Here is a 115,343-nt window from a genome sequence, read left to right on the forward strand (position 1 = left end):
GGTAGCGCCCTTCTGCACCGCCTTCATTAGTGATGTTGGCGGCTAACGCAGCACTGTTGGCGTAGGGGGTTTTGCTCTCAAAGCCCATTAACGACCAGGTGCCGGAGGAGAGATACGCCGCATCTTTGTCTTTAAGTGGCGCACCAATCACCGCGCTGGCGGTGTCGTGCGTGGCAACGGAAACCACCGGAATTTTGTTGCCTTCGCGGCAAACCCACTGGCCAATAACGTTGCCCGGATGCGTCGGTGCGCCGAACCATTTATGCGGCACGCCCGCCCAGTCGAGCAGCGTTTCATCCCAGTTGTCGCTGTTGATATTCACCAGTTGTGTGGTGGTGGCGTTGGTGTATTCCCAGTTCAGCGCGCCGGTCAGGCGGAAGCAAAAATAGTCCGGGATCAGCAACGCGTGTTCAACGTTATCGAGCAGTTCTGGCTGCTGTTCCACCAGCGCACGGAGTTGATAAAGCGTGTTGAACGGCATGAACTGGATGCCCGTACGACGGTAAATCTCGTCACGGCCAAGTTGATTGAACGCGGTATCCATCACGCCATCGGTGCGGCTGTCGCGGTAAGAAACTGGCTGCCCAACGCGATTACCGTCGCGGTCAATCAGCACGTAATCCACGCCCCAGGTGTCGATGCCAATGCTGTCGATGGCGATGCCTTCGTCGCAGGCTTTTTGCAGGCCGGTACGGATTTCACCTTCAAGCGCATCGACGTCCCAGACGGTAGAACCATCGATCTGTTTTAAGCAGTTGGTAAAACGATGAATTTCACGCAGACAGATGCTGCGGGTTTCACGTTCAAAGCGTGCCAGCATGACACGGCCGCTTGATGCGCCCAGGTCTACCGCAACACTATGGCGTAGAGTCATTTTGGGGGTCCTTGCTAAATGAATTGCCCCCACTCTAAAAAGTTACGCTGTCGTGCACCTTCTCGACACTGACAGCGCCAATCAGCCGTTGGCAAAAAGGCAAAGGTGAACGTGAGTGATGTCACATATTCGTGTTTATCACCCCTAAAACCGCCCTGTGACGCCCTCCGCATTTCCTGATAATTCCCGGCATTTCTTAAAAAACGAACAGTTTTTAGCTAGTTTCGTGTCGAAACTTTAAGGTGCTGATGAGAAGCGTTATCTACTATCGAGCTACTTTAAATGAGCCTGGGGGTAATGATGACGATATTGCATGGTTTTGATTTTTTCCCATCTGGACATTCATCCGTGGCGATTGAGCCGCGTTTACCCCAGCCCGCATTCCCGGAACACCATCATGATTTTTATGAGATTGTTATCGTAGAACACGGTACTGGAACGCATGTTTTTAATGGTCAACCGTATACGTTGAGCGGGGGCTCCGTCTGTTTTGTGCGTGACCACGACCGCCATTTGTACGAACAGACCGAAAACCTCTGCCTGACCAATATTCTGTATCGTGCACCCGATGCGTTTTGCTTTTTGTCCGGACTCGATAAGCTGCTGCCACAGGAGCAGGACGGCAATTATCCATCCCACTGGCGCGTGAACCAGGCGGTGTTGCAACAGGTTCGCGGTTTGATTGAAAAGTTTGAACAGATTGGTGAAGCAGCGGATACCCACGCCGTCGCTAACCGTGAAATTCTGTTTATGCAACTGCTGGTGTTGCTACGCAGAGGCAGCATGATGGAAGGTGCTACCAACTCGGAAGGCCGCTTAAACCAACTAATGGCGTGGCTTGAAGACCATTTCGCCGAGGATGTTTGTTGGGAGCAACTGGCCTCGCAATTCACCCTTTCCCTGCGCACGCTGCATCGCCAGTTAAAACAGCAAACCGGCATGACACCGCAGCGTTATCTCAACCGTTTACGCCTGATGAAAGCCCGGCACCTGCTGCGCCACGGCGAGGAGAGCGTAACGGATATCGCCTTCCAGTGCGGGTTTGGCGACAGTAACCATTTTTCGACGCTTTTTAAGCGCGAGTTTTCCTGGTCCCCGCGTGAGATTCGCCAGGGGCGCGACAGACAACTTCAGTAATCGCGAAGGCAGTCACCGTTTTTTTAGCCAAAAAAGCCAATACTTTCTGATTGTTCTGGTTTTGAGGTATTGCTGTGGCGGGTCATTTAGTTCTCAAAAAAGCAGATTTTTTCGCCTCCACCGCACAACCCGTAGCGGTGGCCGACCGCTATCCGCAAAACGTCTTTGCCGAACATACCCATGATTTCTGCGAACTGGTGCTGGTGTGGCGCGGCAACGGCCTGCACGTTCTCAACGACCGCCCATATCGCATCACCTGCGGCGACCTGTTTTATATTCGCGCCGAAGATCGCCATAGCTACGAATCCGTCAACGGGCTGGTGTTGCATAACATTATCTATTGCCCGGAACGGTTAAAACTCAACGTTGACTGGAGCGAACTGCTGGATAACACGGCAGCTTCTGGAAAAGACCCGCGCTGGCGTTTGAGCAGCCATGGCATGGCGCAGGCACGCCAGTTAATTGGCCAACTGGAACACGAAAGCGTGAAGCCCGATGCGCTGTCGTTGTGTTTGACGGAAAGCCTGTTTCTGCAACTGTGTATTCTACTGCGTCGCCACCGTTACAAATCTCAGGATGCCGCTGGGCCAGACAGCAACGAAACCCTCGATTTATTGATGGCTGCGCTTGGGAAAAGCCTCAACACGCCTTTTGAACTATCGCAATTTTGCCAGCAGCATCAGCTGGCAGAGCGCTATTTGCGACAGTTTTTCCGCCAACAAACCGGCATGTCCATCAGTCAGTATTTACGCCAGCTAAAGATTTGCCAGGCGCAGGATTTATTGCGCCATAGCGAGCTGTTGATTGGGGATATCGCCACACGGTGCGGCTTTGAGGATAGTAACTACTTTTCAGTGGTGTTTACGAAAGAGACGGGGATGACGCCACGAATGTGGCGTCAACGGTACACGCTTCAATTGGATACCCTAAATAATTCAAGTTGCAGGTAGGCGGCAAAGGAACTTATCCCCAGGAGCTTACTAAAGTAAGTGACTGGGGTAAGTGAGTGCAGCCAACAACCCTGCGACTTGAAGTATGACGGGTATTACGCCGCCATACCTAATCCCACGATATTCGCGGCAATAATAATCACCACACAACCGATGCTCAGTACACCAACAGGCTTTCTGCCTGCTGACTTCCACTCTTTCATGATCAAGCCGACCAAACCGCCGCACAGCACATAGAAACTCATATGCAACATCCAGCTCATGTAGTCGTATTGCGCAGGAATTTTGGCGTGGCCCCAGGCGTAGAAGAAGAATTGCAGATACCACATCAAACCGGCAAGGGCTGCGAAAAGCACGTTGCTGATGATCAGCGGTTTTGCCAGTGAGAAGTCGGCTTTTATCGACAAGCTCTGCATTTTTGCCAGACGAATGAAGCAGTAGCCGAGGTTAATCACCGCGCCGCCACCCATAATGATGACGTAACTAGGCAGCGCGACATACAGTGGGTCAACGCCCAATGCTGCTGCGGCCTCATGCATCGGTTTTGCGGCGTCCATCGCAAAAGACATACCCGCCGAGAAGATGCCGCACATTACCGCCAGTATCAGACCTTTTTTCAGGTTGAATTCTTCGGCTTTAATGCCCATTTTGCGTTCTTTAAGTTGCCCTGCGCGGGTGACAATCGCCACGCCCACCAGTGCCACCAGAACGCCCAGCAGTGTCATGCGCCCGCCAGGTGTGCCGATTAAAACATCAAATTTTCCGGCAATAATTGGCGTCATTAACGTACCGACAATCAGCGTGATACCAATTGCGATGCCGATGCCCATCGACATGCCGAGATAGCGCATCGTCAGGCCGTAGTTAATGTTACCAATGCCCCACATCGCACCGAACAGGAAGACTGGCAGCAGGGTTGAAGCGTTAAACGAACCGTAGTAAGCCCAAAAATCAGGAAGCAAAATGTAGCTGACCAGCCATGGCAGGATTATCCACGAGACGAAACCGCCAACGGCCCACATGGTTTCCCATGACCAATGCTGTACTTTCTTAAAAGGGGCGTAAAAGCAGGCGGCGCTTGCAGCACCCACCAGATGCCAGATTATCCCCATTGTTATTGCGTTACTCATTTTCTATCCCTCTGTTTTAGCCAAAAACGCAGGGGTGACAACTGGCAACCCCAATGCCATTGAGTCTAAAGAGTGAACAATGGGCGAACCTTCCATGTACTGCCGCCGCAGGGGTAAAGCTGGCAAAATTCAGGGGGTAGGATTGATGGGAGTCACAGTTCTTTATATCCCTTCAACCTGTTTTTGTAGGGTGGATAAGCGGTACGCGTCATCCACCATTTCTCGGATTAGCAGATTTTCACGCTTTGCACACCAAGCAACCAGGCGAGTTTTTCCAGAACCTCACCCTGATGCCCAAGACCAATTGCACAATGATGAGCTGGCCCGCCGAGGCACCATTGGGTGGTGAAATCACGAGCATTTAACGGGAAACGGTAGCGGCTGTTGGTGTTGCCGATATCCAGCACTTCGCCCGGCACGGCTTCACCTTCGGCGTACTGCAAACGCACACCGTTTTGTGCATCCTCAACAATAGAAAGGAAAGTTACCGGGCCGGGTTTCACCGTCATCTGAATCGACACGCCTTTCCCCGGCTTGCCATGGTAAACCGGCAGAGGAACAAGGCGCACATCTCCTTCGGCCATTAGCGGATGCGCCGGGCCATCATGTCCCCAGAGCACTACATCATCTTTAAACTCAATGCCATAAGGTTCCGAAAACGAGCCACCCGCCCCCAGAAGTTGCTGGATTTTCATCGCCAGCACGTTTTTGATTTCATACTCCCCGGCGACCGGAACGCCGCGCTGAGTCAGCAGCGTGTTGCCGAGAATAATTGAAGTAATTATGTTCTCGTAAGCGTTGCCGTTGCGTCCTTCGTAGTAATAGGCCAGCGCGCCGAGGCGGTTGTTTTCGATGAGTTTGTCCATCGCACAGGCGGTTTGCACCGCGCGTTCCAGTTCGACCTTTTCACAAGACGGATCGATTTGCAGCGAGGATTCAACTTCCTGCCATTTTTGTGCGCAGGTCTCAGGCGTGACTTGCTCGCGATATTCCGCCAGTTCGCACATTTCCAGCGGCTTGAAACGCACGCCGAGCTTTGCGCTCAGGTTGGTCATGTTGCTGTAAACATCTACCATGCCATCGTAATAGTGACCCAGAACGCCCACCTGGCAAGCAGACAACCCTTTTTGTACTTCCAGCGCCTGTAGCCATTGCGAGGTTTGCTCCCAGACATAGTCATCACCTTGTAATGCACCAACGATAAGTTGATAACGAATACCTGCGCGATTAAATACGTTCGCCAACTCTGGTGCGCTGCACGCCTGGCAATGAGCAAGCCACTCACCGGTACGTTGACCGCGATCGGTCATGTCATGGATTTTTGCGTAGGGCAAACCTGGCTCCGGTTGCAGCGCCAGGATAATCACTGGCTTATTTATTTTTTGCACCAGCGGCAGGACGGTAGAACTCAGGGCGTAGGTACTGATATACAGCACGATGGCATCGACCGGCTGGCTTTGGAGTTGCGTAGCAAACGTATCTGCATTGGCGACGCTATCAATCAGCCCACCGTTAATGACAGTGGCGTTAAGCGTTGTGAGGCGTTGGTCAATGTGCTGCAAATAGTATGTCAGGCGTTGTTCGAGGCCCGAAAACTGTGGCCAGTAAGTATCAAGGCCAATACCGAAAAGGGCGATATTAAGCGACATAAGGATGCTCCTGCGTATGAAGAAACGCTGACTATCACCCTAATTTTTCCGTACCGCCTTTGCCGCAATGCCAGTTTCTGAACAGCGTGGCAAAAAACGATTTATCCACCTGACAACGCTCACATTTTCGCCATCATGCCAAAAGGTTATAACCTTATAAAAACTACGGCATTGATAATCATTTTCAATATCATTTAATTAACTATAATGAACCAACTGATTACGCGGCGTTAACAGGTTATTCGCCGCTCAACTGCATACCCTAAACATTTCGAGTCGCAGGAAGGCGGCAAGTGAATGAGTCCTGATGAGCTTAGTGAACTAAGTGATTCAGGTGAGTGAACGCAGCCAACGCATCTGCGGCTTGAAAGGTGACGGGTATAAATGGAGATGAGAATATGAGCTACACCCTGCCATCCCTGCCTTACGCATACGACGCCCTGGAACCACATTTCGACAAACAAACGATGGAAATCCATCACAGCAAACACCACCAGGCGTACGTAAACAACGCGAATGCAGCGCTGGAGTCTCTGCCAGAGTTCGCAAGCCTGCCTGTTGAAGAGCTGATCGCTAAACTGGATCAACTGCCAGCTGACAAGAAAACCGTTCTGCGTAACAACGCTGGCGGCCACGCTAACCACAGCTTCTTCTGGAAAGGCCTGAAAACTGGCACCACTCTGCAAGGTGACCTGAAGGCAGCCATCGAGCGTGATTTCGGTAGCGTTGATAACTTCAAAGCAGAATTTGAGAAAGCAGCAGCAACACGTTTCGGCTCCGGCTGGGCGTGGCTGGTTCTGAAAGGTGACAAACTGGCGGTAGTTTCTACTGCAAACCAGGACAGCCCTCTGATGGGCGAAGCTGTTTCTGGCGTTTCTGGCTTCCCAATCGTGGGCCTGGACGTGTGGGAACACGCTTACTACCTGAAATTCCAAAACCGTCGCCCTGACTACATTAAAGCATTCTGGGATGTGGTGAACTGGGACGAAGCAGCAGCACGTTTTGCCGCTAAAAAATAAGTTGCATTGCAGCTGACGAGAGGCGAGCCTGATGGCTCGCTTTTTTTATGTCTGTTGCAGGGAGGTTCAGATGCACTATGCGCTAAACGTTTATATCGGCAAGATTCGTGAATATCAGGGCAGTAGGCCGAGTGCTATCGCCAAATATCAGGTCGATGGTGAACTTAAACTCACCGAACTGGGCCTTGAAGGCGATCAGCAGGCTGAAAAAGTTATTCATGGCAGGCCGGATCGCGCGTTATGCCACTACCCACGTGAACATTATCTTCACTGGGCGCGTGAATTCCCCGAACAAGCTGAGCTTTTCACCGCTCCTGCCTACGGTGAAAACTTATCGACCGAAGGCCTGACAGAAAAAGATGTCTATATCGGCGATATTTTCCGTTGGGGAGAAGCACTGATTCAGGTCACGCAACCGCGCTCACCCTGCTTCAAGCTGAATTACCATTTTGGCATTAACGATATGTCTTCTTTGATGCAGGAAACAGGTTATTGCGGCTGGCTTTATCGGGTCGTAATGGCGGGAAATGTATCGACGGAATCACCGCTTGAGCTGGTTTCTCGCGTTAGTGATGTGACGGTCGCAGAAGCGATTGCGACAGCATGGCATATGCCATTTGATGATGAGCAGTATCACCGGTTACTTTCGGCTGCGGGGCTATCCGTGAGCTGGACACGAACCATGCAGAAACGGCGACTGCTGGGGAAGATCGAAGATAATTCCCGAAGACTTTTTGGGAAATAAACCCCAGATACGAAAAAACCCGCCGAGGCGGGTTTTTAAATTCTTAGCTTTGCTAACGTTAACCTTACAGGTTAGTTACGTTACCAGCAGCTGGGCCTTTAGCACCACTTTCGATGGTGAAAGACACTTTCTGGCCTTCGTCCAGAGACTTGTAGCCATCAATCTGGATAGCAGAGAAGTGTACGAACACGTCTTTTGAGCCATCGTCAGGAGTGATGAAGCCGAAGCCTTTGTCAGAGTTGAACCATTTTACGAGACCAGTCATTTTGTTAGACATAGATATTACCTTTTAAATTAAATTTGCCTTCCGGCGCAATTGGAATGTTTTACAGATTTTTAAAGCGATAAAGGAAGGTAGATCACGTCGAAGGGTATCTATGATAACTCTTTGAGGACTGCGCTACTAAACTGCTTAAGGGTCTGTGCTTCAAACCGATGAATGCATTAACTCATATAACAGCAGTGAATAACAAGGTTTATTTTAGCCGTCCGAAGGGCTGGAGCTCAGGCCATCTGCGGTCTGGACGCTCAGAGTAGGGGTAAACTCAGTAAATAACATTGTGGCGATAGAGCGCCGATTCGAAATCTTCCTTCATGCTTGCATAGAGTAAAATGCCGATTTCAGAATGGTTGCTGTCATCATAAAAACAACGATATTCATTTTCCACATCCAGCCACTCACGAATCCTGACACCTTTGTCCGCGAGAGTACCGTTTATACGATATCGGCTTAGGTCCTCTGAAATAGCCGCAACCGAACGTAACAACAGCAATTCAATAAACGTTCCCGCAGCTTCCACACCGATAAATTGTGACTTAAAGAATTCAATATCCTGGAGGCTTTTCACCGCAGTTTCGGTAAGTACAATGTTGTGTTCCTTCACTTTATACTCTCTGTTTATTTCCTTGCGGAACGGAGTCGTTGGAGGGCCGCTTCAGGCGAAACCGTTTTCCCTTCTGTCACCTCGAGCTTAGCCTTCATCACCAGTTTTAATAGCGCGTTGCTCTGGCGCTCACGTAGGCGTTCAGCCTCTTCCAACTGGCGCTCTGCTGCTGTCTGAACAAAGAGTTCCGCGACACCGTTTTTCGTGACGTAAACGCCGCCTTCAAAAAGCTCAGGGTTGCTTAACCCTTCTCGGGCAGTCTTTTGGGACATTGTATTTGGCATGAGAACTCCTCATAACGAACAGTTAATGACGAGTTTATGAACAGCATCAGGTGGTGTCAAATTTATGACAAATTTGTACCCTGGGTAGGAATTAAGCGCGGATGTGGAATGCTAAAGCGGGAGAATATTCCCCGTCTTTCGACGGGGAAAACAGCAATTACTGCATTGAAGTTTGAGCGGCTGAATAAGCCTGCATAAACGCCTGATGCTGTGAAGTCAGCGGAGCAATCAGCGAGTTGTACTGGCTTGCCTGCTGTGAGGTTGGGAACTGAATGCCACCTGCAGTAAAGCCAACTTGAGTGCCCTGCTGCTGGATGAAGTTACCCACTTGCACCAGTTGTGCTGTGAAAGTTTGTGCCGCAGGGATCAGTGGAGCCATAGCGTCTGCCGGAGCAGTAACCACTTTCTGATAAACCTTGTCGTAAACAACTTTCAAATCGTCAGGCTGCTTTAAGGTGGAACGAGCGCTGTCTGCCTGCATTTTGGCATTTTGCACTTGTTGGCCTAACACGTTCAGTGAACCGTTAGCCTGGCTCAGAGGTTCGCGCTGAGTCATATAATCTTGTGGTACACGAATGCTGTTTACGCTGTCAGCGACTGGCTTCATGCCGTCATCCATTGCCTGGTTTACCTGTTGGGCAAAGCCATACAAAATCGCGTAATCAGAAACCAGTGGACCAAATTGCTTTTTCTGATCGGTTGTCAGCGTTGGCAGGCGTTCACCGCTGCGCATCGCTGTGTTTTGTAAGAAATCGATAAACGCTTTACGTTGATCGCCTTCTTTATCAAAACAGCCACTCAGACTCACCACCATTAAAATTGCCGCAAGCGGCGCAAACCAGCGTGACCAGGAATTACCTGTCGCCATCTTTTCTACTCCTTCACCATTCAATGCAAATACGCAAATGCGCACCCAATAATGCTGCTAAGGATAGTCCAACCTGACTTTGCAAGATACCCTTTCACAACAATCTCTTTCAGGCAGATTTGCGCTGAAATGGTGCATTTTCATACGCTAATCTGCACCTTATTGGCACATTTCCCTTCAATTGTGCACACCTCTAAATGTAGGTTAATCCTCTGTAATAAATAGATAAATTATCTATTTTTCACACCTGGCATTCATCTTGCTGATATCTGGATGCAGGGGTGATACGGGCAACCGATGTCGCTATACAATTTGGTAATGGATCACTAGGGTTCCGGTCGAAAGATGCTGGTCCGAGAGTGATCGACCGCCCTCTGGCGGTTACACGGCGGGACAAAAGCCCGGGAGGATAAGCGACCATTGCGCGCCGCCCTCCTGCACCTTTTTCCGCAACCGTCAGAGGAACCACCATGCTTAAAGCTTGCCACCGTGGAATCTTGTTTGCCGCACTCGCGCTGTTTAGTGTCAGCAGCTTTGCCGCAAAACCCTCATTTAAACTCTGCTGGTCTATCTACGCAGGCTGGATGCCGTGGGATTACGCCCAGCAAAGCGGCATCGTCAAAAAATGGGCCGATAAATACGGCATTGATATTAAGTTCGTGCAGGTTAACGACTATATCGAATCGGTGAACCAATACACCGCCGGTGGATTTGACGGCTGCACCATGACCAACATGGACGCGCTGACCATTCCCGCAGCCGGCGGCGTCGACAGCACCGCGCTGATTATTGGCGACTACTCCAACGGCAACGACGGCATTCTTTCCAAATCCGCCAAATCTATCGCTGAGCTAAAAGGCCAGCCGATTAACCTCGTCGAGCTTTCGGTTTCCCACTATTTACTCGCTCGTGCGCTGGAAAAATCGGGCCTCAGCGAGCGTGATGTGAAAGTCGTAAACACCGCCGATGCGGATTTGGTCGCGGCATTTACCACGCCGGACGTGAAATCCATCGTCACCTGGAACCCGCTGTTAGCCGAAGCGCAGAAACAGCCCAACGCCAAACTCTTGTTCTCTTCTGCCCAAATCCCCGGCGAAATTCTCGACCTGTTAGTGGTGAACACCGAAACCCTGAAAGCCCACCCGGAACTTGGCAAAGCCTTGACCGGCGCGTGGTTTGAAACGCTGAAAGTGATGCAGGGGGAATCGGAAACCGCCAAAACCGCTCGCACGCAAATGGGCCAGGCCGCAGGCACCGATTTAGCCGGGTTCGACGCCCAGCTCGCCGCCACGCATTTATTCAGCGATCCGAAACTGGCGCTCGATTTCACCGACAGCCCGCAACTGAAAGCCACCATGCAGATGGTCGCAGAATTCTCCTTTAAACACGGTTTATTGGGCGAGGCCGCGCCGTCAGCCGATGTGGTCGGCGTAGCGACACCAGCCGGAAACTGGGGCGATACCAACAACACCAAACTGCGCTTCACCGACGAGTTTCTTCGCCTCGTCGTCAGCAACGCGCTGTAAACCGGAGGTGCCCGATGCGCAAAATCATTAACTACCACCCTCAGCCAATGACCCGTGTGCTGATGGGCGCCTTGCCATTAGTCGCGGTGATTTTCTTTTACCTGGTGTCTTCTGATGCCCGCCTTGCGGCGAACAGCTACGACAAACTGCTGCCGGGATTTGATGCGATGTGGGCGGCTATTGACCGCATGGCGTTCACGCCAAGCCCGCGTACGGGCGAGTATCTGTTCTGGACAGACAGCGCCGCAAGTCTGCTGCGTTTGCTGACAGGCGTTGGGCTGAGTGCCTTTCTGGCGCTGGTTTTCGGCCTGTTTTGCGGCGCACTCCCGGTGGTTCGCTCGGTGCTTTCCCCGCTGATCACCTTGATTGCGCTAATCCCGCCGCTGGCGATTTTACCGATTTTATTCATCACCTTTGGGTTAGGTGAAGTCTCGAAAGTGGTGCTGATTGTCATCGGTATTACGCCGTTTATCGTGCGCGATTTGCAGCTTCAGGTGCAGGCGATTCCCCACGAGCAAATGGTAAAAGCCCAGACGCTGGGCGGCCACAGCGCGCAAATTCTCTGGCGCGTGGTGCTGCCGCAACTGTTGCCGCGCCTGATTGATGCGGTGCGTCTGTCGCTGTGTTCCGCCTGGCTGTTCCTGATTGCCGCCGAAGCCATCGCCGCCACCGAAGGGTTGGGTTATCGCATCTTCCTGATGCGCCGCTACATGGCGATGGACGTGATTCTGCCTTACGTGGCGTGGATTACGCTGCTCGCTTTCACCCTCGACCTGCTGCTGCGCGTGGTTAATCGCCGCTGCTTCCCGTGGTACTACGCAAAATAAGGAGGCGCTATGGCGTTGCTCGAACTGAAAAATATCGAAAAGCACTACGGCGACCAGGTAGTGCTGGAACGGCTGAATGTCAGCGTTGAAGAAGGGGAATTTGTCTCGATTGTTGGCGCGTCAGGCTGCGGGAAAACCACCTTTCTGAAGATGCTGCTCGGGACGGAATCCGCCACCAAAGGCCAATTTTTACTTGATGGCAAACCTATCTCGCAAGAACCGGATGCCCAGCGTGGCGTGGTTTTCCAGCGCTACTCGGTGTTTCCGCACCTCACGGTAATTGGCAATGTGATGCTGGCCGAGGAGTTCAGCACCGCCCGCTGGCTGGGGCGCGTGTGGGGCAAGAAGCGCCAGGAAATTCGTGAACGCGCCCGCGCTATGCTCGACCAGGTTGGCCTGTTGCCCGCACAAAACAAATACCCGCACCAGCTTTCCGGCGGCATGCAGCAACGCCTGGCGCTGGCTCAGGCACTGATGAAACAACCACGCATTCTGCTGCTTGATGAACCTTTTGGCGCACTCGACCCCGGCATTCGCAACGAAATGCATTTGCTGATCAGCGATTTGTGGGAGCGCCACCGCCTGACCATTTTCATGATTACGCATGACCTGAAAGAAGGGTTTTCGCTCGGTTCACGTCTGTGGGTGTTCGACAAAGTGCGCCACGACCCGCAAGCACCGGACCGCTGGGGTGCGAGCATTACCTACGATATCCCACTTGATAAGAAACCCGCCAGCGCGGTGGATGCCGAACCCGAACGTAAAGTCGCCTGAACTAAGGAGCCAAACATGACCTACCAAACCGAACTCCCCGCGGGCAGCCACTGGTCGCTGATCATGCGCCGTGGCACCGCGCTCACGCTCACCGACATCAGCGGTGGTGTGAACGCTGCCGCCCTGTTTTACAACCCGGAAAACCTGCTGGAGCGCTATAACGCGCCGGACACCCTGAAATGCCAGCACACCTTCCGCCTCACCACCGGGCACTGCCTGTATTCCGATATGGGGCGCATTTTCTGCGGCATCGAACAAGACAGTTTCGGCTGGCATGAGACCGTCTGCGGCAGCAGCAACGCAACGCAAATCGCACAGCAATTCGGCGCACTGGATTACCAACAGGCCCACAACGAACGCCACCAAAACGGCTACGACAGCTTCCTGATTGAATTGGCGAAATATGGTCTCGGCAAACGCGACATGGCGGCCAATATCAACTTTTTCGCCAGAGTCACCGCCAGCGACGATGGCGATTTAAAACTGGAACAGCAGGGCCTTGCGGGCGCATCCGTCACGCTGCGTTTTGCGATGGACACCTTAGTGATTCTGCATACCTGCCCGCATCCGCTGAACGAGGCAATGACTTACCCGCGCCAGGCGCTCGGCATTCAACTGGATTCCACCCGCCAACCGCTGCCAGAAATTTGCCTGCAACGTGAAGAAAACTGCCGTGGCCTGCATAACAACGAACTTTATATCCTGACTGAAGGAGCCTGCGGATGCTGACTGAAAGCCCACGCCATACAGAAACCGCAAACCTGCGCACCACGGTACACGCCGGAGATTACTGGGTTTATCGCCTGCAAGAAGGCCAGACACTGCGCATTACCGATCTGGAAGGCAACCAGGCGGCGGATACGCTGTTTTATAACGCCGACGACACCGCCGAACGCTATAGCGTAACCGACACACTGCGCGGCCAGCGCAACGTTTTCCTCACCAGTGGCAGCGTTTTACGCTCGAACGAAGACCGCCCTATGCTGGACATTGTGGCCGATACCTGTGGCCGCCACGACACCCTCGGCGGGGCCTGCGCCACCGAAAGCAACACCGTGCGTTACTCATTAGAAAAACGCTATATGCACGCCTGCCGCGACAGCTGGCTGCTCGCCGTGGCGCAGCACCCGGAATATGGCCTGACGCGCCGCGATATCACCCACAATATCAATTTCTTTATGAACGTTCCGGTCACTAAAGAAGGCGGGTTGCAGTTTGCCGATGGCATTTCAGCACCGGGAAAATACGTCGAACTGGTGGCGAAAATGAACGTTCTGGTGCTGATCTCCAACTGCCCGCAGCTCAACAACCCTTGCAACGGTTACAACCCAACGCCGATTGAAGTCGCCGTCTGGTAATCATTTAGCGCTGCGGGACGGCCCGCACTCCAGCGCCCGAATTGACAGCAGGACGACCTGCGAGCCTGAGAAACCGGTTATGTTTAAACGAGTCTTGATTGCCAACCGTGGCGCGATTGCGGTGCGTATCATCCGCACTTTGCAGCAAATGGGCATCACCGCGATTGCGGTTTATGCCGAAGCCGACAAACACTCCCAACACGTGCGCCAGGCCGATCTCGCCTTCTCATTAGGCGACGGCAACGTGCGCGAAACGTACCTCAACCAGGACAAACTGTTTGCGATCCTCAAGGAAAGCGGCGCGGAAGCGGTGCATCCGGGTTACGGTTTTCTGAGTGAAAATGCCAGTTTTGTCGAGCGCTGCGACAGTGGAAACATCGTGTTCCTTGGCCCGAGCGTTGAACAAATGGCGGCTTTCGGCCTTAAACATCGCGCCCGTGAACTGGCAGAGTTGAACCATGTTCCGCTGCTTTCTGGCAGTGGCCTGCTGACTTCGCTGGATGTCGCGCTGGAAGAAGCAAACCGCATTGGCTATCCGGTGATGCTGAAAAGCACTGCGGGCGGCGGCGGAATTGGCATGCAGTGTTGCGATAACGCATTGGCATTGAACGAAGCGTTTACCCGTGTAAAACGCCTCGCAGGCAACAACTTCTCCGACGATGGCGTCTTTTTAGAGAAATTTATCGCTCACGCTCGCCACATCGAAGTGCAAGTTTTTGGCGACGGGGCGGGCAACGTTATCGCACTGGGCGAACGTGATTGCTCGGCACAGCGCCGCAACCAAAAAGTGATTGAAGAAACTCCCGCGCCGCGATTATCTGACGCGACCCGCAGCGCCCTGCACCGCACGGCGGTCGAGCTTTGCAGCGCGGTAAATTATCGCAGCGCCGGAACGGTGGAATACGTTTACGACGACATCAGCGAGCAATTCTGGTTCCTTGAAGTGAACACGCGTTTGCAGGTAGAACATGGCGTGACCGAGATGGTTTACGGCGTGGATATTGTGAGCTGGATGGTGGCGCTGGGTGCAAATCAGCTGCCCACATTAGAATCTTTGCGCACCTCGCCGCAAGGCCATGCGATTCAGGTGCGCGTGTATGCCGAAGATCCGGCGAAGAACTTCCAGCCGGTGGCTGGGCTGTTAAGCGAAGTGATATTCCCGCAAGCGGTCGACGGCGCAAGGCTTCGCGTCGATCACTGGCTGGCGACGGGCTGTGAAGTCTCGCCGTTTTATGACCCGATGCTGGCAAAAGTGATCGTTCATGCCGATTCGCGTGAGCAGGCGCTAAGCTCACTTTCAAACGCTTTGCAGCAAACATCGCTGTATGGCATTGAAACCAACCTCAACTGGCTGCGATATTTACTGACTTTGCCAGAAGTGCAGCAAGGGCGAGTGATTACCGCCACGCTCGGAAAAGTGAACTGGCAACCTGCGACGCTGGATGTATTAACCGGCGGCACCATGACCACGATACAAGACGCGCCAGGGCGCAGCGGTTACTGGCATGTCGGCGTGCCTCCTTCCGGCCCGTTCGACAACCGTGCCTTTAACGTCGGCAATAAATTGTTGGGCAACGACGCACAAGCCGCTGGCCTGGAAATCACCTTACGCGGCCCGACGCTGCGCTTTAATCAACCGTGTGCATTCGTACTAACCGGTGCTGAAATTGCCGCAAAGCTGGATGATAAAACGGTTTCAACGGGTGTGGTCGTCAATGCCAACGCGGGGCAAGTTTTAACGCTCGGCGATATTATCGGCGCGGGTTGCCGCAGCTATTTGCTGCTGGCGGGTGGGCTGAATTGCCCGCAATATCTCGGCAGCCGCAGCACCTTTACGCTGGGTAAATTTGGCGGCCATGCCGGGCGCGCTTTACGTGCCGGAGATGTGCTGCATCTTGCCGCCGCCGAGCACCGCACCGCCGCGTCGCTTGCCGCAGAAGAGTACCCAGTGCTCAGCAATAACTGGCAACTGCGCGTGGTTTACGGCCCGCACGGCGCACCGGAGTTTTTCACCGCGCAAGATATTGAGGAGTTCTTTGCCGCCCGCTGGCAGGTACATTACAACTCAAGCCGCACCGGTATTCGCCTGATTGGCCCAAAACCGACCTGGGCACGCAGCGATGGCGGTGAAGCAGGAATGCACCCATCGAATATTCATGACAATGCATATGCTTTTGGCACCGTGGATTTCACCGGCGACATGCCGGTGATCCTTGGCCCGGACGGCCCATCGCTCGGCGGCTTTGTTTGCCCGGCAACAGTAATTAGCGATGATTTGTGGAAGCTCGGGCAGCTTAAAGCCGGGGACACAATTGAGTTTGTGGCAGTGAGTCTGGATGACCGCCCAGCTCAATCGCCAATCCTCTATCACGATCCCGCCAACAACGGCATGCCGTCCGTCACCATCCGCGCGGCGGGGGATCGCTTTTTACTGGTGGAATACGGCGAACAAGTGCTGGATATCGCGCTGCGTTTTCGCGTCCACGCGCTGATGCAGCGGCTGGAAACACATCCGCAGGAAGGCCGTCTGGAACTGACGCCGGGCATCCGTTCGCTACAAATTCATTTCGACAATCACCTTTGCCCGCGCCAGCAATTACTGGAAACGATTATCACCGCCGATCACGCGCTGGCCGATTTGCAGAACGCCAAAGTGCCATCGCGTACCGTCTGGCTGCCGCTAAGCTGGGACGATGCCGCCTGCCGCGAAGCCATCACCCGCTACACTCAGTCGGTTCGCCCCGGAGCGCCGTGGTGCCCGAGCAACATCGAATTTATTCGCCGTATTAATGGGTTGGACTCCATTGAAGAGGTGAAAAAAATCGTCTTTGACGCCAGCTATTTAGTGATGGGTTTGGGGGATGTTTACCTGGGCGCACCCGTCGCCACGCCGCTTGATCCGCGCCACCGCCTGGTCACCACCAAATACAACCCGGCGCGCACCTGGACTGCGGAAAACTCAGTCGGCATTGGCGGCGCATATATGTGCGTTTACGGCATGGAAGGGCCAGGCGGATATCAGTTTATCGGGCGAACCCTGCAAATGTGGAACCGCGACCGCCATACCGAAGTGTTCACCAAACCGTGGCTGCTGCGCTTCTTTGACCAGATTCGCTTTTACGAAGTCAGTGCCGAAGAGTTGCTGGAAATCCGCGAGCGTTTCCCGTGGGGCGACTATCCGCTGCGCATTGAGGACGGGGAATTTAGCCTCGATGCGTATCAGCAAATGCTTGAGCAAGAAGCCGAAACTATCGACACCTTCCAGCAGCAACGCCAACACGCGTTTGATGGGGAACTGGCGCGCTGGCGGGCGGAGGGGCAATTCACATTTGACAGCGCACTTGATGAAACTCCGACCAACGACGAGTTCATTCCCGACTCCTGTTGCGGAGTGGAAAGCCAGGTCGCCGGAAGCGTGTGGCAATGGCTGGTTGAGCCAGGCGAGCAGGTGAAAGCCGGGCAAACCATTGGCATTCTGGAGTCGATGAAAATGGAAATCCCGATTACCTCGCCGGTTGATGGCGTTATTCGCACCTTCCAGCGCCAGCAGGGCCACCAGGTTCATGCCGGGCAATTGTTAATGGTGATTGAAACCGCAGCATAAAAGTAAATGTTGCTTGATTGTTAAGCCCCTCACAAATCCGGTGACATCCTGTCGCCGGAAAGCCAATCTCAACCTATTAATATTTAACGGTTAAATTCATTGTCGCTACTGATACCCGCTTAATCAGTACGATAATCGCACACAAACACCTGACGATTGATTGCCCAAACGCTTGCTGAGTGGTTTGATTTAACGAACGATTAACGAATCATTGTTCGATAATCGAACACCTCAGCATCCTTCAGGACGTGCCTTATGACAAAGACAACAACGACAGATATTCAGGCATTTATTAACAATAATAAGTTTTCCAGATATCAGTGGATGATCCTTATCCTCTGTTTCATTACGGTGGCGTTGGACGGCTTCGATACCGCGATTATTGGTTTTATCGCCTCTGATCTGGTGCAGGAATGGGGCGTGCAGAAATCTGACCTTGGCCCGGTGATGAGTGCGGCATTGGTCGGATTGGCGGTGGGTGCGTTAACCGCCGGGCCAATGGCTGACCGCATCGGGCGAAAAAAAGTGTTGGTGTTGTCGATTCTGGTATTCGGTGGTTTTAGCCTGCTGACAGCATTTGCTACCAGTCTGACATCACTCGCTCTCCTGCGTTTCCTCACCGGGCTTGGTCTGGGTGCGGCAATGCCAAACGCAGCAACGCTGATGTCAGAATATGCACCGGAACGTAAACGCGCACTGCTGGTGAACCTGATGTTTGTCGGCTTCCCGATTGGTTCTTCAATGGGTGGCTTTGTCTCCGCATGGATGATCCCGCATTACGGCTGGCAGAGCGTACTGGTGCTGGGCGGCGTGATGCCACTCATTCTTTCAGTGGTGCTGATGATTTGGCTACCTGAATCCGCACGTTATCTGGTGGTAAAAAACAAGCAGCAGAAAGATATCGCCACGATTTTAAAACGCATTGCCCCGCTGCCATCAGGCGAAAACCTGCGCTTCGTGCTTAACGAAGTCGGCGGTCATATCAAAGATAAAACCGCGCTGGGCGTGATTTTCTCGCCACGATATCTGGTGGGAACCTTAATGCTGTGCCTGACCTATTTTATGGGCCTGCTGATTTTCTATCTCCTGACCAGCTGGCTGCCGCTGCTGATTCGTGAAACCGGCGCAACGCTCAGTCAGGCGTCGATTATCACCGCGCTGTTCCCGCTCGGCGGCGGCATTGGCGTGCTGATTATTGGTGCGCTGATGGACAAGCTGAACCCAAATAAAGTCGTCGCGGTGGGATATTTGCTGACTGGGCTGTTCGTCTGCCTGGTCGGTTTCTCCACCTCTAGCCTGGTGCTGATGGGCGTGATGGTGTTTATCGCAGGCACTATTATGAATGGCGCACAATCGTCGATGCCTGCGCTAGCGGCAGGTTTTTACCCCACGCAAGGGCGTGCGACTGGCGTGGCGTGGATGTTAGGGCTGGGACGTTTCGGCGGAATTCTTGGGGCGTTTAGTGGCGCATTCCTGATGCAAGCTGAACTGTCGTTCAAAACTATTTTCATGCTACTGGCAATTCCGGCACTACTTTCCGCCACCGCGTTGATGGTGAAATCCTGGGCGGGCCAGCGCACATTGGCAGAGAACCGCGCCAATAACCACGAGCTGGATAAAGTTACGCAAAAAGCATGATGGAAAAATCTATAAGCACGGCGGGCCAGTCCCGCCGTTTTGCGTAAAATGCATAACCATTTACAAATTTATACTCAAGCCCGCTCATCACAGGCTTTTCAATTCGTTATGCCGCTTAGTTTTTTTGCTGAAACGCATAAGCCTGACGCAGCAAGAAAATAGTTAGCCTGAAAACCATCGGCACGCTTTTTTTCCAACTACTCTTAATAGGCTTCTTACCGTTCACGAGGTCGATGTGTGATTTATGAGGAGTTCTCGATGGAATATAAAGATCCAATGTTTGAGCTGCTAAGTAACCTTGAGCAGATTGTTTTTAAAGATAAGCATCAAACGATGGCACTTAATGATAAGCCCAATGCATTTTCTGAATTTGAACAACTTAGAAAAAGTACCGGGCTTAAGATTGATGATTTCGCCCGCGCAATGGGTGTGAGTGTTTCAATGGTACAGGAGTGGGAATCAAAACGACTCAGACCCTCCAATACCGAGCTGAAGTTGATGCGCTTAATGCAAGCGAATCCAACGATCAGTAAGCAGTTGATGGAATGATTTTGTACTTTGTACCCTGATTGCCTTGTCCCAAAATTGTTAACCAAAACCCCGCCTGAGCGGGGTTTGTCGTTTCTGAAGGCTACGTAAATAGTATGAAACGAAACGGCAATGCTCGAAAATCTGACCTGTGTCACTCCCGTAATCACAAATCTAATCCATAACTTAAAGAGGGTTATTAACACGTAAAGCAAAAGGAGGTTGTATGTCTAAGAAAATCCTGGTTCCCATCGATATTTCCGAAACTGAGCTGACACAGCAGGTTATCCCTCATGTAGAAGGGTATGCAAAGCAGGACGATGCCACGATCCACTTCCTGGCCGTCATCCCTGACTATACCTATTTTGCCGCTTACGGCCTGGGCTATACCTCGATTGCACCCGATGCCAGGGAAAGGGAAGCTGCCGCCATGGAATCGCTGAGCGAAATAGTGGCTAAATTTAACCTGCCTGAAGATCGGATTGAAAAGCATGTTCTGAGCGGTTCGCCGAAAGATCATATTCTCCAACTGGCCGATGACATTGACGCCGATGTGATTATTCTGGCCTCCCACCGCCCAAGCATGTCTACCTATCTTCTTGGCTCAAACGCCGCCGCCGTAGTTCGCCATGCAAAATGCTCAGTACTCGTGGTTCGCTGAATCATAAAAAAACCCGTATAGGGCTAGCACCATTAGTTTAAGAGCAAGATATCCGGGGCGACCACCGGGTTTGGCATCCCTTCGGGAACCAACTCCCGGTGTTTCCCCTAATTCATTGGCCTGGGTTTGTCGTTTATAGTGCGACTCAGAACGTTTCCCAATTTGCATCAGAGCTTGCAGGTTGCTGCTTCAACGATGTTGGTTTTATACGTGGTGCTCGGGCTGGAGGTATAATTTCTTGCCTGGAATTTTGCTCTATTCGGAACACGGCAACAGCCTGACGCAACTGGCTGGCCTGGTCTTCCAGTGCAGACGCGGCGGCAGCCGATTCCTCCACCAGCGAGGCGTTTTGCTGAGTCACACTATCCATTTCTGAAACCGCCTGCGCCACCTGTTCGATACCCTTGCTCTGCTCATCAGATGCCGATGAAATCTCGCTCATAATGTCAGTAACACGGGTCACAGCCGAGACAATTTCCTTCATCGTATCGCCAGCCTCACGAACCTGATTTGAACCTGTATCAATTCGGGAAACCGAGTTCTCAATCAGCACCTTAATCTCTTTTGCGGCCTGGGCACTACGGCTGGCAAGCGTTCGGACTTCCCCTGCCACCACGGCAAAACCACGTCCCTGCTCACCCGCACGAGCCGCTTCTACTGCCGCATTTAGCGCCAGAATATTGGTCTGGAACGCAATACCATCGATAACGCTGGTGATATCAACAATCTTCTCAGAGCTTTCAGCAATTTCGTTCATGGTGTTAACCACGCTGTCCACCACTCGACCACCTTTTAACGCAGTATCCGAGGCGTTCTTCGCAAGATGTGTCGCCTGGCGTGCGTTGTCGGTGTTCTGTTTCACCGTAGCGGTAAGCTGTTCCATACTGGCGGCAGTCTCTTCCAAAGAGGCTGCTTGCTGTTCAGTTCGGGATGACAGATCGCTGCTGCCAGCCGAGATTTCACTCGCCCCAGTGTAGATAGAATCAGCGTTGTCACGCACTGTGCTTACGGTACGAACCAGAGATTGCTGCATAGCATTCAGACCAGCCGCAAGTTTGCTCATCTCACTACGCCCTTCGGCATCAATGCGACGAGTCAGATCGCCTTCCGAAATGGCGCTAATATGCTCCATCACGCCTTGTAATGGGCGCAGCAGTACACGTTGTAAACCCAACCAAATCAATACGATTACCGCAATCACAATCAGCAGAATCGTCCCAAGCGTCCACTGCATATTGGTGAAGCTGCTCTGGTTTTCTTCACTCGCCGCCTGTAGCAGCGCAGTGTTCTGTGTCAGCCATTGGTCATAAACCGCTTTCATGTCGTCCTGCGCCTGCTGTGCTTCGAGGTTTCCGTAGGCTTCGTAGTTATCCGCACGCAAGAACTCGATAGATTGTTTCAGCACCTCGTACATTTTCTGGTAACGCACCTCGGCCTGGTTGTCGATGGACTCATCCTGGCCATCAACATGCGGTGATTCTTTATAATTTCTAAAGTATTTCTCTGCGTCACTAAGTGAGAGCGTCGCACCTGCCAGTAGCTTATTCATTGCTTCCAGTGCCGCAGGATCACGCTGATTTTTCAGCATCCGAATGGCAACCCGGTTGATGGTGACACGCGTTTGCACCAGCGTCTGGAAACTGCCGCCTAATTGCTGTTGTTGATAGTTTAGAAGCCCGGTGTTCTGGAAGTTCTGCCGGTCGTTACTAACAGAGGAGTAATACAGCGAGCCGGTGACCAGCAATAACACGCTGAAAATGCTCAGCGTGATGATGATCCCCGTGATGACTTTGATATTTTTCATTATGTGTAGCGCGCCTGTAGGAATGAATGTTCTTTTATTCATTATCGGTTTTGCTAATTTTTACTTTAGACACCCAGACGTGGGTCGGCTGCTAGTGCATTGATAAGAAAGAGTAAATAGTTGGCGAAAAAAAACCCGCCGGAGCGGGTTCGTTAAAACAGCAGAGAACTTATTGCAGCAGAGAAATATCCGCAACCTGCAAGAACAGCTCACGCAGTTTGGAAAGCAGCGTCAGGCGGTTAATACGCAGCTCTTTGTCTTCTGCGTTAACCATCACTTTGTCGAAGAATTTATCGACCGGTTCACGCAGCGCAGCCAGTTCTACTAACGCTTCCTGGTAGCGGCCTTCAGCGAAGAATGGCTCCAGTTTATCGCGCAGGATAACCAACTGACGGGCGAGATCCATTTCTTCCGCTTCTTTCAGAACCGAAGCACGCACGTGGTCTTGCAGCGTTTCGTCTGACTTCGCCAGAATGTTGGAAACACGCTTGTTCGCAGCGGCCAAAGCTGACGCCGCTTCCAGGGTACGGAAGTGCGAAACGGCTTTCATGCGCGCATCGAAATCTGCTGGTTTGGTTGGACGGCGAGCCAACACGGCCTGGATGGTATCCACGCTGTGGCCCTCTTCCTGATACCAGGCGCGGAAACGGCCCAGCATAAAGTCGATGACTTCGTCGACAACCTTCTGGTTGGTCAGCTTATCACCGTAAAGACGCACGGCCTCTTCGGTCAGAGTTTGCAGATCAAGCGGCAGGTTTTTCTCAACGATGATACGCAGAACACCAAGGGCTGCACGACGCAGAGCAAACGGGTCTTTGTCGCCTTTCGGATGCTGGCCAATGCCGAAGATGCCCGCGAGGGTATCCATTTTATCGGCGATTGCCACAGCACAGGCCACCAGGTTAGACGGCAGTGCATCACCCGCAAAGCGCGGCTGATACTGCTCGTTGAGCGCAACCGCGACGTCTTCGGCTTCGCCGTCGTGACGCGCATAGTGCATGCCCATCACGCCCTGGGTGTCGGTAAACTCGAACACCATGTTGGTCATCAGGTCGCATTTAGACAGTAAACCGGCGCGCGTTGCGTGGTTCACGTCTGCGCCAATCTGGCCAGCAATCCAGCCTGAAAGGGCTTCGATGCGGTTGGTTTTGTCGCGCAGCGTACCGAGCTGTTGCTGGAACAGAACGGTTTCCAGACGCGGCAAGTTGTCTTCGAGACGCTTTTTACGGTCGCTGTTGAAGAAGAACTCGGCATCGGCCAGACGTGGACGCACAACTTTCTCGTTACCAGAGATAATCTGAATCGGGTCTTTCGACTCGATGTTGGCAACAAAGATAAAGTTCGGCAGCAATTTGCCGTCGTTGTCGTAAACCGGGAAGTACTTCTGGTCACCTTTCATGGTGTGAACCAGCGCTTCCGCAGGAACGGCGAGGAATTTCTCTTCGAATTTCGCGGTCAGAACCACCGGCCATTCAACCAGAGAAGTCACTTCTTCAAGCAGGCTTTCGCTCAGGTCAGCGTTGCCGCCAATTTTGCGAGCCGCTTCTTCAGCGCCTTCTTTGATAACCGCTTTACGCTGCTCGTAGTCGGCAATGACTTTGCCGCGGGTGAACAGAATTTCAGGGTATTGATCGGCATTGTCGATGGTGAATTCTGGCTCGCCCATAAAGCGGTGGCCACGAATCACACGGTCAGATGCGATACCCAGAATGTTCGCTGGAATCACTTCGTCACCCAACAGCAGGGTCACAGTGTGAACCGGACGCACGAATTGTGTGTTGTTATCGCCCCAACGCATCAGTTTTGGAATCGGCAATTTGGTCAGCGCGGTGGCAATCATCGCAGGCAGAAGGGCTTGCGCGCTTTCACCTTTAACGTGCGCACGGTACAGCAGCCATTCGCCTTTGTCGGTCGCCAGACGTTCAGCCTGATCAACCGTGATGCCACAACCACGAGCCCAGCCTTCAGCGGCTTTGCTTGGTTTGCCTTCTGCGTCAAATGCCGCAGAGATAGCCGGGCCACGTTTTTCAACTTCACGGTCAGGCTGAGACTCCGCCAGATTAGAAATTTTCAGGGCCAGACGGCGTGGGGCTGCAAACCATTTTACTTCGCCGTGAGCGAGGTTAGCCGCATCCAGTTCCGCAGTAACGTTTGCAGCAAAGGATTCAGCCAGGCTGCGCAGGGCTTTTGGTGGCAGCTCTTCAGTGCCAATCTCCACCAGGAAAGTTTTTTCAGACATGGCAGCCTCTTATTTGTTCTTATTGCACATCGGGAAGCCAAGCGCTTCACGAGAAGCGTAATAGGCTTCGGCCACGGCTTTAGTCAGAGTACGAATACGCAGAATGTAGCGCTGGCGCTCGGTAACCGAGATGGCCTTACGGGCATCAAGCAGGTTAAAGCTGTGCGCAGCTTTCAGAATGCGTTCGTAAGCAGGCAGTGGCAGTGGACTTTCCAGCGCCAGCAGGTTCTGCGCTTCTTTCTCATACTGCTCGAAGCAGGAGAACAGGAAGTCCACATCGGCGTGTTCGAAGTTGTAAGTTGATTGCTCAACTTCGTTCTGGTGGAACACGTCGCCATAAGTGGTTTTACCCAGCGGGCCGTCGCTCCAGACCAGATCGTAAACGCTGTCTACGCCCTGGATGTACATAGCCAGACGCTCTAAACCGTAGGTGATTTCACCGGTAACCGGTTTGCATTCAAGGCCGCCAACTTGCTGGAAGTAGGTGAACTGAGTCACTTCCATGCCGTTGAGCCACACTTCCCAGCCCAGACCCCAGGCACCCAGCGTTGGGTTTTCCCAGTTGTCTTCTACGAAGCGAATGTCATGAATAGTTGGGTCCATACCCAGCTCTTTAAGCGACCCAAGGTACAGCTCCTGAATGTTGTCAGGAGAAGGCTTGATCACCACCTGGAACTGATAGTAGTGCTGTAAGCGGTTCGGGTTTTCACCGTAACGTCCATCGGTAGGACGGCGAGATGGCTGCACATATGCAGTCGCCATCGGCTCTGGCCCTAAAGCCCGTAGGCAGGTCATTGGGTGAGAGGTGCCGGCGCCGACTTCCATGTCCAAAGGTTGAACAATGGTGCAGCCCTGGCGCGCCCAGTAGTCCTGTAAAGTCAGGATCAGGCCTTGAAAGGTCTTGGTATCAAACTTTTGCATGTTGATTTCGCACGCGTTCGAGAGGGTTAAAAAGGGAAGCGGCCAGTATACCTGTTGAGTGCAAGATATACAGCCTGAATACACGCGTAATATCCGGCTGTTTGCCTTGTGTTGCGGCTTTATGTCGTCGAAAGGTGTAAGAATTGACCACTTTCGTCGAATGAGCAGGTAAACCCTTCTCGGCGAACAGTGCTGCCTTGAATCTCATAACTACCCTGATACTGCTTAAAATCGACAACGCTAATCTGTTGCTCGCGGGTGTTATAACGATATGCAGCTTCCTGCCGACAGGTTTCAATCATCGCATCACCTTCAACAATAGGGTGTTGTGCGACTTGCGCGTATTGCGGTTGTTGCTCTGGTGTACTGCAAGCGCTCAATAACAGAACGCAAAAAACGAGAGCCCAGCGGCTATTTTTTATTTTTGGCATCATCATTAGTTATCTGTAAGTTAAAATCTTTTCTGTTATTCAATAATTAACAGGTATTGAGCATTCTGCAAACCCGCATGACACCTTACAAGGGTGTTTACGCAAACTCAGATTAATACCCGCTTAAAACACCAGAGGAACGAATGCAGCAGAAAATTAACTGGATTGATAATTTACGCGGGATTGCGTGCCTTATGGTGGTCATGATCCACACCACAACCTGGTACATCACTAACGCAAATATTGTCACGCCATTTAGTTGGGATTTGTCGAACGTACTCAATTCGGCTTCTCGCGTCAGCGTTCCACTGTTCTTCATGATTTCAGGTTATCTGTTTTTTGGTGAGCGCAGCGCACAACAACGCCACTTTTTGCGCATCGTCACATGCTTACTGTTTTACAGCGTGATTGCGCTTATCTACATCAAACTCTTCACGCCAATTAACGCCGGGCTTTCCCTGCGCTACATCCTGCAAAAACCGGTGTTTTATCACTTATGGTTTTTCTTTGCGATCATGGTGATTTACCTGCTTTCGCCGTTGATTCAAGTGAAGAAAGTCAACGCGACGGTGATCCTCGGGCTGATGGTTTTGCTGGGCGTAATCGCCAACCCGAATACCGTGCCGCAGACGCTGGGCGGGGTGAAATGGCTGCCGATTAATTTATATATTCGCGGCGACACGTTTTATTACGTGCTGTATGGCTTACTGGGCCGAGCAATTGGCATGCTGGAAACGGATAAGCGCTGGATTAGCGGGCTGGCAGCAGGCTTGTTTGCGCTGTGTATCTTTTCAATTTCTACCGGTACCCGCCACCAGTTAGAAGTGAACGGTAATTTTGCCGATACTTTCTATGTTTATTGCGGGCCTCTGGTGTTTATCGCGGCGATTAGTTTATTGGTCGTGGTAAAAAACTGCCTTAATAACAGTCCATTGCCGGGTTTGGCTTTAATTTCTCAGCATTCGCTAGGGATTTACGGCTTCCATGCGTTAATTATTCACTTCTTGCGCACTCACGGTTACCAGCTAACCAGCTCGCCGGTCCTCGATATTTTGTGGATTTTCGGCGCAACACTCGCTGGAAGTTTGCTGCTGTCCATGGGATTACAGCGGCTGGATACGCGAAAATGGGTGAGCTAAGCATTCCTGGCACGGGCACGGTGCAACTGGCGGGGCGAAGAAAAACCAGCAGCTATGGCCGCCTGCTCCATGCGTTGCCCTTGCAATAAGCGCTGTTCGGCGACTGCCAGGCGCAACTGCTCGAGATAATCCCGCACTGAAATCCCCAAATGCTGTTGAAAAAGCCGTGATAAATGGCGTGAGCTAACGTGAACTTTGTCGGCAATTTCCTGCACATCCCACGCCGATTCCGGTGCGGCTGACAACAAATCCTGCGCTCGATGCACGGCCGGGTGGATATGGTTGCGATAACGCAGCCAGGGCGATAATTGCGGGTCATCACCCGAACGGCGAAACCACACCACCATTTCACGCGCCACGTCGAGTGCGGCTTTCGGGCCGCAATAGCGGTTAATCAGATGCAGCGAGAGATCAATCCCGGAGGTAATTCCGGCGCTGGTCCAGATGCCCCGGTCTTCGACAAAAATGCGGTTTTCTTTTACCTGCGCGGTGGGCGCTGCTGCGCGCAATCTTGCCAGCACATCGTGGTGGGTGGTGCATTGCACGCCATTTATCAGCCCCGCTTTCGCAGCCAGCAGCGAGCCGGAACAGACGCACATTAAATTGAGTTGCTGGCTATGAATTTGCGGTTGTAGGCGCGTCAGCCAACGGCGCACCGCTTCAGCCTGTGGCGTATCAAAATAGCGATTTGAATCGCAAACGCCCGGCAACACTAGCAAACTGCCTGCCGGGAAACTTTCCGGCAGCGGTTCGATACCCGAAAAATTGAGTCCAATGGAGGTAGAAACTTGTGGGTCCGGGCCGATGAAATGCAGATGAAACGCGTCGCCTGCCAACACCAGCGTTTCCGCAGGGCCGGTTAAGTCGAGTGACAAAACACCAGGCAATACAACGAACCAGACCCCAATACTCACGATAAAGACTCCAGGCACTCGGCAACGGTTTGAATTTGCGCAAAACGCCCTGCCAGCACGGTTTCCGTGCGATGGCGCAGAGTTTGCGTATCCAGCGTAATCCCTTTCCAGCTCATCGGGAAGGTGAGCATCGCTTCGCTAACAAATGAAACGCGATAACCCAAATCAGACGCCACCCGCGTGGTGGTTTCGCAACATTGTTCGGTACGAATACCGCAGATAATCAGGTGGTTAATGTCACGTTGGCGCAGCCAAAGATCGAGGCCAGTATCGGTAAATGCGTTGTGCACGTGTTTCTGGAACGCCACATCGGCATGATGTTGCAAGAAAGGCATCGCTTTTACATAGCCGGAAGCCAGTGAGAACGGGCCTTCGTCGTCAACATGGAAGATATCCACCACCGGTATTTTCAAATCCTGACAGCCTGAAATTAACTGTGAAATGGCTTGCTGGAATGCCGGAAAGTCATCTTCTTGCCAGTAGTCACGATGGAAAAATGATTGCTGCGTGTCGATATTAATCAGAGCGGAACGGGACATTTTCGGACTCCTTATCACTGGGTGTGAACCCATTGTGACAAGGGTTAGCGTAGTTGCTAATACCAAAAACGGACAGTATGAGGGTGATACAGGACAATCTTTTGCTTACCGTGCACACAGCCAGATTCAGCTGCAAAATGTGTTACTCTCCAGCCTGAAACCTTTCGGAGAAAACCATGATCAGCAAGGCAGCGCGCCCAACGATAAGCGACGTCGCAAGAGCGGCAAAGACCGGTAAAACCAGTGTTTCCCGCTATCTTAACGGCGAGCAAAATGTCCTGTCTGACGACTTACGTTTGCGTATCGAAACCGCCATTGCTGAACTCGATTACCGTCCAAGCCAGATGGCTCGCGGCCTGAAACGTGGGCGCACACGCTTAATTGGCCTGATCATCGCCGATATCACCAACCCCTACTCTGTCGATGTTCTAAGCGGCATAGAAGCGGCCTGCCGTGAAAAAGGCTTTACGCCGCTGGTCTGTAACACCAATAACGAAGTGGATCAGGAGCTACATTACCTGGATTTGCTGCATAGCTATCAGGTGGAAGGCATCGTAGTGAACGCCGTGGGTATGCGCGAAGAAGGGTTAAATCGCCTGCAACAATCCGCGCTACCGATGGTGCTGATTGACCGCAAAATCCCTGATTTTGCCTGCGATGTGGTCGGGCTGGATAACACGCAAGCCGCCACCACCGCCACGGAACACCTTGTGGAACAAGGCTTTGAAGCGATTATGTTTCTCAGCGAACCGCTCGGCACCGTCAACACTCGCCGCGAGCGCCTGAACGCTTTCCACGCCACGCTGAAACGCTATCCTGGGATTGTCGCCGAAAACGCCGAAGTGCCGCTGCACGAAGCGGATTTGATGGATAACACGCTGCGCCAGTTCCATTCCACCCATCGAGGTATGCGCAAAGCGGTGATTTCCGCAAACGGCGCGCTGACGCTTCAAGTCGCCCGTTCTCTGCGCCGCATCGGCCTGCACTGGGGCTCCGATATTGGCCTACTGGGGTTTGATGAACTCGAATGGGCAGAGCTTGCAGGCGTTGGTATCACCACGCTTAAACAGCCAACCTGGCAGATTGGTTACGCTGCTCTCGAGCAAGTCGTAAAGCGTATCGAAGGCGGTAATGACACCGTTTATGAGCAGGTCTTTTCTGGCGAATTAATCGTTCGCGGCTCCACCACCCGTTAATCAATGTTCGTGATAGCGATCATAAATTAGACACTGCTGGCTTTTCTTTGGAACCGGTTCCATCTAGCGTAATAGTTATATTAGTTAGATGAGCCAGACCAGAGAATTTTATGCCGAGAAAAATTATTGTCGTCACTGCCGCTTACGGGCATGACCGCATCGCAGCACTAGGCGGGCAACACGCCCTGCTGCCAATTATCGCCAATGCCGGAGCTGACGGCGTGGAAATCCGTCGCGAATTGTTCAATCACGCGCAACTGGATGTCCTGCCAGAGCTGGCGCAGCAAATTGCCGAACATCAACTAGAAGCCTGTTATTCCGCGCCGGAACCGCTGTTTGTGGAAGACGGCAAACTCAATCCGCTGATCCCTTCTTTGCTACTTGAAGCCCACCAACTCAACGCAAGCTGGCTGAAACTTTCACTCGGCCATTTTCGCGGCAGCCAGCAGTTTTCTGTTTTGCAGCAGTGGCTGGCACAAAGCGACGTGGCTTTGGTGGTGGAAAATGACCAAACCAGCAGCGGCAAACTTGCTCCAATGCAACGCTTCCAGGCCGCCTGCAATGTGCTAAACCTTCCTGTGACGCTCACTTTTGATATGGCCAATTGGCTATGGGTTGAAGAATCGCCAGAAGCTGCGGCACGCGTACTTGCACCGTCGGTCAGTTATATCCACGTGAAAGCCGCCATTGCGCACCATTATCACTACCGGGCGATTGCGCTCGATGATGCCGAACCTCGCTGGCTGGAACTGCTTAATAGTCTGCCAGCAGATGCACCACGTGGGATTGAGTTCCCGCTTGAAGGCCGTGATTTGACGGCTGTAACCCGTCATTACGTCAATTTATTACGCGAGGAGTAAGCGATGTCGACCCAACTGGATGTGATCACCATTGGTGAAGCAATGGCGATGTTTGTCGCAAAGGAAACCGGCGATTTAGCCGCCGCAGAGTCTTTTGTTAAACGGGTCGCGGGCGCAGAACTGAACGTCGCCACCGGGCTTGCGCGCCTTGGGCTGAACGTGGGCTGGGTCAGCCGTGTGGGCAATGACTCTTTTGGCCGCTACGTACTACAACAACTGGCAAAAGAGCGGATCAATAGCCACGGCGTGACTACCGATGAGCGCTACGCAACAGGCTTCCAGCTTAAATCTAAAGCAGAAAATGGAACCGATCCCATTGTGGAATACTTCCGTAAGGGGTCCGCCGCCAGCCATCTTTCTGTTGCTAATTTCAACGAAGAGTACTTTTGTTCGGCACGCCATCTGCATTTGAGCGGCGTGGCGGCAGCGCTTTCTGCCAGCTCATTAGAACTGCTCAATCACGCAGCGAAAGTGATGAAAGAAAAAGGCAAAACGATTTCGTTCGACCCGAATCTGCGTCCGGTATTGTGGAAAAGCGAAGCGGAAATGGTGAAGCAGTTGAATAAACTCGCTTTCCAGGCCGACTGGGTTCTGCCGGGCCTGAGCGAAGGCGCAATCCTGACAGGCCACAAAACCCCGGAAGCGATTGCCGATTTCTATCTCGACCACGGCGTGAAAACCGTGGTGCTGAAAACCGGTGCTGACGGAGCGTGGTTTAAAACTGCCACTGGCGAGAAAGGCGCAGTAAATGCGGTGAAGGTCGAGAATGTTGTCGACACCGTTGGTGCTGGCGACGGCTTTGCCGTAGGGGTGATAAGCGCCCTGCTCGAAGGAAAATCCTTACCACAAGCAGTTAGCCGCGGTAATAAAATCGGCTCACTGGCGATACAAGTCATCGGCGATAGCGAAGGGTTACCCACCCGAGCAGCGCTTGGCGAATAAACTAAGATTGCGTCAGCTGTGCCCTACACTCGGCATGATGCGTCTCTCCTCAACATAGAGGCTTGCCTATGAAAACCCAGTCCCTTTCATCAAAGATAATCGCGCCAAAACGTTGGTGGTACATCATGCCAATCGTGTTTATCACCTACAGCCTGGCGTACCTTGATCGTGCCAACTTTAGTTTCGCTTCCGCCGCAGGCATTAACGAAGACCTCGGTATCACTAAAGGTATTTCGTCGCTGCTGGGAGCACTATTCTTCCTCGGTTATTTCTTCTTCCAGATCCCAGGGGCGATGTACGCCGAGCGCCGCAGCGTACGCAAACTGATCTTTGTCTGCCTGATTTTATGGGGCGCCTGTGCCTCATTAACCGGGATGGTCAGCAACATTCCAGCGCTGGCGGCGATTCGTTTTATCCTCGGCGTAGTTGAAGCCGCCGTGATGCCAGCAATGCTGATTTACATCAGCAACTGGTTTACTAAATCTGAACGTTCGCGGGCTAACACCTTCTTAATTCTTGGTAATCCGGTGACGGTGCTGTGGATGTCTGTCGTTTCTGGCTACCTGATTCAGGCATTCGGCTGGCGCGAAATGTTTATCTTTGAAGGTATTCCGGCGGTCATCTGGGCATTCGCCTGGTGGGTGTTGGTAAAAGATAAACCGACCCAGGTTGGCTGGTTATCTGATGCTGAAAAAGCGGCGTTGCAGGCGCAACTTGAGAAAGAACAAGAAGGGATTAAAGCGGTACGTAATTACAGCGAAGCCTTCCGCTCGCGTAATGTTGTGCTGCTTTGCATGCAGTATTTCTGCTGGAGCATTGGCGTATATGGCTTCGTGCTGTGGCTGCCGTCAATTATTCGTGGCGCAGGCACCGCGGGTATGGGAATGGTGGAAGTCGGCTGGCTGTCATCGGTTCCTTATCTGGCGGCGACAATTGCCATGATTGTTGTCTCCTGGGCCTCTGACAAAATGCAAAACCGTAAGCTTTTTGTCTGGCCATTACTGCTTATTGGCGCGTTTGCATTCCTCGGCTCCTGGTTGGTAGGTGCCGATCACTTCTGGGTTTCCTACACTCTGCTGGTGATTGCTGGTGCTGCAATGTATGCACCTTATGGCCCATTCTTCGCGATTATTCCGGAAATGCTGCCGCGCAACGTTGCCGGTGGCGCGATGGCATTAATTAATAGCATGGGCGCTCTCGGTTCGTTTGTTGGCTCCTGGTTTGTTGGTTACCTTAATGGCGCAACCGGCAGCCCGGCCGCCTCCTATGTATTTATGGGGGTAGCATTGCTTGCCTCGGTATGGCTAACTCTGATAGTGAAACCGGCGATAAACCAACAAGTTCCGGTGAGAGCACACCACGCCTAATTTCAAGTCGGGCGGTCGTTATACCGCCCGGCGATTTTTAAACTGTTCAACGGAGAACGCCATGAAGCCGTCCGTCATCCTCTACAAAAAGTTACCTGACGACCTGCTTGCCCGTCTTGAAAGTCACTTTACCGTCACTCAAGTCAGTTCACTGAGTGCTGAAAATCTCCAAAAAAACGCGGATGTTTTCGCTAATGCGGAAGGGATTTTGGGTTCCAGTGAAACGGTCGGAAAAGAGTTTCTGTCCCACACTCCTAAGCTGCGTGCGGCTTCAACGGTGTCCGTGGGCTATGACAATTTTGATGTCGATGCCCTGAATGCGCGTGGAATTGTACTGATGCACACGCCAACGGTGCTCACCGAAACCGTTGCGGACACCATGATGACGCTGGTGCTAGCGACGGCTCGCCGCGCGGTGGAAGTGGCTGAACGCGTGAAAGCCGGTGAGTGGAAAGGCGGTATTGGCGCGGATTGGTTTGGCATCGACGTGCACCATAAAACGCTGGGGATTCTCGGCATGGGCCGCATTGGCCTGGCGCTGGCACAACGGGCGCATTTCGGCTTCAACATGCCGATTTTGTATAACGCACGTCGCCATCATCAGGAAGCGGAAGAGCGCTTTAACGCCCGTTATTGCGACCTCGACACCCTGCTGGCCGAATCCGATTTCGTCTGTATTTCCCTGCCGCTGACCGATGAAACGTATCATCTGATTGGTGCGGAACAGCTGGCGAAAATGAAATCTTCAGCGATTTTGATTAACGCCGGACGCGGGCCAGTGGTCGATGAAAAAGCATTAATTCAGGCACTGAAAGACGGCAAAATTCACGCCGCCGGTCTGGATGTGTTCGAGCAAGAACCGCTGCCAGTGGACTCGCCACTTCTCAGCCTGCCGAACGTTGTGGCGCTACCGCATATCGGTTCCGCAACGCATGAAACTCGATACAACATGGCGGCTTGCGCGGTGGATAATTTAATTGCGGCGTTGAGTGGCAATGTGAAAGAGAACTGCGTGAACCCGCAGGTATTGAAGTAGAAACTAAAAAGCCAGTAGGCAACTGCTGGCTTATCGCCTTTTTAACAGCAACCCCGGCATTCGACTCTGATGAATGATACCGATAACGATAATCCCTGCTTCGGCTTTTTGGTAATAGAGCATATGGCTCATATAGGGAAAGCTCCATACACCAGGAAATAAATCGTCAGATTCATCCATTCCCATCCCCGGCATTTTTGCCAAATGCTGTAGCGTAACGCGCATACCAACCAGATATTCACGAGTCATAAGATTACCAAATTGCTTCAGTGAAAATCCCTTTAGCCCGCGCAAATCCTCTCGTGCCTCTTCCGTCAGCTTATATCCAGCCATTAAAGATCCTTCAGTAACTCATCAAACGCATCGTCACCGTCACAGACATTGCCTGTTTCAATCTGAGCAACGGAACGTGCAAGCTTATCGCGCAGATTCTGCAACTTGAGTTCTTCGATAGCGTTGTAATCGGCAATAGACATCACGACAACAGAAGGTTTGCCATTTTTGGTGATGCTCACTGGTTCACGCTGCGCTTTAGCAATCATTTCCCCAAACTGAGTTTTTGCCTGGTTGGCAGTAAAACTGATCATGCCTCATCCTCATTTCGATTGAATAGGTATAAATCGTTCGATTTGTATCTATTTTAAACTACGTAGAGAACAGGAGCGAGTCTTTGTCGCCTGGTATCGGCTAGTTCATACACAAGTGTCAGAGAATAGATGCTGTGAGAATTTAATCCAATGGGGAGGGAATAAGTTATGAATAAGCTTCGCAAAACAGGAATTTTAAGCAAAATAAAAGGGATGAACCTTAAAGGATCATCCCTTTTTAAAATCGAGTGTTAACTTAGAAATCGGTATTAGAAAAACCGGTCATTTCTTCGAGGCCCATCTCACGGCCTAACGCCGTCATTGGATGCACGATAACCAGGCCGCGTACCGCTTTTTTCAGAGCGCCCATGTTGGCTTGTTCTTTCTTAGTGATGGGACGCTTGTACGGCAACGCCATCAGTTTTTGTGCTTCTTTGCTCAGCTTCTGGTTACGCACCGCTTGCAGGCGAACGATCTCAATTTCCAGTTTCGCTTTCTCTTTTTCCATCTCAGCGTACTTTTCAGCATCGTTGATCAGATGCAGTTCTGGCATCTCGTGACGGATAAGATCGAGGCGATCGCTCAGGCGTTTGATTTCTGCTTTTTCGATTTCTTTCATTTTTGATTAACCGTGAATAAAGTTCATTGTTGGCAAGGATACACCATTCGGCGTGAGAGGGACTTACTTCTGGAAGGCTTTTTTTAAGCTGATCCGGGAGATCAGCTCGGTCAAAGAGAGCACCATCGTCGATCGAACAATTTGTTGATAGCGCTGTTTTTGCATGGCAAACAGCTCAGGGTCGCTGCCATCAACAAACTTTGGCGTCGGCGGTAGAGCAGAAACACAATGCAGTTCACCGAATGGGCCGAGCATTTCATCGTCGGTAAAATTATATTCGCTACCGTCGTGATTCAACTCTTCGCGCAGCGCCATAAGCAGCTCGCAATCTTCGTACTCTGGGCGATTAAGCACGCCGAGGCCGTAGATAAGTTTGAGACGCACGGAAAGATCCCCTAACGGGCCATCGCCATCCAATAACGGTTCAACCGCGTATTTCACCGCATAATCGTCTTTACGGAAGACCTGCAACACCAGGATATTCACCGCTTCGGTAAGAAGCTCAACCGCGGTGATCAGCAGGCTGCGTACGGTTTTACCGGCATTAAGACGCTCAAGCACACGGTTTTCAAAGGCCTGGGTTTCTTCCATCTTTGCCTACATCACTAAAAGTATTATTGGGTGCAGCCACTTCTTGCCGCACCCGCTTTCCATCACTATTTGCCGTTGTATGCGCTCACCGCTTCTGCCACAACATCGCTATTGGCATCGAGGCCAGAGATTTCAGCAAGCGTCGCCTGCGGGCCTTTTTCTGCCAGCAATTTCTCAAGCTCTTGCGCTTGCGGGTCTTCCGCACTGCGGTAATGCATCGCCGCAGCAATACCTTTGATCAGGTATTGGCGTGGCAAGCCGTATTCGATGGTGCCAAGCAATGGCTTAATCAGACGGTCGCCCGCACTCAATTTACGCAGCGGCTGGCGGCCAACGCGCTCCACATCATCTTTCAGATAAGGGTTCTCGAAACGACCAAGGATTTTCTGGATGTAGGCTGCGTGCTTGTCTGCATCAAAACCGTAGCGCTTGATCAGCACCGCACCACTTTCGTCCATTGCACCTTTCACGACGCTACGGACTTTTTCATCCAGAATCGCATCGCGAATGGTCTGATGACCGGCCAGTTGGCCAAGGTATGCGGTTATAGCATGCCCGGTATTCAGCGTGAAGAGTTTGCGCTCAACAAACGCCATCAGATTATCAGTAAGTTCCATGCCAGGAATGTTCGGGAGATCACCTTTGAACTGGGTTTTATCAACAATCCATTCGCTGAATGTTTCAACCGTGACTTCAAGCGGGTCATTAGTGGCAGATTCTGACGGTGGAACAATACGGTCAACGGCGGAATCAACAAAGCCAACGTGCTGCTCAACCCACGCTTGATCATCTTCTGAAAGCGCCTTCATGACATGAGCTTTAAGCTGGCTGGTGCCGCGCACCATATTCTCGCAAGCGATGATGTTCAGCGGTTTCTCATTACCGTTGGTACGACGCAGAACCAGACCTTTCGCCACGGCTGGTGCAATGCGTTCAAGCACGACCGGGCCGACTGCCGTGGTCACCAGGTCCACATCGGCAATCAGGGTAATAACTTCATCGCCAATGCTGCTAACAGCATTAACATTGGAAACGGTATCGATTTGCTTTTGCTCGCCAACAACGTGAACCTGGTAGCTATGGCGCGCATTCAGCGCGTCCAGCACAGTCTGGTTCACATCGGCAAAGGTCAGTTGAATACCAGCGTCTGCCAGCAGTTTTCCGATAAAGCCACGTCCGATATTACCTGCACCAAAATGTAATGCTTTCATGTCGTTCACCTTCTTAAATTTGAATTACCCGAGAGGGTTCGGGTGAGGAGGTTTGTGGTATTGACCAACCTCACCGGAACCCTCTCCCATTCGGGAGAGGGAAGTGGAGACTTACTTCTTACCTGCCAGCAGGTCGAGAACCTCCTGAACACTGGTGGTATTCGCCAGGCGATCAATCACTGAATCATCATCCAGCGCGTTGGTCAGGCTGGTGATAACCTGGATGTGTTCGTTATTGCGAGCGGCAATACCGATAACCAGGCGGGCAATATCATCAGTTTCTTCACCGAAGTGAACACCGTGTGGATACTGGCAGAACACAACGCCGGTTTTCAGTACGCGGTCTTTCGCTTCAACTGTACCGTGCGGAACTGCGATACCTTCGCCCAGATAAGTTGGGGTCAGTTTTTCACGTTCAAACATCGCATCAACATATTCAGGCTGGACGTAACCACCGTTCACCAGTTGCTCACCTGCAAAGCGAATGGCTTCTTCTTTGTTGGTAGCAGTCAGGCCGAGGAACACGTTGCCAGCACCCAGGCGGAACAGCCCTTCTTCGCTTGGTACGAAGCTGTCTTCCAGGCTGCTCATTACCTTCACTTCTTTCTCGCTCAGGTTATGAGAGGCCACCAGACGCTCGGTCAGGTTGGAGTACAAGCTGCTGTCGAGGAAGTTGGTCAGGGAAATATGCTGTGCCTGTGGAACCTGGCGCATAGCGCGTTCGGTCAGGTCACGGTGGGTAATCACCAGGTCAACGTCGTCCGGCAAGCTGTTGATTGCACAGTTAGTCACGGAGATATTTTTCAGGCCTGCATCGCTGACTTTCTTACGCAGCACGCCAGCACCCATAGCACTTGAACCCATGCCTGCATCACACGCTACGATGATTTTACGTACGTGGCTCAGGTCGTTAGACAGACCAGCACCTACCGCCAATGGCGCAGTTGCACCTTTGGATTCAGCTTTCATTTCTGCCATGCGGCGAGCGGCTGCTTCGATATCGTCTTCTTCTTTAACTTTGCTGGTTTTCAGCAAGATTGCTGATACCACGAAGGAGACTGCAGTTGCTGCAACGATTGCTGCGATGTTCGCGAAGTACGCACCTTTTGGAGTCATCGCCAGAACCGCCAGGATAGAACCCGGAGATGCCGGTGAAACAAGGCCGCCGTTCAGGATAGTCAGAGTGAACACGCCAGTCATACCGCCGAGGATAACGGCCAGAATCAGACGTGGGTTCATCAGCACATACGGGAAGTAAATTTCGTGGATACCGCCCAGGAAGTGGATGATTGCCGCGCCGCCCGCAGACTGCTTAGCATTACCACGACCGAAGAACATGTACGCCAGCAATACGCCCATACCCGGACCTGGGTTTGCTTCAATCAGGAAGAAGATTGATTTGCCCAGTTCGTGGGACTGCTGAATACCCAACGGCGAGAAGATACCGTGGTTGATTGCGTTGTTCAGGAACAGGATTTTCGCTGGTTCTACGAAGATAGAAGCCAGTGGCAGCATGTCATGAACAACCATGAAGTTAACGCCCGCTGCCAGTACTTTGGACAGGACTTCAACCGCAGGGCCAATACCCATGAACGCCAGAATCGCCAGAATCATACCGATGATGCCAGCGGAGAAGTTGTTTACCAGCATTTCAAAGCCGGATTTGATTTTGCCGTCTACCCATGCGTCGAAATGTTTAATCGCCCAGCCACCCAGAGGGCCTGCAATCATCGCGCCGAGGAACATCGGCATATCCGCACCGACGATAACACCCATGGTGGTGATTGCACCCACCACACCACCACGGTCACCACCAATCAAACGACCACCGGTATAACCGATGAGCAATGGCAGCAGGTAGGTAATCATTGGGCCTACCAGTTTCGCCAGTGTTTCACTTGGCAACCAACCGGTCGGGATAAATAAGGCGGTGATAATACCCCAGGCGATAAACGCGCCGATATTTGGCATTACCATGTTACTCAGGAAACGACCAAAGCTTTGCACTCTGATCTTGATATCGGATGACATACGCACACCCCTTATTGTGTTTACGCGCTGAAAAGCAGCCCGAGGTTTATTGTTAATGTGGTGGCAAGCAACGCTGCCAGATGCTCTAAGTGACGCAAATCTGGCACTGAATCGTTAAGGTGTCCAGTGAGCGGAAGTTTATGTGATAAAGATCACCAATTTATGGGTGTGACCAGCTACGATCGGGAGATCTGTGTCACATAATCAGTGTGTAAAAAAAACACAAAAGCTATTTTTTGCGCATAGTTGACACCTAAGCGTGATGAAAATCACATTTCATGACCGTGCCTTTGTTATTTATATGTGATTAGCATCACAAGAAATTTTAAGTGATTTTTATGGAGTGTGATCCGAGGCAACCCGGCGGTGCCGGTTGATTTGATTTTGTCAGAAAATTACAGCGCAGCGGCAAAGCACAAAACCATCAGAGTCATCCGATCAAAAACAAAATAATAACTATGGTTGACTATCATCAACACTACACATCATTGTGGTTTATCTTTTAATCAAAACACGTAAAAACAGTGCTCATATTTCCCCACTGCTTCAAAAGGTCACTAGCATGGATTTATTTATCCGCTTCCCCTGGATTGCGTTTGTAGTGATGTTTTTATTCTTTGTATTGTGGCGCACTAAACCACTGCGCTCATCGTTGGTTGCAGCGCTGGCATGGCTCAGCTATGGCATCTACGAGTTTTCTATTTTCTTTCGTCTGACCTGTAGCACAAACTGCATTCGCGTTGATTTGTTAGTCATCTATCCATTACTGCTGCTTATCTCGCTGTGGGCGTTCATTTCAGCGCTTCTCCGGTTAAAGTCCCGACATACTTAAAGCGCACTACCTTTTAGTTCATCCTGATCCATACTTAACTTTTGTCGATTAAAATGGACGATGTAATGAAACTTATCGGTAATTACACCAGCCCGTATGTGCGCAAAATTTCAGTTATCCTGCTGGAAAAGGGCATCACGTTTGAGTTTGTAAACGACAACCCGTGGATATCAGAAAGCACCACATCACAATACAACCCGCTCGGCAAAGTCCCGGCGCTGGTCACCGGCGATGGGCAATACTGGTTCGATTCACCGGTAATTGCCGAATATCTTGAGCTGTTGGATATTGCCCCAGCACTAATCCCACGCGATCCATTAGCTGCACTGCAGATGCGCCAGATAGAAGCGCTGGCCGATGGCATTATGGACGCGGCTCTGGTTTCAGTACGCGAACGCCAGCGCCCGCCGGAGCAGCAATCTGAAACGGAACTGCTACGCCAACGTGAAAAAATAAGCCGTAGCCTGACTCTGCTCGAACAGTACGTCGCAGATAAAAAACTGGATGCGGAAAGCCTAAGCGTCGCGACCATTGCGGTGGCATGCGCTGTGGGCTACCTCAATTTCCGTCGCGTTTCGCCAGGCTGGTGTGTCGACCGCCCACATTTAGTCAAACTGGTGGAGAAACTTTTCGAACGGGAAAGTTTTGCACGTACTGAACCGCCAACAGCATGATCTCCCGCCATGACAGGGGGGCAACTCCCCCTGTAAACTATCGCAATATTTCACCATTCTGCGGCTTGCTATGACTACCCATCGCACCTTGTACAGCCAACTTCCAGCAATCGATAAACTGTTACGTGACGCCTCATTCAGCACTTTGCTGCACCATTTCGGCCACACTCAGGTGGTGAACACCTTACGAGAGATGCTTGAGGTGGCACGGGAACACATTCGTACTCAGGAGATCCTGCCGCCCTGGAACAGCGATTGGGCAGCTCATGCGCAGCTTCAGCTTGAGTCAGGCCAGCGCAGCGCCCTATTACCAGTATTTAACCTGACCGGCACGGTATTGCATACCAACCTGGGTCGCGCATTGCAGGCAGAAGCCGCAATTGAGGCTGTGACTCAGGCAATGCGCTACCCCGTAACACTGGAATATGATTTACATGGTGCAGAGCGCGGACACCGTGACAGAGCATTGGCAGGCCTGCTTTGCGAACTGACCGGTGCGGAAGACGCCTGTATCGTTAATAACAACGCGGCAGCCGTATTGCTGATGCTGGCGGCATGTGCCAGCGGCGAAGAGGTTGTAGTTTCACGTGGCGAGCTGGTGGAAATCGGCGGTGCATTCCGTATTCCCGATGTGATGCGCCAGGCGGGCTGCCAACTTGTGGAAGTTGGTACGACAAACCGCACGCATTTGAAAGATTACCGCCAGGCGGCGAATGAAAATACGGCGCTATTGATGAAAGTCCACACCAGCAATTACCAGGTTGCGGGCTTTACTAAAGCGGTCGATGAAGCAGAACTGGTAGCACTCGGTAATGAGCTAAATATCCCTGTTGTTACTGATTTAGGTAGCGGTTCGCTGGTCGACTTAACTCAGTGGGGATTGCCAGAAGAGCCTATGCCGCAACAGTTGATCGCCGCAGGCGTAAGCCTTGTGAGTTTCTCTGGTGATAAACTGCTCGGCGGCCCGCAAGCGGGCATTATCGTCGGCAAAAAAGATCTTATCGCCCGCATTCAAAGCCACCCGCTTAAACGCGCATTACGCGCCGATAAAATGACGCTGGCTGCACTCGAAGCGACGCTGCGCCTTTATCAACACCCGGAAACATTGGTCGAACGATTGCCGACGCTGCGTTTGCTAACCCGTAACGCCAGTGAAATCACACAGCTTGCACAACGCCTGTTGCCATCCCTTGAAGCCAAATATGGCAAGCAATTTACCGTTTGCGTAGAACCATGTTTATCGCAAATTGGCAGCGGCTCACTACCGGTGGATCGTTTGCCAAGTGCCGCGCTAACGTTCACACCAAAAGATGGGCGTGGCGCAACACTTGCCGCGCTCACACAAGCCCTGCGGGAACGACCAAAACCGATTATTGGCCGCATCAGCGATGGGCGCTTATGGCTGGATTTACGTGGCCTTGAAGATGAAGCTGGTTTCATGGAGAACCTGAACCCATGATTATTGCTACCGCCGGGCATGTTGACCACGGCAAAACCACCCTGCTGCAAGCCTTAACTGGCGTGAATGCTGACCGTCTGCCCGAAGAGAAAAAGCGCGGCATGACTATCGACCTGGGCTATGCATACTGGCCACAACCCGATGGCCGCATTCCCGGTTTTATTGATGTGCCAGGCCATGAAAAATTCCTCGCCAATATGCTGGCAGGCGTGGGGGGTATCGACCACGCGCTGTTAGTTGTCGCCTGCGATGATGGCGTGATGGCGCAAACTCGCGAACATCTCGCAATCTTGCAATTAACCGGCAAACCGTCACTAACCGTGGCCTTGACCAAAGCCGATCGGGTGAGTGATGCGCGAATCGATGAAGTACGCGAAGCGGTGCTGGAAACACTCAGTGAATTTGGCTGGCAAGAGGCTGCTTTGTTTGTCACAGCAGCCACCAGCGGCACAGGAATTGATGAGCTACGCACACATCTACTCGCTCTGCCGGAACGTGCACACCCTCGCCAGCATCGTTTCCGTCTCGCTATTGATCGTGCTTTTACCGTCAAAGGTGCCGGTCTGGTCGTGACCGGAACCGCATTAAGTGGCGAAGTAAAAATTGGTGACACACTATGGTTAACCGGTGCTGATAAACCGATGCGTGTCCGCGGTTTGCATGCCCAAAATAGTAAAACCGACACCGCTTTTGCCGGGCAACGCATAGCTGTCAACATTAGCGGCGATGCGGAAAAACTGGATATCAAACGTGGTGACTGGCTGCTGGCGGAACATCCCCTTCAGCCAGTTGAGCGCGTGATCGTTCAACTGCAAAGCCATGCACAGTTGCAACAATGGCAGCCGCTGCATATCCACCATGCAGCAAGTCATGTCACCGGGCGCATTTCTCTGCTAGAAGATGATCTCGCCGAACTGGTTCTGGATACGCCGTTATGGCTTGCAGACAATGACCGCCTGGTTCTGCGTGATATATCCGCTCGCGTCACACTTGCAGGAGCGCGCGCCATTCTTCTGCATGCCCCACGCCGCGGTAAACGCCAGCCTGCATTCCTCGCGTGGTTACAACAGCTTAAACAGGCAGAAAATGACCAGCAGGCGCTCGATATCCATCTACAGCGAAGCGCCGTTACGCTGACTGATTTCGCCTGGGCGCGGCAACTGACCTCTCAGGGCTTGCAAGATTTGCTAAACAGAACCGATTTTCTGCGCGCGGGCAATAGCCTGCTTAGCGAGGAAATGGCCGCACGCTGGAAGCAAAAACTACTCGATACCCTGGAGCGCTATCACCAACAGCATGACGACCAACCCGGTCCTGGCCGCGAGCGTCTGCGTCGCATGGCTTTACCAAGTGAAGATGAGCCACTGGTTTTGGCATTGATTGAAAAAATGCGCCAGGAAGGATTACTCGCAAGCCGACAAGGCTGGCTGCATCTGCCCCATCACAAACCGGGCTTTTCCGCAGAGCAGTTGGCAGTCTGGGAGAAAATTGATGCACTATTTGGTGATGACCCTTGGTGGGTACGCGATCTGGCTCGGGAAACACAACAAGATGAACAAGTAGTACGTCAGCTACTGCGTTTTGCCGCGCAACTTGGGCTGGTGACTGCGATCTTAAAAGATCGTTATTACCGTAACGATCGGATTCAAACCTTTGCTAATTTGATCCGTGAGCTGGATCAAACGCAAGGAGCCACCAGCGCTGCGGATTTCCGAGATAGTCTCGGCGTGGGTCGCAAACTGGCGGTGCAAATTCTCGAATACTTTGACCGAATTGGTTTTACCCGCCGCCGAGGGAATGATCATTTACTGCGTGATAAGGCGTTGTTTATGGTTGAGAAGTAATTATCTCCTATAAAACCTCTCATTACACACTGAGAGGTTTTTTTTCGCACCGCGGAAAAGGTAAGTATGAAACAAATACAATTAAAAATTACCTAAACACCTAATCACATTGAACTTTCTGACGCACTTCAAGTTTTTTTTCCTCAATATAAAGGAGTATCGATCTATTCCCCCCTATGAGGTTTACGCCATGGATTTTATGGAAAAGTTAAATACGCTTTCGGCAAAAATTAAGCAGCAGGCCGCTGCAATCCAAACAGAAGAAGCAACAAAAACCGCGTTTGTGATGCCATTTATCCATAACGTTTTAGGATACGATGTCTTTGATCCAACTGAGGTTGTTCCAGAGTTCATCTGCGATGTAGGGACGAAAAAGGGTGAGAAAATAGATTATGCGATTTGCAAAAATGGCGAAGTACAAATCCTGATTGAATGTAAAAAAATTGGTGATGCTCTTAATCTAAATCACGCTTCACAGTTATTCAGATATTTTCACGTTACGAATGCTCGTATATCGATACTAACAAATGGTCAGGTTTATAAGTTCTTCACCGATCTTGACTCACCCAATAAGATGGATGAAAAACCTTTCCTTGAGTTTGATTTATTAGATATTGATGAATATGTATTACCGGAGTTACGCAAGCTAACAAAATCCGCATTTGATGTTGAATCCATTATCAATGCCGCAGGCGAACTGAAATATGTCAGCCAAATTAAGAAATTAATTAGTGCGCAATTCACAGCCCCAGATGAGGATTTCGTAAAATTCTTCGCATCACGAGTCTATGACGGAATTATTACGCAAAAAGTTCGGGATTCGTTTACTGAGTTAACCCGAAAAGCAGCGAGTCAGTTCCTTAATGATCAAATTAATGAAAGATTGAAATCGGCAATGAGCGGTGTACAAGTTCCAGCTATCAACTCAGAAGCCTCAACAGAACCTGATTCAGATACCCATGAATCGACTGAAGAAAGTGAAATCCAGACCACCATTGATGAACTTGAGGGCTATCACATCGTGAAAGCGATTGTGCGGACGGTGGTCGATGCAGGCCGAGTGAGTCAACGAGATACGAAAAGCTACTTTGGTATTCTGCTCGATGATAATAATCGCAAACCTATATGCCGTTTACATTTTAATCGTGCGCAAAAATATATTGGCATATTTGATGAGGACAAAACTGAAACAAGACATCCCATTTCCTCGCTGGATGAAATCTACAATCATGCCGAAATATTGAAATCCACGGCATGCTTGTACGACTAGGTTTGTCTGTAATACGGAATTTTTAAAACGAACCATATGAGCTAGCTGGAACGCTCCATAAGTCGGATAAGCGAAGCGTCATCCGACAGTTTCCGCAAAAATGGTGGATGACGCTAGCGCTTATCCACCCTACAAAAACAAAGGCTTATGAAACCGAGTAGGCCGGATAAGCGAAGCGTCATCCGGCAAAACCCGATTACTGAGCCACTCAGAACAACCCTAACGGCTTATCCGAGTAACTCACCAGCAGGCACTTGGTCTGCTGATAATGGTCCAGCATCATTTTATGGGTTTCCCGCCCGATACCGGATTGTTTGTAGCCCCCAAATGCCGCATGCGCTGGATAAGCGTGATAACAGTTAGTCCACACGCGCCCCGCCTGAATGCCACGGCCCATTTTGTACGCCAGATTACCGTTACGACTCCAGACACCAGCCCCGAGGCCATATTCAGTATCGTTCGCCAGCTCCAGTGCTTCTTCTACAGTTTTGAAGGTTGTCACGGCGAGCACCGGCCCGAAGATCTCTTCCTGGAAAACGCGCATATTATTTTTGCCGAACAGAATGGTTGGCTCGAGGTAATAACCCGCTTTCAGGTCACCCTCCAATGCTTTGCGGCGCCCACCAGTCAGGACATCAGCCCCTTCTTTTTTGCCGATATCGATGTAGTTCAGAATGGTTTCCATCTGCCCTTGTGACACCTGCGCCCCCATTTGGGTACGTGAGTCCAGAGGGTTACCACTGCGGATAGATTCCACACGGCGAATCGCACGCTCCATAAAGCGTTCATAGATGGATTCCTGCACCAACGCGCGGCTCGGGCAGGTACACACTTCGCCCTGGTTGAAGGCGAACAGCGCAAAACCTTCCAGTGCCTTGTCGAAAAATGCGTCCTCTTCGTCCATCACATCAGCAAAGAAAATATTTGGGGATTTACCACCCAACTCCAGCGTGACCGGGATAATGTTTTGAGTCGCATACTGCATTATCTGCTGGCCCACTTCAGTCGAGCCGGTAAAAGCAACTTTGGCGATACGTTTGGAGGTTGCCAGATATTCACCGATTTCACCGCCAGCACCGTTCACTACGTTGATGACACCCGGCGGTAGCAAATCTCCCACCAACTCCATCAACAGCAGAACCGACAGCGGCGTTAAACGCGCAGGTTTGAGCACGATGCAGTTGCCCGCCGCCAGCGCCGGAGCCATTTTCCAGCTCGCCATCAGCAGCGGGAAGTTCCACGGAATAATTTGTGCTACGACACCCAGCGGTTCATGGAAGTGATACGCCACAGTATCGCCATCAACTTCGCTGATCCCGCCTTCCTGAGCGCGAATACAGGACGCAAAATAGCGGAAATGGTCGATAGCCAAAGGCACGTCGGCACCGCTGGTTTCACGGATTGGTTTGCCATTATCCCAGGTCTCAGCCGCCGCCAGCAGCTCAATATTCTGCTCCATGCGATCGGCTATTTTTAGCAGAATATTGGCACGTTCCTGAACTGACATACCGCCCCAGCCTGCTTTTGCCTCATGCGCTGCATCTAACGCTAAATCAATATCGCCTTTGCTGGAGCTGGCTATCTCGCATAGAGGTTGCCCAGTAACTGGGGTAAGGTTTTCGTAGTATTTTCCCTCGACAGGAGCGACCCACTGGCCGCCAATGAAATTGTCGTAACGAGGTTTAAGCTTGAGCGGGAAACCATACTCGCCCGGGATAATTCGGGTATCGGGAGGATTATTTGTCATGTGAATCTCCTTGTCGTTTGCACTCTCAAGCGTAGTCGCCAGCGGTGAATTCTTCGCCAATGTTTGAGCGCTTTACGACACAGGTCACGGATTGGTTTTTCGCTGATTAAGAGTAATCAGCCTGCAGGTTATTGGTTTTGATACATACTTAAAGTTTACCTTTTCCCGTTTCGCTACAAGGATCGCTCATGCGCCTGTTTATTAGTTTCGATGTGGGCGGCACCCACGTTAAGCATGGTTTGTTCACTGAAGAGGGGGAGGTGCTGATCGCTGAAGAGTATGACACTCACTATGACCGCCAGCAGTTTCTGGATGCCTGGCAAAGTGTGGTGGCGGGCTATCGGCAGCATAATGAAATTGCCGGGATTGCCATCAGTTTTCCCGGTTATATCAACCCTCATACCGGCAATGTCCCCAAAGCGGGGGCACTTGAGTTTCTTGACGGCTGCAATTTGCTGGAGATTTTTGGCGAACTGACAGACCTGCCCATTACAGTTGAAAATGATGCTAACTGTGCAGCCCTCGGTGAGATGTGGTTGGGTGCGGGCAATGAATATGATTCGCTGGTCTGCGTGACGATTGGTACCGGCATTGGCGGTGGCATTATCGTAAACCGAGAACTTATGCGCGGTTCGCACTTCCGGGCCGGTGAATTTGGCGTATTGCCGGTAGGAAAATATGGCGAGGATATGCATCAGTTGGCGTCAGCCAAAGGGTTGATGGATGCATGCCGTCGCGAGATGAATATCCCGGCAGATGAGAAAATTCGCGGTCAGGATATTTTTGCCCGAGCTGAAACAGATCTGCATATTCAGGGTGTTATCGACAACTGGGTGAAATACCTGGCGCGTGGGATTTATAGCGTTGTGTCACTATTTGATCCTCAAGCGATTTTGCTGGGCGGCGGCGTCAGTACTCAGCCTATGCTCTACCCGATGCTGGAACGTCACCTGGAAGGGTTTAAGTTCTGGGATGTGCTACAAGTGCCGATTCGCCCCTGCAAGCTGGGGAATAAGGCGGGTATGCTTGGCGCGGTTTGGCTGGCAAAACAGAAATAAAAAAAGCCCGACGAATTTGTCGGGCAACGGACGATTAATGAAATATTTCTTATATACCTCTCATACTTCGTGCCACACAGGAAAAATGCGCTTACATGCTTCCAGGGAGTGGCACGAAATAATTAAGGTAACTTCTTTCTGCACTTTCGGGATGAATTCACGTTCTCAGGGGTGAATACTTACTGTTCACCTGCAATCTCAACCACAACACGGCGGTCTGGAGCCAGGCAATCAATCAGTTGTGACTTAGGCATACCGTCTGCACAGGTGTTGCCGGTCACGGAATCACTTTCACCACGGCCTTCGGCTCGCACATTTTGAGCAGGCAAACCTTGCGCTATTAGTGCATCAACAACCGCTTGTGCACGCTGAGCAGAAAGCTGCTGATTGTATTGCTCTGAACCCAGACGATCGCTGTAGCCAACAACTGTTGTTGAGCTGTTTTTCGCAGCTTGCATATCCGGGCTGTTATACAGCTGCTGGATTGCCGCATGGCCTTCTGAAGTCAGTTCTGCGGAGTTAAAGCCGAACAGCACGTCAGATTTCAGATTGAATTTTTTCACCTCAGGAGCCGCTGGCGCAGGTTCCACAACCGGTGCGATCACTGCGTCATCATGCTGGCCGAAGCGATAAACAACACCGGCTGATACAGAGCTTACATCGCTGCTGAGACCAATCTGGTTGGAGTTTCCGACGTTGCTCACCCATTGGTATTCCAGACGGCCCGCCCAGTTTTTGGTGAAGGCATATTCGGTACCGATTGCAGCCAACGGGCGCACGCCAGTTTCAAAATTGCTATGACCTGCGTTGTTAACTTCTGCGCGGTAACCCATCGCACCAGCACGGCCATAAATATCCCAGTTATCAGTCAAGCCGTAGCTCGCTTTCAGAGAAAGTTGCAGGCCCTGGCTTTCCATTTTTCCGCCAGCAACACCGTTATTACCGTTGATACCCATGTTGCCCAGGTAGTCGTATCCACCTTCAACCGCTAACCATGGAAGAACCTGATAACCTGCAAATACGCCGCCGCTAACGTTGTCTTTGTCGAAATCGAAGTCAGTTGCGTTGCTCACGTTATCGTTGAAATCTTTGTTGCCGCTGGCATCAAAATAATGCGACCAGCCCATTTTAGCGCCGCCGTACCAGGTATTCGCGTCTGCCGCAGCAAATACGTTAGAAACTGCGCAAGCGTTCAGCACGATTAAAGCTACAAGAGTCTTTTTCATATATTCCCTAACATATCCCATTTCTGAGCAAACGACCCAGAATTAAAAAGCCATAAGTTTGTCGACACGGATAATAGAGGGAGAGTTCACAGATTTGAAATTATAATAAGTTTATTTTTAAATTTTTTCTTATCAAGAAGAACAATTACCAGGCACCATCACATAATGGCTTCTGGTAATTGACATAAAATGCTAAAATCACATTTTAAGTATTCTTGCTTGCGTCAAATTTTATCTGGCAATTCATTCATCTGTAATAAATAACCGCCTCTTTTGAGCTCGAGATGATTCGTTGCCTTTAAAGCAAACAGGACATTAAGAACACTGCTGCGTGATAAATGTGTTCTTTCTTGTATATATTCAAGAACTGAAACACGCATTCTCGTCTCCAATGGCAACTGAATAATTTCCTGAAGATGGTTGCAAATAACTGAATAGGTACGCTGCTGAACCACCAAATCATCTCGATAAAAGAGATAACTATTAAAGTAAGCTAATGTAATAGATACGTCACGCCACAGATTTTGTTGGTCGAATATTTCCATGGCTTTTTTAGCACTGACGCGCAATATCGTTGAATCAGTATCGACGCGCAGAATATGGCAGCGCAGGGTTTGCAGTGATTCAGCCAGACCAAACAAATGCGGATCGTATGCACCGGCGATCACCAGCCCATCGGTAGCGCGCAACACCGACAACTCACCTTGGATAAACAGATAGAGCTGCGCTTCGCCTTTATATTCCCAATGCAATCTTTTACGAGGCACGACTTTCATTTCTGTGCTGAAAGGCTTCAATGCTTCAAGCAAACGCCCAATGGATTCATCCGGTCTGACGGGTGCAGATAACGGCATAATTTTTCCTCGGTGAATGAGTTCTTTATGATTATAGGCATCATGCCAGAAGTTTAAAATTAAATAAAAGCCGTATTGAGCAAGATACTTTACCAGGGCATCATCGCAAATGTAACAATTGAATATCCAGAAACAATTTATACTTAGTTGAAATAATAACATACGTCATTTAAATTTAAATTTAATTAAATATCCACTCGCAAAATTAACATCTCCCCTCTACCTTTTCCGGTTCCCATCTCACCGGAAATTACTCTTATGTTCTTAGATTATTTCGCACTGGGCTTATTATGCTTTGCCGCTCTAGTCGTGTTTTACGGAATAATTGTCATTCACGATATTCCCTACGAAATCGCCGTTGAGCGCAACCATCCTCATCAAGACGCTATTCACGCTGCCGGATGGGTCAGCCTGTTAACGCTGCATGTGTTATGGCCTTTTATCTGGATTTGGGCAATGTTGTACCGTGAAGACCGTGGTTGGGGATTTCGCGCCAAAGAAAATGACAACATGGTACAACTGCAAACCCGCCTCGCTTTGCTTGAAAAAAAACTCGCCGCTCATAGTGCCAATAGCCCGAAAGGCTTGCCCCATTCAGACTAATTAAATGACCAGGAAATATCGTGGAATTATTACTGATCCTTATTTACGCTGCCATTTGTATTTGTATATTCAAACTATTCAAAATACCCCTGAATAAATGGTCAGTACCAACCGCAATATTAGGTGGGGTTATTCTGCTGAGTGGTTTAGTCCTGACGATGAATTACAACCATCCGTACACTGAACGCGCGCAGATGCTGACCGTGACGGTGCCGATTATTCCTGAAGTCCAGGGTACGGTCATTGCAGTCACCCCTAACACCAATAAGATGCTGAAAAAAGGTGATTTTCTTTTCAGTATCGACCCCACGCCTTACCAGTCAAAAGTCGATGTGATTAAAGGCGAAATTGAAACCGCACAGCAAAATGTTGAAGTGCTCAAGGCCCGACTTGCCGCGCAAAACGCCGATATCGAACAGTACAAAGCTAATCGTGACCTGGCGTTAAAAGACGCCAACCGCTACCGCGAAGGCAGCCGCGACCGCATGAAAAGCCCGTTTACCGATCAGGAAGTGGTGACGGCGCAAGAAAACTATCTTGCGACTCAGGCACAATGGCGTTCAGCACAATCGAAACGCGACCAAACCAAAGCACAGTTGGCCGCTCTGGTCGGGGGCGAAAACGCTACGGTATATAAGCTCAAATCCGGCCTGAAAGAGGCGCAATATAACCTCGACAGAACCACCGTTCGCGCTCCAGACGCGGGTTACGTCACGCAGGTTTTACTCAAACCGGGCATGTTCTTGCGCCCGCTGCCGCTGCGCCCGGCAATGGTATTTGTACCACAGCAAAAAACCGATATTTATGCGGCATTCCGCCAAAATTCAGCACTGCGTTTACACGCAGGCGACAAAGCCGAAGTGGTGTTTAACGGAATTCCTGGCAAAGTTTTTCCAGGCACGGTGAAGCAGATTTTGCCGGTGGTTGCCAACAGTAGCTTCCAGGCACAGGGATTCTTGCAGGGATTGAGTCAAAATCCGGGGCTGGATGGTATTTATGCTGACATTTCCTTAGACCCTAACCCTGAGATTAAAGCGCTACCGAAAGGCACAACCGCCCAGGTGGCGGTGTACACCGACCACGTTGAGCACTTGTCGATTCTGCGCAAAATCCTGCTGCGCATGACGAGCTGGACGCATTATCTCTATCTTGATCACTAACCGATCAATGGGATCTCTGATTGCAGAGATCCCAACGATCCTGCTTTACTCGCCGTTCACCCAAATGCGCATTTCCCCTTCCCCACGGTTCGCCCAACTAAACCACGGAATAAAGGTCAGCTTTTTGGCCTCGGCTTTTACTGGCGATTTATCATAGTGATACAACGCCTGTTGATCGGCTTGCTCGCAAGATTTACGCTCGCCATCCGCCTGAATCAGCACTTTGTGGGCGAAAATCCCTTTGCCTTCAATCAGGCTGAACGTGCTCTCTTTCGGCAAATAAAGGTTATGCAATTCCGCGCCGTTATCCGCTTCTTCAAGGCAATAAACCAGCGGCCCGCGTTGTACTGCCACTTTCCCGGCCACGTGGCGCAGCAGCGGGTTGCCGTAAACACGGCGCACCGGCATCGGTAACGTCAGACTGATGCGGTCGCCCTCCTGCCATTCACGGTTAAGATGCAGATAACCTTTGCGAATGTCCCCTTCACAGCTTTCGCCATTCAGCAAAACCTGCGGGTTTTCGCACCAGTCCGGTAAACGCAATGCAATCGTATGTTGCAGCGCGTGCGGCGAGGTCACGGTGATCTCGACTTGTTCGTCCCACGGGTAATTGCCACTGACTTTCAGGCGCAGTTCTTTATCGCCCACCGGTACCGCCATTTCGTTGCCGACATACAGATGCACATACAAAGCGCCTGGCTGCGGCGTGTAAATGTAATGGCCTAGCGAAGTCAGCACACGCGCGATATTTGGCGGGCAACAGGCGCAGCCAAACCAGCGCTGGCGAACCGGTTTGACGTGGTCGTAAATATGGTTAAACGCCAGGGTTTTCGGGTGAACTTCCAACGGATTGACATAGAAGAAATGCTTGCCGTCCAGCGCCATTCCGCCGAGCACCGTGTTGTAGAGCGCGCGTTCCATCACGTCAGCAAAACGGCTGTCGGCTTCCATTTGCAACATGCGACGGGCGTACATCATCAGGCCAATTGAGGCGCAGCTTTCGGCGTACACCGTGTCATTCGGCAGATCGTAATCAGAGCTAAACGCTTCGCCGCTGCTTTGCGAGCCAATGCCGCCGGTGATGTACATCTGGCGCTGCACCATGTTGTCCCACAGACGCAGGCAGGTCTGGCGTTTCTCTTCATCTTTATGCAGCCGCGCCAGGTGCGCCACGCCGGCCATCAGGTAAACAAAACGCACAGCGTGACCGATGGCTGTTTGCTGCAACGCCAGCGGCTCGTGCGCCTGACTGTAGGCTTTGTCTTTCACCATCCACGCCGTGCCGTGAATATTCCAGTGCGAGGTACGCCCACGTTTTTCATATTCGATATCGTAGAAATGCGGCTGTGCTCCACGTTCTTCAACAAAGTAATTCACCAGATTCAGATAACACGGGTTGTCGGTGACTTCATATAAACGCATCAGCGCCAGTTCGATTTCCGGGTGGCCTGGATAACCGTGAAGCTGGTTCTCGCCGGGGCCAAACACGCCATCGATATGGTCAGCAATACGGCAAACCACATCTAACAGGCGGCGCTTTCCGGTGGCCTGGAAGAACGCCACGCCCGCTTCAATCATGTGCCCGGCGCAGTAAAGTTCGTGGCATTCCGCGAGGTTCGTCCAGCGCAGTTCTGGCGCTTTAACGGTGAAATAAGTATTCAGATAACCGTCTGCACACTGCGCCGCTTCCACCAGTTCGATGACTTCATCGGCGGTTTTTTCCAGTTCCGCATCTGGCTTCTGGCACAGCGACCACGCCACCGCTTCCAGCCATTTCGCCACGTCGCTGTCCTGGAAAACCATGCCGTAAAACTCGCCGTCTTTGCGCCCCGCCGCGATTTCAAAGTTTTCGATGGCGTGGCTTGGATCAGCCTCGGTAATGCGGTCGTTCAGCGCATCCCACTGAAAGAAGGAGATAAGTGCCGAACGCCCAGAGGATTTTCATATTGGCACTGAGATCCGGTACCGTGAACGTCAGCACGCCGATTACGCCGATAGGCACTGCGACCCACAATTGCCATGGGCGAAAACGCCCAAAGCGGCTCTGGGTTCGGTCAGCAAGAATCCCCATTAACGGATCGGAAATAGCGTCAAAGACACGTAAAGCGATAAATAGCGTCCCGACAATAGCTGGAGTTAAACCGAATACATCGGTATAGAAAAAGGTCAGGAAGTTCATGATAAGACAGGTTATTACCGTCCCGCCTGCGTCACCTAATCCGTAGCCTATTTTCTCGCGAACAGATAACCTGTCATTTAAATCGGAGATAACAATATCAGTCTTATTTATAGGGGTAGAGGTCATGATTTACGCCTCGCATTATCGGGTTAAATACCTGGATTTGTTATTTTTGTATTTGCAAAGTACCCGAGTAATTTTGCACTCAATCTTAATACCAACAAGGCGATGGAAAAGTATAAAAAGGTGATAATTCCGACCTATCAATAAAACTGTGAAGGAGATCGCCAAATACTGTCAGTAATTCCACCACTGGGTTTATTTTATCTACACCACATCAGGAACATGAACCAGGTGACTTTATAATTGATTGATTTAAAAATATCTTTACCCATATCAGTGCAAAACGGCGGTCTATTCATTTCACGTGGTGTAGGGAGCCACCCACAACGAGAACTGGACTCATGGGAGATGATTTTTGTTGAAAAAGGGACACTTACGATCCTAGAGAATGATACGCTATTTAGCGTTAAGGCAGGAGAAAGCTTATTACTTTGCCCACACCGAAAACATGTCGGGGTAGGTATTTTTCCGGCTGATTTGAAATTCTACTGGCTACACTTTGAACTCAATTCACAATGCAGCACAAAATCAGACTTTCCAGAATCGTTAATATCGTTGCCACAACATGGGAAAGTCCATAATCCACAATATGTTATTTCTTTATTTCGCCAGTTTTTAAGCGAGCAAGAAGCCATTAACCGCAGCGGTGCTCTGGAATTAATTTTATTGCTGATCATGCAACAACTATCCGTAGCCGCGAATGATAACCCTCAGCCAGATAATAGCGGAGTTGCATTAGCGTACAAAGCACAGCAGCTCATTCGTACGCAGTTTCATCTGCCGATTTCCACCTCCACACTCGCCGACAAGTTACATTGCAATGCAGACTATCTCGGCCGTGTTTATCGCCAGACGTTCCAGTTAACCATTACCGAAGCCATTCACCGCCAGCGTGTACTAAGTGCAGAGAAAATGCTGATTACTGACTCCTGCTCTCTCAGTGAGGTCGCCGAACGTTGCGGATTCCATGATGCGGGGTATTTCAGGAAAGTGTTTCGTAAAGCGATGGGATTGACACCAGCAGCATGGAAGCGACGTTACTGTAAGGTGCATATTAATTCGGATTGAGCGTAAATGCTGATAAAGACCGCTCCCTGGTCTAAAAGAACAAAACCCAGAATGACTGGGCTTTGTTCCTGGACTCAATGGGGATTATCAGTTAGCTGTTGGTACATCGGCACTAGCAGCGGCGTTATACTGCCGGCCAATTTTTGCTCTCAAATCTGGATTACGTTTTTGGAGCTTATTATTTACCACCAAATAACCGGTAAATAAGCCGAGGAACACAACCAGAGAGAACCACTCCGCAACACCAATTTTGGAAAGCACAATCCCGAAACCAGCAAATATTGCCGTGAGTAGAGTCATGACTAGCACAGTCTGGCGAGCCGTTAAGCCACTACGCATTAAAATATGATGTAAATGATCGCGGTCAGGATGGAAAGGGCTATGTCCACGGCGAATGCGACGTACCATGATAGTCACCATATCCATCAGTGGCAGAGCTATTACCCACAGAGCCGTAACGGGAGCCATCACAGCTTCGCCACCCTGGCTTCCTAGTATCACCAGCCAGAGCATCGTAAAACCAATCACCATACTTCCAGCATCACCCATAAATACTTTGAAGCGTTTATTCCCGATTAACCCCATGTTGAGCATTAAATAAGGGATTAAGGCAACAATCATCAAGAAACACCACATGGCGCGCAAATGAGCACCCGCCAGCAGGAAGACCACCATCAAAGCTGCAAAGGTTGCACTCGCAACGGAGCCGAGTAGACCATCTACGCCATCAACCATATTAAAAGCATTGATTGCAGCCCAGGTTGCAAAAAGCGTCACCAGATAACCGACTGGGCCGAGTACGAGTTCGTACCCACCCAACACATGGCCAAGTGTCTGAAGGTATAGACCATCAACCATAATCACAACTGCGGACAATGCCTGGATAAACACGCGTGGTATCACAGGCAAGTCAAAACGATCATCGGCAATACCGACAAGCAGCAGTAGCGAGATGCTCACTAAGTAGGGAATAAAATGTGTTTCTGTGTGTGGTAGAACTTCAGGCCAAAAGAGGAAAAAAATCACTATGGCACAGTAGAAAGATATCCCACCGACTAATGGAATTTCTCCTTTGTGTTGCTTACGCCCACCGGGCTTGTCAACCAGACCACACTTCAAGGCGAGCTTACGAGCGATAAGGAGGGCGGTCATCGCTGTTAAGAACATAATGATAACTTCGATACTCATGGCAAGACCTTATTTCTTTTTAGCAAAATTGCCCCTATGGAGAATGTAGTAATTTCCACAAAGTATTAGAGAAATTCATTAGATGTGTAGGACTGGTACGATAGCCACACATTTTATTAACATAGGATAAATACGAAAGTAGCGCCATTATATTACGTCTAAATTTTCAGGTCAAAATCATAATTCCTGAAAGGCATTAGCCTGAAATATGTTTAGCTACGTTACTATTTTTCTTGTTATTTTATATTTTTCAAATAAAACAACACGTTAAAAGCAACCTCTTTATTGCTCATTGTTTTCCCAAATTACCCATATATTAATTTTTTAAAACCATCAAATAATTAACGCAGCTTTTTCTTGTGTTTTTTTCTTCATGCTCGTCAATATATCTTAATTATAATGGAAAACTTTAAATCTCTAGCCGTGACCTGGAGTTCCGGGACAAAAAAATGAAGATTCGTACTCGCCCCTCTTCTCGCTTGCTCATCATCAACAATAGCGGCGCGGTGCTGTTATTTCGCTTTTCTCATCGTGATGATGCACTGGAAGGAAAGGTTTATTGGGCAACGCCCGGAGGCGGCCTTGAACCCGGTGAATCATTTGAACAAGCAGCCATTCGCGAGCTACACGAAGAAACTGGACTCGTAAGGCTTGAGTGCGGGCCATCTGTCGCACAACGCACATTCATGATGCAACTACCGAGTGGTGAAACCGTACAGGCTGATGAGCGCTTTTATGTCATCAATGCTTCTGAAAGTGAGCTTTCGCAGGCGGGTTGGAGTGAAAACGAAAAACGGGTGATAAGTCAGCAGAAATGGTGGACGCAATCAGAGTTGCTAGAGACTGGCGAGGTGATATTCCCTGAGGGACTGAATACGATTTTGGCAGAAATAGTAGATGATGAAGAATCAGAGAGTTAAAAATATAAAAGGTGGGCCACAGTAAAGTTTGCCCACCTGATAACTACTTCTTCTTATTGAGCATCGACTTTAAATCTGCAAACGGATTGTAGGTCGCTTCACCCACGTCTTTCTGTGCATCTTCGCCCGCGACTACGGTTGTGCCGTATTGGTCAGCTTCGGTGTACTTTGAATGCTCATGATCGTGGCAATACAGACACAGAAGTTCCCAGTTACTGCCATCTTCCGGGTTATTGGTGTGATCATGATCGATATGGTGAACCGTCAGCTCGCGCAAGTTTGAATACACAAACTCACGCGAACAACGCCCGCATACCCACGGATAAATTTTTAACGCTTTCTCACGATAGCCGCTTTCCAGCCGCGTATAGTTTTTTGGGATCAGTGCCATGGACGTTAATTACCTGCTTAAAAGTGTAGGGCTATAGAAAGAGTTTAAACCCCCTCTTTATCAATCCCCAAACGTTTCATACGTGAAAGCAACGTCGTGCGTTTTAATCCCAATCGCTGTGCCGCACCACGTGGGCCTGCTACTACACCGTTGGTTTCTTTCAACACACGCAAAATTCGCTGCGCTTCATCTTCACCTTCACGAAACTCTTCACTTGCCACCATCTGCGTCGGTTTTTCTTCAGGTTGACGATATTCCATCTCAGGCAAAGAAAGATGCAGCACATTGCCACGAGTTAATAGCACCGCACGTTCAATCACATTTTCCAGTTCACGCACATTCCCCGGCCAGTCCATACGGCTGAGCGCGCGCAAGGTTTCGGCCGGAATACTGTCAATATTACGGTTCATGCGATGGGCGATTTTGAAGGTGAAAGATTTCACCAACAGCGGAATATCTTCCGGGCGCTCACGTAGTGGTGGCAACATAATCGGGAACACATTCAGGCGATAATAGAGATCGCTTCGGAATTCACGCTCACTCACCATCTCTTTCAGATTGCGATTGGTGGCGGCAATCAGGCGTACATCGACCTGCTGAACTTTGTTGCTGCCGAGGCGTTCAAATTCCTGCTCCTGTAGCACGCGCAGAAGCTTAGGCTGTAACTCCAGCGGCATATCGCCAACTTCATCAAGGAACAGCGAGCTTTTATCTGCCAGTTCAAAACGCCCGATACGCTGAGTGTTTGCACCGGTAAATGCGCCGCGCTCATGACCAAACAAATCGCTTTCCAGTAAACCAGCTGGCATCGCCGCACAGTTAATTTTCACCATACGACGGCTGTTGCGTTCGCTTAGATTGTGAATTGCTCGAGCAATCAGCTCTTTACCCGTACCTGTTTCTCCTAGAATCAACACGGTACTGTCGCTTTTCGCTACCATCTCGACTTGTTTAAGCACATTCGACATCACGTCGCTGCGGCCAATAATCTCACCAAAATCACTGGCGACATTATTGATTTGCTCGGTGAGATAGAGGTTCTCGTCGACCAGGTTTTCTTTCAGACGATTGATTTCCTGATATGCCAGCGCGTTATCTACTGCAATAGCAATACGTTCGGCAATCTGGCGCATCAGCTTGAGGTTTTGCGGAGTAAAGATGCCCGCTTCACATTGCGCCAGCTTCAGCACACCCACAATGTTATTGCCAAAGGTGAGAGGCAGCAGGCAAAGCGTCTGAATTTGATTGCCCCACATTTCAAACAACATGCGCTCATATGGCGCGAGCTGGTCACCGTGATGCAGATTCAATAGCAGCATTTCACCGCTTTTGAATACCCGTTCAGAAAGTGTCCCCCCTAAAGCGACATCACTCTGATCGTGGATCGGCGACTGCTCTTTCACGAAATGGGTGGAATAGACAGTAAGCCGATCTTTGCGGTTTCCGCGCAGCACAATACTTATCGAGTCTATCGAGAAATAGTGGTGAATCTCGTTGGCGATCTCGCTTATCAGTTCATCAAGATCGAGCTTAGAAAGTACCGCGTTTGTCACTGCCACCAGGATACGGAAATCGTCACGTTCGCGGCACAGTTGTTGGTAACCAAGGTTTGAGTCGATACGGTTTTGGATTTGTTCCACAGCCAGAGCCACAACATGGGCCAGGGTATGCATGCGGTTGAGTTCTTTATCTGTCCAGGCAATGTCGTTGTCGCGAATAAATTCGCAGCCGCCAAAGATTTTCCCTTCTGCGGCCAGCGGCAACAGACAGTAACGACCAAAGGGGGCGTACAGTTCAAGGTTCATCACCTGTGGCCAAGTGTCATTGAACTCTTCCTGAGTACAAATCAACGCCTCCGGGCGCGAAAGCACACGCCGCACCGGCCCATTGGCCAGCACCATTTCATCTTCGTAATGCAGTTCTTTGCCGTGTTTGTCCATGCCATAGAAGGCCACACGCTGATGTAGCGGATGATAAAGCAGAATATTCACTCTGTTCGCCAGCGCACCTTGCTTTGCCAGTTGGGTCAGGCAATTGGCAAGTGCCGGGAGATCAGGTTGCTGCAACAGGGTACGCGTAATATCAAATAGGCCCTGCTGCCCGAGATCGCTCATCGGTGTGTATGGCATTTTGCTTATCCAAAAAAGAGACCCGGTGAGTTACCGGGTAGGGAATATATTGATCATACAAATAGCGCTCGACGCTTTAGTGTAGCCAGGGCGGCACACAGCGCACTTGGCTTAGGTCAACAAATGCGTGGCAGCGGCTCTGAATGCGGCAAGTCTAATGTCCGTTTTACACCATATAGCCCGGCAACACGTACACCTTTACGTTCAACAACATCACCAATAATTGCCGCATCCTGACCTAAAGGATGAGCACGCAGTGCCGTAAGTACCGCGTCAGCAGCTTCACGCTCTACTGCGATAACCAGTTTACCTTCGTTGGCAAAATTAAGCGCATCGAGGCCAAGCAACTCACAAACACCACGCACCGCCGGGTTCAATGGCAGCTGACTTTCAGCCACTTCCATTCCACAACCACACGACGCTGCAAACTCATGCAATACAGCATTCACGCCGCCGCGCGTCGCGTCACGCAACGCTTTAACGCCGGGAATATTCAACAGTGGCGCGATTAGAGGTGCCAGCACCGCACAGTCACTGATCAGCGCACCTTCCAGACCCAGCGATTCTCGCAGATTTAGGATAGTCGCTCCGTGGTCACCCAGAGTTCCACTGACGATCAGCACATCACCCACGCCGATCTGTTGCGTGCCCCAGTTCAAACCTACGGGAATTGCGCCAATCCCAGCCGTATTGATAAACAGCTTATCTGCCGCTCCACGCTGTACAACTTTGGTATCACCAGTAACCACCGCGATACCGGCCGCTTTTGCGGTTGCAGCCATGCTGGTGACCACACTTTCGAGCGTTTCAAGCGGCAAGCCTTCTTCAAGGATAAACCCGCAGGATAACCAGCGTGGGGTTGCACCGCTGACAGCAACATCGTTCGCCGTCCCACAAATGGCTAACTTGCCGATATCACCACCGGGGAAAAACAGCGGATCGATAACATAGCTGTCGGTTGAAAATGCCAGGCGATCTCCACTCGCAGTGAGTTCAGCCAGCGGTAAACGCGCCTGATCCTCTTGCTCTGCAAGCCAGGGATTATCAAACGCCTGCATAAACAAGTCAGCTACCAATTTTTGCATTGCCTGGCCGCCGCTGCCGTGGGCCAATTCAATAGTTTTCATGCTTCACTCTCCTGGCTGCGATATTGATACCAGGCAGCACATGCCCCTTCAGATGACACCATCAGCGCGCCAAAGGCATTTTGTGGATTACAGGTTTTACCAAACATCGGACATTGATGCGGTTTACAGCGCCCGGTGAGCACATCGCCACAACGGGCAAGCGGGTCGTCGTAAACCTGCTGCGGAGCGGGTTTGAAATGATCTTCCGCATCAAACTGACGATACTCGTCAGTCAGTTGAACGCCGGAATCACTAATCGTGCCAAGCCCACGCCATTCGGCATCACCACGTACGGTAAAGACGTCTGCAATAGCTTCCTGCGCAAGGCTATTACCGGCATCCGGCACCACACGTTTGTATTGGTTTTCCACTTTGCTGTTTTGATGGATTTTTTGCTCAACCAACATCACCACACCTTGCAGCAAATCCAATGGTTCAAAACCAGCAACCACTAGCGGGCGCTGATGCTCGGTGGCAATAAAGTCATAGGCTTCGGTGCCAATCACCATGCTGACATGGCCGGGAGCCAGGAAAGCATCAATGCCGTTATCGGGCTGCTCCAACAAACTACGCAGCGTGGGAATAAGCGTAATGTGCTGGCAGAAAAAGTAGAAATTATTGATGCCCTGCGCTTTCGCTTGTTTGAGCGTAATCGCGGTGGTCGGCATCGTGGTTTCAAAACCAAGGCCGAAAAATACCACTTTGCGGTCCGGGTTCTGGCTCGCAATCGCGAGGGCGTCCATTGGCGAGTAAACCACGCGCACATCTGCGCCACGTGCTTTCGCCTGCATCAGCGAACCGTTTTTACCCGGCACACGCATGGCGTCGCCAAAGGTACAAAAAATCACTTTCGGATGGCTGGCGATTTCAATACACGCATCAATGCGCCCCATCGGTAACACACACACCGGGCAACCCGGTCCGTGGATAAACTCAATATTTTCTGGCAGCAGTTGGTCGAGGCCAAACTTAAAGATAGCGTGAGTATGGCCGCCACAGACTTCCATAATGCGTAGAGGACGCTCGGCGGTGTAAGTCAGTTTTGGGGCGCGTTCACGCAGCACATCAATAAGCTGCATGACTTTTTCCGGCGCACGGTATTCGTCAACGAAGTGCATCATCCGCGTTCTTCCCCAAACAGCAGACCACCAACATCGGGTTCCACTTCAAACATGTTTTGCAGGGCATCTAAGGTGTCGCGAGCTTCTGCTTCATCAATAATCGCCATTGCAAAACCAACATGAACCAGCACCCACTGGCCGATTTGCGCATCGCCCACCAGCATCAGGTTTACATCGCGTTTGATACCACACACATCTACCTTGGCGCTGCCGTCTGGTAGTTTTTCAACAATCTGGCCCGGAATGCCTATGCACATCGTTGCGTCTCCAGCCAATTGAGCCACTCATCCATACCTTCGCCGCTGGTCGCAGAAACCAACAAGATTTCAATATTCGGATTCACCTGGCGAGCGTAGTCGAGACACTTCTCAACATCGAACTGCAAATACGGCAGCAGGTCGATTTTATTGAGCAGCATTAAGGAAGAAGCGGCAAACATATGCGGATACTTAAGCGGTTTGTCTTCGCCTTCGGTCACTGAAAGCACCGCTACTTTGTGGCGTTCGCCAAGATCAAAACTCGCCGGGCACACCAGGTTGCCAACGTTTTCGATAAACAGAATCCCGTTACGCTCAAGCGGCAACCGCTGCATGGCATCACGAATCATCTGCGCGTCGAGATGGCAGCCTTTACCGGTATTCACCTGAATGGCTGGCGTACCAGTAGCACGAATGCGTTCGGCATCGTTCACGGTTTGCTGATCGCCTTCAATCACGGCACAAGGCACATTCCCGTGCAGGCGCTTCAGGCTTTCCGTCAGCAAAGTGGTTTTGCCAGAGCCAGGGCTTGAAACCAGGTTCAGTACCAGCTGTTGCTGTTTAGCAAACTGCTCACGGTTATAAACAGCGAGCTGGTTGTTTTTATCCAGCACGTTAAGTTCGATTTCCAGCATACGGCGCTGGGTCATGCCCGGCGCATGGGTGCCTGCGGCACCGTGGCCATAATGCAGGTCGCCTTGTTCGTCTGCCGTTGGGGCAAATTTAACGCCGGTGATTTGCATTGTTGCTCGCGCAGCTGGCGCGAAAGGTGCACTACGGAAACCAGAGTGCGGATTGCGCTCGTCGCCTTCTATATACAAGTTGCCTTCAGCGCAACCACAAGTACTACACATGATTCGTCTCCTCCACTTCCAGACGCTTAATCTGCACGCCATCGTCTGCCACTACGCGTAAATTGCTGCCTTCGCACAACGGGCAGCGCCGTACCAGTTGGGTTAACAAGGTGATGTGTTGCTGACAGTCGTAGCACCAGCATTCCGCTTCTTGTTGATGAATATGAAGCTGGCAGCCTTCAGCTAATGTGTCGCGGCACACTAATTCGAAACAGAACTCCAGCGCGCTTTGCTCAACGCATGAGAAAGCGCCTACTTCAAGCCAAACACCAGTGACGCGGGTGGCGCCGTGTTGGCGGGCTTGAGCTTCGATGAGTTCCAGTGCGCGTTGGCAGAGGGTGATTTCGTGCATATTGCCTCCGGGGATGTCTGCTGGAGGTAATGCAAGGATGATGCCAGGAATTATACGCTTGCCGTTGAGGTGGGTTAATTAGGTATGGTTGTGTTCCGTTCACCCGGACGTTATTCGATCCCTGGTATATCTGCGAACGGTGAACGTCCCAGGAGGATTACGACATCCCCCTGGGGACCCCGTCGCCCGGTTTCAAATTGCCGCTGCGCGGTAAACCCCAGCTTATCCCCAACGTTCAGGGTCGTTCGCGACTCGCTCCCGGCGATCGCTCTCTTTCGCTGCTCCCGGCAGCTCAACCCTGACTTATGGGGAACACTGGGGCAATTTATACCGGGAACAAGGTCAAAACCGGCTCGGTGTCGTCTTTAGGTTTTGACCTTGACCTTGGGTTCCGGCTTCAATCGCCTCCGTTTTGACTCCAGGTGGCCGGGTCCAGCCGTCGGGAACGGCTGGAGGGCGCGATCGCCGGGAGCGAATCGCAACCGACCCGGACACGGAGGCAAAATGGAGGTTTACCGCTTGCGGCGATTGACTTGCCGGACGCCTGGATTATCAAGGGGTTGACGTTAACCCCTTGATACGTTCACCGTTCACTAATCTATGTGGGAGCGGATAACTTTCGGGTGAACGGAAAACAACGAGGCTGGCATATCCCATGGCGACATTCCCCCGTCAAACATGACGAAATGACATGTCATCCCTGTGCCTATTTGTATCCTATTAATACAAAACCCAATAATTTCAGCAAAATACAACATTGGCACGAAACGTGCTCTGTAGACGCAACAGCAAAAACAGAGTGATTTAATAATGAACATTTGGGAACTGAGCGAAAAAGCCGAATACATTGCCGACAAGCACCAGCGCTTGCTCACGCAATGGCAACATTACTGCAATAGCTTGATTCAGGGCATCACCCTTTCTAAAGCGAAACTACATCACGCCGTAGGGTGCAATCCTGATGATTCCCTGCGCTTCTTCTTATTTGACCATTTCGTCATTCACGTGCGCCTCGCCGAAGGCTTCAACAGCCACACCATCGAGTACTACGTTGAGAAGCGTAACGGTGAAGATAGAGTGTTGATTGCTAAAGCAATCCTTGATGACGAAGGCCGCGTAGACAACAGCATCAGTAACCGTAACCGTGAAAGTGTTCTCGAGCATTACCTCGAAAAAATTCATCCGGTATACGAAAGCCTGTACAGCGCCGTTCACACCGATACTCCGGTATCGATGGGGCAGCTACAACAAAACGCTCAGGCCTGATAGCCATGTTGGGTGTCGAAAACTGTCGAAACGACAGCCGTCGGCACAGTTTCGTCAAAAATGATGATGTGCTCTAAGGAAGACCTGGTGAATCGCTTTATTATCGCCGACTCCAAACTTTGCATGGGTTGCCATACCTGTGAGGCGGCTTGTTCAGAAACGCACCGCCTGCATGGGTTGCAATCCATGCCACGCCTGAAAGTGATGCGCGACGCGAATGATTCCGCGCCGCAAATGTGCCATCAATGCGAAGATGCGCCTTGCGCGGGCGTCTGCCCGGCTAACGCCATTACCCGTGTCGATGGGGCTGTTCATCTGAATGAAAGCCTGTGCGTCAGTTGCAAACTGTGCGCCATCGCCTGCCCATTCGGTTCGATTGAATTCTCCGGCAGCCGTCCGATTCATATCCCGGCAAATGCCAACAGCCCGAAAGCACCTCCTGCGCCACCCGCTCCTGCTCGCGTCAGCTCGCTAATCGACTGGGTGCCTGGCGTTCGTGCCATTGCAGTGAAATGCGACCTGTGCAGCTTCGATGCTGATGGCCCGGCATGTGTTCGCACCTGCCCGACCAAAGCGTTGCGCGTGGTTGATAACAACGATATTGCCAAATCAAGCAAACGTAAACGTGAACTGACTCTGGGCGCGACGCTTGGCGATCTCACCCTGTTTACCCAGCCTGAGGTGAAAAAATGAGTGCTTTTATCCTGATTCATTGGGCGCTGATGGGATTTGTGCTGAGTGCAGTTCTGGCTGGTATCACGGCATTTAATAAAACCCTGAGCGGCGTGATTGCTGGCCTGGGTGGCGCGATAAGTTCGGTTCTGGTGCTGATTGCCGGGTTCGATGCGTTAACCGGCTTTACCGGAATGGCGCAAGTCTGGCAGCTGCATTTACAGCTCAACGCTTTTAATGGCGTGTGGCTGGTGACGCTGGCTCTGCCAGGCCTGTTTATCTCTCTGTTTAATATCGACTGGCATCGTCATCACGCCGTAAAAGCCAATGGCTTGCTGGTGAACCTGGTGATGGCCGCAGCGGTGGCAGCGGTGGTGGCCGATAATATCGGCATGTTAGTTGTGCTGGCAGAAATCGTCGCATTGAGCGGCTACTTCCTGACTGGCTGCCAGAAATCCGGGCAGCTTTGGTTTGCATTGGGCCGCCTCGGCACCGTGCTGCTGGCGGTTGCGTGCTGGTTACTGTGGAAACAGTACGGCACGCTGAGTTATGCCGAATTGCACCTGATGACCAACGGCGCGCCGATTAGCTCTGTTGTCTGGCTGCTGGGTCTGGTTGGTTTTGGTTTGATGGCGGGGATTATTCCGCTGCACGGTTGGGTACCTCAGGCACATGCCAACGCTTCTGCTCCGGCAGCAGCGCTGTTCTCAGCTGTCGTATTGAAAATTGGCCTGTACGGCATCATGAGCTTCTCACTGATCAGCAATGTTATGCCGCTGTGGTGGGGCATTCTGGTGGTCATTCTGGGGATGATTACTGCGTTTATTGGCGGTCTGTATGCGCTGATGGAACACAATATCAACCGCCTGCTCGCTTACCACTCTCTTGAGAATATCGGCATTATTCTGCTCGGTCTGGGCTGCGGCATGATGGGCCTTGCGCTGAATGAATCCACGCTGGTTGCACTCGGTATGATTGGTGGCCTGTATCACCTGTTCAACCATAGCGTATTCAAAACTACGTTGTTCCTTGGCGCAGGTGCGGTTTGGTTCCGTACTGGTCATCGCGACATCGAAAAACTCGGTGGTATTGGCAAGCGTATGCCGCTGATTTCCATTGCTATGCTGGTGGGTTTAATGGCAATGGCAGCACTGCCTCCGCTCAACGGTTTTGCTGGCGAATGGGTCATTTACCAGTCCTTCTTCCACCTTGGCACTTTGCCGCTGTTTATCGCTCGCTTCTTAGGCCCATTGTTGGCTGTAGGTCTGGCGATTACTGGCGCACTGGCTGTGATGTGTATGGCGAAGGTTTATGGCGTCACCTTCCTGGGTGCACCGCGCACACCAGAAGCTGAAAATGCTACCTCTGCGCCGTTCCTGATGAACCTGAGTGTGGCGGCCCTTGCCGCATGTTGTGTGATTGCTGGTGTTGCTGCTCCTTGGCTGATTCCTCTGTTGCAGAACGCGATTCCATTGCCGCTGCAAACGGCTAACACCACCGTTTCACAACCGATGATCACCCTGCTGCTGATTGCCAGCCCACTGCTGCCATTCATTCTGATGGTGATTTTCCGTGGCGACCGTCTGCCAAACCGCTCTCGCGGCACGGCCTGGGTCTGTGGCTACGACCACGAACAAGCGATGGTGATTACTGCGGGTGGTTTTGCTCAACCAGTCAAAGCGGCGTTCGCGCCACTGTTGAAACTGCGCAAAACCCTGAACCCGGTGAAATGGGTGCCTGGCTGGCAGTGTGATTGCCTTGCCGGTACGTTCCGTCGCCTGGCGATGATCGAACTGGCCGTGTTGCTGGTTGCGGTTTGCGCTTAAGGAGCCTGAGATGAATACCATTTTCTTTTCGTTGATTCAGGCGCTGGTTCTGTTTGCCGTCGCGCCACTGCTGTCCGGTATTACCCGTGTCACTCGCGCCCGCATGCACAACCGCCGTGGGCCTGGCGTGATGCAGGAATATCGTGACCTGTTCAAATTGTTCAGCCGCCAGAGCGTGGCACCAGCCGCCTCCGGCTGGGTGTTCCGTCTGATGCCGTTTGTGATGGTTGGTGTGATGCTGACCATTGCTACTGCGCTGCCAGTCGTCACGCTCTGGTCACCACTGCCTTCACTGGGTGATTTGATTACCCTTATCTACCTGTTCGCCATCGCGCGTTTCTTCTTTGCCATTGCAGGCCTGGATACCGGTAGCCCGTTTACCGGCATCGGTGCCAGCCGTGAAGCGATGCTTGGCGTGTTGGTTGAGCCCATCCTGATTCTGGGGCTGTGGGTTGCGGCACAAGTTGCTGGCAGCACACATATCAGCAATATCGCCTCCACTATCTATCACTGGCCAGCCGCGCAAAGCTTAACGCTGATTCTGGCGCTCGCCGCCTGTGCCTTCGCCACGTTTATCGAAATGGGCAAACTGCCATTTGACCTCGCAGAAGCCGAGCAAGAATTGCAGGAAGGCCCATTGACCGAGTACAGCGGAGCGGGTTTTGCAGTGCTGAAATGGGGTATTTCCCTCAAGCAATTGGTCGTGCTGCAAATGTTCGTCGGCGTGTTCCTGCCGTGGGGCCAGATGAGCGAATTTAGCTGGGGCGGCCTCGTCATTGCACTGGTTCTGGCGGCAGTAAAACTGGTGCTTGGCGTGCTGATTATCGCGCTGTTTGAAAACAGCATGGCGCGTTTGCGCATGCTGGAAGCCTCAACAGTTACCTGGGCCGGTTTTGGCTTTGCCTTTTTAGCCTTCGTCTCCTTGCTGGCGGCGTGATTTAAGAGAATTTATCTATGTCTGAAGAAAAGATTGGTCAACATTATCTCGCCGCACTGCATAAGCAGTTTCCTCATGCGGTGATCGACGAAGCGTGGCAAACCAAAGACCAAATCACTGTCACCGTAAAGCTCAACATGCTGCCAGAAGTGGTGGAGTGGCTTTACTACCAACAAGGCGGCTGGCTGTCCGTACTGTTCGGTAACGACGAGCGCCAACTGTGCGGCAACTATGCGGTCTATTACGTGCTTTCGATGGAAAGCGGCGTGAAATGCTGGATTACCGTGCGCGTAGAAGTTGACGCTGACAAACCAGAGTTCCCGTCCGTGACGCCACGCGTGCCTGCCGCGGTTTGGGGCGAGCGTGAAGTGCGTGATATGTACGGCCTGCAACCTGTTGGCCTGCCGGATGAACGCCGTTTAGTGCTGCCAGATGATTGGCCAGATGACCTGTATCCTCTGCGTAAAGACAGCATGGATTACCGTCAGCGCCCTGCCCCAACCAGCGATCAGGAAACGTATCAGTTCATCAATGAGCTGGGCAGCAAGAAAAACAACGTGGTGCCGATTGGCCCACTGCACGTAACCAGCGATGAGCCAGGCCACTTCCGCCTGTTCGTTGATGGCGAAAACATCATTGATGCCGATTACCGCCTGTTCTACGTCCACCGTGGCATGGAAAAACTGGCTGAAACCCGCATGGGTTATAACGAAGTCACCTTCTTGTCTGACCGCGTATGTGGCATCTGTGGTTTCGCCCACAGCACCGCGTACACCACGTCAGTTGAGAATGCGATGGGCATCGTGGTGCCAGAGCGCGCCCAGATGATCCGCGCGATTTTGCTGGAAGTTGAACGCCTGCACAGCCACCTGCTGAACCTCGGCCTGGCTTGCCACTTTGTCGGCTTCGACTCAGGCTTTATGCAATTCTTCCGCGTACGTGAGATGTCCATGAAAATGGCGGAAATCCTCACCGGCGCACGTAAGACTTACGGCCTGAACCTGATCGGCGGGATTCGTCGCGATCTGCTCAAAGACGACATGATCCAGACTCGCCAGCTCGCACAGCAGATGCGCCGCGAAGTGAAAGACCTGGTCGATATTCTGATGAGCACGCCAAACATCGAACAGCGTACCGTCGGCATTGGCCGCCTGGACCCACAAATAGCCCGCGATTTCAGTAACGTCGGCCCAATGGTTCGCGCCAGCGGTCACGCCCGTGACACCCGTGCCGATCACCCGTTCGTTGGTTACGGTTTGCTGCCAATGGAAGTTCACAGCGAAACAGGCTGCGATGTGCTGTCCCGTTTGAAAGTGCGTATCAATGAAGTTTATACCGCGCTGAACATGATTGATTTTGGCCTTGATAACCTGCCTGGCGGCCCGCTGGCTGTAGACGGTTTCACCTACATTCCAAACCGTTTCGCACTTGGCTTCTCTGAAGCACCACGCGGCGATGACATTCACTGGTCGATGACCGGCGACAACCAGAAGCTGTACCGCTGGCGTTGCCGTGCGGCAACGTATGCCAACTGGCCGACTCTGCGTTACATGTTGCGTGGCAACACCGTTTCTGATGCGCCACTGATCATCGGTAGCCTGGATCCTTGCTACTCATGTACTGACCGCATGACGATTGTCGATGTGCGTAAGCGCAAGACCAAAGTGGTGCCGTACAAAGAGCTTGAGCGCTACAGCATTGAGCGCACTAATTCGCCGCTGAAATAAACGGAGTCACAATGTTTAACTTCATCAAAAAAGCCATTAAAGGCGGCGTGGCCACTGAGTCGTATCCGCTACAACCGATAGCCGTGGACCCAAACTTCCGTGGCAAACCGGAACATAATCCGCAGCAATGCATTGGTTGTGCGGCCTGCGTTAACGCATGCCCATCCAACGCATTAACGGTGGAGACCGATCTGGTTGCAGGGCAACTGGCATGGACCTTCAATCTGGGGCGCTGCATTTTCTGTGCTCGCTGCGAAGAAGTCTGCCCAACGGCTGCTATCAAGCTTTCTCAGGAGTACGAACTGGCCGTCTGGAACAAAGCCGACTTCCTGCAACAGGCGCGTTTTGACCTGTGCAACTGCCGCCAGTGCAGCAAGCCTTTCGCAGTGCAAAAAGAGATTGATTACGCGATTGCTTTGCTTGAGCACAATGGCGACAAGCTTGCCGAAGCGCATCGTGTCTCGTTTGAAACTTGCCCGGAATGCAAACGCCAGCAAAGCCTGGTATCTTCCGACCAAATTGACCTTAGCCGCCAAATTAGAGAGGCCAGCTAATGAGTATGTTACTCGGCCCGCGCGACGACAACGGCATGCCAGTGCCAATGACGGTGGATGAATCCATCGCCGCGATGAAAACGTCGTTGCTCAAAAAGATTAAACGTTCCGCGTATGTATACCGCGTTGACTGCGGTGGTTGTAACGGCTGCGAAATTGAAATTTTCGCTACCCTTTCGCCACTTTTCGATGCAGAACGCTTCGGGATTAAAGTTGTTCCATCTCCGCGCCATGCAGATATTTTACTGTTTACCGGTGCTGTGACTCGCGCCATGCGTTCCCCCGCGCTTCGTGCCTGGGAATCAGCGCCGGACCCTAAAATTTGCATCTCTTACGGCGCGTGTGGTAACAGCGGCGGTATCTTCCATGACCTGTATTGCGTCTGGGGCGGCACCGACAAAATCGTTCCGGTAGATGTCTATATTCCTGGTTGCCCGCCAACGCCTGCGGCAACGTTGTACGGTTTTGCCATGGCGCTGGGCCTGCTGGAGCAAAAAATTCACGCGCGCGAAGCCAGCGAAATGGACGCGCAACCGGCGCAAATTCTGCACCCGGATATGGTTCAGCCATTGCGTGTGCGTATCGACCGTGAAGCACGCCGCCTGGCGGGTTATCGCTATGGCCGCCAGATTGCTGACAGCTACATGGAAAACCTCACCGCCGGAAACGGCAGTGTTAAGCAATGGCTGGCGCACGAGAACGATCCACGCCTGACGGAAATCGTCGGTAATCTCGAAGCACTGGTGAAGCAGGAGCGCGTGTAATGAGCGAGTCGGTGGTGTTTTGCCAGCTTAGCCGTAAGTTTGTCGATGAAAACGACAACACACCGAGTGATGCGCAACAGGTGGTTTATTACAGCCTGGCAATTGGCCACCATCTCGGCGTTATCGACTGCCTGAAAGAAAATTTAGTGTGTTCGTTTGAGCCTTACAAAGCGTGGATTGCCACGCTTGAAGAGGGCAGTGAGGCGCGGCGTAAAATGGAAGGTGTGCCGCGTTACGGCGAAATCGTTATCGACCAAAGCCATGTCGTTTTACTGGCGAAAGCGTTCGATGCCGCAAAACCAACTCAAACTGAACAGCAGCAAGAGTGGAGCCAGGAATTGCTCGATATGCTGCAAGCTATTCAACAAGAACCCGCCATCTATTTGATGGTACGGAGACGCTATGACTAACGTTTTACTTTGTGTCGGCAACAGCATGATGGGTGACGATGGCGCAGGCCCATTACTTGCCGAGAAATGCCAGGCCGCCCCACAAGGCGACTGGATTGTTATCGACGGCGGCACCGCTCCTGAAAATGATGTGGTGGCGATTCGCGAATTACGCCCGGACAGATTGCTGTTGGTAGATGCGACGGATATGGGCCTGAACCCAGGCGAAATCCGTATCATCGACCCGGACGACATCGCTGAAATGTTTATGATGACCACCCACAACATGCCGCTTAACTATTTAATCGATCAGATTAAAGAAGATGTTGGTGAGGTAATTTTCCTTGGCATTCAGCCTGATATCGTCGGCTTTTACTACCCAATGACTGACGCAATAAAAGCAGCGGTTGAGACGGTGTATCAAAGCCTGGCAGGTTGGGAAGGAAAAGGCGGTTTCGCGGATTTGGAAGCACCTGAGTTCGAGTAAATTCTGGAGGATGTCGCGGCGCTAAATCCCCTACGGGTCTTGTAGGTCGGATTCGCGCTGTGGCATCCGACCATTCGATATCACACGTATCGGATATTGAGTGAGATCCTTGCACCACAGGCTGTGGCATAACGCTCAAGCATCTTCATACTGGCGCTAAGTGGGTTCTTCTCAAGACGGCTAATACCTGATGAATTTGTCCCTAGCTTGTTAGCCAACTCTGTTTTCGAAAGCCCTGCTCTTTCACGCATTTCATAAAGTGCCTGAATCAGCATCAGCTCCTGATCGGCTTCGTTATATGCCTGAACGGACTCAGCATCAGAAAGCATTTTTGTTTTCAATTCATCAAGAGAGAGTGGTTTCACTTCATAAACTCCTTCAGCCTTAAACGGGCAATGTCGATTGCGTTAGCCGGCGTTTTAGCTGTCTTTTTCGTAAAGGCATGCAAAATATAAATGGTTTGCCCATAACTAAAAGCATAGACCGCTCGAGCAATATCTTTGTCACCGACTCGTAGTTCGAAAAGCCCATTTCCCAGGACTCGGCTATGAGGCATTTTTAGCTGATTACCTTCAGATGCCAGGCGTTCAATTAAACGAAACATTCGGCCTCGCAGTTGTGCAGGCAAAGCAACCAATTCTTCAGCCGCAGCTCCATGCGTCAATATTGTATACATTCTAACCCCTCCGTTCCCTGAAACATATCAAGAGGGGAAGCTTTCCCTAATCAATTTCTCTACTCACTGGCACGAACTGCGAGCAGCTTTCCAGAACTCTCTGTCATTTGCCCAAATGACATCGTCAAATGTGTCGATGTCACTGTCATCCCTCCCACGATCAATGCGCAAACCCTTGAATCACGCTACTTTCAAAGTTGGCACACTTTATGTATGCCTAGAGCAGTCTTATAAAAAAACACTCTATCCAGGAGTCTATGATGAACCGTTTCATCATTGCTGATTCAAGCAAATGTATTGGCTGTCGCACTTGCGAAGTGGCCTGTGTCGTAGCACATCAGGAAACACAAGATTGCGCAGTATTAACACCGCAAACCTTCCTTCCACGTATTCATGTGATTAAAGGCGTGAATGTTTCCACCGCGACGATGTGCCGCCAGTGCGAAGACGCACCGTGTGCCAACGTCTGCCCTAATGGCGCAATCAGCCGTGAGCATGGTTTTGTGAATGTGATGCAAGAACGTTGCATCGGCTGCAAAACCTGTGTGGTTGCCTGCCCGTATGGCGCGATGGAAGTGGTTGTTCGCCCTGTTGTACGTAATAGCGGTGCAGGTCTTAACGTGATGGCAGAAAAAGCCGAAGCTAATAAATGCGACCTTTGCCACACCCGTTCAGAAGGCCCGGCCTGTATGGAAGCCTGCCCAACCAACGCAATTATCTGTGTTGATCGCAATAAACTTGAACAAATGAGTGCCGAAAAACGCCGTCGTGCTGCGTTCGATGCGACTTCATCCCTGATTTTCTAAATCCATTTACTTCTACGTTAACAGGTCTGTTACTGATGAAAAAAATTACCAGCGTCTGCCCTTATTGTGGCGCAGGCTGCAAACTCAAACTGGTTGTTGAGAAGAACAAAATTATCCGTGCCGAAGCGGCTGATGGCGTGACTAACCAAAATGAACTCTGCCTGAAAGGCTATTACGGCTGGGATTTTCTCAACGATACCAAGCTGCTCACTCCGCGTCTGACGCAGCCGATGATCCGCTACGAAAAAGGCGGCAAGCTTCAGCCGGTGAGCTGGGAAGAAGCGATTAGCTATACCGCAAAACGCCTGAAAGCTATCAAAGAGCAGCATGGCCCACGCTCAATTATGACGACCGGCTCGTCACGTGGGACAGGTAACGAAACCAACTATGTGATGCAGAAGTTTGCACGCGGTGTCTTGCATACCAACAATGTTGACTGCTGTGCGCGTGTTTGCCACGGGCCGTCGGTCGCAGGTTTGCAGGTGACGCTGGGCAATGGCGCGATGAGTAACTCCATCGGCGATATCGAAAACTCAAAATGCCTGTTGGTGTTCGGCTATAACTGCGCCGATTCGCACCCTATCGTGGCGCGTCGTGTGATTAAAGCGAAAGAAAATGGCGCGAAAATCATTGTTTGCGATCCGCGCCGGATCGAAACCGCCCGTATTGCCGATCAACATTTGCAGCTGAAAAACGGCTGCAATATGGCGCTGGTGAATGCGTTTGGCTACGTGCTGCTCGAAGAGAATCTCTACGATAAAGAGTATGTTGCGAAATTCGCCGAAGGTCTGGACGCTTATCGCGAAGTCGTAAAAGGCTACGCGCCAGAAGACGTTGAGCACCTGACCGGCGTGCCTGCGCATCAAGTGCGCCAGGCGATGCGCACATTTGCCGCAGCCCCTTCCGCCACCATTATGTGGGGCATGGGCGTGACTCAGTTCGGCCAGGCGGTGGACGTCGTTAAAGGGCTTTCAAGCCTTGCGCTGCTGACCGGAAACCTCGGGCGTGAAAACGTCGGCGTTGGCCCGGTTCGTGGCCAGAACAACGTGCAGGGCGCATGTGACATGGGCGTGCTGCCAAACCAGTTCCCGGGTTACCAGGATGTAATTGATCCAAAAGTGCGTGCCAAATTCGCCAAAGCCTGGGGCATCAACGTTGAAGATATGGACGACCAGGTTGGCGTGCGTATCACAGAAGTACCGCATATGGCTATCCATGGCGAGATGAAAGCCTACTACATCATGGGCGAAGACCCGTTGCAGACCGAAGCCGACCTTGGCCTGGTACGCAAAGGTTTTGAAGCGCTCGATTTTGTGGTGGTGCAGGACATCTTTATGACCAAAACCGCTGAAGTGGCGGATGTGATTTTGCCAGCCACCTCATGGGGCGAGCACGGCGGCGTGTTTACCTGCGCCGACCGTGGCTTCCAACGTTTTGAAAAAGCCATTGATGCCAAATACAACGTCAAACGTGACTGGGAAATTATCAGCCTGCTCGCAACCGAGATGGGCTACCCAATGCATTACGACAACAACCAGCAAATCTGGGACGAACTGCGTGAACTCTGCCCGCTGTTCTACGGCGTAACCTGGGAAAAAATGGGCGATATGGGCCATGTGCAGTGGCCGTGTCCGACACTGGATCACCCGGGTACGCCGTATCTCTATAAAGACAGCAAGTTCGACACCCCAACCGGCAAAGGCCAGCTGTTTGCGGCGCAGTGGCGTGCGCCAGCCGAAGTGCCGGATGCCGAATATCCACTGGTGCTGTGCACTGTGCGCGAAGTCGGCCACTACTCCTGCCGTTCAATGACCGGGAACTGTGCTGCATTGCAAACACTCGCCGATGAACCTGGTTTTGTGCAGATGAACCCGACAGATGCCAACCTGCTCGGCATTAAAGACAAACAGCTGGTGTGGGTCAGTTCACGTCGCGGCAAAGTTATCAGCCGTGCTGAGGTTAATGAGCGCATTAACGTGGGCTCGGTGTACATGACTTACCAGTGGTGGATTGGGGCTTGTAATGAGCTGACTCAGGACAACCTTGACCCGATTTCCAAAACACCGGAAACCAAGTATTGCGCGGTCAACGTCAGCCAGATTGCTGACCAGCAATGGGCAGAAAACTACGCTCAGACGACATATAGCGATATGAAAGCGCGTTTGCGCCAGGCAGTAGAAGCTTAAAAACGGTGGATGACGCTTACGCAGCGTCATCCGACAAAATACCCAAACATTGGTACCAATAGTGAATTTTCACGGCGTGATGTTACGCATTCGCGGCAAAGTACAGGGCGTTGGTTTCAGACCATTCGTCTGGCAACTTGCACAACTTCTCAAACTCACGGGCGATGTCTGCAATGACGGTGCCGGTGTGTTGGTGCGCCTGTCCTCCAATGCCGATGCGTTTATCACCGAGCTTCACGCCAAATGTCCACCACTTGCTCGTATCGATAGTGTTGAACAATCGACAATGCAGTGGGAAACAATCCCTCAGGATTTCACCATTCGCCACAGTGCCAGCAGTTCGATGGACACGCAAATCGTCCCGGATGCCGCAACCTGCCCGAACTGCCGGCGTGAGCTAAATGACCCGAACGATCGTCGTTATCGTTATCCGTTTATCAACTGCACCCACTGTGGCCCGCGCTTCACCATCATTAATGCTATGCCGTATGACCGGCCCAAAACGGTGATGGCTGCGTTCCCGTTATGCCCGGCGTGCGAAAAAGAGTACCGCGATCCAATGGATCGCCGCTTCCATGCCCAACCTGTCGCCTGTCCGGAGTGTGGACCGCAGATTAGCTGGCAATGTGGTGAGCAAAACCTTGAGCGTGAAGACGCATTACAAGCAGCCGTTGCAGCGTTAAAAGACGGAAGAGTCGTGGCAATAAAAGGGTTGGGCGGTTTCCATCTGGCCGTTGATGCCCGCAATGATGAAGCCGTTGCTCGCTTACGTGAACGCAAACATCGTCCGTCCAAACCGCTGGCGGTGATGCTTTCTGACTCGCAAGGTTTACCCGCCGAAGTAGTCGCGCAGCTCAACACGCCAGCATCACCCATTGTGTTAATGGCGAAGTCCGCATTAAGCGGGCTAAGCGAATTTATCGCCCCGCATTTGAGCGAAGTCGGCGTGATGCTACCCGCCAACCCGCTACAACACCTTTTGATGCAGGATTTTGGCGGCCCACTGGTGATGACCTCCGGCAATTTAAACGGTAAACCACCCGCCATCACCAATCAGCAAGCGCTTGAAGAATTAGCCGATATCGCAGACGGCTGGTTGTTGCATAACCGCGATATCGTCCAGCGCATGGATGATTCCGTGGTGCGCGCAAGCGGTGAGATGCTGCGCCGTGCCAGAGGGTTTGTGCCAGATGCTCTCCCATTGCCCCCGGGTTTTGAGGTGCTACCGCCGATTCTGGCGTTAGGTTCTGACTTGAAAAACACCTTCTGCCTGCTGCGCGGCAACCAGGCGGTGCTCAGCCAGCATCTGGGCGATCTGGCTGAAGATGGCGTTGAACAGCAGTGGCAAAAAGCTCGTGCACTTATGTGTGAGGCTTATGATTTTAAAGCGCAATACGTCGCGATAGACGCACACCCCGGCTACCACAGCTCCCGTCTCGGGAAAGAGATGGGGCTGCCAGTGAGCACTGTTTTACATCATCACGCTCACGCGGTGGCGTGTATGGCTGAACACCGCTGGCCGCTGGATGGGGGTGATGTGATTGCCATAACCCTTGATGGCATCGGTTATGGCGAGAATGACCAACTGTGGGGCGGCGAGTGCCTGCGGGTTAACTATCGCGAATGCGAACATCTTGGTGGCTTGCCTGCGGTGGCGCTGCCGGGTGGTGACCTTGCGGCGCGCCAGCCGTGGCGCAACCTGTTTGCTCATTGCCAGACATTTGTTCCTGACTGGCAACACCATCCTGAAACGGCAGTAGTGCGTACGCAAAACTGGCCATTGCTGGCCACAGCCATAGAACGTGGCATTAACGCGCCATTCGCCTCCTCCGCAGGGCGTTTATTTGATGCCGCCGCGGCGGCACTAAATTGCGCACCGCTACAGCAAAGCTATGAGGGTGAAGCCGCCTGTTGCTTTGAAGCACTGGCAACGCAAAGTGGCGAGTGCCGCCACCCCATCACACTGCCGGTCACCAATGGAAAACTGGATTTAACGACCTTCTGGCAGCAGTGGCTCAGCTGGCACGACGGTGCACCCGCACGCGCCTGGGCATTTCATGATGCGCTGGCAAAAGGTTTTGCTGATTTAGCCCGTAGCCATGCGCACAAGCTTTCGATTAATACCCTCGTATTCAGCGGTGGGGTGCTGCATAACCAGCTGATGCGCGAAAGATTTTCGTATTACCTCGCAGATTTCAACCTGCTCTTCCCGACACAGTTGCCTGCTGGTGACGGTGCCCTTTCATTGGGCCAGGCCCTTGTTGCTGCCGCCCGTATCACCATTCCCTCACAAGGATAAAATGATGTTATTGCGTATTCTTCGTGACAACCCACGCGCTGCTGTATTGCTCGTGGCTTTAGTTGCAGCCAATCTAGCCGCCTGGGCCTGGGCTTTGGTTTCATTCCATCACAGCACCGCGCTGATGGCCGCAAGCCTGCTTGCCTGGTGCTACGGTTTGCGCCATGCGGTTGATGCCGACCACATTGCAGCGATTGATAACGTGACGCGCAAAATGATGCAGCAGGGGAAACGCCCGTTTGGTATCGGCGCATGGTTCTCACTGGGGCACTCGAGCATTGTCGTGCTGGCATCTGTTGCGATTGCCGCAACCGCGGCGGCATTTCAGAGCGATATGGATTGGTTTCATGATGTTGGCGGTGTGATTGGCACTGCCGTATCGGCGTGTTTCTTGCTGGCAATGGCGCTGGTCAACCTGGTGATTTTACGTGGCGTATGGCGTAATTTCCGCCAGCTTAAACGCGGTGAATCATTGTCTGCAGAGGCGACCGATTTTAACGGCGGCGGCATGATGAGCTGGCTGTTCCGCTCCACTTTCAAGCTTATCAACAAGAGCTGGCATATGTATCTGGTCGGCTTTTTGTTCGGTTTAGGTTTTGATACTGCAACAGAGATTGGCGTATTAGGTATTTCTGCTGCCAGCGCTTCAAGCGGTATGTCGATGTGGTCGATTCTGGTGTTCCCGGCGCTGTTTGCCAGCGGTATGGCGCTGATTGATACGCTCGACAATATGATTATGGTTGGCGCTTATGGCTGGGCGTTTAACAAACCGCAACGCAAGCTCTATTACAACATGACCATCACCGGCACATCCGTTGTCGTGGCGCTGTTTATTGGCGGCATGGAAGCGTTAGGCTTGCTGGCGGATAAATTCAACCTGCACACAGGCCTGTGGAAATGGGTTGATGCGCTGAATGAAAATCTCGGCAATGCGGGCTTTATCGTGGTTGGGCTGTTTATTGGCTGCTGGATTGTCTCGATGCTGAATTACCGCTGGAAGGGGTACGACTCTTTGGTAGTTCGCTAATCAGACAAACCTTCTCCCTTTCCAGGGAGAAGGTTTTTAAAATTTACTTCGCTTCAGCCCACGCCCGCTCAATCTCTTCAGCAAGAATCTTCACACCCGCTTCGATTTTCTCAGGCTCCGGCACGTAGTTCATACGCATACACTGATGCGTATGCGGCCACGGTTTATCAAGGCCTGGGAAGAAGTAATCCCCTGGCACCATCAAAACGCCGCGCTTTTTCAGGCGCTGATAAAGCAGTTCGGTGGAAATCGGCAAATCTTTAAACCACAACCACAGGAAAATCGCCCCTTCCGGTTTATGGATTAAGCAGCGATCTGGCGACAAATAGCGGCGAATCGTCGCGATTGTGTCCTGAACACGCTGGTAGTAGAACGGCTTAATCACCGTTTCAGACAAGCGCAGCAAATCGTTACGCTTAATCATTTCAGTGGCCATTGCCGGGCCAACCCCGCCAGGAGCCAGGCTGATAATGCCGTTCATGTTGGTGATAGCGGAGATGATTTTTTCATTGGCGATGATGATGCCACAACGACTTCCCGGCAAGCCGAGCTTCGAGAGGCTCATACAAAGGATAATGTTCGGATTCCACAGCGGGCGTGCTTCGGTGAAAATAATGCCCGGGAACGGTACGCCATACGCGTTATCAATCACCAACGGAATGCCGTGCTGGTGCGCCAACGCGTCGAGTTTAATCAGCTCTTCATCGGTAATGACGTTGCCCGTCGGGTTGGTCGGGCGCGACACACAAATCATCCCGGTATCCGGACCGATTTGCAGGTGTTCAAAATCGACGTGATATTTAAACTGGCCTTCCGGCAGCAGTTCGATATTCGGGCGCGTGGAGACAAACAGGTCTTCTTCAAGCCCCGAATCCGCATAACCGATATATTCAGGTGCCAGCGGGAACAACACTTTTTTAGTGCTGCCATCCGCATAACGACCCGCGAACAGATTAAACAAGTAGAAAAATGCGCTCTGACTGCCATTAGTCAGTGCAATGTTCTGAGGATTAATATCCCAACCTAATTCTGTGCGCAGCATATCTGCAAGTGCGTCCAGTAACTCACTTTTCCCCTGCGGACCGTCGTAATTGCATAGCGCATCAGCCATTTTCCCGTTTGCCAGCATGTCTGCCAACAGATCCTGGAAGTAGTCATTCATAGCAGGAATTTGCGCAGGATTACCGCCACCGAGCATGATCGCTCCTGGTGTGCGTAGACCATCGTTGAGATCCTCCATCAGGCGCGTAATGCCTGCATGGCGGGTAAATTTGTCGCCGAAAAGTGAAAACGTCATAGCATAGATCTGTCTTTGACTATCAAAAAGAGGCTAACCATAGCGCCGGAGAAGACATGGTGCAAACGCATTAAGGATAGTCGCAGTCATGGAATATGCTGCTTTAGCTAAGATAAAAAGCATTAAGTACTGCGCTTCGCTTTAAGGCCTACAAGTGCATTTGTAGATCGGGTAAGCGAAGCGCCATTCGTTATTGATTCCCCGCCCAGACCACCATCACTTTGTCATCTGCGGATTCACGGCTAAAGCCGTATCCTTGTTTCATGCTCAGTGTGTTCTGCTTGCCTGCACCAATTGCCGGGTGACGAGCTCGGAACTGGCTGATTTTCTGCCAGTGCGAAAGCGTGGCAACATTTTGCCCCCAGTTCATATCAGAACGAGTTCCCTGAAGCGGGTCAGAACCTGTCGGGCCAAATGGCCGCTCAGTCTCATCACCATAGAAAATCTGCACCGCACCAGGTGCCAGCAACAGCAATTCGGCCGCACGCTGGCCACCTTCGCGGAACAGGCGGGTATCATGAGAGGAAAGGTAACTAAGCACATTGAAATCCTGCAACTTAGTCGCCATCTGCTGCCAGGTGAGATCGATATTTGCCAGGCAATCCACCGCTTTTGCTGCTTGTTCCTGATAATCAAAATTGATCATCGCGTCAAAGCCGCTGTTGTAGTAATCGCTCTTCATCACGCCGTGGCCCCAGGATTCTCCGGTCATCCAGAACGGCGCATCATCCAGCTTTTTATCTGGATTAGCTTTTTTCCATTCGACCAGTGCAGCAACAGATTGCTCTTTAAGCTGCTGCCAGCCCGCTTTTTCGACATGCTTTGCCGTATCCACCCGGAAACCGTCAATACCGTAATCGCGCACCCATTGGCTTAACCAATGGGTCAGGTAATCTCGCACGGTGTAATTGGCAATTTCTTTCGCGTGGGTGTCGGGTTTGTGGCGATAAAAGATCGGCAAGCCCGCTGGTTGTGTGGATTCCGTTTTTAAATCTGGCAGGAACGCCAACGACATGGTGAGGTCGTCAAATCCAGGGGAGTCGTAATTGCCAATATCGGTGCGAATCCAGTTTTTCCCCCACCAGTTTTGCCACGCAGTTTTATCACCAAAGTTGATGTAGTCATTAAAAGAGTGCCAGCTCTGGCCAGGGCCTGGTTTCCAGTCGGTCCAGTGCTTGCCGAGAGTTTTAGTCAGCTCGTCACCTTTAAGATACAGCGCGCCAAAATCGTACTCCTGCATATCGGCAAGCGTTGCATAGCCTGTATGGTTCATCACGATGTCGAACAAAATTCGAATGCCGCGTTTATGGGCTTCGTCCACGAGTGTGCGTAGTTCGTCCTCAGTCCCCATATTGGCATCGAGTTTGGTCCAGTCCATGGTGTAGTAACCGTGGTAGGCATAGTGTGGGAAGTCCCCTTTTGTGCCACCACCAACCCAACCGTGAATTTGCTCGAGAGGCGAGCTTATCCACAACGCGTTCACACCCAGCTGCTGTAGATAATCGAGTTTTTGGGTTAGTCCAGCCAGGTCACCGCCGTGGAACGTGCCGATCTCTTGCATTCCATCTTTATGGCGGCCATAGCTGTTATCGTTTTTCGGGTTGCCATTCTCAAAGCGGTCAGTCAGCACAAAATAGACCGTGGCGTTGTGCCAGCTAAACGGAGCGGTCTGTTTGGTGGCGGCTGATTCCAGAAGCAGCAAGCCGTTGCTATTCGCCGCAGGCATAAGGGTAATCTTGCCTTGTGTGACCGTTGTTGTGGCACCGCTGTAGAAATCACGGACCTCGCTACCTTCAGCAAAGGTTTTGCTGACATCCACTGTGAGCGGTTTACCATCCCATTTCGGGCACTGACGGGTGACATCAACAGGAGCGGCTTGTGCCTCGCTATTGACGCTCAGGATGAGCGTAGGAGTGCCGCTGCGCGTATCAATTTGAACCCGATACTCTCCTTCGCGAAATAAACGCCAGGCGGGAGCTTCCCCTTCACAGGGTTTAAGTGACAGCGCCTGGTTAAGTTTGATTGATTCCGCGGGTTGCCAGCATGACTGATCTGATTTAAGACTGAGCGGTAATATGCCTTTCGCAAGCTTACCTTCGCTCACAAATAGCCCTGGATTTTGCTCTTTAAACGCAGGTAAACCGGGAGCTGTCCAGGCGGCTTGTACCAATCCAGGGAACAGGAGAAATAGCAGAGGTAATTTTTTCATAGGGTTAAGCCCGTGTTTATCTTTTATTCAGTTTGGCACTATTTTAATTAACTGAATTCATCCTCAAAATGGATAGTTGGGGATGAGATAATAGGGTGAGTGACGGGGTTATCAGTTTGCTCAAATATGGGATAACCATCGCATATTACGATACTTTTTACCGTCATAAGAAGATCGTACGTGACAACAATTCGGAATCGGATTATTTATTTTGGTGCTCAGAAGGTCTAATTTTGTTAGTATCCGCGTTTACTTTATTCGAAACCTTTAATAAATAAGGCACTGGAAACGTAACGATCCGACCAGGAGATCTAATGATATCAACCCATTTCCGACGATTTGGGGCTGCGATACTTATGTTACTCACCTTCAGTTTTTCAACTGGGGTATTAGCAAGTAAACATGAGCCAAAATCGCATAAAGCCCACATAGTTAAGACCAAAAGCACGACGACACACAGTAAGAAATTGGTAAGTAGTAAAAAAGAGTATTCTCGCAATAGTGAAATTGCATCGCTCCCTGACTTGCGAAAATACCCTTCCGGAACACCTAGAAAAAAAGCGTTTCTCCGGACGGTCATGCCATATATTACTAGTCAAAATGCAGCGATTACTGCGGACCGTAACTGGTTGGTTTCTAAGCAGTATGAAAAACGCTGGTCACCATCAGAGCGTACACGCCTGAAAGGCATTACCCAGCGCTACAAAATTGCGTGGAACGGTAATACTAAGCGTGTGCCGTGGAATACGCTGATGGAAAAAGTCGACATCATTCCTACCAACATGGTGGCAACGATGGCTGCAGCTGAAAGCGGCTGGGGAACGTCTAAACTTGCCCGTAGCAATAACAACTTGTTTGGTATGAAGTGCAGCAAGCGCCATTGCAACAGCGAACCAGGAAAAGTTAAAGGCTATTTGCATTACGATTCAGTTAAAGAAGGCGTTAACGCTTACGTAACAAATCTGAATACGCATCCGGCCTATAATTCCTTCCGTAAATCACGTGCGCAATTGCGTAAAGCGGATCAGGAAGTGACTGCCAGCAATATGATTCATAAGCTGAAAGGGTATTCTACAAAAGGTAGTAGCTATAACAATTACCTATTTGCGATGTATCAAACCAATCAGCGCTTTATGGCACCGAACTAATTAAAAAATAGAATGTTAAAAATAAGTAATAATTCACGCCTTCAATTCGAAGGCGTTTTTTTTGTTTAATTCATTCACTAAACCAATATTTCACTATGCCTTTCACGATGATCTTTCGGCGTTGAGTCATACTCTTTTTTAAATACCGAATAGAAATATTGCAGTGATGGGTAACCGCACATTTGCGATATTTCATTGATAGACAAAGACGTAGACACCAGCAAACTGCGCGCTTTTTCTAACTTTTCGGTGTGAATTATTGTATGAATCGTCTCACCGACCTCTTCTTTAAACCGCTTCTCGAGATTCGAACGCGAGATCCCTACCGCGTCCAAAACTTGCTCAACTTTGATACCTTTACAAGCATGGTTTCGGATGTAATGCATTGCCTGAATCACTGCGGGATCATGCAAAGAACGGTAATCCGTTGAACGGCGTTCAACTACACGCATCGGCGGCACCAGAATGCGTTGTAAAGCAAGCGGCTCATTGTCCATTAAACGATGTAACAACTTTGCGGCCTGATAGCCCATCTGCCTTGTCCCCTGAGCCACCGACGAGAGCGCCACGCGCGATAGGTAACGCGTGAGTTCTTCGTTATCTATCCCAATAACACAGAGCTTCTCCGGCACAGGAATATGCAGATGTTCGCAAACTTGCAGCAGGTGGCGTGCACGTGCATCCGTCACGGCAATAATCCCGGTTTGCGGAGGAAGTGTTTGCACCCAATCCGCCAGGCGGTTTTGCGCATGCTGCCAATTCTCAGGGGCCGTTTCTATACCCTGATAAACCACACCCCGGTATTTTTCTTTTGCCACAAGCTGGTTAAACGCGTATTCACGCTCCATCGCCCAACGCTTGCCGCTGGAGTTAGGCAAACCATAGAAGGCGAAACGTTGAACGCCCTTCTCTTTTAGATGCAAAAATGCACTTTCCACAAGGGCATGGTTGTCGGTAGCAATGTAATGTACGGGTGGATAGTGTTCTGGCAAATGGTAGGACCCTCCTACACCAACAATCGGAACATCCGCCCCATCTAATAAACGCTGGATTTCAGTATCATCAAAATCGGCAATCACACCGTCGCCTAGCCACTCTTTGATATTGTCGATGCGGGCACGGAAATCTTCTTCAATAAAAATGTCCCACTCAGATTGAGACGCCTGCAAGTATTCACCAACTCCCTCCACTACCTGGCGGTCGTAGGCTTTGTTGGCATTGAATAACAACGTAATGCGATGACGTTTCTCAAACATGCCTTTTCCCTGATAAAAAAACTGTATGTGAAAATAACAATACCCAAGCTACTTCAAGATGCAGTTAGGCGGCAATCGAGACAACCCCGAGAAGCTTACTCAAGTAAGTGACTCGGGTGAATGAGAGCAGCCAACAACCCTGCAGTTTGAAGGGCGATGGGCATTTTGCACACTTACGCTTTACGCTTGGTCGCCGAATCCATCCACACAGCCAGCAATAAAATGGCGCCTTTTACGATGTACTGCCAGAACGTGGGGACATCCATCATACTCATTCCGTTATCCAGCGAAGCCATGATAAATGCTCCCATCACGGCTCCGGCAACGCTCCCCACACCGCCAGCAAGACTGGTACCGCCAATGACACATGCGGCAATGGCATCCAATTCAGCAATGTTCCCGGCAGACGGAGAGCCAGCCCCCAGCCGCGAGCTGAGAATTAACCCGGCAATCGCCACCATCAAGCCGTTTATGGCAAACACCGCAAGCTTGGTGCGCTCCACATTAATACCCGATAGCCGCGCCGCCTCAATATTGCCGCCAATCGCGTAAATACGTCTGCCAAACGCTGTGCGAGTCGCCATAAACATTCCCGCTAGCAGTAATAATGTGAGGATAAGCACCGGTGTAGGTACACCACGGTAATCATTGAGTAACCAGATAGCCCCCAACACGATAACGGCTGTGATGGCTTGTCGCCCTACGACACCTGTAGAGGCTGGTGTTTCCAGCCCCAGAGCCTGGCGTCGAGTGCGCATCCGCCATTGCCATGCAACAAAAATCACCAGCCCTAAAGTGCCAATACCAAAGCCAATACCTTCTGGCAGGTAACTTTGCCCGATTTGCGACATCGCCGCACTGGTTGGCGACACGGTTGTGCCATTAGTAATGCCAATCAGCACACCACGAAACGCCAGCATCCCGGCAAGCGTCACGATAAATGACGGCACTTTGCGATACGCCACCCACCAACCGTTCCACGCACCTAAAACGAGGCCAAGAACCAGCGTTACGGCAATCGTAAGCGGTAAAGGCCAGCCCAGCCAGACATCAAAAATGGCGGCCACTCCGCCCAGCAGACCCATCATCGAGCCAACAGACAGATCGATTTCTGCCGAAATGATGACGAACACCATGCCTACTGCCAGAATCCCGGTGATCGCGGTTTGGCGTAACAAATTGGAGATATTTCTGGCACTGAGATAAGCGCCTTCGGTGGTCCAGGTAAAGAACAGCATAATCACCACAATCGCCGCGATCATGACAAAAACCTGGAGATTAAGTGCCCGCAGCCCGGTAAAAGGTGATGCCACAGGTGCCGTGAGTTTCATTTCAGACGGATTACTTTTCGACATGCTTTTCGCTCCTCAGTGCAGCTTCCATAACCTGCTCCTGGGTCAGGTTGTTATTAATCAGATTGGCTTTGATTCGCCCCTCATGCATCACCAACACTCTGTCACTAAGACCGAGCACTTCCGGCAATTCCGATGAGATAACAATGACCGCAATACCTTGCTGAACCAGCTGATTAATAAGTTTGTAGATTTCGTATTTCGCGCCGATATCAATGCCACGCGTGGGTTCGTCGAGAATCAAAATGCGTGGATTGAGAAGCAGGCAACGCGCAAGAATGGCTTTTTGCTGGTTGCCACCGCTCAGGCGACCGATTGCCAAATCTGGTGATGATGTTTTAACTTTCAGTCGCCCAATCGATTGCAGAATGCAGTTTTGTTCGGCAGCGTCATCCAGGTGAGTTAACGCGCCAGAAAACTGGCTTAATGCGGCAAGTGTGATGTTTTGCCCAACAGCCATGACCGGCACGATTCCATCTCTTTTGCGGTCTTCTGGCACCATCGCAATGCCGTGAGCTATCGCCTGCTGGCAATGGCCGATAGTGACCGGTTGATTATCAATGAAAATACGGCCTTCAGACTTGCCCGGCCAGACGCCAAACAAACACTGCACCGCTTCGGTACGCCCCGCGCCAACCAATCCTGCTATCCCAAGAATTTCACCTTTATGCAGTGAAAACGAAATGTCATTGACTCGCTTGATATGCCGATTGACCGGGTGCCAGGCAGTGAGATGCTCAACGCGCAGCACTTCTTCTCCAGTCTGATGCGGTTCATTAGGATAAAGCGCGGTAAGCTCGCGCCCCACCATCATGGTGATGATGTCTTCTTCACGCATCAATGCCGCATCCCGTGTACCAATTGGCTGCCCATCGCGGATAACGCAAATGGTGTCGGAAATAGATTTCACTTCATTGAGTTTGTGGGAGATGTAAATACAGGCAATACCATGAGCCTGCAGATCACGAATAATTGCTAGTAGCACCCCAGTTTCTTGCTCAGTTAGTGAAGCCGTAGGCTCATCCAGAATGAGTAAGCGCACTTGTTTATTAAGCGCTTTGGCAATTTCGACCAACTGCTGCTGCCCAAGCCCCAGCGAACCGACGCGCGTATCCGGGGAAATATTCAGGCTCACTTGCGCCAGCAATTTCTGGCAGCGCAGCGTCATGCTGTCGTAATCCAGCACGCCATATTGTGAAAGCTCAGCACCGAGGAAAATATTCTCAAGCACGGTCAGATGCTTCACCAACGCTAACTCCTGGTGAATAATCGCAATGCCTTTACGTTCGGTATCACGGATATGGCTCGCCTGAAGTTTTTCACCGGCGAACCATATGTCACCTTCGTAACTGCCGTAGGGGTAGATACCGCACAGCACTTTCATCAGCGTCGATTTACCAGAGCCGTTTTCGCCACAAAGGGACATCACTTCACCAGCATCAACTGACAGACTGACGTTATCCACGGCCTTCACAACACCAAAAGCTTTGGTGATATTTTTCATTTCCAGTAAACAAGGCATAGCCCCTCCTTTACCTGTTTTCAGGATGTCGCCCGTGGCACAGCACGGGCGAAGTGGGTTATAGCTCGTTCTTCTTGTGGAAACCGTCTGCCACAACGGTGCTGTCGATATTGGTTTTATCGACTTCGACAGGTGTCAGTAGACGCGAGGGAACATCTTTAATGCCATTGTTCAATACAGCGTCAGAAGCGGGTTGCTTGCCTTCACCTAATTCCACAGCAATTTCAGCTGCCGTATTCGCAAGCTTGGTGATTGGCTTATAAACCGTCATGGTTTGTGTACCGGCAATAATGCGTTTCACCCCAGCCAAATCCGCATCCTGCCCGGAAATGGCGACTTTCCCAGCTAACCCTTGCGCACTTAATGCCTGAATTGCGCCGCCTGCAGTCGCATCGTTTGACGCCACCACCGCATCGATTTTATTGTTATTAGCCGTCAGAGCATTCTCCATAATTTTCAATGCGTTTTCAGGCAGCCAACCATCAGCCCATTGATCGCCGACAACTTTTATTTTCCCACTCTCAATATAAGGATTTAATACTTTCATCTGCCCGGCACGGAACATTTTGGCATTATTATCAACAGGTGAGCCACCCATTAAGAAATAATTGCCAGAAGGCACTTTATTAACAAGACTTTGCGCCTGTAACTCACCTACCTTTTCATTATCAAATGAGATGTAATAATCAATGTCGGCATTATTAATCATGCGATCATAAGCTAATACTTTTATTCCTTCTCTTTTCGCTTCAGCAATCACATTACTTAACACTTGGCCGTTGTAAGGAATAATGACCAGTACATCAACGCCACGGTTAATCATGTTTTCTATTTGCGACATTTGCGTTTCTTCGTTGCCATTCGCGGATTGTACAAAAACTTTCGCGCCCAACGATTCGGCTTTTTTAACAAAAATATCGCGGTCTTTCTGCCAGCGCTCAAGACGTAAATCGTCTATTGCCATGCCAATTTTCACTTCTTTCGCAATCCCGCTGATACTGGTCAGAACGAGTGAGGCACACAGCGTTAGTAAGAGGTTCTTAATCTTCATATTGTTATACCTTTGTAGGGATGAATAACTCGGATTAAAATTATTATCTGTCAACCGGAGAGGATTGTTGTCTGTGAATGCAAATCCAGCAATTACAGATTTTTATCTTCCCATTACGTTTTTTGGTTTAATTTCTAATTTATGATGGCGATCTTCTTTTAATTTAAAAAATTCATTCATTGCTTTATTTACTGGAATAACCATCGAGATATTTCACTCATTATTTTCAGTATTTTTGCGAAGCAGCGCACATTTGAGCATTCTCTTAAACGCAGTGTGAAATAACGTAATTGAGCAACGCCCGAGGAAAATACAGGATGGTGACAGAATCGCTTACTTGCCGCCCCCCTTGATTACGGAGTCACTTATGCAAGCCTATTTCGACCAACTTGAACGCGTACGTTTTGAAGGTACCAAATCCACTAATCCTCTGGCATTCCGCCACTACAATCCGGACGAAATCGTTCTGGGTAAACGCATGGAAGAACACCTGCGCTTTGCTGCCTGTTACTGGCATAACTTCTGCTGGAATGGCACGGATATGTTTGGTTCCGGTTCCTTTGAGCGTCCCTGGCTGCAAGCAGGCGATGCATTAGGTCTGGCAAAACAGAAAGCTGACGTGGCGTTTGAATTCTTCCACAAGTTGAATGTGCCGTATTACTGCTTCCACGATGTAGACGTTTCACCAGAAGGTGCGTCTCTGAAAGAGTATCTGAACAACTTCGCGCAAATGACCGAAGTGCTGGCGCAAAAGCAGCAAGAAAGTGGTGTGAAATTGCTGTGGGGTACTGCCAACTGCTTTACCAACCCACGTTTTGGTGCCGGTGCGGCAACCAACCCGGATCCAGAAGTATTTTCCTGGGCTGCCACACAAGTAGTAACGGCAATGAATGCCACTCACAAACTGGGCGGTGAAAACTATGTACTTTGGGGTGGCCGTGAAGGTTACGAATCCCTGCTCAATACCGATTTGCGTCAAGAGCGCGAGCAAATTGGCCGCTTCTTGCAAATGGTTGTTGAGCACAAACACAAAATTGGTTTCCGTGGCACGTTGCTTATCGAACCAAAACCACAAGAACCAACGAAGCATCAGTACGATTACGATGTCGCCACGGTTTATGGTTTCCTGAAACAATTTGGTCTGGAAAAAGAGATCAAAGTAAATATTGAAGCAAACCACGCAACACTTGCGGGTCACTCATTCCATCACGAAATCGCCAGTGCTATTGCCCTGGGCATCTTTGGTTCGGTTGATGCCAACCGTGGCGACCCGCAACTGGGCTGGGATACCGACCAGTTCCCAAATAGCGTGGAAGAAAATTCATTAGTGATGTACGAAATCCTTAAAGCAGGTGGTTTCACCACGGGCGGCCTGAACTTTGATGCCAAAGTGCGTCGTCAAAGCACCGATAAGTACGACCTGTTCTATGGTCATATTGGTGCGATGGACGTAATGGCGCTGTCGCTGAAAATTGCTGCGCGCATGATTGAAGATGGTGAACTGGATAAGCGTGTTGCGAAGCGTTATGCCGGTTGGAATGGTGAACTGGGCCAGCAAATTCTGAAAGGACAAATGTCTCTTGCGCAGATTGCACAGTACGCTGAGCAGCATAACCTGGCGCCGCAGCACCAGAGTGGTCATCAGGAACTGCTGGAAAACCTGGTGAATCATTATCTGTTTGATAAATAAATATAAGTCGTAGTCATGAAGTGCAACCTGTAGCGAATGCTCTAAATAACTCGAGTTGCAGATAGACGGCAAAGGCTCGAATCCCCAGGAGCTTACATAAGTAAGTGGCTGGGGGTGAGATCCTGCCGCCAACTCCCCTGCAACTTGAAGTATGACGGGCGTATAAGTAGGAGTCGGTATGTATATCGGAATCGATCTCGGAACATCGGGTGTTAAAGCCATTTTGCTCAATGAGCAAGGTGACGTACTGGCATCACAGACCGAAACGCTGAAAGTGTCACGCCCACATCCATTGTGGTCGGAACAAGATCCAGAGCACTGGTGGCAAGCCACAGACCGCGCAATGAAAGCACTTGGCGTGCAGCATTCTCTACAGGGCGTGAAAGCACTGGGGATTGCCGGGCAAATGCATGGGGCCACCCTGCTTGATAAGCAGCAGAAGGTGCTGCGCCCCGCAATTTTATGGAATGACGGCCGCTGTAGTGAAGAATGTGCGCTGCTGGAAGCTGCCGTACCTGAATCACGTGAGATTACCGGCAACCTGATGATGCCGGGTTTTACTGCACCAAAGCTGTTGTGGGTTCAGCGCCATGAGCCTGAGGTTTTCGCGCAAATCGATAAGGTCCTGTTACCGAAAGATTATCTGCGTTTGCGTATGACCGGCGTATTTGCCAGTGACATGTCAGATGCCGCAGGCACCATGTGGTTGGATGTCGCAAAGAGAGACTGGAGCGACAAAATGCTCGACGCCTGCCAACTCAATCGCCAGCAAATGCCTGGCCTTTATGAAGGCAGTGAAATAACCGGTACGTTGAAAGAAGACGTGGCTAAGGCTTGGAATATGTCCGCTGTGCCAGTTGTTGCAGGCGGTGGAGATAACGCAGCAGGAGCCGTTGGCGTGGGCATGATGGATGTCGGCCAGGCAATGTTGTCGCTAGGCACATCAGGCGTTTACTTCGCCGTTAGCGATGGTTTCCGCAGTCAGCCTGAAAGTGCCGTTCACAGCTTCTGCCATGCATTACCCAATCGCTGGCATTTAATGTCTGTGATGTTAAGCGCCGCATCGTGTCTCGATTGGGCAGCAAAACTGACTGGCCTGGGCACCGTTCCGGCATTACTGGCAGCCGCTGAAAAAGCCGATGAAGAAGCGGGAGATATTTGGTTCCTGCCATATCTTTCAGGTGAGCGCACACCACACAACAATCCGCGGGCAAAAGGGGTTTTCTTTGGCCTGACGCATCAGCATGGTCCGGCAGAACTTGCCCGCGCCGTGCTTGAAGGCGTGGGTTATGCGCTGGCAGATGGTATGGACGTCGTTCATTCCTGTGGAGTGACACCACAAAGCGTGACGCTAATCGGAGGCGGTGCGCGTAGCCCTTACTGGCGGCAAATACTGGCGGATATCAGCGGGCAAACGCTGGATTACCGTACGGGGGGGGATGTTGGCCCAGCGCTGGGTGCGGCGCGTCTGGCACAAATCGCGGTATCACCGGAGAAACCTTTGCAGTCACTGCTTCCGCAGTTAGCGCTTGAGCAACAGCACAAGCCGGATATGGCTCGCCATGAGTATTACAAAGCGCGGCGTAAAGTCTTTAACCAGATTTATCAGCAGTTATTGCCGTTGATGTCGTGAAGGTGTTTTGAAAAGCATGACGCTCTGGGTTTGCCAGAGCGTCAAATTTATGTCGGGTGACGCTACGCTTTTCCGACCTACGAGAGCAGCGTAAAAGCAATCATCCCAACAACCGCACCCGTGGTGCCGAGGATGGTTTCCATCATGGTCCAGGTCTTCAGGGTTTGCCCTTCGGTTGCACCAGTGAACTTACCAAACAACCAGAAACCAGCGTCGTTAACGTGGCTCACAACAATAGAACCACCCGCGATACAAATCGACAAAGCAGCCATTTGCGCGCCGTTATAGTTCAGTTGTTCAATAACCGGCATCACAAGACCAACGGCGGTCAGGCAAGCAACGGTTGCGGAGCCCTGAATAATGCGAACCGCAGCAGCCAGCACAAAGCAGGTTAAAGCAATGGGCAAACCTAAACCCGTCAGTGCTTCACCCAGTGCAGGGCCTACGCCTGAGTCCACAAGTACTTGTTTAAATACCCCGCCCGCACCGATAACCAGCAAGATAATGCCAGCCGGTTGCAGCGCGTGGCCGCAGATTTCCATGACCTTTTCTTTCGCCATTCCCTGACGATATGCCAGGCCATAAATAGCAACCAGACACGCCACCAGAATCGCGGTGAACGGATGGCCAATAAACTCAAGCCATTCGTACAGCGTGGAACCCTGTTCGACGAAACGTGCAGCGATGGTTTTCATCCCAACCAACACCAGCGGCAGCAGGATCAGCGACAGGCTGAAGCCGAACGATGGCAGTTTGCCTTCGCCCAGATGCGGTTCGGTGATGTCGTCAGGAATATGCAGCTCGACGTATTTACTGATGAAGTTACCAAACAACGGCCCGGCAATAATCATACTCGGAATGGCGGCGCACAGGCCCAGCAGAATCATCCAGCCAAAATCGGCATGCATTTGGGAAGCCAGTAGCATTGGCGCTGGCCCTGGCAGCAGAAACGCGGCGGCTGCGGCGACGCCAGCGAACAGAGGAATAACCAATTTAACCAGGTTTGTTCCGGTGTGGCGGGCCATAGAAAACGCCACGCTAATCAGCAGAACAATGGCAACTTCGAAGAACAGCGGTAGTGCGCAAATCAAGCCTGCCAGGCCAATTGCGTAATGTGCGCGACTCTTGCCAAAAGCCTTGAGCATTTTGACGGCTATCTGGTCTACGGCACCTGTTTCATGAAGAATCTTGCCAAACATCGCACCGAGTGCGACGACGATGGCCAGAAATCCAAGTGTGCCGCCCATGCCCTTTTCCATGGTTGCCGCGATTTTATCGAGCGGCATCCCGGAAAATATCCCTGCACCAATTGAAACCACCATCAAAGCGACGAAGGCATGCATACGCGCCTTCATCACTAAAAACAACAGCAGTAAAACCGAACCTACCGCTGTTAAAACAAGTGTTAATGTACTCACTGCGCACTGCCTTTATTAATCACATCAATAGTGCTGGCCACCACGCCTTCCAGCGTTTGGTCAATATCCACCACCAGAACATCAGGTTCATCAGACTTTGGTTCTTCCAGCGTTTCAAACTGAGTGACCAACATTTGAGTTTTGAAGAAGTGACCTTTACGTGCTTTCAGACGGTTTTCAATCACTTCAAAATCCCCTTTCATGTAGATGAAAGAGAGATTTGGGTTACCGTCGCGCAATTGGTCGCGATAAACCTTTTTCAGTGCGGAGCAAACAATCAGGGAGACTTTATTGGTGCGTTGCATGGCGAAAGCCGCGTCGTTTAACGCTTGCAGCCATGGTTTGCGGTCTTCGTCGTTGAGCGGCTCGCCTGATGCCATTTTCATAATATTGCAGCGCGGGTGAAGGAAATCGCCATCGAGGAACGCGGCTTTGAGTTGATGTGCAACTTCGCTTGCAACAGCAGATTTACCGCTGCCAGAGACGCCCATCAGGACGTAGATGTGGTTTTCGTGGTTGGTAGTGCTCATAGCGTAGCTCCGACGGACGAGGTGCTGTTACGGGTAACTGTTATCGGTAACATTGTCCAGAGAGCTTCAGCAATTAGCAATAACCATTAGCTTGCAAAGTGTATAAGTGTGAACTAAATCAAAAAAACAGTGCGTAAATATTCCGAGTTGCAGCCAACTCGCCGCAACCTGAAACATTTTGTTAAATCGAGCCGCCCGGTGAAAGGGTAAAACCTAAATCGAGCATCTGCGGTGTGACCGTTTCGCCACGTATCCGCGCCAGCAAACGCTCCGCACCAATACGCCCCATACGTTCACGCGGCGTTAATACGCTGGCAAGACGCGGTTCCATCACCTGGCCGATGTCGTGACCGTGGAAACCGGCAATCGCCATATCCTTCGGAATGCTTAAACCCTGGCGCTGGCATTCAAACGCCGCCCCAATGGCTAAGTCATCGTTGGTACAAAAGATGCTGTCGAGCTGCGGGTATTCGCGGCGCGCCTGGCGGAACAGTTCGATACCAGTGGAGTAAGAAGAGGATTGTTCAACCATCACGCTGTAAGGCACCAGGCCCGCATCCAGCATCGCTTGCTCGTAGCCTTTTCTCTTGATCACTGTACGTTCATCCAGGCGAGCGCCGAGGTATGCAACGTGGCGGTGGCCGCGAGCGATAATCGCCGCCGTCATCTGGCGAGCCGCTTCAAAGTTATCGAAGCCGACCGCGATGTCGAGGCACGGGGAAATGCTGTCCATCAGTTCCACAACCGGAATGCCCGCCACTTCAATCATCTTTAACGTGCGTGGGGTATGGGTGCGTTCGGTGAGGATCAGTCCGTCGATATTCCAGGAAAGCATCGATTCCAGGCGCTCTTCTTCCAGCTCCGGTTTATAGCCGTAGTGGGCAAGCATGGTCTGGTAGCCGTAGGCATCAATCACGTTTTCAATGCCGCGTAATACTTCGGCGAAAACCTGGTTGGTCAGCGAGGGCAATAACACGCCGATGGCGCGGCTGGTCGAGTTGGAAAGGATGTCTGGTGCGCGGTTAGGAATGTAGCCAAGTTCATCAAGGGCTGCGGCAATTTTTACCTGTAACGCAGCAGAAACCTGGTCAGGGTTACGCAAAAAGCGGCTGACGGTCATTTTTGTTATGCCAACGCGATCTGCAACGTCCTGTAATACCGGTCTTTTCTTTTTCATTATCTTGCTGTGCGGGTTATCAATCGACAGCGAAGTTTAGCACGGACGCAGCACAACCTTCCCCAGTTTCGAGGAAGGTTGTGACCGGTAACTAATGGTAATTCTTATACTGGCGGAAGATCGAACAGCAGAATTTCACTCGCTTCGTTGGCATGAATCGAAATCGCTTGCTCATCCCACACGGCGATGGCGTCGCTGGTTTTGGCCTGCGTACCATTAATAGAGACATCACCTTTCACTACCTGCACCCAAATGCGGCGATCTGCCGGGATCTGGTAGACAGATTGTTCGTCTTTCGCCAAAGCCCAACGCGAGAGTTCCATATCCTGGTTCACTTTCAGAGAACCGTCACGCGCATCCGGCGACAGTACCAGTTGGCGGCCCTGCGGTGCATCAAAACGACGCTGGTCGTAACGCGGCGTGATGCCTGTTTTTTCTGGAATGATCCAGATTTGATACAGACGCAGGCGCTCGGTTTTGCTTGGGTTGTACTCGGAGTGAGTAATACCGGTACCGGCGCTCATAATCTGGAATTCACCCGCTGGAACCTTTTCTTCGTTACCCATGCTGTCGCGGTGCGCTACGGCCCCTTCAAGCACGTAAGTCAGGATTTCCATGTCTTTGTGCGGATGGGTACCGAACCCTTCACCGGCTTCCACCACATCCTCGTTAATCACACGTAATGCTGAGAAACCCATGAAATTGGCATCGTAATAGTTAGCGAATGAGAAGGTGTGCCAGCTATCCAACCAACCATGATTCGCATGACCACGTTCTTCAGCTTTTCTTAAAAAGATCATCTTCATTTCTCCGCAATTCGTTTGATGGACTAAGTGTGGACTCGAATCGGAAATGATCATAGAGGGTGAAAATTGACGCCTCTGTTCAAAAAATGTGAACGAGTCAGAGACGCCAGATTTCAGGTTAGGCGAGAGTCACTGTAGAGGGGGAAGCTTGCTCGAAACCGCGTTCGAGGATCTCAAGGTTGGTCAATGCTTCAATTTCTCTGACGTAATTTGGTTTGCCATTAAGAATGGTTTCGTACAGCGCGTCGTATACGCGCCCATAGTCACCCGTTTCCGGCTTCAGCTCTTCGCGCACAGTTTCACCCGCGTCGTTCACATACTCAAGCACGCCGACGCTGCTGTCTGCGGCAAAGCCCGGTTCGCCCGGCATGATGTACGCCTTCAAACTCGTTTCTTGCTGGTCGATGCCGTATTTAACGAACGAGCCTTTGGTGCCGTGGACCTGGAATTTCGGATAGTCAATTTTCACCAGGTGGCTGGTTTTGACGATGGCTTTCAGATCGCCATAGAACAGCTGCGCTTCAAAGGTATCGTCCGGGTTGGCTTTATTACGCACGCTACGAATATCGTAGGCGACGTGGTCCGGGCGGCCAAACAGCGAGATGATTTGGTCCATGGTATGCACGCCGAGGCCATAGAACGCACCATCTGCCGGCAGCCCTGGTTTAGTTTCCGCAACCGGGCGATACATATCAAAGTGACTTTCAATTTCAACGATATCGCCCAGTTTTCCGCTTTCGATAGCTTTTTTCATGGTCAGGAAACAGGAGTCAAAACGGCGATTCTGGTAAGGCGTGACGGTCAGCCCTTTGGCTTTCGCCAGTTCGAACAACTCTTTGGCTTCAGCAAGTGTCGGGGTAAACGGTTTTTCCACCAGCACATTTTTGCCTGCTTCCAGCGCGCGTTTCGCGTAATCAAAGTGGCTATCCGCGTGGGTGCAAACCACCACCAGCTTGACCTGCGGGTCGTTCAGCACTTCGTCCAGATCGCTGGTGAAATGAATGTGGCTGTATTCCGGCTGCTGCTCGATGTCCGGCTTTTCATGGCGGCGGAAGATATGGGCAACGTGGAATTTATCTTTGCGGACCAGAATGTAAGGGAGGTGGTAACGCGTGGTACTTTTGCCAAAACCTATAAAAGCGCAGTGTAGGGTCATTGCTTCGTCCTTTTTGACTTTGAATTGCAATTACCATACTTGAGACGGAGGCGGATGTCGCGGCGCTAAGCCGTCCTACGAAAACAATGTTTTTATAATAAAGATCGAGGGTTTTGCCCAAATTAGTTGGAGTTGTAGCAAGGCGGCAAGGGAACGAATCCCGATGAGCTTACTTATGTAAGTGATTCGGGTGAGTGAGTGCAGCCAACACAGCTACAGCTTCAAATAAGCAGGGCAAAAAAAAAGCCAGCAGAGCTGGCTAAAGTAATACTGGAAGCAATGTGAGCAATGTCGTGCTTTCAGGATGTCTCCGTAGGGGTCTCCCCTGAACGCATGGCAATAATAATCATTATCATTCGCACTTGTCTACTTTTTTTTAGAAATAATTGGCAGTTGACGAAAATTAAAAAGTCAATAATGTTGAAGGGGTTACCTAACCAATTGAGGAGAAAAGGAATGAGCGAAATAGTGATACGCCACGCTGAATTAAGAGATCTTGATGCTTTACGTCAGATTAACGCCCAGCCAGAGGTTTATCACAACACGCTACAAATTCCTCATCCTTCGCTAGAAATGTGGGAAGAACGAATGAAGCATCCACATTCAGGACGCAAAAGCCTGGTGGCTTGCATAGACGATGTGGTTATGGGCCATTTAGTTTTGTCTGTTGAACCCAACCCGCGCCGCAGCCACGTTGCGACTTTCGGGATGAGTGTTTGTATGAAACATCGCAATCGTGGTGTCGCCAGCGCACTTATGTCAGCGATGACCGACCTGTGTGATAACTGGCTGCGCATCGATCGTATTGAGCTGACGGTGTTTGTTGATAACGCACCTGCATTGGCGGTTTACCGTAAATTTGGCTTTGAAATTGAAGGCACAGGGAAGAACTACGCACTGCGTGACGGGCAGTATGTGGATGCGTATTTTATGGCGCGATGTAAGCAAAATTGAAACGCCCTCGCCCTTTCCGTTTCTGGAAAGGGCGAGAACGGATTAATAACCCGCAGTTAAATCATCAACCGAACGCGGGTCAGAAGCGCCATATAGCGAGCCATCTGGCCCAACCATAATGCTTTGCGTGCTTCCCATCGCCTCTTTCACCTGAACATTCTGCCCTTTCTCTTTCAACAGTTTGATCGTATCCGGGCTAAAGCCTTTTTCGACTCTTAACTCATCGGGCAGCCATTGGTGATGGAAACGAGGTGCATTAGTTGCTTCGGCGACATTCATCCCATAATCGATGGTATTCATCACCATCTGCAGCACTGTCGTGATGATTCGGCTACCGCCAGGGCTGCCGGTCACCAGCCAGGTTTTGCCATCTTTCACCACAATAGTTGGCGACATTGAAGACAAAGGGCGTTTATGCGGGCCTACGGCGTTGGCATCACCACCGACCAGCCCATAAACGTTTGGCACGCCGGGTTTAGCTGAGAAATCATCCATTTGGTTATTCATCAGGATGCCGGTATTACCCGCCACAATGCCGGTACCAAATACAGTATTGAGCGTATAGGTCACTGCCACAGCGTTGCCATCTTTATCCACCACGGAGAAATGGGTGGTCTGGTTACTTTCATACGGTGCGAGTTTGCCGGGTTTGATTTCGCTCGACGGGCGCGCTTTGTTGATGTCTATCTGCTCCGCCAGTGATTTGGCGTAGGTTTTGTTAGTCAGCGCTTGCCACGGCACTTTCACAAAATCCGGATCACCGAGGTATTCCGAGCGATCCGCATAAGCATATTTTTCAGCTTCTGCGGTAAGTTGCATCGCATCGGCGCTGCCAAAACCGTATTTAGAGAGGTCGAAGTTTTCCAGAATATTGAGGATTTCAACGATGTGAATGCCACCAGACGATGGTGGAGGCATAGAGAAAATCTCGTATCCGCGATAGGTACCGCTTATCGGCGCACGTTCAACAGCTTTGTAATTCGCAAGATCAGCCTTGCTAATTAACCCACCATTTTTTGCCATTTCGTCAGCAATCTGGTCGGCAATAACGCCTTTATAGAATGCGTCCGGCCCATTCTCAGCAATCATCTCAAGGCTTTTAGCGAGATTGGTCTGTACCAGTTTGTCGTCCTTTTGCAGCGGTTCGCCATCAGCTTTCCAGAAAATAGCCTTGCTGTTTGGGTGATTCGGGAGCACTTCCGCGCCATAGACTTTCAGGTCTTCCGCCAGCGCATCATTCACTGTGAAACCGTCTTGCGCCAGTTTGATAGCGGGCTGGATAACTTTGTTTAGCGGCAAAGTACCGTACTTTTCCAGGGCCATGGAGAAGCCTGCCACAGTGCCTGGCGTGCCTGAAGCAAGATGAGAAGTAAGGGATTTTTTGCTGTCAGCATTGCCCTGCGCATCGAGGAACATATCGCGCGTGGCTTTTTCCGGAGCCATTTCACGGAAATCAATGGCGGTGGTTCTACCGTCTTTGGTGCGCAGCATCATAAAGCCACCGCCACCAATATTACCCGCCTGCGGGTGTGTTACCGCCAGCGCAAAGCCCACGGCAACGGCGGCATCAATCGCGTTCCCACCTTGTTTAAGAATATCGACGCCCACTTGTGTAGCGAGGGAATCTTGCGAGGCAACCATGCCATTTTCAGCACGCACAGCATGATGCACATCGGCTTCAACCCCATAGGATACCGGAGGCGGCGCGGCGCTGGCAGTCAGGCAGAGTCCAATCATTAGCGCGGGAATGGTTACCCAGCGCAGCATTTCCGAACGAAAAGTTTCCCACTGCTTCATCGTTATTTTCTCCATGCTTATCAGGGGCAATCCCCCGTTAAGCCTGGTCTAAAAATCCTAAATAACCATCGGGTTGGTGGAAAACGATTAAACTTAGTAGATCCCCCAAATGGAGGAAGTGACGATGAAAAAAATACTCATACTGGCGGCTTTGCTGCCATTGACCTGTTTGGCACAGCCAATTAATACCCTGAATAATCCAAACCAACCGGATTACCAGATCCCAAGTCAGCAACGGATGCAGCAACAGATGCAAACGCAGCAGATACAGCAAAAAGGGATGTTGAATCAGCAGTTACAAACGCAGACACGCATCCAGCAACAGCATCTGGAAGGGCAGATAAACAATAATTCGCAGCAGGACGTCTTTAAGGTGAAAAAAACGCTGCCCAATGAAATGGAAGTCGGAACGCAGCAGGTACTGCCAAATACCAATGGCGGGATGCTAAGTGGCAGCGGAAGTAGCAGCCAGGATCATATGCTGCAACCAAAAACCAATGGCAGCATGCTCAATCAAAACAGCAACTCGACTTCACTACAGCCGAATATCCCGCTGAAAACAATTGGGCCGTAAAGGAGATAGTGGGTGACGCTCGCGCTACCCACCTTACAATGCCGAAACTACAGGTCGGATAAGCTTGCGTCATCCGACATTGGTCAGCCATTTAGTCTGTAAAGTCCGCACCAATCTGGTCGATACGGTCAGTACAAATGGTATCGACTCCCCAGCGCAGCAGCGTTGCTGCGCGCTCGGGAACATTCACGGTATAAACCAGAATATGTAATCCAGCCGCTTTCAGTTGCTGTACGCGAGATTCAGAAAGCAGTTTATGGTTCAGGTGAATGGAAACGCAGCCAAGCCTGGTGGTCAGCTCCCGCCAGTCATCACGCCACTCATCAAGTAACAACCCGCGTGGAAGCTCAGGCACGGCATTTTGTGCCGCCTCCAGCGCTTCGATAGAAAACGAAGAGAGCAATGGATCGGTTTGCCCAAACCATAACTCCCGTGCCGCCAGTGCGATGACTTTCCCGGTTTCTCTATCGGTACCCGTGGTCGGTTTAATTTCGATATTTGCCATCATGCCGTGTTGTTTACAACGCGCAGCAACCTGCGAAAGAAGGGGTATTGGCTCACCTTTAAATTCGCCACTAAACCAACTTCCCACATCAACATTCAGCAGCTTATCCCACGGCAAATCGCCCGCTACTCCCCAACCATTGCTGGTGCGCTCAAGCGTGTCGTCATGTAGCAAGAAGATTTGCCCGTCTTTTGATAGTTTGGCGTCAAACTCAATCATGGTGTGGCCGTAGCGCGCACCGATATCAATAGCCGCCAGCGTATTTTCCGGTGCCAATTTTCCGCCACCACGATGGGCCGCGACTTTTGGGTATGGCCAGTTACTCATAAACGTTGTCCATTTTCTTTATCAAAGAAATGTAGATGATTTTCAGGCAGATACAGCCATAGAGTACTGCCGGGTTGCGGGCGTTCCTGATGCGACAGGCGCACCACCATTTTTTGCTCGCCCCAACGCCCGTGCACTAAATTATCTGCTCCCAGCATCTCCAGCGTGTCCACCACAAATGGCACGCCGCCTGCAGTTTGTGAGCTTAGCGCAATATGTTCCGGGCGGATACCCAGGGTAACAGCGCGGCCTCGTTGCAGATTTGCCGCGTTTCCCAGTGGCAACGCCATGCCACCAGCGAGTTGAAAACGCGTGCCGTCGGTGCTGATATTTCCTTCCAGCAAGTTCATGGCAGGCGAACCAATAAAGCTCGCCACAAAGCGGCTTGCCGGGCGCTCGTAGACTTCGACTGGCGTGCCGATTTGCTCTGCAACACCTTTGTTCATCACCATCACGCGCTGCGCAAGGGTCATCGCTTCAACCTGGTCGTGCGTGACGTACAAACTGGTGGTCTGCAGGCGGCGATGTAACTGTTGTAATTCCAGGCGCATCTGCACACGCAGCTTGGCATCAAGGTTTGAGAGCGGTTCATCAAACAGAAAAACCGCCGGGTCACGCACGATTGCACGGCCCATCGCCACGCGCTGACGCTGCCCACCAGAAAGCTCACGCGGGCGGCGTTTGAGCAAACCATCGAGTTCGAGAATTCGGGCCGCTTCCACCACTTTTTGCTGAATATGCGCTTTACCCATACCGCGAATTTTCAGGCCCCAGGCCATGTTTTCTTCCACACTCATATGTGGATAAAGCGCGTAGTTCTGGAACACCATCGCGATGCCGCGTTCTTTCGGCTCCATTTCGGTGACGCGCTGGCGATCAATCCAGATATCACCACTGGTGACGCGCTCAAGCCCGGCAACCATACGTAACAACGTCGATTTTCCGCAGCCCGACGGCCCCACCATCACGATAAATTCACCGTCTGCGACATCCAGCGTCAGTGGCTGAATCACCTGGGTTTTGTTGTCCCAACTTTTGGATACTGCCTGTAATTTCAGTCCTGCCATGGGTTATTTCTCACTATCCACTAAGCCACGCACAAACGCGCGTTGCATTACTAAAACGATGATTACCGGGGGAATAAGGGTCAGCAGCATGGCCGCCATTACCTGGTTCCACTGCGTAGAGCCTTCACCAGACGACATCATCCCTTTGATACCCGCGACAGCCGTACCGAGGTTAACGTCGCTGATAATCAGCAACGGCCACAGATACTGATTCCAGCCGTAGATAAAGGTGATGACGAACAGCGCCGCCAGATTGGTTTTTGAGAGCGGCAAGACTATGTCGCGGAAGAAACGCATCGGCGTTGCACCATCGATGCGTGCCGCTTCCATTAACTCGTCGGGCAGCGTCATAAAGAACTGGCGGAACAGGAAGGTCGCGGTCGCTGAAGCCATTAGTGGCAGCGTCAGGCCGGTGTAGCTATCGAGCATTTTAAGATTTGCGATGACTTCAACGGTTGGAAAAATACGCACTTCAACTGGCAGCATCAGGGTGATAAAGATCATCCAGAAGAACAGGTTACGCAGCGGAAAGCGGAACCAGACAATGGCAAAAGCGGAGAGCATCGACACCGTGATTTTGCCGATGGTAATCACCATCGCCATCACAAAGCTGTTTAGCAGCATCAGACCGAACGGCGCACTGTTAGCACCAACACCATGCGTCCAGATATAGGACATATTTTCCAGCAGATGCGTGCCCGGAATCAGCGTCATCGGCGTCTGAAATACGGCCTGGTTATCCAGTGTTGCCGCGACAAACGCCACATACATCGGGAACAGAATGACGATGATGCCAAGTATCAGCATGGTATGGCTGAAAATAGTCAGCCCACGACGATTCTCAATCATTGGTAACGCACCTTACGTTCCACGAAGCGGAACTGAATGACGGTCAGTATGATCACCAGGAACATCAGCACGACCGATTGTGCCGCCGAAGCGGAAAGATCGAGTCCGGCAAAACCTTCACGGTAAATTTTGTAGATTAGCGTGGTGGTTGCCTGCACTGGGCCACCGCCTGTTGCAGCGTCGATAACCGGGAAGGTATCGAAAAAGGCATATACCAGGTTCACCACCAGCAGGAAGAAACTGACCGGGGCAATCAGCGGCAGCGACAGCTTAAAGAAACGTCGTACCGGCCCTGCGCCATCAATCGATGCAGCCTCTACTAGCGAGCGAGGGATAGATTGCAATGCCGCAAAGAAGAACAGGAAGTTGTAGCTGATTTGCTTCCATACCGAGGCAAACACCACGAGGAACATCGCCTGGCCGCTGTTTTGCGCGTGGTTCCAGTGGTAACCAAACTGCTCAAGCACATGAGTCAGCAAGCCGCGCCCAGGGTTAAACAGGAAGATCCACAATACGGCGGCAATCGCGGGCGCGACCGCATACGGCAGTAACATCAGCGTTTGATAAATACGGCTGCCGCGCACCACATAATCCGTTAGCGCTGCGAAAAAGAGCGACACCAGCAGGCCACTACCAGCAACTAAGCCACTGAAAATTAATGTGGTGTAGAAAGAGTCGAGATAGTAGCTGTCGTGGAAAAGCTGTTTGAAGTTATCCAGCCCGACAAACGTGCTCGAAAGCCCAAACGGATCGACATTCTGGAGGGAGTACCACAACGCTTCGCCCGCAGGCCAAATGAAAAAGATAATGGTGATAACCAGTTGCGGCAGGACAAGGGCATACGGCAGCCAGCCTGAACGGAACACCGGACGAGAAGAGGACATAGTGTTGCTCTTATAGAGATTAATGGTGGATGTCGCATGCGCTAATCCACCCTACAACGGCTTTCGTAGGGCGGATAAGCGAAGCGCCATCCGACATCAACAAAACTTAAGACTTCGTCGACTGCTCGAAACGGCGCAGCAGCTGATTTCCACGCTCAACCGAGCTATCTAACGCTTGTTGAGGGGTTTTCTTGCCGGTCCACACCGATTCCAGTTCTTCATCCACTATGGTACGAATCTGTGGCATGTTGCCCAGACGCAGACCTTTGGTGAATGGCAATGGTGGCTTGTTCATCATCTGGCGCGTAGCGATATCAGCGCCTGGATTTTTCTCATAGAAGCCTTGTTCACGCGTCAGGTCATAAGCCGCTTTGGTAATTGGCAGATAACCTGTTTTCTGGTGCCACTCAGCGGCGATTTCTGGCTGAGCAAGGAACTGCATAAACTCGGCAACGCCTTTGTAAGTCGCAGCGTCTTTACCCTGCATAACCCACAGACTTGCCCCACCGATAATGGCGTTTTGCGGTGCGTTCGGAATGGTTGAATCGTAAGGCATCATGCCCACACCGTAGTTGAATTTGGCGTAATGGCGGATATCAGCAAGCGAACCGGAAGAGGCGGTTGTGATGGCGCAATCACCGTTGTAGAACTTCTCGGTGGATTCGTCTTTGCGGCCAAAGTAGCTGAAATCACCTTTCTTATTCAGCTCTTCCAGCAGAGCGATATGTTTCACTTGCTCTGGTTTATTGAATTTCAGAACTGCGTCAGTACCGTCAAAACCGTTGTTTTTGGTTGCAACCGGCAAGCCGTTCCACGCGCTGAAGTTTTCAATTTGAATCCAGCCCTGCCAGCCGCTGGCGTAACCACACTTCATACCCGCCGCTTTCAGCTTCGCAGTGTATTCAGCCAGCTCCTGCCAGGTTTTTGGCGGCTGGTCCGGATTCAGGCCAGCTTTCTTAAAAGCATCTTTGTTGTAATACAGCACTGGGGTGGAGCTGTTGAAAGGCTGGGAAAGCAGATGCCCGGTTTTCGCATCGGTGTAGTAACCAGAAACCGTCGGCACAAATTGGGATTCGTCGAACTTAATGCCCGCATCGTTAAACACTTCATACACCGGCTTGATAGCTTTCGAGGCCATCATGGTCGCGGTGCCGACTTCGTAAACCTGCAAAATGGCTGGCGCATTGCCCGAACGGAAAGCCGCAATCCCTGCCGCCAGGTTTTGTTCGTAGTTACCTTTATAAACCGGAACAATTTTGTAGTCAGGATGCGTCTGGTTAAAACGTTGAGCCAGTGAGTCAACCTCTTTGCCCAACTCGCCTTCCATTGAATGCCAGAATGGAATGGAGGTGGCGGCGATAGCGCTGCTGCTAAATACGCATCCTAGCGCCAGGCAAATTGCTGTGTGTCGTAACGATGTCATTCGGTTATCTCTCTTCTTGTGTCGGATGCGCGAAATCACGCGTTTTTCTTCGCAACACAACATGACATGCGCATATGACAGAAATAGAACAAGAGGATGACGAAGCGATTACAGACTGGCTTCAGAAAAATGGCGAGAGAATGATAGATTTGTGAAAAAAATAATGGCAGCCAGCGCTGCCGCTATAACGCTTTAAGCATTTTTTCCCGTTCAGCCACCTTACGACGTTGTTCTCGCCGTTCGTACTCGCGTTGCTGTTCGGATTTATCATCTTCATACGAGGGACATACTGAACTACTGAATATGTTACATGCCACTTCCCCCGTCGCAGCAGGATCATGTTTCTCCTGCCAAATAGACGGGTCGCGAGGATTGATATTTTTACTCTCAAGCGCCGCAAGCGGGGCCGAGAAAAACAGCGTCCCAATAAGGGCATAGATACCAGAACGTGTCATCCTGAACTCCTTGTTCTGTTGGTGATAATAGAAATTATTCGCAATAATATCATACGAAAAATAAAAAGAGCCGAAGCCCTTTTTACTTTTTTAACGAGTTAATCCCTTGAAATCTAGCCGCCCAAGTAGGCGCTGCGCACCGCTTCGTTAGCTAACAGCGCGTCACCGGTATCTTCCAGTACCACGTGGCCGTTTTCCAGCACGTAGCCGCGGTCAGCGAGTTTCAACGCCTGGTTGGCGTTCTGCTCGACCAGGAAGATGGTCATGCCTTCGCTGCGCAATTTTTCAATGGTGTCGAAAATCTGCTGGATGATGATTGGCGCAAGACCGAGCGACGGTTCATCTAACAGCAACAGGCGCGGTTGGCTCATTAATGCACGGCCAATCGCCAGCATTTGTTGCTCACCACCGGACATCGTACCCGCACGCTGAATACGGCGCTCCAGCAAGCGCGGGAACAGTTCGTAAACGCGTTGGATACGTTCATGATACTGGTCGCGTTCCGCAAAGAAGCCACCCATCGCCAGGTTTTCTTCTACCGTCATACGGGAAAACACGCGGCGACCTTCCGGCACAATCGCTACTGCTTCACGCATGATGCGTGCGGTATGCCAGTCGGTGATGTCTTTACCATCAAAGGTAATCTTGCCGCTTGAGGCGCGCGGGTCACCACAAAGTGTTCCCAATAGCGTCGTTTTACCGGCACCGTTAGCACCAATCAGAGTGACGATTTCGCCCTGCTTGATGTGCAGACTGACCTCATGAAGCGCCTGGATTTTTCCGTAGTGGGCGCTCACACGGTCAAATGACAACATGATATTTTCCATATTAAGCCTCACCCAAATATGCGCGGATTACGTCAGGGTTGTTACGGATTTGCTCCGGCGTGCCGTTCGCAAGCGGCGTCCCCTGGTTTACCACGTAAATCCTGTCAGAAATGCCCATCACCAGTTTCATGTCATGCTCGATTAACAGCACGGTGGTGTTGTGATGGTTACGTAACTCCATGATTAACTCATCGAGCTCATGCGTTTCTTTCGGGTTAAGGCCAGCTGCGGGTTCATCAAGCATCAGAATTTCTGGCTGAGTCACCATGCAGCGTGCAATCTCGAGACGGCGCTGATCGCCATACGCCAGGTTGCTCGCCTGGCGGTTAGCCTGCTCAAGCAGACCAATACGATCAAGCCAGGTTGCAGCGCGGTCCAGCGCTTCGCTTTGTGAACGGCGAAAAGCTGGCGTTTTCAAAAGACCTGAGAACACACCGGTTTTCAGTTGCATATGCTGAGCAACCAGCAAGTTTTCAATCACGGTCATTTCGCGGAACAGACGCACGTGCTGGAAAGTACGCACCACGCCCATACGTGCAATTTGCTGACCCGGCAGCCCTTCAAGATGCTGATCACGCAACAGAATCGTACCGCCTGATGGCTTGTAGAAGCCGGTCAGGCAGTTAAACACCGTGGTTTTACCGGCACCGTTAGGGCCGATTAACGAAACAATTTCTTGTGGATGCAGTTCCAGAGAAACATTGTTTACGGCGAGCAGGCCGCCAAAACGCATCATCAAGCCGTTTACGGATAACAATGGCTGACTCATGCCTGCTCTCCTTTCACTTGTTCCACTTGCTCTTTTTTAAGCTTCAATTGCGGACGTGACATCGGCAGCAAGCCTTGTGGACGCCAGATCATCATCAGCACCATCAAGCCACCAAGCACCAACATGCTGTATTCGTTCAGATCACGCATCAGTTCACGCGATACCACCAGCAGCACGGCGGCGAGGATAACGGCAAATTGCGAGCCCATACCGCCCAGCACGACAATCGCCAGTACGAATGCCGATTCGGCAAAAGTGAAGGATTCCGGGCTAACAAAGCCCTGGCGTGCGGCGAACAGCGTACCGGCAAAGCCTGCAAACGCGGCGCTAATAGTGAATGCGGTCAGCTTGATACGAGTTGGGTTCAGACCCAGTGAGCGGCATGCGATTTCATCTTCACGCAACGCTTCCCACGCACGGCCCAGCGGCATCCGCAGCAGTCGGTTAATCACAAACAGCGACAATACAACCAGCAACAGCGCAACCAGATAAAGGAAGATAATCCTGTCACCGGGGTTGTATGCGACGTTAAAGAAGTTACTGAAAGTGTCCCACCCGCCTTCACGCGTGCCACGGCTGAATTCCAGACCGAACAGCGTTGGTTTTGGGATCTGGCTGATGCCGTTCGGACCACCGGTAATTTCGGTGTTGTTGAGCAGCAAAATACGGACGATTTCACCAAAGCCGAGCGTCACAATCGCGAGGTAGTCGCCGCGTAAACGCAACACCGGGAAGCCAAGCAGGAAACCTGCCGCCGCAGACACCAGGCCCGCTATTGGCAAGCATGTCCAGAAGCCTAAACCGTAGTAGTGGTTGAGCAGCGCAAAGGTATAAGCGCCGATGGCATAAAAACCGCCGTAGCCCAGCACCAGCAAGCCAGACAAACCGACAACCACGTTCAGGCCAAGGCCGAGAATGATATAAATCATGGTGAGCGTGGCGATATCCACCGTACCGCGTGACACCACAAACGGCCACGCAACCGCAAGCACCAACAGTGCCGCCAGGAACAGTTTCTGTTTCGGTGTAGAACCATCTAACGCAGGCAGCACAAACTTCGGCCCGGAGACTTTTTTCATGCCTTTCTGGAATGCAGGCCGCAGCAACTGGAAGACGAAGACAATCGCCGTACCAATCAACACCCATTCCCAGCGCACTGTTTCCGCACTATGGACTACAAGCTTAGTACCATCGAGACTCAGCTGAACGCCCATAAAGACGCCCGCCAGCACGAAAAATATGGCTGCCGAAAGCAGCGCCAAAACAACATGCATCGGCTTCATACTTTTTCTACCTCCGGACGGCCCAAGATACCGGTTGGCATAACCAACAGCACCACGATGAGCAGAGCAAAGGAGACAACATCTTTATATTCAGTGCTCAGATACGCGGAGGTCAGCGCTTCTGCAACACCTAAAATCAGGCCACCAATCATCGCACCAGGAATACTGCCGATACCGCCAAGTACCGCTGCGGTGAAGGCTTTCATCCCGGCCATAAAGCCGATGTAGGGGTTGATAACGCCGTAGAACTGGCCGAGCAGTACACCCGCTACCGCCGCCATGGCAGCGCCAATCACGAAGGTCAGGGAGATAACGCGGTCGGTGTTAATTCCGAGCAGGCTCGCCATTTTCAAATCTTCTGCACACGCGCGGCACGCACGGCCCATGCGGGAGTAGCGAATAAACAGCGTCAGCGCGAGCATCGCAAGGAACGTCACCACCCAAATCACCAGTTGCATGGTGGTAATGGTTGCGGTGAAGTTGTCGCTGGCACCAACGACCCACTGGCCGTTAAACAGGCTTGGCAGCGCAATATCACGTGAACCTTCAGTCAGGCTGACGTAGTTTTGCAGGAAGATAGACATCCCGATAGCAGAGATCAGTGCAATCAGACGCTTAGAGTTACGCACCGGTTTGTAAGCAACGCGCTCGATGCTCCAACCGTAGGCACTGGCGATGACAATGGCACCAATAAAACCTGCACCAACCAGCATCCAGCCAACGTCAATGCCCATCATCATCAGCGCTGCGATGATCATAAACGAGACGTAGCTGCCGATCATATATACCTCGCCATGGGCGAAGTTGATCATGCCGATAATGCCGTAAACCATGGTGTAACCGATGGCTATCAACGCGTAAGTACTGCCCAGCGTGACGCCGTTAAACATCTGTTGCAGGAAGTAGAGGAACTGCTCGGACATACAATAACCTTATTTATTCCTCCCCAACGCATAGCCGCCGGGGAGGTGGGATGACCCAGATTTGCCGATCTATTTAGCTACGGAAGACGAACCGTCGGCATGCCACTGGAAGACACCAAAATCAAATCCCTTCAGATCGCCTTTCTCATCCCAGTTCAGCGGCCCAATCACGGTTTTCGCACCGTTTGCTTTCAAATCTTTCACTAAATCAGCAGGTTCTTCGCTGCCGGTACGCTCAAGTGCTGTAGCCAGAGATTGCACCGCTGCGTAAGTAATCCATACATACGGACCACTTGGATCTTTCTTCTCAGCTTTCAGCTCATCAACGATAGCTTTGTTCGCTGGGTCCTGGTCATAGCGTTTTGGCATAGTCACTAACATGCCTTCGCCCGCCGCACCTGCGATGTTAGACAGCGATGCGTTACCCACACCCTCTGGGCCCATAAACTGAGTTTTCAGGCCAACAGCACGTGCCTGACGCAGAATCTGACCCATTTCCGGGTAGTAACCACCGTAATAAACGAAGTCGATGTTCTCTTTTTGCAGACGCGCAACCAGCGTGGAGAAGTCTTTATCGCCCGCAGTGATACCGTCGAAGAAGACGATGTTCGCGCCGCCTTTCTTCAAGCCATCCTGTACAGAACGCGCCAGGCCTTCGCCATATTGCTGTTTGTCATGAATGACCGCGATGCGCTTCGGTTTTACAGTGTCGAGAATGTATTTAGACGCCGTTGGGCCCTGGGAAGAATCCAGGCCCGCGGTACGCATAATCATTTTGTAACCACGAGCAGTCAGTTCTGGGTTAGTTGCACCAGGAGTGATCATCAGGATGCCTTCGTCTTCGTAGATATCAGACGCAGGCTGAGTGGAAGAGGAGCAAAGGTGACCAATAACATAACGCACACCGTCGTTAACGATTTTGTTGGCAACCGCTACTGCTTGTTTCGGGTCACAAGCATCATCGTATTCAATCGCAACAAGTTTGTCGCCTTTGATGCCGCCTTTAGCGTTGATGTCTTTAATTGCCTGCCGCGCGCCGTTAAATTCCATGTCGCCCCACTGCGCAACCGGGCCAGACATTGCACCAACAACCGCAACTTTGATGTCTGCTGCGGTTGCCGCGTGAGACACCGCCAGCGCAATAACCCCAGCGAGTAATGTCTTCGCGTTCATTTTCATAGATCCAATTCCTGTTCGTGATTATGTGGTTTTATAGTGACCAAAAACGTACTGTGCGTTTTTTAGGCTTTAACCATTTTTATGAGTGCCCTTAAGGGCTTAGCACTAAAATTTACAATTTTTAAAGCTAAACCCTCTATTTTTCAGGCTATTAAGCAAAGATATTATTCTGTATTTGCTCATAGTTAAACAAAAAAAAGCAGCTTTTTCAGCATAAAATAGCGATACAAAGAGCGGAATAAAACACTAGGTTTTAGGGTTTTATACTGACCATATTTCAATCTACCGTTTATCGAACTGGCATACGTTTGCCGCAAAAATTAATCGTCTGGTATATGACATATAAAAGAGAAAGCGTCTGGCGCAAATAAATTGGTTACACTCGGGGTTTTCCCGCTTTTTGGTTAGCTCGCTTATGAAACTCACCATCATTCGTCTGTTTGAGTGTAGTGCTCAGGATGAGATCGATCTTGCTAAGATCTGGCCGGAATACTCCAGCGCTTCGCTTGCTTTGACTGATACTCACAGAATTTATGCTGCAAAATTTAATGATCGGCTGCTCGGTGCGGTTCGCGTTACGCTCGTGGGCAATGAAGCCGCGCTGGATTCGCTACGAGTACGCGAAATCACCCGTCGCCGTGGCGTTGGGCAGTATCTGGTCGAAGAAGTGATTCGTGATAATCCTGACATCATCGCCTGGTGGATGAACGATGCAGGCGTAGAAGACCGTGATGTGATGACGGCGTTTATGCAGGCGGTAGGTTTTGCGGAGCAAAATGGTGGCTGGAAGAAGTGATAACTGTTTGGTTATCACTTCACATATTTATCGAAGCATTTCGCGTTGCAGGAAGGCGGCAAGTTGTGAAATCCCCGGGAGCTTACTCCAGTAAGTGACCGGGGTTAACAAAACTGTCAGGAACAGATTTGAACGCTGCTTGCAGCGGCCCTACAAGGGCGAGGCCCAAGGATGGGCCGAGTAACAACGCAGCCAACGCATCTGCGGCGCGAAAGGTGCCCGATAAATTATTTGGCGTCGGTAGCAGTACCGTTCGCATGCCACGTAAACACGCCGAACTCAAAGCCTTTCAGGTCGCCTTTCTGATCCCAGCTCAATGGCCCCATTACGGTTTCCACAGTTGCACCTTTCAGATAGGTAGCGATTTCAGCTGGATCTTCTGACTTGTTCAGGCCAGCCGCCAGCGATTGCAGTGCTGCGTATGTGGTCCATACGAACGCACCACTTGGATCTTGTTTCTTCGCTTTAATCGCATCTACAACCGGTTTGTTCGCCGGAACCTGGTCGTAGTTCTTCGGCTTAGTCACTAACAAGCCTTCGGCTGATTCACCCGCGATGTTAGACAGAGAAACGTTCGCTACACCTTCTGGACCCATGAACTGAGTTTTCAGGCCTGCTGCACGAGACTGACGCAGGATCTGTCCCATTTCCGGGTGGTAACCACCGTAGTAAACGAAGTCGATGTTCTCTTTCTTCAGGCGTGCCACCAGCGTGGAGAAGTCTTTCTCGCCTGCGGTGATACCGTCAAAGAACACCACGTTAGCGCCGCCTTTTTTCAGGTTGTCCTGAACGGATCGCGCCAGGCCTTCGCCATACTGCTGTTTGTCATGAATGACCGCGATGTTTTTCGGTTTCACATGATCAAGGATGTATTTCGCAGCCGTTGGGCCCTGATCAGAGTCCAGGCCTGTGGTACGCATAGTTAATTTGTACCCACGGGAAGTCAGCTCAGGAGCCGTTGCCGCAGGGGTGATCATTAGAACACCTTCGTCTTCGTAGATATCAGACGCTGGCTGGGTGGAAGAAGAACACAAGTGGCCGATTACATATTTGATGCCATCGTTAACCACTTTGTTGGCGACAGCCACGGCTTGTTTCGGGTCACAAGCATCGTCATATTTGGTGATAACCAGCTTGTCGCCTTTGATGCCGCCTTTGGCATTAATATCAGCAACAGCCTGTTCTGCGCCGGTAAATTCCTGGTCGCCATACTGAGCTACCGGGCCAGACATCGCCCCAACGACCGCCACTTTGATGTCCTTAGCAAATGCTGCGTTGCTCATCGCAAGTGCAATACAACCAGCCAATAACGCTTTGCCCTTCATTTTCATCCTGAGGATCCCCATTCTTGTTGTGATGGATAATTGTTGTGTTGTTTTGGCACGGTTTTATTTTTGATTTAAGAATACTGCGCGTGCCTTCGCCGCACTCCGAGTTAAAAACATACCCGAATTTACGGTTTTTGGAATAACAATTTTTTCACAATGGGAAAGGAAAGTGACGGGCATAAAAAAACCGCCCCGAAAGGCGGTTTTTTTGGATGACTGTATAACTTACGCTTCGATGGCCATGCGCAGTTTTTTCATTGCGTTCTTTTCAAGCTGGCGCACACGCTCAGCGGAAACGCCGTAGCGATCGGCCAGTTCTTGCAATGTACTCTTGTTTTCTTCGTCGAGCCAACGGGCACGGATAATATCCTGACTACGTTCGTCCAGGCCTAACATGGCGTCGCTGAGTTTATCAGCCGCGTGCGATTCCCAGTTGTCGTCTTCAATGCCATCGGCAAAATTAGAAGACTTATCCTGCAAGAACAGCACTGGAGCCATTGGCGCGCTGTCTGAATCGTCGTCGTTGCCCATATCGAACGTCATGTCCTGCGCCGCCATACGAGATTCCATTTCACGGACATCTTTGCTGGAAACACCCAGCTCGTTGGCAACCATTTCCACTTCGTCTTGGTTGAACCAACCCAGACGTTGTTTAGTTTTACGCAGGTTAAAGAACAACTTACGTTGTGCTTTAGTGGTTGCCACTTTCACAATACGCCAGTTACGCAGCACGTATTCGTGAATTTCAGCTTTGATCCAGTGCACGGCGAACGACACCAGACGGACACCCACTTCAGGGTTAAAACGGCGCACAGCCTTCATCAGGCCGATGTTGCCTTCCTGGATCAAGTCAGCCTGCGGCAAACCATAGCCCGAGTAATTACGAGCGATATGAACAACAAAGCGCAGGTGAGACAGGATCAGCCTTTTCGCTGCTTCCAGATCGCCCTGGTAATGCAGCTTTTCAGCCAGCTCCTTCTCTTCCTCAGCCGTTAACATCGGCCAGGAATTAGCGGCCCGGATATAAGACTCCAGGTTACCAACAGGGGCTAAAGCTAAATTTTGCATTTCTTTGGTCATTCAAACCCTCTCTTAAGACTAACGTACAGGTTGCTACACCATGCTGCACCTGACCACACGTCAAGCGCCAAACCGTACCATCCACAGTAAACTCAGACAGTGACGTTATCCACAATTTCACTGTAAAGCTGTGCATATATTACACACAAAATGTGACAGAGCTATGAAACTGGGCAGGAGAAACACATACCGAGGTGGGAGCGTGTCCCCTGCTGACGGGTACTTCGTAGCAGGGAACAAGTATATCAAAAAATTTTTACTCTGGGGTAAAACGACGTAAATGTTGTACCGTTGCGATCCATGCCGCCAACCATCCACTCATGGAAGCAACCAGCAGCAACAGCAGACATTCATCGAAACCTAAGCCCGTCAAATCGAACTTTGTGCCGAAGACTTGCGCCACTTGAGTGACCGCCGACGACAAACGCCACACCAGAATTTCGGTCAAAATCAGCGACAAAAATGCACCGCTAAAGCCTAATAATGCACCGCCGTACAAAAACGGGCGCAGGATGAATCCATCCGTTGCACCAATCAGTTTTTGCACGTTGATGGTGTCGCGACGAGCAAAAATGCTTAAACGCACGCTGTTACCAATCACCAGGAATACTGCGGCAACCATCAGCACACCAATCATCGCGGCAACGCGCCCCACAAGACCGGTCAGCGAAGCGAGACGAGCAAACCAGCTGTCGTCCATACGCACTTCGTCAACACCGTTAATGCGCGCTACGCGGTCGCGCAGGGTGTTCAGATGGTCAGTCGTCTGGAAGTCCAGTTTCGGGTTCACTACCGCAACGGCGGGCAGCGGGTTTTCTTCCAGCATGTCCAGCGCGCCGCCAAAGCCCGACCAGTTGCGGAACTCACCCAGCGCTTCGTCACGCGATAGATAGTTAACTTTATCGACGCCCTCTTCCGCCTGAATCGCGCCAACCACTTGCTGCGCGGCATTGTCGTCCAGCGCTTTATCGAGGTAAACGGTGATTTGTGGCGAAGGGTAATACTGCGTAGCGGCCTGGTTCACGTTCTTGTAAACCATGTAGCACACGCTCGGCAGCGTCAGGGAGATGGCGATAACCATCACCGTCAGGAAAGTAGCTAATGGCTTGCTGCGCAGGTCTTGTAAAGCGCCCTGCCAGGCGT

At 51.2% G+C, this 115,343-nt stretch carries 105 protein-coding genes, 3 pseudogenes and 1 riboswitch (2 of these 109 cut by a window edge); of the genes and pseudogenes, 48 read left to right on the forward strand and 60 right to left on the reverse strand.

Features of this window, described 5'->3' with window-relative positions:
* Positions 1-874: the 5' portion of a rhamnulokinase gene (gene rhaB / locus GC128_RS07115; protein WP_151993718.1), read on the reverse strand. It extends 599 nt beyond the left edge of the window; only the first 874 of its 1,473 coding nucleotides appear in the window; it begins with the start codon at positions 872-874; its stop codon lies off the left edge, out of view.
* 300 nt (positions 875-1,174) lie between these two features.
* Between rhaB and rhaS the strand changes: the two genes are divergently transcribed.
* Entirely contained in the window at positions 1,175-2,011 is an 837-nt protein-coding gene (gene rhaS / locus GC128_RS07120) for an HTH-type transcriptional activator RhaS (RefSeq protein WP_151993719.1), read from the forward strand.
* A gap of 74 nt (positions 2,012-2,085) precedes the next feature.
* Positions 2,086-2,961 carry an HTH-type transcriptional activator RhaR gene (gene rhaR / locus GC128_RS07125; RefSeq protein WP_151993720.1) on the forward strand — a complete coding sequence of 292 codons (876 nt, stop codon included), beginning with the start codon at positions 2,086-2,088 and terminating at the stop codon, positions 2,959-2,961.
* 95 nt (positions 2,962-3,056) lie between these two features.
* On the opposite strand, the gene rhaT is transcribed toward rhaR, so the two are convergent.
* The gene (rhaT, locus tag GC128_RS07130; protein WP_151993721.1) at positions 3,057-4,091 is read right to left on the reverse strand and encodes an L-rhamnose/proton symporter RhaT; all 1,035 of its coding nucleotides are present in this window, start codon (positions 4,089-4,091) and stop codon (positions 3,057-3,059) included.
* A 227-nt stretch (positions 4,092-4,318) separates the two neighbouring features.
* Positions 4,319-5,740 (reverse strand): L-fucose/L-arabinose isomerase family protein, encoded by a 1,422-nt coding sequence (locus GC128_RS07135; RefSeq protein WP_151993722.1) that lies wholly within the window; start codon positions 5,738-5,740, stop codon positions 4,319-4,321.
* Between the two features lie 398 nt (positions 5,741-6,138).
* On the opposite strand from GC128_RS07135, the gene sodA reads away from it, so the two are divergent.
* Positions 6,139-6,759, forward strand: a complete 621-nt coding sequence (sodA, locus tag GC128_RS07140; protein ID WP_034460735.1) for a superoxide dismutase [Mn] — start codon at positions 6,139-6,141, stop codon at positions 6,757-6,759.
* Positions 6,760-6,829: 70 nt separating this feature from the next.
* Positions 6,830-7,504, forward strand: coding sequence for a 6-hydroxyaminopurine reductase (yiiM, locus tag GC128_RS07145; protein ID WP_151993723.1), 675 nt, complete (start codon positions 6,830-6,832; stop codon positions 7,502-7,504).
* A gap of 64 nt (positions 7,505-7,568) precedes the next feature.
* Here the strand turns inward: yiiM and cspE are convergent, their stop codons facing one another.
* The 4 genes from cspE to GC128_RS07165 all read right to left on the reverse strand — a co-directional run bounded on the left by cspE (position 7,569) and on the right by GC128_RS07165 (position 9,540).
* On the reverse strand, positions 7,569-7,781 hold the full coding sequence (cspE, locus tag GC128_RS07150) for a transcription antiterminator/RNA stability regulator CspE (protein WP_034460397.1): 213 nt from the start codon (positions 7,779-7,781) through the stop codon (positions 7,569-7,571).
* A 268-nt stretch (positions 7,782-8,049) separates the two neighbouring features.
* On the reverse strand, positions 8,050-8,388 hold the full coding sequence (locus GC128_RS07155) for a hypothetical protein (protein WP_151993724.1): 339 nt from the start codon (positions 8,386-8,388) through the stop codon (positions 8,050-8,052).
* 14 nt (positions 8,389-8,402) lie between these two features.
* Positions 8,403-8,672 (reverse strand): hypothetical protein, encoded by a 270-nt coding sequence (locus GC128_RS07160; RefSeq protein WP_151993725.1) that lies wholly within the window; start codon positions 8,670-8,672, stop codon positions 8,403-8,405.
* Between the two features lie 157 nt (positions 8,673-8,829).
* Positions 8,830-9,540, reverse strand: a complete 711-nt coding sequence (locus GC128_RS07165) for a DUF3053 domain-containing protein (RefSeq protein WP_151993726.1) — start codon at positions 9,538-9,540, stop codon at positions 8,830-8,832.
* Between the two features lie 315 nt (positions 9,541-9,855).
* A riboswitch (guanidine-I (ykkC/yxkD leader) is annotated at positions 9,856-9,950 on the forward strand.
* A gap of 60 nt (positions 9,951-10,010) precedes the next feature.
* Between GC128_RS07165 and GC128_RS07170 the strand changes: the two genes are divergently transcribed.
* The 9 genes from GC128_RS07170 (at position 10,011) to uspF (ending at position 20,456) form a co-directional block, all read left to right on the forward strand.
* On the forward strand, positions 10,011-11,066 hold the full coding sequence (locus GC128_RS07170) for a putative urea ABC transporter substrate-binding protein (protein WP_151993727.1): 1,056 nt from the start codon (positions 10,011-10,013) through the stop codon (positions 11,064-11,066).
* 14 nt (positions 11,067-11,080) lie between these two features.
* Entirely contained in the window at positions 11,081-11,893 is an 813-nt protein-coding gene (locus GC128_RS07175) for an ABC transporter permease (RefSeq protein WP_151993728.1), read from the forward strand.
* 9 nt (positions 11,894-11,902) lie between these two features.
* Complete coding sequence (locus tag GC128_RS07180; protein ID WP_151993729.1) at positions 11,903-12,667, forward strand: ABC transporter ATP-binding protein; 765 nt, start codon at positions 11,903-11,905, stop codon at positions 12,665-12,667.
* 15 nt (positions 12,668-12,682) lie between these two features.
* A complete protein-coding gene (locus GC128_RS07185) occupies positions 12,683-13,396 on the forward strand; it encodes an urea amidolyase associated protein UAAP1 (protein WP_151993730.1) in 714 nt (237 codons plus the stop codon).
* Positions 13,390-14,025, forward strand: coding sequence for an urea amidolyase associated protein UAAP2 (locus GC128_RS07190; protein ID WP_151993731.1), 636 nt, complete (start codon positions 13,390-13,392; stop codon positions 14,023-14,025). Before GC128_RS07185 ends, GC128_RS07190 begins: the two co-directional genes overlap by 7 nt.
* A gap of 79 nt (positions 14,026-14,104) precedes the next feature.
* Positions 14,105-17,629: a 5-oxoprolinase/urea amidolyase family protein gene (locus GC128_RS07195; protein WP_151993732.1), complete on the forward strand. Its 3,525-nt coding sequence runs from the start codon at positions 14,105-14,107 to the stop codon at positions 17,627-17,629.
* Positions 17,630-17,884: 255 nt separating this feature from the next.
* Positions 17,885-19,267 carry an MFS transporter gene (locus GC128_RS07200; RefSeq protein ID WP_151993733.1) on the forward strand — a complete coding sequence of 461 codons (1,383 nt, stop codon included), beginning with the start codon at positions 17,885-17,887 and terminating at the stop codon, positions 19,265-19,267.
* A 258-nt stretch (positions 19,268-19,525) separates the two neighbouring features.
* Positions 19,526-19,816 (forward strand): HTH-type transcriptional regulator, encoded by a 291-nt coding sequence (locus GC128_RS07205; protein WP_151993734.1) that lies wholly within the window; start codon positions 19,526-19,528, stop codon positions 19,814-19,816.
* Between the two features lie 205 nt (positions 19,817-20,021).
* On the forward strand, positions 20,022-20,456 hold the full coding sequence (gene uspF / locus GC128_RS07210; RefSeq protein ID WP_151993735.1) for a universal stress protein UspF: 435 nt from the start codon (positions 20,022-20,024) through the stop codon (positions 20,454-20,456).
* A gap of 145 nt (positions 20,457-20,601) precedes the next feature.
* Here uspF and tcp read toward each other — a convergent pair whose 3' ends face one another.
* The 4 genes from tcp to GC128_RS07230 form a co-directional block, all read right to left on the reverse strand.
* Positions 20,602-22,260, reverse strand: coding sequence for a methyl-accepting chemotaxis citrate transducer (gene tcp / locus GC128_RS07215; RefSeq protein WP_151993736.1), 1,659 nt, complete (start codon positions 22,258-22,260; stop codon positions 20,602-20,604).
* A 169-nt stretch (positions 22,261-22,429) separates the two neighbouring features.
* Positions 22,430-24,499, reverse strand: coding sequence for a glycine--tRNA ligase subunit beta (gene glyS / locus GC128_RS07220; RefSeq protein WP_151993737.1), 2,070 nt, complete (start codon positions 24,497-24,499; stop codon positions 22,430-22,432).
* 9 nt (positions 24,500-24,508) lie between these two features.
* Positions 24,509-25,420, reverse strand: a complete 912-nt coding sequence (gene glyQ / locus GC128_RS07225; RefSeq protein WP_151993738.1) for a glycine--tRNA ligase subunit alpha — start codon at positions 25,418-25,420, stop codon at positions 24,509-24,511.
* Positions 25,421-25,539: 119 nt separating this feature from the next.
* Positions 25,540-25,857 (reverse strand): YsaB family lipoprotein, encoded by a 318-nt coding sequence (locus tag GC128_RS07230; protein ID WP_226812018.1) that lies wholly within the window; start codon positions 25,855-25,857, stop codon positions 25,540-25,542.
* Between the two features lie 137 nt (positions 25,858-25,994).
* Here GC128_RS07230 and GC128_RS07235 point away from each other — a divergent pair, with 137 nt between their 5' ends.
* The gene (locus tag GC128_RS07235) at positions 25,995-26,990 is read left to right on the forward strand and encodes an acyltransferase (RefSeq protein ID WP_151993739.1); all 996 of its coding nucleotides are present in this window, start codon (positions 25,995-25,997) and stop codon (positions 26,988-26,990) included.
* Here the strand turns inward: GC128_RS07235 and GC128_RS07240 are convergent.
* Both GC128_RS07240 and GC128_RS07245 read right to left on the reverse strand, forming a co-directional pair.
* Complete coding sequence (locus GC128_RS07240; protein WP_151993740.1) at positions 26,987-27,904, reverse strand: GlxA family transcriptional regulator; 918 nt, start codon at positions 27,902-27,904, stop codon at positions 26,987-26,989. The genes GC128_RS07235 and GC128_RS07240 overlap by 4 nt on opposite strands.
* Positions 27,901-28,443, reverse strand: coding sequence for an isochorismatase family protein (locus GC128_RS07245; RefSeq protein ID WP_151993741.1), 543 nt, complete (start codon positions 28,441-28,443; stop codon positions 27,901-27,903). Before GC128_RS07245 ends, GC128_RS07240 begins: the two co-directional genes overlap by 4 nt.
* A gap of 176 nt (positions 28,444-28,619) precedes the next feature.
* Between GC128_RS07245 and GC128_RS07250 the strand changes: the two genes are divergently transcribed.
* From GC128_RS07250 to ghrB, 5 genes are all read left to right on the forward strand, one after another.
* Positions 28,620-29,639, forward strand: coding sequence for a LacI family DNA-binding transcriptional regulator (locus GC128_RS07250; RefSeq protein WP_151993742.1), 1,020 nt, complete (start codon positions 28,620-28,622; stop codon positions 29,637-29,639).
* 110 nt (positions 29,640-29,749) lie between these two features.
* Positions 29,750-30,499 (forward strand): sugar phosphate isomerase/epimerase family protein, encoded by a 750-nt coding sequence (locus GC128_RS07255; protein ID WP_151993743.1) that lies wholly within the window; start codon positions 29,750-29,752, stop codon positions 30,497-30,499.
* 3 nt (positions 30,500-30,502) lie between these two features.
* Complete coding sequence (locus tag GC128_RS07260) at positions 30,503-31,441, forward strand: sugar kinase (protein WP_151993744.1); 939 nt, start codon at positions 30,503-30,505, stop codon at positions 31,439-31,441.
* A 68-nt stretch (positions 31,442-31,509) separates the two neighbouring features.
* Positions 31,510-32,808: an MFS transporter gene (locus GC128_RS07265; protein WP_151993745.1), complete on the forward strand. Its 1,299-nt coding sequence runs from the start codon at positions 31,510-31,512 to the stop codon at positions 32,806-32,808.
* A gap of 61 nt (positions 32,809-32,869) precedes the next feature.
* Complete coding sequence (gene ghrB, locus GC128_RS07270; protein ID WP_151993746.1) at positions 32,870-33,844, forward strand: glyoxylate/hydroxypyruvate reductase GhrB; 975 nt, start codon at positions 32,870-32,872, stop codon at positions 33,842-33,844.
* A 30-nt stretch (positions 33,845-33,874) separates the two neighbouring features.
* Here the strand turns inward: ghrB and GC128_RS07275 are convergent, their stop codons facing one another.
* From GC128_RS07275 to GC128_RS07300, 6 genes and pseudogenes are all read right to left on the reverse strand, one after another.
* Entirely contained in the window at positions 33,875-34,177 is a 303-nt protein-coding gene (locus tag GC128_RS07275) for a type II toxin-antitoxin system RelE/ParE family toxin (protein WP_151993747.1), read from the reverse strand.
* The gene (locus tag GC128_RS07280) at positions 34,177-34,431 is read right to left on the reverse strand and encodes a type II toxin-antitoxin system Phd/YefM family antitoxin (RefSeq protein WP_151993748.1); all 255 of its coding nucleotides are present in this window, start codon (positions 34,429-34,431) and stop codon (positions 34,177-34,179) included. Before GC128_RS07280 ends, GC128_RS07275 begins: the two co-directional genes overlap by 1 nt.
* 256 nt (positions 34,432-34,687) lie before the next feature.
* The gene (locus tag GC128_RS07285; protein WP_064514511.1) at positions 34,688-35,050 is read right to left on the reverse strand and encodes a YibL family ribosome-associated protein; all 363 of its coding nucleotides are present in this window, start codon (positions 35,048-35,050) and stop codon (positions 34,688-34,690) included.
* A gap of 63 nt (positions 35,051-35,113) precedes the next feature.
* Positions 35,114-35,693 (reverse strand): annotated as a pseudogene (mtlR, locus tag GC128_RS07290) (mannitol operon repressor MtlR).
* Between the two features lie 13 nt (positions 35,694-35,706).
* A complete protein-coding gene (mtlD, locus tag GC128_RS07295) occupies positions 35,707-36,852 on the reverse strand; it encodes a mannitol-1-phosphate 5-dehydrogenase (protein ID WP_151993750.1) in 1,146 nt (381 codons plus the stop codon).
* A 111-nt stretch (positions 36,853-36,963) separates the two neighbouring features.
* Positions 36,964-38,883 carry a PTS mannitol transporter subunit IICBA gene (locus GC128_RS07300; protein ID WP_064514516.1) on the reverse strand — a complete coding sequence of 640 codons (1,920 nt, stop codon included), beginning with the start codon at positions 38,881-38,883 and terminating at the stop codon, positions 36,964-36,966.
* Between the two features lie 562 nt (positions 38,884-39,445).
* Here GC128_RS07300 and GC128_RS07305 point away from each other — a divergent pair.
* The 5 genes from GC128_RS07305 (at position 39,446) to GC128_RS07325 (ending at position 44,962) form a co-directional block, all read left to right on the forward strand.
* A complete protein-coding gene (locus GC128_RS07305; protein WP_151993751.1) occupies positions 39,446-39,715 on the forward strand; it encodes a hypothetical protein in 270 nt (89 codons plus the stop codon).
* Positions 39,716-39,780: 65 nt separating this feature from the next.
* Complete coding sequence (locus GC128_RS07310) at positions 39,781-40,389, forward strand: glutathione S-transferase (protein WP_151993752.1); 609 nt, start codon at positions 39,781-39,783, stop codon at positions 40,387-40,389.
* A gap of 70 nt (positions 40,390-40,459) precedes the next feature.
* The gene (selA, locus tag GC128_RS07315) at positions 40,460-41,848 is read left to right on the forward strand and encodes an L-seryl-tRNA(Sec) selenium transferase (protein ID WP_151993753.1); all 1,389 of its coding nucleotides are present in this window, start codon (positions 40,460-40,462) and stop codon (positions 41,846-41,848) included.
* On the forward strand, positions 41,845-43,692 hold the full coding sequence (gene selB / locus GC128_RS07320; protein WP_151993754.1) for a selenocysteine-specific translation elongation factor: 1,848 nt from the start codon (positions 41,845-41,847) through the stop codon (positions 43,690-43,692). The genes selA and selB overlap by 4 nt, the downstream gene beginning before the upstream one ends.
* A gap of 190 nt (positions 43,693-43,882) precedes the next feature.
* Positions 43,883-44,962: a type I restriction endonuclease gene (locus GC128_RS07325; RefSeq protein ID WP_151993755.1), complete on the forward strand. Its 1,080-nt coding sequence runs from the start codon at positions 43,883-43,885 to the stop codon at positions 44,960-44,962.
* A gap of 208 nt (positions 44,963-45,170) precedes the next feature.
* Here GC128_RS07325 and exaC read toward each other — a convergent pair whose 3' ends face one another.
* A complete protein-coding gene (gene exaC, locus GC128_RS07330; RefSeq protein WP_034460449.1) occupies positions 45,171-46,709 on the reverse strand; it encodes an acetaldehyde dehydrogenase ExaC in 1,539 nt (512 codons plus the stop codon).
* A 188-nt stretch (positions 46,710-46,897) separates the two neighbouring features.
* On the opposite strand from exaC, the gene GC128_RS07335 reads away from it, so the two are divergent.
* Positions 46,898-47,767 (forward strand): ROK family protein, encoded by an 870-nt coding sequence (locus GC128_RS07335; RefSeq protein WP_064514544.1) that lies wholly within the window; start codon positions 46,898-46,900, stop codon positions 47,765-47,767.
* Positions 47,768-47,946: 179 nt separating this feature from the next.
* Here the strand turns inward: GC128_RS07335 and ompA are convergent, their stop codons facing one another.
* Together ompA and GC128_RS07345 are read right to left on the reverse strand one after the other, a co-directional pair.
* Positions 47,947-48,993 (reverse strand): porin OmpA, encoded by a 1,047-nt coding sequence (gene ompA / locus GC128_RS07340; protein WP_151993756.1) that lies wholly within the window; start codon positions 48,991-48,993, stop codon positions 47,947-47,949.
* A gap of 224 nt (positions 48,994-49,217) precedes the next feature.
* Entirely contained in the window at positions 49,218-49,847 is a 630-nt protein-coding gene (locus GC128_RS07345) for a helix-turn-helix domain-containing protein (RefSeq protein WP_151993757.1), read from the reverse strand.
* Positions 49,848-50,105: 258 nt separating this feature from the next.
* Here GC128_RS07345 and GC128_RS07350 point away from each other — a divergent pair, with 258 nt between their 5' ends.
* The gene (locus tag GC128_RS07350; RefSeq protein WP_151993758.1) at positions 50,106-50,450 is read left to right on the forward strand and encodes a DUF3302 domain-containing protein; all 345 of its coding nucleotides are present in this window, start codon (positions 50,106-50,108) and stop codon (positions 50,448-50,450) included.
* 20 nt (positions 50,451-50,470) lie between these two features.
* Positions 50,471-51,610 (forward strand): HlyD family secretion protein, encoded by a 1,140-nt coding sequence (locus GC128_RS07355; protein WP_151993759.1) that lies wholly within the window; start codon positions 50,471-50,473, stop codon positions 51,608-51,610.
* A 45-nt stretch (positions 51,611-51,655) separates the two neighbouring features.
* Here GC128_RS07355 and GC128_RS07360 read toward each other — a convergent pair.
* Positions 51,656-53,518: pseudogene (locus GC128_RS07360) on the reverse strand (glycoside hydrolase family 127 protein); the annotation flags it as partial.
* A pseudogene (locus GC128_RS07365) lies at positions 53,508-53,915 on the reverse strand (MFS transporter); the annotation flags it as partial. The pseudogenes GC128_RS07360 and GC128_RS07365, both read right to left, overlap by 11 nt.
* 240 nt (positions 53,916-54,155) lie before the next feature.
* Between GC128_RS07365 and GC128_RS07370 the strand changes: the two are divergent.
* On the forward strand, positions 54,156-54,980 hold the full coding sequence (locus tag GC128_RS07370) for a helix-turn-helix domain-containing protein (RefSeq protein WP_151993761.1): 825 nt from the start codon (positions 54,156-54,158) through the stop codon (positions 54,978-54,980).
* 87 nt (positions 54,981-55,067) lie between these two features.
* Here the strand turns inward: GC128_RS07370 and wecA are convergent, their stop codons facing one another.
* Positions 55,068-56,168, reverse strand: coding sequence for a UDP-N-acetylglucosamine--undecaprenyl-phosphate N-acetylglucosaminephosphotransferase (wecA, locus tag GC128_RS07375; RefSeq protein WP_151993762.1), 1,101 nt, complete (start codon positions 56,166-56,168; stop codon positions 55,068-55,070).
* Between the two features lie 455 nt (positions 56,169-56,623).
* On the opposite strand from wecA, the gene GC128_RS07380 reads away from it, so the two are divergent.
* On the forward strand, positions 56,624-57,088 hold the full coding sequence (locus GC128_RS07380) for an NUDIX hydrolase (RefSeq protein WP_151993936.1): 465 nt from the start codon (positions 56,624-56,626) through the stop codon (positions 57,086-57,088).
* A 43-nt stretch (positions 57,089-57,131) separates the two neighbouring features.
* Here the strand turns inward: GC128_RS07380 and yajD are convergent, their stop codons facing one another.
* The 7 genes from yajD to hypA all read right to left on the reverse strand — a co-directional run bounded on the left by yajD (position 57,132) and on the right by hypA (position 63,319).
* Positions 57,132-57,479, reverse strand: a complete 348-nt coding sequence (yajD, locus tag GC128_RS07385) for an HNH nuclease YajD (RefSeq protein ID WP_034460453.1) — start codon at positions 57,477-57,479, stop codon at positions 57,132-57,134.
* Positions 57,480-57,523: 44 nt separating this feature from the next.
* A complete protein-coding gene (gene flhA, locus GC128_RS07390) occupies positions 57,524-59,608 on the reverse strand; it encodes a formate hydrogenlyase transcriptional activator FlhA (protein ID WP_151993763.1) in 2,085 nt (694 codons plus the stop codon).
* Between the two features lie 116 nt (positions 59,609-59,724).
* Positions 59,725-60,735 carry a hydrogenase expression/formation protein HypE gene (gene hypE, locus GC128_RS07395; RefSeq protein ID WP_151993764.1) on the reverse strand — a complete coding sequence of 337 codons (1,011 nt, stop codon included), beginning with the start codon at positions 60,733-60,735 and terminating at the stop codon, positions 59,725-59,727.
* Complete coding sequence (hypD, locus tag GC128_RS07400; protein ID WP_151993937.1) at positions 60,732-61,853, reverse strand: hydrogenase formation protein HypD; 1,122 nt, start codon at positions 61,851-61,853, stop codon at positions 60,732-60,734. Before hypD ends, hypE begins: the two co-directional genes overlap by 4 nt.
* Complete coding sequence (locus GC128_RS07405; RefSeq protein ID WP_034460456.1) at positions 61,853-62,113, reverse strand: HypC/HybG/HupF family hydrogenase formation chaperone; 261 nt, start codon at positions 62,111-62,113, stop codon at positions 61,853-61,855. Before GC128_RS07405 ends, hypD begins: the two co-directional genes overlap by 1 nt.
* The gene (gene hypB / locus GC128_RS07410) at positions 62,104-62,967 is read right to left on the reverse strand and encodes a hydrogenase nickel incorporation protein HypB (protein WP_151993765.1); all 864 of its coding nucleotides are present in this window, start codon (positions 62,965-62,967) and stop codon (positions 62,104-62,106) included. Before hypB ends, GC128_RS07405 begins: the two co-directional genes overlap by 10 nt.
* Complete coding sequence (gene hypA / locus GC128_RS07415; protein ID WP_034460458.1) at positions 62,960-63,319, reverse strand: hydrogenase maturation nickel metallochaperone HypA; 360 nt, start codon at positions 63,317-63,319, stop codon at positions 62,960-62,962. Before hypA ends, hypB begins: the two co-directional genes overlap by 8 nt.
* An 810-nt stretch (positions 63,320-64,129) precedes the next feature.
* Between hypA and hycA the strand changes: the two genes are divergently transcribed.
* From hycA to hycI, 9 genes are all read left to right on the forward strand, one after another.
* The gene (gene hycA / locus GC128_RS07420; protein WP_151993766.1) at positions 64,130-64,585 is read left to right on the forward strand and encodes a formate hydrogenlyase regulator HycA; all 456 of its coding nucleotides are present in this window, start codon (positions 64,130-64,132) and stop codon (positions 64,583-64,585) included.
* Positions 64,586-64,672: 87 nt separating this feature from the next.
* A complete protein-coding gene (locus GC128_RS07425) occupies positions 64,673-65,278 on the forward strand; it encodes a 4Fe-4S dicluster domain-containing protein (RefSeq protein ID WP_151993767.1) in 606 nt (201 codons plus the stop codon).
* Positions 65,275-67,083, forward strand: coding sequence for a formate hydrogenlyase subunit 3 (hycC, locus tag GC128_RS07430; protein ID WP_151993768.1), 1,809 nt, complete (start codon positions 65,275-65,277; stop codon positions 67,081-67,083). Before GC128_RS07425 ends, hycC begins: the two co-directional genes overlap by 4 nt.
* A gap of 10 nt (positions 67,084-67,093) precedes the next feature.
* Positions 67,094-68,020, forward strand: a complete 927-nt coding sequence (locus GC128_RS07435; protein ID WP_151993769.1) for a respiratory chain complex I subunit 1 family protein — start codon at positions 67,094-67,096, stop codon at positions 68,018-68,020.
* Positions 68,021-68,037: 17 nt separating this feature from the next.
* Positions 68,038-69,747, forward strand: coding sequence for a hydrogenase large subunit (locus GC128_RS07440; RefSeq protein ID WP_034460465.1), 1,710 nt, complete (start codon positions 68,038-68,040; stop codon positions 69,745-69,747).
* Between the two features lie 11 nt (positions 69,748-69,758).
* On the forward strand, positions 69,759-70,301 hold the full coding sequence (locus GC128_RS07445) for a formate hydrogenlyase complex iron-sulfur subunit (RefSeq protein ID WP_151993770.1): 543 nt from the start codon (positions 69,759-69,761) through the stop codon (positions 70,299-70,301).
* Positions 70,301-71,065, forward strand: a complete 765-nt coding sequence (locus GC128_RS07450) for an NADH-quinone oxidoreductase subunit B family protein (RefSeq protein WP_151993771.1) — start codon at positions 70,301-70,303, stop codon at positions 71,063-71,065. Before GC128_RS07445 ends, GC128_RS07450 begins: the two co-directional genes overlap by 1 nt.
* A complete protein-coding gene (locus GC128_RS07455) occupies positions 71,065-71,475 on the forward strand; it encodes a formate hydrogenlyase maturation HycH family protein (protein ID WP_120065022.1) in 411 nt (136 codons plus the stop codon). Before GC128_RS07450 ends, GC128_RS07455 begins: the two co-directional genes overlap by 1 nt.
* Positions 71,468-71,941: a hydrogenase maturation peptidase HycI gene (hycI, locus tag GC128_RS07460; RefSeq protein WP_151993772.1), complete on the forward strand. Its 474-nt coding sequence runs from the start codon at positions 71,468-71,470 to the stop codon at positions 71,939-71,941. The genes GC128_RS07455 and hycI overlap by 8 nt, the downstream gene beginning before the upstream one ends.
* 80 nt (positions 71,942-72,021) lie before the next feature.
* On the opposite strand, the gene GC128_RS07465 is transcribed toward hycI, so the two are convergent.
* Positions 72,022-72,306: a helix-turn-helix domain-containing protein gene (locus GC128_RS07465; RefSeq protein ID WP_151993773.1), complete on the reverse strand. Its 285-nt coding sequence runs from the start codon at positions 72,304-72,306 to the stop codon at positions 72,022-72,024.
* Positions 72,303-72,617: a type II toxin-antitoxin system RelE/ParE family toxin gene (locus GC128_RS07470; protein ID WP_151993774.1), complete on the reverse strand. Its 315-nt coding sequence runs from the start codon at positions 72,615-72,617 to the stop codon at positions 72,303-72,305. The genes GC128_RS07465 and GC128_RS07470 overlap by 4 nt, the downstream gene beginning before the upstream one ends.
* 260 nt (positions 72,618-72,877) lie before the next feature.
* On the opposite strand from GC128_RS07470, the gene hydN reads away from it, so the two are divergent.
* The 4 genes from hydN to GC128_RS07490 all read left to right on the forward strand — a co-directional run bounded on the left by hydN (position 72,878) and on the right by GC128_RS07490 (position 78,935).
* On the forward strand, positions 72,878-73,423 hold the full coding sequence (gene hydN, locus GC128_RS07475) for an electron transport protein HydN (protein ID WP_151993775.1): 546 nt from the start codon (positions 72,878-72,880) through the stop codon (positions 73,421-73,423).
* 35 nt (positions 73,424-73,458) lie between these two features.
* Positions 73,459-75,609: a formate dehydrogenase subunit alpha gene (fdhF, locus tag GC128_RS07480; protein WP_151993776.1), complete on the forward strand. Its 2,151-nt coding sequence runs from the start codon at positions 73,459-73,461 to the stop codon at positions 75,607-75,609.
* Positions 75,610-75,688: 79 nt separating this feature from the next.
* Positions 75,689-77,908 carry a carbamoyltransferase HypF gene (gene hypF / locus GC128_RS07485; protein ID WP_151993938.1) on the forward strand — a complete coding sequence of 740 codons (2,220 nt, stop codon included), beginning with the start codon at positions 75,689-75,691 and terminating at the stop codon, positions 77,906-77,908.
* Between the two features lie 4 nt (positions 77,909-77,912).
* A complete protein-coding gene (locus GC128_RS07490) occupies positions 77,913-78,935 on the forward strand; it encodes a HoxN/HupN/NixA family nickel/cobalt transporter (RefSeq protein ID WP_151993777.1) in 1,023 nt (340 codons plus the stop codon).
* A gap of 43 nt (positions 78,936-78,978) precedes the next feature.
* On the opposite strand, the gene avtA is transcribed toward GC128_RS07490, so the two are convergent.
* Both avtA and GC128_RS07500 read right to left on the reverse strand, forming a co-directional pair.
* A complete protein-coding gene (avtA, locus tag GC128_RS07495) occupies positions 78,979-80,232 on the reverse strand; it encodes a valine--pyruvate transaminase (protein WP_151993778.1) in 1,254 nt (417 codons plus the stop codon).
* A 190-nt stretch (positions 80,233-80,422) separates the two neighbouring features.
* The gene (locus GC128_RS07500) at positions 80,423-82,441 is read right to left on the reverse strand and encodes an alpha-amylase (RefSeq protein WP_151993779.1); all 2,019 of its coding nucleotides are present in this window, start codon (positions 82,439-82,441) and stop codon (positions 80,423-80,425) included.
* Between the two features lie 314 nt (positions 82,442-82,755).
* On the opposite strand from GC128_RS07500, the gene GC128_RS07505 reads away from it, so the two are divergent.
* Positions 82,756-83,589, forward strand: a complete 834-nt coding sequence (locus GC128_RS07505; RefSeq protein WP_034460478.1) for a protein bax — start codon at positions 82,756-82,758, stop codon at positions 83,587-83,589.
* Positions 83,590-83,666: 77 nt separating this feature from the next.
* Here GC128_RS07505 and xylR read toward each other — a convergent pair whose 3' ends face one another.
* The 4 genes from xylR to xylF form a co-directional block, all read right to left on the reverse strand.
* Entirely contained in the window at positions 83,667-84,845 is a 1,179-nt protein-coding gene (gene xylR / locus GC128_RS07510) for a D-xylose utilization transcriptional activator XylR (RefSeq protein WP_151993780.1), read from the reverse strand.
* Positions 84,846-85,018: 173 nt separating this feature from the next.
* Positions 85,019-86,200 carry a xylose ABC transporter permease XylH gene (gene xylH / locus GC128_RS07515; protein WP_151993781.1) on the reverse strand — a complete coding sequence of 394 codons (1,182 nt, stop codon included), beginning with the start codon at positions 86,198-86,200 and terminating at the stop codon, positions 85,019-85,021.
* Positions 86,187-87,719 carry a xylose ABC transporter ATP-binding protein gene (locus GC128_RS07520; protein ID WP_151993782.1) on the reverse strand — a complete coding sequence of 511 codons (1,533 nt, stop codon included), beginning with the start codon at positions 87,717-87,719 and terminating at the stop codon, positions 86,187-86,189. Before GC128_RS07520 ends, xylH begins: the two co-directional genes overlap by 14 nt.
* A gap of 58 nt (positions 87,720-87,777) precedes the next feature.
* Positions 87,778-88,770 carry a D-xylose ABC transporter substrate-binding protein gene (gene xylF, locus GC128_RS07525; protein WP_151993783.1) on the reverse strand — a complete coding sequence of 331 codons (993 nt, stop codon included), beginning with the start codon at positions 88,768-88,770 and terminating at the stop codon, positions 87,778-87,780.
* A 367-nt stretch (positions 88,771-89,137) separates the two neighbouring features.
* Between xylF and xylA the strand changes: the two genes are divergently transcribed.
* Entirely contained in the window at positions 89,138-90,460 is a 1,323-nt protein-coding gene (xylA, locus tag GC128_RS07530) for a xylose isomerase (RefSeq protein ID WP_151993784.1), read from the forward strand.
* A 178-nt stretch (positions 90,461-90,638) separates the two neighbouring features.
* On the forward strand, positions 90,639-92,093 hold the full coding sequence (xylB, locus tag GC128_RS07535) for a xylulokinase (RefSeq protein WP_151993785.1): 1,455 nt from the start codon (positions 90,639-90,641) through the stop codon (positions 92,091-92,093).
* 77 nt (positions 92,094-92,170) lie between these two features.
* On the opposite strand, the gene gntU is transcribed toward xylB, so the two are convergent.
* From gntU to GC128_RS07560, 5 genes are all read right to left on the reverse strand, one after another.
* Entirely contained in the window at positions 92,171-93,511 is a 1,341-nt protein-coding gene (gntU, locus tag GC128_RS07540) for a gluconate transporter (protein WP_151993786.1), read from the reverse strand.
* On the reverse strand, positions 93,508-94,041 hold the full coding sequence (gene gntK, locus GC128_RS07545; protein WP_151993787.1) for a gluconokinase: 534 nt from the start codon (positions 94,039-94,041) through the stop codon (positions 93,508-93,510). The genes gntU and gntK overlap by 4 nt, the downstream gene beginning before the upstream one ends.
* Before the next feature lie 181 nt (positions 94,042-94,222).
* Complete coding sequence (gntR, locus tag GC128_RS07550; RefSeq protein WP_120065038.1) at positions 94,223-95,218, reverse strand: gluconate operon transcriptional repressor GntR; 996 nt, start codon at positions 95,216-95,218, stop codon at positions 94,223-94,225.
* 104 nt (positions 95,219-95,322) lie between these two features.
* The gene (locus GC128_RS07555; protein WP_151993788.1) at positions 95,323-96,018 is read right to left on the reverse strand and encodes a pirin family protein; all 696 of its coding nucleotides are present in this window, start codon (positions 96,016-96,018) and stop codon (positions 95,323-95,325) included.
* Positions 96,019-96,142: 124 nt separating this feature from the next.
* On the reverse strand, positions 96,143-97,180 hold the full coding sequence (locus GC128_RS07560) for an oxidoreductase (RefSeq protein ID WP_151993789.1): 1,038 nt from the start codon (positions 97,178-97,180) through the stop codon (positions 96,143-96,145).
* 456 nt (positions 97,181-97,636) lie between these two features.
* Here GC128_RS07560 and yhhY point away from each other — a divergent pair, with 456 nt between their 5' ends.
* On the forward strand, positions 97,637-98,134 hold the full coding sequence (yhhY, locus tag GC128_RS07565) for an N-acetyltransferase (RefSeq protein ID WP_151993790.1): 498 nt from the start codon (positions 97,637-97,639) through the stop codon (positions 98,132-98,134).
* Between the two features lie 42 nt (positions 98,135-98,176).
* On the opposite strand, the gene ggt is transcribed toward yhhY, so the two are convergent.
* Entirely contained in the window at positions 98,177-99,931 is a 1,755-nt protein-coding gene (gene ggt / locus GC128_RS07570; protein WP_193216225.1) for a gamma-glutamyltransferase, read from the reverse strand.
* A gap of 124 nt (positions 99,932-100,055) precedes the next feature.
* Between ggt and GC128_RS07575 the strand changes: the two genes are divergently transcribed.
* Entirely contained in the window at positions 100,056-100,505 is a 450-nt protein-coding gene (locus GC128_RS07575) for a DUF2756 family protein (protein ID WP_151993792.1), read from the forward strand.
* 91 nt (positions 100,506-100,596) lie between these two features.
* Here the strand turns inward: GC128_RS07575 and ugpQ are convergent, their stop codons facing one another.
* The 11 genes from ugpQ to livK form a co-directional block, all read right to left on the reverse strand.
* Positions 100,597-101,337 carry a glycerophosphodiester phosphodiesterase gene (gene ugpQ / locus GC128_RS07580; RefSeq protein WP_151993793.1) on the reverse strand — a complete coding sequence of 247 codons (741 nt, stop codon included), beginning with the start codon at positions 101,335-101,337 and terminating at the stop codon, positions 100,597-100,599.
* Entirely contained in the window at positions 101,334-102,404 is a 1,071-nt protein-coding gene (locus GC128_RS07585; protein ID WP_151993794.1) for a sn-glycerol-3-phosphate import ATP-binding protein UgpC, read from the reverse strand. The genes ugpQ and GC128_RS07585 overlap by 4 nt, the downstream gene beginning before the upstream one ends.
* Before the next feature lie 3 nt (positions 102,405-102,407).
* Complete coding sequence (ugpE, locus tag GC128_RS07590) at positions 102,408-103,253, reverse strand: sn-glycerol-3-phosphate ABC transporter permease UgpE (RefSeq protein ID WP_151993795.1); 846 nt, start codon at positions 103,251-103,253, stop codon at positions 102,408-102,410.
* Entirely contained in the window at positions 103,250-104,137 is an 888-nt protein-coding gene (gene ugpA / locus GC128_RS07595; protein WP_151993796.1) for a sn-glycerol-3-phosphate ABC transporter permease UgpA, read from the reverse strand. Before ugpA ends, ugpE begins: the two co-directional genes overlap by 4 nt.
* A gap of 106 nt (positions 104,138-104,243) precedes the next feature.
* Complete coding sequence (gene ugpB, locus GC128_RS07600) at positions 104,244-105,560, reverse strand: sn-glycerol-3-phosphate ABC transporter substrate-binding protein UgpB (RefSeq protein WP_151993797.1); 1,317 nt, start codon at positions 105,558-105,560, stop codon at positions 104,244-104,246.
* 182 nt (positions 105,561-105,742) lie between these two features.
* A complete protein-coding gene (locus tag GC128_RS07605; protein WP_151993798.1) occupies positions 105,743-106,015 on the reverse strand; it encodes a hypothetical protein in 273 nt (90 codons plus the stop codon).
* Between the two features lie 113 nt (positions 106,016-106,128).
* Positions 106,129-106,842 carry a high-affinity branched-chain amino acid ABC transporter ATP-binding protein LivF gene (livF, locus tag GC128_RS07610; protein WP_151993799.1) on the reverse strand — a complete coding sequence of 238 codons (714 nt, stop codon included), beginning with the start codon at positions 106,840-106,842 and terminating at the stop codon, positions 106,129-106,131.
* Between the two features lies 1 nt (position 106,843).
* Positions 106,844-107,611, reverse strand: a complete 768-nt coding sequence (gene livG, locus GC128_RS07615) for a high-affinity branched-chain amino acid ABC transporter ATP-binding protein LivG (RefSeq protein WP_034460506.1) — start codon at positions 107,609-107,611, stop codon at positions 106,844-106,846.
* Positions 107,608-108,894 (reverse strand): high-affinity branched-chain amino acid ABC transporter permease LivM, encoded by a 1,287-nt coding sequence (locus tag GC128_RS07620; RefSeq protein ID WP_151993800.1) that lies wholly within the window; start codon positions 108,892-108,894, stop codon positions 107,608-107,610. Before GC128_RS07620 ends, livG begins: the two co-directional genes overlap by 4 nt.
* Positions 108,891-109,817, reverse strand: coding sequence for a high-affinity branched-chain amino acid ABC transporter permease LivH (gene livH / locus GC128_RS07625; protein ID WP_064514637.1), 927 nt, complete (start codon positions 109,815-109,817; stop codon positions 108,891-108,893). The genes GC128_RS07620 and livH overlap by 4 nt, the downstream gene beginning before the upstream one ends.
* Positions 109,818-109,886: 69 nt before the next feature.
* Positions 109,887-110,996, reverse strand: coding sequence for a high-affinity branched-chain amino acid ABC transporter substrate-binding protein LivK (livK, locus tag GC128_RS07630; protein ID WP_151993801.1), 1,110 nt, complete (start codon positions 110,994-110,996; stop codon positions 109,887-109,889).
* A gap of 415 nt (positions 110,997-111,411) precedes the next feature.
* Between livK and panM the strand changes: the two genes are divergently transcribed.
* Positions 111,412-111,792 (forward strand): aspartate 1-decarboxylase autocleavage activator PanM, encoded by a 381-nt coding sequence (gene panM, locus GC128_RS07635; RefSeq protein WP_151993802.1) that lies wholly within the window; start codon positions 111,412-111,414, stop codon positions 111,790-111,792.
* Positions 111,793-112,019: 227 nt separating this feature from the next.
* On the opposite strand, the gene GC128_RS07640 is transcribed toward panM, so the two are convergent.
* The 3 genes from GC128_RS07640 to ftsX all read right to left on the reverse strand — a co-directional run.
* Positions 112,020-113,123, reverse strand: a complete 1,104-nt coding sequence (locus GC128_RS07640) for a branched-chain amino acid ABC transporter substrate-binding protein (protein ID WP_151993803.1) — start codon at positions 113,121-113,123, stop codon at positions 112,020-112,022.
* A gap of 222 nt (positions 113,124-113,345) precedes the next feature.
* Entirely contained in the window at positions 113,346-114,200 is an 855-nt protein-coding gene (gene rpoH, locus GC128_RS07645) for an RNA polymerase sigma factor RpoH (protein WP_034460519.1), read from the reverse strand.
* Positions 114,201-114,456: 256 nt separating this feature from the next.
* Positions 114,457-115,343: the 3' portion of a permease-like cell division protein FtsX gene (gene ftsX / locus GC128_RS07650; RefSeq protein WP_151993804.1), read on the reverse strand. The gene runs 169 nt beyond the window's last position; 887 of the gene's 1,056 nt are visible here — the last part of the coding sequence; the start codon falls outside the window, past its right edge — the gene reads right to left on this strand; its stop codon occupies positions 114,457-114,459.

It is taken from the genome of Buttiauxella massiliensis, from assembly GCF_902500225.1.
GTDB lineage: Bacteria > Pseudomonadota > Gammaproteobacteria > Enterobacterales > Enterobacteriaceae > Buttiauxella > Buttiauxella massiliensis.

Excerpts from the sequence above, each read along its gene's own strand:
- rhaS (WP_151993719.1), top strand. The coding sequence starts at position 1,175 with ATGACGATATTGCATGGTTTTGATTTTTTCCCATCTGGACATTCATCC.
- rhaT (WP_151993721.1), bottom strand. The coding sequence starts at position 4,091 with ATGAGTAACGCAATAACAATGGGGATAATCTGGCATCTGGTGGGTGCT.
- GC128_RS07135 (WP_151993722.1), bottom strand. The coding sequence starts at position 5,740 with ATGTCGCTTAATATCGCCCTTTTCGGTATTGGCCTTGATACTTACTGG.
- sodA (WP_034460735.1), top strand. The coding sequence starts at position 6,139 with ATGAGCTACACCCTGCCATCCCTGCCTTACGCATACGACGCCCTGGAA.
- yiiM (WP_151993723.1), top strand. The coding sequence starts at position 6,830 with ATGCACTATGCGCTAAACGTTTATATCGGCAAGATTCGTGAATATCAG.
- cspE (WP_034460397.1), bottom strand. The coding sequence starts at position 7,781 with ATGTCTAACAAAATGACTGGTCTCGTAAAATGGTTCAACTCTGACAAA.
- GC128_RS07160 (WP_151993725.1), bottom strand. The coding sequence starts at position 8,672 with ATGCCAAATACAATGTCCCAAAAGACTGCCCGAGAAGGGTTAAGCAAC.
- GC128_RS07165 (WP_151993726.1), bottom strand. The coding sequence starts at position 9,540 with ATGGCGACAGGTAATTCCTGGTCACGCTGGTTTGCGCCGCTTGCGGCA.
- GC128_RS07170 (WP_151993727.1), top strand. The coding sequence starts at position 10,011 with ATGCTTAAAGCTTGCCACCGTGGAATCTTGTTTGCCGCACTCGCGCTG.
- GC128_RS07175 (WP_151993728.1), top strand. The coding sequence starts at position 11,081 with ATGCGCAAAATCATTAACTACCACCCTCAGCCAATGACCCGTGTGCTG.
- GC128_RS07180 (WP_151993729.1), top strand. The coding sequence starts at position 11,903 with ATGGCGTTGCTCGAACTGAAAAATATCGAAAAGCACTACGGCGACCAG.
- GC128_RS07185 (WP_151993730.1), top strand. The coding sequence starts at position 12,683 with ATGACCTACCAAACCGAACTCCCCGCGGGCAGCCACTGGTCGCTGATC.
- GC128_RS07190 (WP_151993731.1), top strand. The coding sequence starts at position 13,390 with ATGCTGACTGAAAGCCCACGCCATACAGAAACCGCAAACCTGCGCACC.
- GC128_RS07195 (WP_151993732.1), top strand. The coding sequence starts at position 14,105 with ATGTTTAAACGAGTCTTGATTGCCAACCGTGGCGCGATTGCGGTGCGT.
- GC128_RS07200 (WP_151993733.1), top strand. The coding sequence starts at position 17,885 with ATGACAAAGACAACAACGACAGATATTCAGGCATTTATTAACAATAAT.
- GC128_RS07205 (WP_151993734.1), top strand. The coding sequence starts at position 19,526 with ATGGAATATAAAGATCCAATGTTTGAGCTGCTAAGTAACCTTGAGCAG.
- uspF (WP_151993735.1), top strand. The coding sequence starts at position 20,022 with ATGTCTAAGAAAATCCTGGTTCCCATCGATATTTCCGAAACTGAGCTG.
- tcp (WP_151993736.1), bottom strand. The coding sequence starts at position 22,260 with ATGAAAAATATCAAAGTCATCACGGGGATCATCATCACGCTGAGCATT.
- glyS (WP_151993737.1), bottom strand. The coding sequence starts at position 24,499 with ATGTCTGAAAAAACTTTCCTGGTGGAGATTGGCACTGAAGAGCTGCCA.
- glyQ (WP_151993738.1), bottom strand. The coding sequence starts at position 25,420 with ATGCAAAAGTTTGATACCAAGACCTTTCAAGGCCTGATCCTGACTTTA.
- GC128_RS07230 (WP_226812018.1), bottom strand. The coding sequence starts at position 25,857 with ATGATGATGCCAAAAATAAAAAATAGCCGCTGGGCTCTCGTTTTTTGC.
- GC128_RS07235 (WP_151993739.1), top strand. The coding sequence starts at position 25,995 with ATGCAGCAGAAAATTAACTGGATTGATAATTTACGCGGGATTGCGTGC.
- GC128_RS07245 (WP_151993741.1), bottom strand. The coding sequence starts at position 28,443 with ATGTCCCGTTCCGCTCTGATTAATATCGACACGCAGCAATCATTTTTC.
- GC128_RS07250 (WP_151993742.1), top strand. The coding sequence starts at position 28,620 with ATGATCAGCAAGGCAGCGCGCCCAACGATAAGCGACGTCGCAAGAGCG.
- GC128_RS07255 (WP_151993743.1), top strand. The coding sequence starts at position 29,750 with ATGCCGAGAAAAATTATTGTCGTCACTGCCGCTTACGGGCATGACCGC.
- GC128_RS07260 (WP_151993744.1), top strand. The coding sequence starts at position 30,503 with ATGTCGACCCAACTGGATGTGATCACCATTGGTGAAGCAATGGCGATG.
- GC128_RS07265 (WP_151993745.1), top strand. The coding sequence starts at position 31,510 with ATGAAAACCCAGTCCCTTTCATCAAAGATAATCGCGCCAAAACGTTGG.
- ghrB (WP_151993746.1), top strand. The coding sequence starts at position 32,870 with ATGAAGCCGTCCGTCATCCTCTACAAAAAGTTACCTGACGACCTGCTT.
- GC128_RS07275 (WP_151993747.1), bottom strand. The coding sequence starts at position 34,177 with ATGGCTGGATATAAGCTGACGGAAGAGGCACGAGAGGATTTGCGCGGG.
- GC128_RS07280 (WP_151993748.1), bottom strand. The coding sequence starts at position 34,431 with ATGATCAGTTTTACTGCCAACCAGGCAAAAACTCAGTTTGGGGAAATG.
- GC128_RS07285 (WP_064514511.1), bottom strand. The coding sequence starts at position 35,050 with ATGAAAGAAATCGAAAAAGCAGAAATCAAACGCCTGAGCGATCGCCTC.
- mtlD (WP_151993750.1), bottom strand. The coding sequence starts at position 36,852 with ATGAAAGCATTACATTTTGGTGCAGGTAATATCGGACGTGGCTTTATC.
- GC128_RS07300 (WP_064514516.1), bottom strand. The coding sequence starts at position 38,883 with ATGTCATCCGATATCAAGATCAGAGTGCAAAGCTTTGGTCGTTTCCTG.
- GC128_RS07305 (WP_151993751.1), top strand. The coding sequence starts at position 39,446 with ATGGATTTATTTATCCGCTTCCCCTGGATTGCGTTTGTAGTGATGTTT.
- GC128_RS07310 (WP_151993752.1), top strand. The coding sequence starts at position 39,781 with ATGAAACTTATCGGTAATTACACCAGCCCGTATGTGCGCAAAATTTCA.
- selA (WP_151993753.1), top strand. The coding sequence starts at position 40,460 with ATGACTACCCATCGCACCTTGTACAGCCAACTTCCAGCAATCGATAAA.
- selB (WP_151993754.1), top strand. The coding sequence starts at position 41,845 with ATGATTATTGCTACCGCCGGGCATGTTGACCACGGCAAAACCACCCTG.
- GC128_RS07325 (WP_151993755.1), top strand. The coding sequence starts at position 43,883 with ATGGATTTTATGGAAAAGTTAAATACGCTTTCGGCAAAAATTAAGCAG.
- exaC (WP_034460449.1), bottom strand. The coding sequence starts at position 46,709 with ATGACAAATAATCCTCCCGATACCCGAATTATCCCGGGCGAGTATGGT.
- GC128_RS07335 (WP_064514544.1), top strand. The coding sequence starts at position 46,898 with ATGCGCCTGTTTATTAGTTTCGATGTGGGCGGCACCCACGTTAAGCAT.
- ompA (WP_151993756.1), bottom strand. The coding sequence starts at position 48,993 with ATGAAAAAGACTCTTGTAGCTTTAATCGTGCTGAACGCTTGCGCAGTT.
- GC128_RS07345 (WP_151993757.1), bottom strand. The coding sequence starts at position 49,847 with ATGCCGTTATCTGCACCCGTCAGACCGGATGAATCCATTGGGCGTTTG.
- GC128_RS07350 (WP_151993758.1), top strand. The coding sequence starts at position 50,106 with ATGTTCTTAGATTATTTCGCACTGGGCTTATTATGCTTTGCCGCTCTA.
- wecA (WP_151993762.1), bottom strand. The coding sequence starts at position 56,168 with ATGAGTATCGAAGTTATCATTATGTTCTTAACAGCGATGACCGCCCTC.
- yajD (WP_034460453.1), bottom strand. The coding sequence starts at position 57,479 with ATGGCACTGATCCCAAAAAACTATACGCGGCTGGAAAGCGGCTATCGT.
- flhA (WP_151993763.1), bottom strand. The coding sequence starts at position 59,608 with ATGCCATACACACCGATGAGCGATCTCGGGCAGCAGGGCCTATTTGAT.
- hypE (WP_151993764.1), bottom strand. The coding sequence starts at position 60,735 with ATGAAAACTATTGAATTGGCCCACGGCAGCGGCGGCCAGGCAATGCAA.
- hypD (WP_151993937.1), bottom strand. The coding sequence starts at position 61,853 with ATGCACTTCGTTGACGAATACCGTGCGCCGGAAAAAGTCATGCAGCTT.
- GC128_RS07405 (WP_034460456.1), bottom strand. The coding sequence starts at position 62,113 with ATGTGCATAGGCATTCCGGGCCAGATTGTTGAAAAACTACCAGACGGC.
- hypB (WP_151993765.1), bottom strand. The coding sequence starts at position 62,967 with ATGTGTAGTACTTGTGGTTGCGCTGAAGGCAACTTGTATATAGAAGGC.
- hypA (WP_034460458.1), bottom strand. The coding sequence starts at position 63,319 with ATGCACGAAATCACCCTCTGCCAACGCGCACTGGAACTCATCGAAGCT.
- hycA (WP_151993766.1), top strand. The coding sequence starts at position 64,130 with ATGAACATTTGGGAACTGAGCGAAAAAGCCGAATACATTGCCGACAAG.
- hycC (WP_151993768.1), top strand. The coding sequence starts at position 65,275 with ATGAGTGCTTTTATCCTGATTCATTGGGCGCTGATGGGATTTGTGCTG.
- GC128_RS07435 (WP_151993769.1), top strand. The coding sequence starts at position 67,094 with ATGAATACCATTTTCTTTTCGTTGATTCAGGCGCTGGTTCTGTTTGCC.
- GC128_RS07440 (WP_034460465.1), top strand. The coding sequence starts at position 68,038 with ATGTCTGAAGAAAAGATTGGTCAACATTATCTCGCCGCACTGCATAAG.
- GC128_RS07445 (WP_151993770.1), top strand. The coding sequence starts at position 69,759 with ATGTTTAACTTCATCAAAAAAGCCATTAAAGGCGGCGTGGCCACTGAG.
- GC128_RS07450 (WP_151993771.1), top strand. The coding sequence starts at position 70,301 with ATGAGTATGTTACTCGGCCCGCGCGACGACAACGGCATGCCAGTGCCA.
- GC128_RS07455 (WP_120065022.1), top strand. The coding sequence starts at position 71,065 with ATGAGCGAGTCGGTGGTGTTTTGCCAGCTTAGCCGTAAGTTTGTCGAT.
- hycI (WP_151993772.1), top strand. The coding sequence starts at position 71,468 with ATGACTAACGTTTTACTTTGTGTCGGCAACAGCATGATGGGTGACGAT.
- GC128_RS07470 (WP_151993774.1), bottom strand. The coding sequence starts at position 72,617 with ATGTATACAATATTGACGCATGGAGCTGCGGCTGAAGAATTGGTTGCT.
- hydN (WP_151993775.1), top strand. The coding sequence starts at position 72,878 with ATGAACCGTTTCATCATTGCTGATTCAAGCAAATGTATTGGCTGTCGC.
- fdhF (WP_151993776.1), top strand. The coding sequence starts at position 73,459 with ATGAAAAAAATTACCAGCGTCTGCCCTTATTGTGGCGCAGGCTGCAAA.
- hypF (WP_151993938.1), top strand. The coding sequence starts at position 75,689 with ATGTTACGCATTCGCGGCAAAGTACAGGGCGTTGGTTTCAGACCATTC.
- GC128_RS07490 (WP_151993777.1), top strand. The coding sequence starts at position 77,913 with ATGTTATTGCGTATTCTTCGTGACAACCCACGCGCTGCTGTATTGCTC.
- avtA (WP_151993778.1), bottom strand. The coding sequence starts at position 80,232 with ATGACGTTTTCACTTTTCGGCGACAAATTTACCCGCCATGCAGGCATT.
- GC128_RS07500 (WP_151993779.1), bottom strand. The coding sequence starts at position 82,441 with ATGAAAAAATTACCTCTGCTATTTCTCCTGTTCCCTGGATTGGTACAA.
- GC128_RS07505 (WP_034460478.1), top strand. The coding sequence starts at position 82,756 with ATGATATCAACCCATTTCCGACGATTTGGGGCTGCGATACTTATGTTA.
- xylR (WP_151993780.1), bottom strand. The coding sequence starts at position 84,845 with ATGTTTGAGAAACGTCATCGCATTACGTTGTTATTCAATGCCAACAAA.
- xylH (WP_151993781.1), bottom strand. The coding sequence starts at position 86,200 with ATGTCGAAAAGTAATCCGTCTGAAATGAAACTCACGGCACCTGTGGCA.
- GC128_RS07520 (WP_151993782.1), bottom strand. The coding sequence starts at position 87,719 with ATGCCTTGTTTACTGGAAATGAAAAATATCACCAAAGCTTTTGGTGTT.
- xylF (WP_151993783.1), bottom strand. The coding sequence starts at position 88,770 with ATGAAGATTAAGAACCTCTTACTAACGCTGTGTGCCTCACTCGTTCTG.
- xylA (WP_151993784.1), top strand. The coding sequence starts at position 89,138 with ATGCAAGCCTATTTCGACCAACTTGAACGCGTACGTTTTGAAGGTACC.
- xylB (WP_151993785.1), top strand. The coding sequence starts at position 90,639 with ATGTATATCGGAATCGATCTCGGAACATCGGGTGTTAAAGCCATTTTG.
- gntK (WP_151993787.1), bottom strand. The coding sequence starts at position 94,041 with ATGAGCACTACCAACCACGAAAACCACATCTACGTCCTGATGGGCGTC.
- gntR (WP_120065038.1), bottom strand. The coding sequence starts at position 95,218 with ATGAAAAAGAAAAGACCGGTATTACAGGACGTTGCAGATCGCGTTGGC.
- GC128_RS07555 (WP_151993788.1), bottom strand. The coding sequence starts at position 96,018 with ATGATCTTTTTAAGAAAAGCTGAAGAACGTGGTCATGCGAATCATGGT.
- GC128_RS07560 (WP_151993789.1), bottom strand. The coding sequence starts at position 97,180 with ATGACCCTACACTGCGCTTTTATAGGTTTTGGCAAAAGTACCACGCGT.
- yhhY (WP_151993790.1), top strand. The coding sequence starts at position 97,637 with ATGAGCGAAATAGTGATACGCCACGCTGAATTAAGAGATCTTGATGCT.
- ggt (WP_193216225.1), bottom strand. The coding sequence starts at position 99,931 with ATGAAGCAGTGGGAAACTTTTCGTTCGGAAATGCTGCGCTGGGTAACC.
- GC128_RS07575 (WP_151993792.1), top strand. The coding sequence starts at position 100,056 with ATGAAAAAAATACTCATACTGGCGGCTTTGCTGCCATTGACCTGTTTG.
- ugpQ (WP_151993793.1), bottom strand. The coding sequence starts at position 101,337 with ATGAGTAACTGGCCATACCCAAAAGTCGCGGCCCATCGTGGTGGCGGA.
- GC128_RS07585 (WP_151993794.1), bottom strand. The coding sequence starts at position 102,404 with ATGGCAGGACTGAAATTACAGGCAGTATCCAAAAGTTGGGACAACAAA.
- ugpE (WP_151993795.1), bottom strand. The coding sequence starts at position 103,253 with ATGATTGAGAATCGTCGTGGGCTGACTATTTTCAGCCATACCATGCTG.
- ugpA (WP_151993796.1), bottom strand. The coding sequence starts at position 104,137 with ATGTCCTCTTCTCGTCCGGTGTTCCGTTCAGGCTGGCTGCCGTATGCC.
- ugpB (WP_151993797.1), bottom strand. The coding sequence starts at position 105,560 with ATGACATCGTTACGACACACAGCAATTTGCCTGGCGCTAGGATGCGTA.
- GC128_RS07605 (WP_151993798.1), bottom strand. The coding sequence starts at position 106,015 with ATGACACGTTCTGGTATCTATGCCCTTATTGGGACGCTGTTTTTCTCG.
- livF (WP_151993799.1), bottom strand. The coding sequence starts at position 106,842 with ATGGAAAATATCATGTTGTCATTTGACCGTGTGAGCGCCCACTACGGA.
- livG (WP_034460506.1), bottom strand. The coding sequence starts at position 107,611 with ATGAGTCAGCCATTGTTATCCGTAAACGGCTTGATGATGCGTTTTGGC.
- GC128_RS07620 (WP_151993800.1), bottom strand. The coding sequence starts at position 108,894 with ATGAAGCCGATGCATGTTGTTTTGGCGCTGCTTTCGGCAGCCATATTT.
- livH (WP_064514637.1), bottom strand. The coding sequence starts at position 109,817 with ATGTCCGAGCAGTTCCTCTACTTCCTGCAACAGATGTTTAACGGCGTC.
- livK (WP_151993801.1), bottom strand. The coding sequence starts at position 110,996 with ATGAAAATGAACGCGAAGACATTACTCGCTGGGGTTATTGCGCTGGCG.
- panM (WP_151993802.1), top strand. The coding sequence starts at position 111,412 with ATGAAACTCACCATCATTCGTCTGTTTGAGTGTAGTGCTCAGGATGAG.
- GC128_RS07640 (WP_151993803.1), bottom strand. The coding sequence starts at position 113,123 with ATGAAAATGAAGGGCAAAGCGTTATTGGCTGGTTGTATTGCACTTGCG.
- rpoH (WP_034460519.1), bottom strand. The coding sequence starts at position 114,200 with ATGACCAAAGAAATGCAAAATTTAGCTTTAGCCCCTGTTGGTAACCTG.